The organism is Streptomyces sp. PA03-5A, assembly GCF_033792725.1.
Taxonomy (GTDB): domain Bacteria; phylum Actinomycetota; class Actinomycetes; order Streptomycetales; family Streptomycetaceae; genus Actinacidiphila.
On record NZ_JARAVL010000011.1, the window covers coordinates 131,295 to 233,233 of the forward strand.

Consider the following 101,939-nt stretch of genomic DNA (forward strand, 5'->3'; position numbering starts at 1 on the left):
TCCGGTTCCGCCATCAGCAGCCGCAGTGCCAGCGGGCCCTTGCCGGGGCGGGGCGGGGTCGTGGGCAGGTCGTCCTTCCAGCGCAGCCAGCCGCCCCGGGCCAGGTGGACGGCGAGGTACGGGGCCGCGCCCTCGTCGGTGGTGAAGACCAGGAACTTGCCGCGGCGCCCGACGGAGGTCACGGTGCGCCCGTGCAGCGCGTCCAGCGGGGGGTCGTAGGTCTTCAGGACGCTCACCGCCACCGGCAGCACCCGGGCGATGGCGTGGCCGGCCATGCGGCCGGTGAGGAAACCGGCCAGGGCTTCGACTTCGGGCAGCTCCGGCATGCGACCAGTGTGCGCCCCGGGGCGGCGGGGTGCGAGCGGCGACGGAGCGGTTCCGCCCGGTTTCGGCGCCAATACCGCACGATGAACAGACAGTTGGATCTTCGGGAGAACTGGACATCGGGCCGCCGGATGTGAATGATCGCAGCCATGGCCGATTCTCTCCCCCTGCCCGCCGAGGCACCGAGCCACCCCGACCCGGGTGCGCTGGACCCCACCGAGGTGATACCCCGGCCGCAGCCGGTGGAGGCGGGTGAGGCCGCGGAGGTCAAGGTCATCAGCGGAGAGGTCGTCGGGGGCCGCCACCGTGGGCAGCGCGGCGGTCCCGGCCGCGGCTCGCTGGGCACCGCCGTGCTGACGGCGACCGGCGCCATCGCGGGACTGTCCATGCTCATGCCGCACGGCGGCTCCGGCGACGTCGCGGAAGCCGCCCAGGGGCCGGCCAGGGCCGTACCGGACGGGTCCGTCGAGGACGCCATGGTGCCGACCGCCGCGGGCGCGGCCGTCTCCGCCGAGACCACGAAGGCCGACACGGCGGTCACGAAGGCCGCGTCGACGGGCACGGGTACGGGTGCGGGTACGGGCACCGCGGCGAGCACCGGTACGCACGACACCGCGCGGCCGGACGCTCCGGGCGACGCCCCGGCCCCGGGCCGCCACGCCCGCGTCAGCGGCACCTGGGACAGCGAGGACTGGCAGGAGGCCGTGGCCCGCACCATCGCCGCGCACCGCTCGGGCGAGCAGGGTCACCTCGGCGGCCGGCACCGCACCGGCGGCGGCACCGACTGGCACGGCGGCCAGTGGAACGGCGGCCGGCAGGGCGACTGGTCCCGCGGCGGCTGACGTCGCTTCAGGGGCGGTTCGGCCGACGGGGATGACGCTGCGTCAGGGAGTCAGACCAATTCCTGCTCGGCCCAGATCGTCTTGCCGGTGGGCGTCTGCCGGGATCCCCAGCGCTGGGTGAACTGGGCGACGAGCAGCAGCCCGCGGCCGCCCTCGTCGAAGATCCGGGCACGGCGCAGGTGCGGGGCGGTGCTGCTGGTGTCGGAGACCTCGCAGATCAAGGTGGCGTCGCGGATCAGCCGGACCTGGATCGGGCCGCCGCCGGCGTAGCGGATCGCGTTGGTGACCAGTTCACTGACGACCAGTTCGGTGATGAACACGGCCTCCCCCAGCCCCCACTCGCGGAGTTGCTCCGCGGCCGTCCTGCGCGCCTGCCCGACGACGGCCGGGTCGTCGGGCAGCTCCCAGGTGGCGACCTGGTGGGCGTCGAGGGCGCGGGTCCGGGCGACCAGCAGGGCGATGTCGTCGCAGGGCCGGTCCGGCAGCAGCCCGTACAGCACGTTGTCGCAGAGTTCGTCCAGGCTCCCGGCCGGCCGGGTGAGCGTCCGGGCGAGCAGCGCGAGCCCCGCGTCGACGTCGTGCCCGGCCGATTCGATCAGGCCGTCCGTGTACAGGGCCAGCAGGCTGCCCTCGGGCAGGTCCAGCTCCGCCGACTCGAAGGGCAGCCCGCCCAGCCCCAGCGGCGGCCCCGCCGGCAGGTCGGGGAAGTCGGCCCGGCCGCCGGGCAGGACCACGGCGGGCAGCGGGTGGCCGGCGCGTGCCATGGTGCAGCGCCGGGTGACGGGGTCGTAGACCGCGTACAGGCAGGTGGCGCCGACCTCCCCGTAGAACTGGTCCGAGCCGCCCTCGATGCCCTGCCCCTGCTCCATGTCGAGGCGTACCACCAGGTCGTCGAGCTGGGTGAGGAGTTCGTCGGGCGCCAGGTCGACGTCGGCGAGGGTCCGCACGGCGGTGCGCAGCCGTCCCATCGTCGCCGAGGCGTGCACCCCGTGGCCGACGACGTCGCCCACCACGAGCGCCACCCGGGCGCCGCTGAGCGGGATCACGTCGAACCAGTCGCCGCCCACGCCCGCCCGGGAGCCGGCCGGCAGGTAGCGGGAGGCGACCTCGACGGCGGCCTGCCGCGGGGAGTGCTGGGGGAGCATGCTGCGCTGCAGGGTGAGGGCGGTGGCCCGTTCCCTGGAGTAGCGGCGGGCGTTGTCCACGCAGACGGCGGCCCGGGCGGCGATCTCCTCGGCGAGCAGCAGGTCGTCGGCGTGGAAGGGGTCGAGGGTGCGGTGCCGGATGAAGATCGCCAGTCCGAGGGTCGCGCCCCGGGCGCGCAGCGGCACGACCATCAGCGAGTGCACGCCGTAGTCGACGACGCTCCTGCCGCGGGCGCGGTCGTACTCCGTCCAGCGCCGGATCTCCGGCTCATGGGTGCGGTGCAGCGACCCCCGCCCGGTGACCAGGGCGCAGGCGGCCGGCGAGTGCTCGGGCACCATGTCCAGCTCCCCGACCTGGGCGGCGGCCTCGGGGCAGCCGGGCAGCACGGACTGCTGGGCGACGCGGCGGAAGGCGAGGGCGCCCGCGGCCGGCAGCGGGCCGGGTTCCTCACCGCGGACGACGGAGTCCAGCAGGTCGACGCTGACCATGTCGGCGAACCGCCGTACGGAGACGTCGGCGAGTTCCTGCGCGGTGCGGGTGATGTCCAGGGTGGTGCCGATGCAGGTGCTCGCCTCGTTGACGATGTCCAGCCGGCGCCGGGCGTGGAACTGCTCGGTCGTCTCGTAGACCGCGGCGGACACCCCGGTGACCTGTCCCGACCCGTCCTTGAGCGGGAAGACCAGCATCGCGTACGCGTGGTCGCGGTCGTCGCCGGGCGGGCGGCCGAGGCTCTCCAGGCGCGCGGTCGCGCCGGTCTGCATCACCTCCTCCTGGACGCGGTCGAACTCCTCGAAGGCCGCGCCGGGCATGAACTCGCGCAGCCGCTGCCCGCGGACCTCCTCCACGCTCCTGCCGACCAGGCGCTCCATCGCCGCGTTGGCGGTGCTGAGCCGTACCTCGCGGTCGTAGACGGCGACGGCGACCGGGAGCTGGGCGAGGACCCCGGCGTCCGGTTCCGGTCGCCCGGGGGCGGTCGCGGCCGCGGTGACGGCCCAGTGCGCGGTGCCCGACGCGTCGCTGAGGAGGCGCAGCCCCAGCCGGACCGGCACGTCCCCGCCGTCGCGGTGGCGCAGGACGACGGGGCCCGCCCAGGCGCGTCCGGCGGCGATGCGGCGCAGTGCGGCGAAGGGCAGCGGCGTGGCGAGCAGGGTGCCGGCGGGCCGGCCGAGCACCTCGGCGGACGACCAGCCGAGCAGCCGGCAGGCGTCCTCGCCCCAGGCGGTCAGCACCCCCGTGTCACCGGCAGCGACGGCAGCGGCCGCGGGCGGCGTCAGCCCGTGGCGCTCCTTCCCTCCCCCGTGCTCCCCGTGGCCGGTGCGCCTTCCCATGGGTACGTCCTCGTCCTCACGGCCGTTCCCCCTCAGCATGGTCCCCCGCCGGGGCACTCTCAACCGGCGTGCGCGGCGGGGGCGCGGCGCGCACGGCACGGGGCCGCCGGTTCACGCGCCGTGGCCCTCTGGGCAAGGCCGTCCGGACGAACGAGACTGAGGCCAGGCGAGTGTGAGGAGTGGCGCAGGTGACGGTGAAGGTCGACGGGCCGCGGACGGTCTCCCCCCGTCTCGCCTCACCCTGGACGCGCGGTGCGGCGGCCGCGGCGGCGGGGGCGCTGCCGGCGCTGGCGTTCCCCGCGCCGTCGCTGTGGTGGCTGGCGTACGTCGCCCTCGTGCCGTGGATGCTGCTGGCGCGCGCCGCACCGACGGGGCGGCGGGCCGCCGTGGACGGCTGGCTGGGCGGGGCCGGCTTCATGGTGGCCGTGCACCACTGGCTGATCCCGAGCCTGCACGTCTTCATCGTGCTCATCGCCCTGCTGCTGGGGGCCCTGTGGGCGCCGTGGGGGTGGCTGGTGCGGCGGCTGCTCGGGGGCACGCCGGGCCGCCGTACGGTCCTGGCGGCGACGGTGCTGGTGCCGTCCGCCTGGCTGCTGGTCGAGCTGGTGCGGTCGTGGGAGTACCTGGGCGGGCCGTGGGGGCTGCTGGGGGCGAGCCAGTGGCAGGTGACGCCGGCGCTGCGGCTGGCCTCGATCGGGGGCGTGTGGCTGGTCAGCTTCCTGGTGGTGGCGGTCAACACGGCCCTGGCCGCGCTGCTCGTGGTGCCCTCCTGCCGGGCGGCCGCGGGGTCCGTGCTGGCCGCCGCGGCGGTGGGCACGACGGCGGTGTGGGCCTGGGCGCCGGTCCCGGGCCGCAGCGGGGAGTCCGTGCGGGTGGCGGTCGTGCAGCCGGGGGTCATCAGCGGGCCGCAACCGCGCTTCGACCAGGGGGAGCGGCTGACCCGTACGCTCGCGGGCAAGGGCGTGGACCTGGTGGTGTGGGGGGAGAGCAGCGTCGGCTTCGACCTGTCCGCCCGCCCCGGCCTGGCGAACCGGCTGGCCGCGCTGTCCCGGGACGTCGGCGCCGACATCCTGGTCAACGTCGACGCCCGGCGGGCGGACGGCCTCGGGATATCCAAGACCTCGGTCCTGATGGGCCCCGACGGGCCGGTCGGCCCGAGCTACGACAAGATGCGGCTGGTGCCGTTCGGCGAGTACGTCCCGGCCCGTACGGTGCTGGGCTGGGCCACGTCGGTGGGCAGGGCGGCGGGTGAGGACCGGATCCGGGGGGACCACCAGGTGGTCATGGACGCGGGCACGGTGCGGCTGGGTCCCCTGGTGTGCTTCGAGTCGGCGTTCCCCGACATGAGCCGGCACCTCACGGACGACGGGGCGCAGCTGCTGGTGGCGCAGTCCTCCACGTCCTCGTTCCAGGGGAGCTGGGCGCCCGCGCAGCACGCCTCGCTGGCGGCACTGCGCTCGGCCGAGTCCTGGCGGCCGATGGTGCACGCGACGCTGACCGGGATCAGTGCGGTCCACGACGCCCGCGGCGAGCGGATCGGCCCGTCGCTGGGCACGTCGCGCAGCGCGGCGCAGGTCTACGACGTGCCGCTGGGTTCCGGGCGCAGCCCGTACGACCGGCTCGGCGACTGGGTGCCCCGGCTGGCGGTGCTGCTGCTGGCCGGGGCGGGCGCGTACGAGGCGGCGCTCAGGAGGTCTGCCCGGTCACGGCGGTGACGACGCGCTCGCACAGTTCATGGGTCTGCAGCGCGTCGCGGGCGTCGAGGGGCTTGCCGTGCCGTACGGCGTCGAGGAACGCGAGGGCGATGCCCTCTATGCCGCGCTGGCGGGCGACGGGGACCCAGTCGCCGCGGCGGCGGACGGTGGGCTGACCCTTGTGGTCCACGACCTCGGCCAGGTTGAACACCTGGCGCTTGCTGTCCTGGCCCATGACCTCCAGGACCTCCTCGTTGGAGCCGCTCATGCGGTTCATCACGCCGATCGCGGTGAAGCCGTCGCCGGACAGCTGGAGCGTGACGTGGTGGAGCAGCCCGCCGCGGACCCGTGCCCGGACGTCGGTGTGCTCGACGGGGCCGGGGAGGAGGAAGCGCAGGGTGTCGACGACGTGGATGAAGTCGTCGAAGACGACGGTGCGCGCGGTCTCCGGGTGTCCGATGCGGTTCTTCTGCAGGAGGATCAGGTCGCGCGGGTGGTCGGCGCACTGCACGTAGCCCGGCGCGTGGCGGCGGTTGAAGCCGACCGTCAGCCCGACCCCGCGCTCCTCGGCGAGGCGCACCAGGTGCTCGGCCCCGGCCAGGTCGTAGGCGAGCGGTTTGTCGACGTAGACGGGGACGCCCGCGGCGATGAGGCGTTCGGTGATCTCCACGTGCGTCTCGGTGGGGGCGTGCACGAACGCCCCGTCGAGCCCCTGGTCGAGCAGGGCGTCGAGGGTCTCGTGGCGGTGCGGGACCGGGACCCGGTGGGTGTCGCCGACGGCGTCGAGGGTGGCGCGGGTGCGGGTGTGCAGGTGGAGTTCCACCCCCGGCTGCGCGGTCAGCACCGGCAGGTACGCCTTGCGCGCGATGTCGCCGAGTCCGATGACCCCGATCCTGAGGGGTTCCATGTGCCGCTCCCGCCTACGCCTGCTGTGCCTGACCTGTGCCGTCGGCAGCATACGGGCCGGCCGGCGGCCGCCAGTCGGCGATCCCGTCGAGGCTGCGCAGGGCCAGGCGCGGGCCGACCCGGTTGACGGTGGCGAACAGGGCGTCGCGCAGCGCGACGGCGGGCGGCGAGGACCAGGTGGTGAGCCTCCCGATGCTCCAGGAGCGGCGTACGACGCCCGTCGTGCGGGGCAGCCGCTGCGCGGTGTAGGCGGCCAGGGCGCGCGCCACGGCCTCGTCCGCGGCGTCGGGGGCGGCGAGGTGGGCGAGGACGACGGCGTCCTCCAGGGCCTGGCAGCCGCCCTGGCCGAGGTTGGGCGTCATGGCGTGCGCCGCGTCGCCGAGCAGGGCGATGCGCCCCTGGTGGAAGGCGGGCAGCCCTCGCGCGAGGTGGTGGACGTCGTTGCGGAGCACTGCGCCGGGGGCGGCGCAGTCGATCAGCTCGGGCACCGGCTGGTGCCAGTCGCCGAACAGCCGCCGCAGCTCGGTGCGTTCGTCCCCGCCGGGGGCGCGGCCGCCCGGCGGGGTCACGGCGGTCGCGTAGCAGTAGACGCGGCCGCCGGTGAGCGGGACGGTGCCCCACAGCCGGCCGCGCCCCCAGGTCTCGTGCGGGAGGTACGCGGAGGGTGCCGGCACGACCGTGCGCCAGCTGGTGAACCCGCTGTAGACCGGCCCCGGGTGCGCCGGGAACAGCGCGGCGCGCACGGCTGAGTTGATCCCGTCGGCGGCGACCACCAGATCGGCGTCGATCGTCCCGTCCCCGGTGGTGACCTTCCCGCCGGGGGAGGCGGACAGGACCCGGGTCCCGGTGCGCAGCGCGCCGTCCGGCAGGAGGCCCGACAGCACGGCCACCAACTCCGCCCGGTGGGCGATCACCACGGGTCCGCCGAACCGCTCGGCGGCGGCCTCGCCGCTGGTCCGGGAGAGCCAGCGCCCGTCGGGGCGGCGCAGCCCGCCCTCGCCCTGGAAGGCGGCCATGGCGCGCACGGCCCCGCCGACCCCGAGCGCGTCCAGCGCACGCAGGCCGTTGGGCGCGATGCCGATCCCGGCTCCGACGGGTTCGAGCGCCGCGGCCCGCTCCAGGACGGTCACCCGCCATCCGCGCCGGCGCAAGGCCACGGCGGCGGCCAGCCCTCCGATGCCGGCTCCGACGACGACGGCGTACGGCTGACGCGATGTGCGGCCCATGGCTTCGGCTCCCCTCCGCAGACTACAGGTGTAGTGGAGCGTACTACATCTGTAGTATCCCGGGGAGGGCGCCGGAGCCGCACGCGAACCTGGGGACGGCGACGTCCGGCGGCACCGGACCCGGAGACGGTGCCGCCCAGGGCCTCGGCGCGGTTCCGGAACCCCTACGGCGGTCCACGGACCGGCGAGGGAACAAGCGGGGACGACGGTCGCCCAGGCCCTCGTCAAGGCGCGCGGTGACACCGAGCCGGGTGACGGCCCACCCGGGCCAACCCCGTCCTGCAAAGGCGCCCTTCGCCCCGGCCGACGGGGGTGGGGTCCGGCCACGCCGGATCCCGGTGACGGTGCCGCCCGAGACCCCCACCCTGGCTCGTCAGGCCCGGCAGGCGACGGGCTGCCCGGGCACCGGGTGAGGGAAGGACGGCGGGGCGGGGGCCCGGGCGGCGTCCCGCCGCCTCGGCCCGGGTGAACCGGCCGGCGTCGGGGCCTTCCGTCACGCCGAACCCAGGTGACGACGATGCCGCTCGCCGGTACACGAGCAGGGCGGGGCCGGAGCCGGGGCCGGTAGGTTGCCGTCATGAGCACCGCGCAGACGTCCCGCCCCGAGCTGATCGCAGACACCGCACTCGCCCTGCTCGCCGAGCGGGGCATGCGCGGGCTGACCCACCGTGCGGTCGACGAGGCGGCCGGTCTGCCGCAGGGCTCGACGTCCAACCACGCCCGGACCCGCGCGGCCCTCCTGGAGGCGGCGGTCCGCAGGCTGGCCTTCCGCGAGTCGCAGACGGCCCACGCCCCCGCGTCCGCGCCCGGGCCCGAGGGGCTGGCCGCGCTGCTCGCGCACTTCCTGCACCGCTCCGTCACCGAGGCCCGTGACCTCACGCGCGCCCGCCTGGAACTCGCCCTGGAGGCCACCCGGCGCCCCGAGTTGCGCACGGTCTACGACACCGCGGGTCGCGCCTTCCGCGAGCAACTGGAGGCGATGCTGCGCGCCGTGGGCTCCGCCGAGCCGGAGCGTCACGCACGGTCGCTCATCGCGTGGTGCGACGGCGTCCTCTTCCATTCCGTCGCGGGCGCCGGGTCCACCTCGCCCCCGCCCGAGGCCGAGTTGCGGGCGGGCGCGGCCGACCTGTTGCGCGGGATGCTCGGTGGCGGCTCCGGCGGCTCGGCCGGTTAATGCGTCGACGCCGTCAGAGGCCCCCGCCATCATGGCGGCCATGACGACGACGCCGGAGCGCACCGACCCGCCCTACATCGCCGACGAGCGCACCATGCTGGAGAGCTGGCTGGACTTCCACCGCGACACCCTCGCGATGAAGTGCGCCGGCCTGGACGACGAACAGCTGCGCACCCCCAGCGCGCCCCCCTCCGACCTCACCCTGCTCGGCCTGGTCCGGCACATGGCCGGGGTCGAACGGGGCTGGTTCCGCACCGTGCTCGCCGGAGAGGACGTGCCCCCGCTCTACCTCACCGAGGATGACCCCGACGGCGAGTTCCACGACCTCGCCCAGGCCGACACCGCCGAGGCGTTCGCCACCTGGCGCGCCGAGATCGCGCACGCCCGCGAGCTGACCCGCCACCGGTCGCTCGACGACATCGGGCTGCGCCGCGGCAAGCACGAAATCTCCCTGCGCTGGATCTACGTCCACATGATCGAGGAGTACGCCCGCCACAACGGCCACGCCGACCTGATCCGCGAACGCATCGACGGGGTGACGGGCGACTGACGCCTCAGTCCGGCACCCGGTGCAGCAACTCGTCGCAGAGCACGCCCGGGTCGCCGGACTCCACGCACAGGCGGGTGTCGTCGCGCCAGTCCTCGACGATGCCCAGCCCCGAGAACCCGTCGAGCTCCACGTAGCGGTGGTGGAACGTCCAGGTACCGCCCGTGGTCTTCACCCCGTCGACCCACCGGCCGGGGATGAAGACCTGGGCGGGCATCCGGGAGGCGGAGAAGTGGCCGTCCGGGTCGAACCTGATGGAACCGTCCCCGTCGTCCGTCGCCCAGGTGCCGAGCACCGCGCCGCGCGACGCGACGGAGGCCGGCGCCACGTCCGCCGTCAGAAGGTGCTGGATCACCCGGACGTCGACGAACGCGCCGAGCACGAGTCCGGCCGTCCATGCCGCCGCTTCGGCCCGGCGGCGCGCCCTGCCCGTGCGCGGCCCCGTCCATCCCGTCCATTCCATCGGCATCTCCCCCCTCGGCCCGGGCCCGGCGACGACCCCCGTGCGTCGCCCGGCCCGGGCACGGACTCAGCGGCCCAGGTCCGGGATGCGCCAGTCCACCGGGTCGTGGCCCTGTGCCTTGAGCGCCTCGTCGATCTGGGTGAAGGGACGGCTGCCGAGGAAGAGCTTGGCCGACAGCGGCGACGGGTGGGCGCCCTGGACGACCGCGTGCCGCTCGGTGTCGATCAGCGGCAGCTTCTTCTTGGCGTAGTTGCCCCACAGGACGAAGACCGCCGGGTCGGGCCGGGACGCAACGGCCCTGATGACCGCGTCGGTGAACTTCTCCCAGCCCTTGCCCTTGTGCGAGTTGGCCTCGGCCTCGCGCACCGTCAGCACCGCGTTGAGCAGCAGCACGCCCTGCTCCGCCCACGGCATCAGGTAGCCGTTGTCCGGGATCGGGTAGCCGTACTCCTCCTTCATCTCCTTGAAGATGTTCCGCAGGGAGGGCGGGGTCTTGACACCCGGCTGCACCGAGAAGCACAGCCCGTGCCCCTGGCCCTCGCCGTGGTACGGGTCCTGGCCGAGGACCAGCACCTTCACCTTGTCGTAGGGCGTGGCCTCCAGGGCCGCGAAGACCTGCTCGCGCGGCGGGAAGACCTTGTGCTTCCCGCGCTCCTCCTCCACGAACTCGGTGAGCTGGGTGAAGTAGGGCTTCTCCAGCTCCTCACCGAGGACGGCCTGCCAGGACTCGGGCAGCGTGATGGGCACGTCGGGAACCTCCGGTACGCGATCCGTTACTGGGGACGAACGTACCGTTCCGCACCGACAATCCGCCCGGCCGGGGGTCAGGCCGCGTCCAGCCGGGCCCGCAACTCCGGTTCGAGGTCCAGGTCGGCCGCCGCCAGGAGTTCGTCGAGCTGCGCGACGCTGCTCACCCCGAGCACCGGCAGGACGGGCACGTCCCCGCCCAGCAGCCAGGCCAGCACGACCTGGTTGGGGGTCGCCCCGGCCTGCCGCGCCACCTCCCGCAGGACGCGCAGCCGCCGCTCCGTCCCCCCGTGCCGGTACTGCCCGGGCACCGCCTTGTCGTCCCGGGTGTAGGCGCCGTGGACGAGCGTGGAGTACCCCAGCAGCGTCAGGTCGGGCTGGGTGCGGACGTGGTCGAGGAGTTCGGCGTCGGCGTGCCGCTGGATGCCGAAGCGCGCCTGCGGCCGCGGCCGGAGGTAGGTGTGCCGCTGCTGGACGACCTGGTACCCCGGCAGGCCCCGTTCCGCGGCGATCCGGCGGGCCTCGGCGATGCGCCGCGTCGCGTGGTTGCTGACGCCGGGCGTACCGACCGTGCCGTCCGCGACGAGGCCGGCGAAGGCCTCCACGGTCTCCTCCAGCGGGACGCGCGGGTCCTCGACGTGGGCGTAGTGGAGGTCGACGCGGTCGGTGCCCAGCCTGCGCAGGCTCTCCCTCAGGCCCGCCCGGACGACGTGCCCGGCCAGGCCCTCGGCGTTGCCGAGCCCGCCCTCGTCGTCGATCCACCGCGTACCGCGCGTGAGGTCGGGACGGGCGCCGACCTTGGTGGCGAGCACGACGTGCTCCCTCGCCCGGCGGCTGCGCAGCCAGCGGCCGAGCAGCAGTTCGCTCTCGTCGCCGGTGGCGCCGTCCACCCAGCAGGCGTAGTTGTTCGCGGTGTCGACGAAGGTGCCGCCGGCCTCGGTGAAGCGGTCGAGGATCGCGAAGGAGGTCTCCTCGTCGACCGTGGTGCCGAAGGGCAGGGCTCCCAGGCACAGGGTGCTGACCTTCGGTCCGGCGCCGCCGGACAGTGTGCGGTATCGCATGGTGCGCACTCCTCGGATACGGGCGGGTCCCTGGTGCCGGCCGCCGCTACGGCGGCCGGCACCAGGGACTGTGCACGTTGGAGTGCGGACGAACGCAAGCCTCAGGCGCCGACGCTGGCGTTGAGGAAGATGCCGCCGTCCACGACCAGGGTCTGGCCGGTGATCCAGGCAGCCGCGTCCGAGAGCAGGAAGGCGGCGGCGCCGCCGATGTCCTCGGGCACGCCGAGCCGCCCCAGCGGGTAGGCGGACGCGGCCTGCTCCTCGCGGCCCTCGTAGAGGGCGGAGGCGAACCTGGTCTTGACCACCGCGGGGGCGATGGCGTTGGCGCGGACACCGGGCGCCATCTCGGAGGCGAGCTGCAGCGTGAGGTTGACCATCGCGGCCTTGCTCATGCCGTACGCGCCGATGAAGGGGGAGGCGCTGATGCCCGCCACGGAGGCGATGTTGACGATCGCGCCGCCGTTCTCCTTCATCCACGCCTTGTACGTCTGCTGGGCGAAGCCGAGCGCGGAGATGACGTTGGTCTCGAAGACCTTGCGGGCGACGCCGAGGTCGAGCTCGGCGAGCGGGCCGAAGACCGGGTTCGTACCGGCGTTGTTGGCGAGGTAGTCGACGCGGCCGAAGGCCTCCATCGTCCGCTCGACGACCTCGGCCTGGTGCGCCTCGTCGTGGGCCTTGCCGGCCACGCCGAGGGCCCGGTCGGCGCCGAGCCGTTCGACGGCCTCCTTCAGCGCCTCCTCGTTGCGGCCGGTGATGACGACGCGGTCGCCGCGGGCGACGAGCGCCTCGGCGATGCCGTAGCCGATGCCGCGGCTGGCGCCGGTGACGATCGCGACGCGTCCGCTGTCGGGCTGGTTGCTCATGATGCGGGTCTCCTGTCGCGGTTCAGTCGAGCGGTCCGCCGGCCACGTACAGCACCTGGCCGGAGACGAAGCCCGCGTTGTCGCCGGTGAAGAAGGCGATGGCGTTGGCGACGTCGTCCGGGTTGCCGACGCGCTGGACGGGGATCTGGGTGGCGGCCGCGGCCTGGAACTCCTCGAAGCCCATGCCGATGCGGGCGGCGGTGGCGGCCGTCATGTCGGTGGCGATGAAGCCGGGGGCGACCGCGTTGGCCGTGACGCCGAACTTGCCGAGCTCGTGCGCGAGGGTCTTGGTGAAGCCCTGCAGGCCCGCCTTGGCGGCGGAGTAGTTGGCCTGGCCGCGGTTGCCGAGGGCGGAGGACGAGGACAGGTTGACCACGCGGCCGAAGTTGGCGTCCACCATGTGCTTCTGGACGGCGCGGGTCATCAGGAAGGCGCCGCGCAGGTGCACGTTCATGACCGTGTCCCAGTCGGACGCGCTCATCTTGAACAGCAGGTTGTCGCGGAGCACTCCCGCGTTGTTGACGAGGATCGTCGGCGCCCCGAGCTCCGCGGCGACGCGCGCGACCGCGGCCGCGACCTGCTCCTCGTCGGAGACGTCGGCGCCGATGGCGACGGCCCGGCCGCCCGCCTTGGTGATCTGCTCGACGGTGTCCTTGCACGCGGTCTCGTCGAGGTCCAGCACGGCCACGGCGCGGCCCTCCGCGGCCAGGCGCACGGCGGTGGCGGCGCCGATGCCGCGCGCCGCCCCTGTCACGATCGCTACGCGCTGCTCGGTGGTCGACATCTGCTCTCCTCAGCCCTGTGGGGAGCGGTCGCGCAGGTGAGCGACCGCTTAGTACGTCCCGTAGCCGAAACCGTAGGAGCGCAGTGACCCTGTGTCAACGCCCACCGCGCCGATGTGGCTCAGCGCACCAGAAGATCCAGCAGACGGTCCACCTCGGCCTGCGGGTCCTCGGTCAGCCCGGTGTGGATCGGGCCCGGCTGCACGATGGTGCTGCGCGGCGCCGTCAGCCACCGGAAGCGCCGCCCAGGATCGTCCTCCGCCGCCTGCCCGGCCCGCTCACCGCCCGCGCAGATGCCCTCGTAGCCGCGCAGCGCCGCCCGTACGCCGGCGACGTCCACGTCGGGGTCGAGGCAGCGCAGCCGCGTCTCGTCCAGGTGGACCCGGGCGCCCACGAAGGACTTGGCACGGCAGTAGACCAGCACACCCGCGTTGATCAGCTCGCCGCGCTCGATCCGCGGCATCACGCGCACCAGGGCGTACTCGAACACATCGCGCCCGCTCGCCGTGCTCACTTGGCGGCCTTCCCCTCGACCCAGGTGCGCAGCCACTCCGGCGGCGCCTGCTTCTCCTGCTGCTTCGGGGCGAGGGTGATCCGCTCCCCCACGGAGCCGGCGCGCGCCAGCAGCACCCGCTCGTACGCGCGCCGCACCTCGTCCGGGCCCGCGAAACCGGGCTCGTCCACCAGCCACTCGTCGGGGACCTGTGCGGTGACCTCGCGCAGCAGCGCCTCGTCCACCCGCGGGGCGAGGTCGCGGGCGGCGGCCTCGACGTCCGGGGCGAAGCGGGCGAGGGCGTGGTCCGCGGCGTCGTACGGCTTGTCCGCGGCCTGGTCGGCGCCCTTCCAGTTGTGGTGGAAGATCAGCGAGGCGCCGTGGTCGATCAGCCAGAGGTCCTGGTGCCAGACCAGCATGTTCGGGTTGCGCCACGAGCGGTCGACGTTGCCCACGAGGGCGTCGAACCACACGATCCGGCCCGCCTCACCGGGCTCCACCTCGAAGACCAGCGGGTCGAAGCCGAGCGCACCGGGGAGGAAGTCCATGCCGAGGTTGAGGCCGCCGCTGGCCTTCAGCAGGTCCTGGATCTCCTGGTCCGGCTCGCCGAGCCCGATCACCGGGTCGAACTGGAACCGCACCAGCACCGGCACCCGCATGCCCAGCCGCCGGGCCAGCTCCCCCGCGATCACCTCCGCGACCAGTGCTTTGCGCCCCTGTGCGGCGCCCACGAACTTCACCACGTAGGTCCCCAGGTCGTCGGCCTCGACGACCCCGGGAACCGATCCGCCCTCACGCAACGGCGTGACGTAGCGGATCCCGGTCACTTCCTCCATGGGCGCATCCTAGGCGGAGCACACGACGCCGGCGTTCGGCCACGGGAGGCAACTTCGCCATGTTCATGGCAGGACGGTGAAGTCCGGTGCTAGCCTGCGCACTCCGATGACGCCCGATAAGGGCGGATACACACCGGGGGGCAACCTTGGAACTCGGACGCGGGCGCGTACGCGCCTGGGTGGCAGCATGGCTGCTGATCGCCCCGCTGTCCGTGCTGGGCACGACATCACCGGCGCAAGCCGCCGAGCGGTGCGTGGCCCCACCGACCGAGTACGTGGCGTACTCCGAAGTCGGGGCCCCCAACTATCCGGTGACGCTGCGCGGCATCATCACACGTCTCTACACCGGCATCCAGTCGGCGGGCGCCTACGGCGGCGCCTACGTGCCCGACGGCTCGTACGTCTCGATCGACCGTTCCATCAACGCCTTCTCACCGACGGCCGCCGAAGAGAAGGCCGGCCACGGCTACCGCACCAACGCACAGGTCACGGCCAATGGAGGCTACGACTACTGTCAGCGGTATCACTCAGGCACCACGGGGTGGACGCCTTCCCCGACGGTCCAGGGGCGGTACCACGCGGTGCGGCCTTGCCTGCGGGTCTACGGCGTCCTGGAGTGCGCACCGAAGTGGTACGTCGACTTCGACGGCTGAACCGGCCGGACGGTGGCAGTGGCCGCCGGCACGGGCAGTCGCCGGCGCGAGCGGCCGTGCCCTGTGATTTTCCGGGGGATGGTTGAACGGCTCACCCATCTCGTCCGTACGACAGGGCAGGGCGTGAACGACGCTCCCGGGCCCCGGCTGGCGGTCCGGAACGGACGAGGCAACAGGATGTGTGACGCATGGCCGAGACGACTGGCACCGCAGGAGCTCCGACCCGCCGCGCCGTGGTCGCCGGGGTGGGTGCGGCGGGGCTCGCGGCCGCGCTGGCCGCGTGCGGTGACTCCAACGACTCCGCGGGCGCCTACAGCCCTGCCGCGCCCCCGCAGGGCGGCGACCAGGGGACCGGGGGGTCGGCGCCCGCCGGCGGCGGGGCCGAGGCGGCGCTGGCCAAGACCTCGGACATCCCGGTCGGCGGCGGCAAGATCTTCGCGGACAAGAAGGTCGTCGTCTGCCAGCCCGAGGCGGGCTCGTTCAAGGCGTTCTCGGCGATCTGCACTCATCAGGGCTGCGCCGTCAACGAGATCGCAGGCGGCACGATCAACTGCCCCTGTCACGGCAGCAAGTTCAGCATCAAGGACGGCAGCGTGGCCAACGGCCCTGCGACCCAGCCGCTGCCGGCGGCGAACATCAAGGTGGAGGGGGACTCAGTGGCCCTGGCCTGAGCCCCCCGGGCCCGGCCCGGACCGTTTCCAGCTGCCGATGACCTCGTCGGCGGTGGTGACCGTGGCGACGAGCGCGAGGGTGTGCCGGACCATGTCCGCGGTGTACGACTGCGGCACCCCGGCGATGGCGTCCGCGGGCACGACCGCCTGGTAGCCGAGGTTGACCGCGTCGAAGACGGCGTTGGGAACGGCCACGTTGGCCGACACCCCGGTGACGACGACCGTGCGCACGCCCAGGTTGCGCAGCACGGCGTCGAGGCCGGTGCCGGCGACCGGCGACAGCCCGTGCAGCCGTCGCACGACGAAGTCGCCGGCACCGACCGCTATCTCCTCGGCGACCTCGACCGCCGGTGTGCCGGCGACCTGCAGGACGGGCAGCCGCTCGGCGGCGCGGAAGATCCGCGCGTTGCGGCTGGACCCGCGGCCGTCGGCGCGGCGTTCGGCGACGGCGTGCACCACGGTGGCGCCCGCCGCGTGGGCCGCGGTGACCAGCCGCGCGGTGGCGTCCAGCGCCCCCGAGGCCTGTACGGCGGCCGCGAGTTCCGGCAGCGCGCCGTCCGGGCCGACCACCCCGCGCTGGCACTCGACGGTGAGCACGGCGGTGGACCGGGGGGTCAGGAGCGCGTCGAGCCTGCGGTCCCGGTTGCCGTCCGTCATGCTTGCCCCCTCGCGCGCGGCTGCCCTACCGTCGTCCCAGGTGACCGTATCTGACGAACCGTCAGGCAGGGAAGTGGGGGCGCACATGGCCGTCGCACAGCGGCGCGGACGCCGGATCATGATGACCCCGCAGGAGATCGACACCTTCCTCGGCGCGCAGCGCACCTGCCGCGTCGCGACCGTCTCGCCCGACGGCCGCCCGCACGTGGGCGCGCTGTGGTTCGTCTGGGACGCTACGTCCCTGTGGCTGTACTCGATCGTCCGCAGCCGCCGCTGGGCCGACCTGCGGCATGACCCGCGGGTCGCGGTCGTCGTCGACGACGGCACGGAGTACGGCGAACTGCGCGGCGTCGAGCTTTCCGGCACCGTCGAGTTCGTCGGCGAGGCGCCCCGCACCGGCGGGCCCCACCCGGACCTGGAGGTCGTCGAGCGGCTGTTCGCCGCCAAGAACTTCGGCCTGGAGTCCATGCCCCACGACGGCCGCCACGCGTGGCTGCGCCTGACCCCGGACTCCGTCGTCTCCTGGGACTTCCGCAAGATGCCCGGCCTCGGCTAGCCCATGTCGTCCTGGACCACGCGCGCACCGGCATCCCCGAGGGCGATCAGCCCTCGGCTGCCGCCACGTCCTCCCCTGCCCGGCGCAGGGCCTCGACGGCGGCGCGGATGGCGGGGCGGCGGTCGGCGTCGGAGCGCCAGACGGCGTAGATGTGGCGCTTCATGGTGTGGCGCACGCGGATCGCGCGGACCCCGGCCGGGAGGGGGCCGCGGCCGAGGCGCGGGACGACGGCGACGCCCAGGCCGGCGGCGACCAGGGCGAGCACGGTGGGGTGCTCCTCGGCGTGGTGGGCGATGCGCGGTTCCACGCCCTTGCCGCGCAGGGTGAACAGCAGCCACTCGTGGCAGAAGCCGCCGTCCGGCCAGGCGATCCAGTCATCGTCGGCGAGGTCGCCCAGGTCGACCTCGTCGCAGCCCGCCAGGGGGTGGCCCTCGGGGACGACCACGTCGGCGAGGTCGTCGAGCAGCGGCTCCTTGGCCAGGCCGCCGGGCAGCGACAGCGGCTTGTTGTACCAGTCGAGGACGACCGCGAGGTCGATGTCGCCGCGCACGAGCCGGGCCAGCGCGTCCTGGGGCTCCATCTCGTGGACCATCGCGCGCAGCTTGGGGTGGTCGTGCCGCGTCGCCGCGAGCGCCTGCGGGAACAGGCCGCGCACCGCGGTGGGGAAGGCCCCCATGCGCAGCTCGCCGACCGCGGCGCCGCGGTGCGCCTCCAGGTCGGAGTGGGCGAGCTCGACGAGGGAGAGGATGCGGTCGGCGTGCCCGGACAGCAGCCGGCCGGCGTCGGTGAGGCGGACCCCGCGGCCGTTCCTGGCCAGCAGCGTCTGCCCGGTCTCGCGTTCGAGCTTGCCCATCTGCTGGGAGACGGCCGAGGTCGTCACGTGCAGGACGTCCGCCGCGGCGCTCACCGAGCCGTAGGTGGAGATCGCATGCAGGATGCGCAGGCGCTCGAGGTTCAACATGTAAGCAACACTACGTGATCACCGGCAGGTTTTCTCGCTTGTCCTAAGAGGTTCAATCCGTCATGGTGATGGCCATGAGCGCACCCAGCACCCGCCACCCTGCCGCCGTGGCCGCCCCCTCCCCCGCCGGCACCTCACCCGCCCCCGCCGCCCCATCGGTCACCGCGCGCCGCCGCCCCGTCGTGGACTGGCGCGTCAGCTGGGCCGTGCTCGCGCTCATCTGGGGCTTCAGCTTCCTGTTCATCAAGGTGGGCACCGAGGCGTACGCCCCGCTGCAGGTCGCGCTCGGCCGCATGGTCTTCGGCACCGCCGTGCTGGCCGCCGCCTTCGCCGTGAAGCGGGAACGGATGCCGCGCGGCGCCCGCACCTGGGGGCACATGGCGGTCGCCGCGCTGCTGCTGAACACGCTGCCGTTCACACTCTTCGCGTACGCGGAGCTCACCATCCCCTCCACGCTCGCGGGGATCTGCAACGCCACGACCCCGCTGTGGAGCATGGTGCTGTCGGTGGTGGCGCTCTCGGACGACAAGCCGACCCGGCAGCGGGTCGCGGGGGTCGGCATCGGCTTCGTCGGCGTGCTGACCGTCCTCGGCGCCTGGCAGGGCTTCTCCGGGACGGATCCGGCGGGCACCGCGATGGCGCTGGGCGCCTCCGCGAGCTACGCGGTGGGGTGGATCTACGTGCGCCGCACCCTGAGCGGCAGCGGCAACTCGGCGCTGTCGATGTCCTCCGCACAGCTGCTGCTCGGCACCGTCCAACTGGCCGTGCTGACCCCGCTGTTCACCTCCACGCCGGGCTCGTTCCCGCTCTGGCCGACACTGTCGGTCGTGGCGCTGGGCGCGCTGGGCACCGGGATCGCCTTCCTCCTGCAGTACGGGATCGTCGCGGAGAAGGGCCCGACCATCGCCACGATGGTCACCTACCTGATCCCGGTCATCGCGACCGCGGCCGGTGTCGCCCTGCTGGACGAGCACCTGACGTGGAACGAGCCGGTCGGCGCCCTCGTCGTGCTCGTCGGCGCGGCGCTGACCCAGCGCCGTCCGGCGGCCTGACCCCCTCCGGCCCGCGCCCCCGTCAGCCGAAGCGCCCGGCGCGGTGCGGCCGGACGGCGGCGGCGACGGCGTCGGCCAGGGCCGGGACCTCGTCCGCCGCGACCGGGGAGACGGTGATGCGGATGCCCGGCGGGGAGTCCAGGCGGAAGCGCGCGCCGGGCGCGACCGCCCAGCCCGCCTGCAGGAGCCGGGCGACCGCCCCGGTCTCGTCGGGCACCGGGACCCAGACGTTCATGCCGCTGCGGCCGTGCGCGGGGACGCCGCGGTCGGCCAGCGCCCGCACCAGCGCGTCGCGGCGCGCGGCGTACGCGGCGGAGACGGCCGGGACGTCGACCGCTCCGGTGCGCCAGAGGTGGGCGACGGTGTGCTGCAGCAGATGGCTGACCCAGCCGGGCCCGAGCCGGTAGCGGCCGCGGACCCGGTCGAGCGTGACCGGGTCGCCGGTGAGGACGGCCAGGCGCAGGTCGGGGCCGTAGGCCTTGGCGGTCGAGCGGACCAGCATCCAGTGCGGGGTGCTCCCGGCGAGCGGGTGCAGCGGCAGCTCGGTCAGGCCGTTCACATGGTCGTCGTCGATGACGAGCACCTGCGGGTGGCCGCTCAGGACGGCGCGCAGTTCGCCGGCGCGCGCCGCGGAGAGCGTGGCCCCGGTCGGGTTCTGGCCGCGGTCGGTGACGATCAGCGCCCGCGCGCCCTGCCGCAGGGCGGCGTCCACGTCGTGCGGCAGCGGGCCGTCGTCGTCCACGCCGACCGGGACCGCGCGCAGCCCCAGGGCGGGGACGAGGTCGAAGACGCTGCCCCAGCCGGGGTCCTCCACCGCCACCGCGTCCCCCGGCCGCAGGTGGGCGGTGAGCGCGCGCTCCATGGCGTCGAGCGAACCGGAGGTGAGGCCGACCGGGCCGGCCGGCACCCCGTCGGCGTCGAAGGCGGCACGCGCGAGCGCGGCGAGCTCCTCCTCGACCGGGGACCGCCCGTACAGCGTGGGCTGCCGCGCGTTGCGGGCGGCCGCCTCGGCCAGCGCCTCCCCGAGCGGGGGCAGCAGGGCGGAGTCCGGGTTGCCCGTGGACAGGTCCCGCACCCCGGGCGGCACCTCCAGGCGGATCTCGTCCCGCGCGGTGGTCGCCGGACGCCGGCGCACCCGGCTGCCGCGCCGGCCCGCCGTCTCGATGACGCCGCGGTCGCGCAGCAGGCGGTAGGCGGCCGCGACGGTGTTGGGGTTGACGCCGAGTCCGGCGGCGAGCTCCCGCAGCGGCGGCAGCGCGGCGCCGGGCGCGAGCGCGCCCTCCCCGATGGCCCGTTCGACGCTCGCCGCGATGTCCGCTGCGCCCCGACCGGTGAACGTGTACTCTCCTAGCACAAAAAGCATTATGCACTAGTGCAAAGGATCGCGCCATGTCCGCCACGCCCTCCGCTGCCGATGCGTACGCTCCCACCGACCTCACGGTCCCGACCCGCAGCCGCGAGCGCGCCTCGTACGACCGCGACCTGGTGCACGCGATCCTCGACGCGGACTACCTCTGCCACCTCGGCTTCGTCCGCGACGGGGCACCGGTCGTGCTGCCGACCCTCTACGCGCGCGTCGGCGAGCGACTCTACGTGCACGGCTCCACCGGCTCCCGTCCGCTGCGCGGCGCCGGCGAGGACACCGGGCTCCCGGTCTGCCTGACCGTGACGCACCTGGACGGGCTCGTGCTGGCCCGGTCCGCCTTCCACCACTCGATCAACTACCGCTCCGTGGTGGTGCACGGCGTGGCCCGCCAGGTCACCGACCCCGCCGAGCGCTCCGCGGCCCTGGACGCCCTCGTCGACCACATCGTGCCCGGCCGCGCCGCCGACTCCCGCCCCGCCAACGCCAGGGAACTGGCCGCCACCGCCGTCATCGCCCTCGACCTGCACGAGGTCTCGGCCAAGGTGCGCACCGGCGGCCCCGGCGACGACCCCGAGGACCTGGCGCTCCCCCACTGGACGGGCGTGCTGCCGGTGACCCGCTCCTACGGGACGCCCGAACCCGCCGACGACCTCGACCCGTCGATCACCGTCCCCGGCTACCTCACCGCGCGCTGAAAGGAGCCCCGCGCATGCTCGTCCACCCCTGGGACGCCGCCCTCGACGAGGCCGAGTGGCAGGACTGGCTGGCCGCGCGCGACTTCGGCCAGCTCGCGGTCAACGGACTCGACGGCGCGCCCCCGTTCGTCCAGCCGCTGCACTTCGCCTACGACGCCGTACGGCGCGAGGCGGTCACCCACCTCGCCCGGCCGAACCCGCTGTGGGCCGCGATCGAGGCCCACCCCCAGGTGACGCTCAGCGTCGTCGACGACTACACCTTCATCCCCGGCCCCTGGCACGCCCCCGAGGGCACCCCGCCCGAGCACGGGACGCCCACCAGCTACTACGCTGCCGTGCAACTGCTGTGCGTGGCCCACCTCGTGGACGACCCGCAGGAGAAGGCGGACCTGCTCCACCGGCAGCTCGCCCACTTCCAGCCGCGCGGCGACCACGCCCCCGTCGTCCCCGGCCAGGCGCCGTTCGGCCGGATGCTGCCCGGGATCCGCGGGCTGCGGCTGGAGGTCACCGACGTGCGCGCCAAGTTCAAGTTCGGCGGGAACCGCCCGCGCGAGACCCAGTGGCGGGTCAGCGGGCTGCTGGCCGAGCGCAACGGTCCGGGCGACGACGCCGCCCGGACCCAGCAGTTGCGCCGCCTCGGGCAGCGCGGCTAGTCGTCGATCGCCGCGCCGAACCGGGCGTTCTGGGACGGGGCGCCGAGCGAGCCGCCGCCGTACGTCCAGCTCCCCGGCAGCTTCAGGCCGCCGGCGCCCGCCGAGAACACCCACACCACACCGTCGTTGGTGTTCTCGCCCGGGGCCGCGACGAGCAGACCGAAGTAGCCGTCGCGGTTGGGGTCGGTGAGGGAGACCTGGGCACCGAACTTGTCGGCCTTCTCGGCGGCGCCCGGGACGCCCGCCGTGTTCTGGCTGACGTCCAGGACACCGGCGGTGGTCAGGCCCCCGGCCGAACCGCGCAGCACCCACACGGCTCCGGCGTCGGCGACGCTGCCGATGTCCTCGCCTGAGGCGCCGATCGCGACGTCCGCGTACCCGTCGCGGTTGACGTCCCCGACGGAGAGGTCCGAGCCGAAGCCGTCACCGCGCTCCGAGACACCCGGCACGCCGGCGTCGTCCTGGGTCCACCACACGGGCGGGCTCCCCGGACCCTCCTGCCCGACCGGCCCGTCCGGGCTGCCGTAGTAGACGCCGACCATGCCGCCGGTCATCGACGCGCCGCCGTCGTCGGGGCTGTGCGGCTCCCCGGTCACCAGGTCGTCGAAGCCGTCGCCGTTGACGTCGCCGGAGGCGACGACGGGGCCGCCGCGCAGGGCGGTGACGGGCAGCGGATCGATGTCGTCGCTGAGGAGGACGTACGACCAGCCGTAGCCCGGCTCGTCGCCCAGGCTGAGGCCGGAGACCACGAGGTCGGCCAGGCCGTTGTCGTCGTAGTCGCCGGTCGTCAGCGAGGTGGGTGCGATGCCGGGCCCTTCCGCCTGCCGGGCAAGCGGCGTGCGCCGCCGGTCCTTGAAGGGCGTGAAGGTCCCCGCGTCCCCGCCCTTGCGGGCGGCGGCCTGCGGCACGGACTCGTACTGGAAGATCGACAGCCCCACCTTGTCGATCACGGCGAGCAGGTCACCCGGGACGTAGGTGGTGAAGTGCCCGGCGGCCAGGGCGCTGCCGAACCGGTCACCCTTCATGGCGCTGACGGACTGCAGCCAGTCGCTCGCGGCGCCGGACAGCCCCTTCGCCGAGCCCCACAGGACCACGACGCCGCCCGCGTCGGCGCCGACGCCGCCCAGGTCCTCGCCGGGGATGCCGACGACGGCGTCGTCGTACCCGTCCCCGTCGAGGTCCCCGCTGGCCACGGCCTGGCCGAAGGCGTCGCCGGTCTCGGCGGCGCCGGGCACGCCGGAGGTGTTCTGGCTGAAGACCTTGGCGCTGGTGGTGACCCCCTTGGGCCCGCCGTACTGCACGGTGACGGCACCGGCGCCGGAACGCCCGCCCACGGTGGCGCCGGGCGCGCCGGTCAGCACGTCCTCGTACCCGTCGCCGTTGAAGTCCCGGTTGCGGTCACTTGCATGGGTGCCGCCGGGGGTCCCGGCGACGGAGGCGGGCGCGGTGGCGATGGCCGCGCCCGTGATGAGGAGAAACGACGCCGCGGTGACCGCAGCCGAGCGGTTCTTGCGCATGAACGGCTCCTTCGCTCAAGAACGACCGGGCGGTGCGGGGGTGTCCGGAAAGAGCCCGTTTCCTTCTCCGGCACGGTCTTTGACACGCCGTGGGGAGGAATGGTTGTAGGGGTGATTGCGGAAGCATGGACGGAGGAGCGCCGTCGGCGCACGGCACCGCGGGCACCACGACCGCCGCGGCCTCCCGGCCTGGCGGGTCGGACGCTCTCCACGGCCCGCGGGCCACAGCCTGGGACGAACCGACGAGCGCGACCGCCGCTACCGGACCGGGCGGACCGACCTGGCGTGCCGGCCCGGTGGGGCAGCGCGCCTGACGATCCGGTCGGGGACGATCACGCTGTGCCGGGGGCGGACCCGGCCGCCGCGCCAGCGGGGCCGCGCCCCCGACACCAGCGTGCGGCACGCGGACCAACGCGACCGCCGGTGCCGGACCCCCGCGGGCAGAACGCCCCGGCCGCCCGCGGCGCGTGGCCGCGACGACGAGCGACAACCACCTACCGGTGACTCCGGCGGACCACGCCGCGCCAACGCTGTCCGCGGCACGCGGACCAGCGCCACACTGGTGACGGCCCCGGCGGCCCGGCGGCTGGAACACCCCCGGACCCCACGGGACGTGGCCGGGCCAAGGGGCCGGCGCGCCTAGCGACCCGGACGGGGGCGACACAGGCCGCGCAGGTGTCCCGGACGGTCGTGCTGGTCCTCAGCAGCGGCGCGTCGCCGCGACGACCACCTACCCGAGACCCCCGCAGGGCGGCGCCGCAGCCGGCGGGAGCGTTACGCGGGTTGCGTCGCGGACGCGGCGGCCTCCGTGTCGGCCGGGGTGCCGGAGGCGACGACCGTGGTCGTGCCCTGCTTCTTGGCGGTCTGGGCGACGAAGGCGCCCGCCAGTACGAGCGTTCCGCCGATGACCTGCGGCAGGGCGAGGTGCTCGCCCAGCAGCACCCACGCGAAGACGGTGCCGACCACCGCCTCCAGGCAGGCCACGACTCCGGCCACCTGCGGCGACAGCCGTCGTACGGCGACCACGCCGGTCAGGTAGGCCAGCACGGTGGCCACCAGCACGACCCAGCCGACGAGCAGGACCGCGGGCACGTCGGTCTCGCCGAGCGCCGCCTGCCGGGTGAGCACCGACCAGTCCATCGACCAGGGGCGGGAGACCGCTGTGAGCACGACGGCGCCGATGGCCAGGCCGTAGGCGATGACGGCGACCGGGTCCGGCGCGTCGTCGCCTTCGCTGCCGTGGTCGGCCAGGACGAAGTAGCTGACCTGGCAGCAGGCGGCGCCGAAGGCGAGCGCCAGGCCCAGCGGGTCGAAGGCGAGCCCGGACCACACCTCGACCACCGCGGCCATGCCGCCGACGGCGAGCACGACACCGATCGCCGCGGCCTTGCTGACCGCCTTGCGCTGGACGAAGCGCACCCAGCCGAGCAGCAGCGCGGGACCGAGGAACTCCACGAGGATCGCGACGCCGACCGGGATGCGGGAGATCGCCGCGAAGTAGAGCGTCTGGACGCCGGCGACGCCGAGCAGGCCGAAGCCGAGCAGCAGACCGGGGCGGCGCAGCAGGAGCGCCCGGTGCCGCAGCACCACGGGGAGCATGACGAGTGTGGCGCCGGTGACGCGCAACCACACCACGTGCAGCGGGTCGAGCCCCGCCTCGATCAGCGGCTTGGCCGCCACCCCCGAACCGCCGAACGCGAACGCGGACACCAGCGCGAGCCAGAGCCCGGCGTTCCTCCCCTGAGACACATGCATCGGGCCATGATGTCAGCTCGCGACAGGACCGTCATCCCTGTGGCGACTGTCGCCCTCGGTACGTGGCGGGTGCGGGCGCCCGGCCAGGACCTCCGGTTCGACCCCCGCCGACCTCAGCACCTGCGCCGCCCGGCTCCCCCGGTCGGCGACGAGCGCGGCGAGCAGGTCGGTGCCGTCGGCCCGCGGCGCGTCCCGCTCCCCGGCGCGGACGGCGGCCGCGCGCAGGGCCGCGGCGGCGGCCGGGCTCCAGCCGGGTGCGTCCACGGCGGTGAGCACGCTTCCGGCGCCCGGGTCCTCGACCGCGTCCCGCCAGGCGATGCCGTAGCCGATGCTGCGCTGCGCGAGGTAGCCGAGGACGCGCGCCACCCGCCCGCCACCGGCGGCGGCACCCGTCGTACCGGCCGCGCCCGCCGCACCGTCCACGGCTTCCCGCGCCCGCGGGTCGGCCTCGAGGAGGGAGTGCAGGAGGTGCGCGGTGTCGACCTGCCGGTCCCCGTCCCTCGTGGCGCGCCGCCGGGCGGCGGCGGTCACGGTGCGCAGCTCGGCGCCGAGCCGCGAATCGTTCCAGTGCACGCGGTCCACCCCATCAGACGGCACGCCCGGGCGGCATCGCCGCACGGTCCCATTCCGCCGTCCTGCGCTGGACGGGCACCCCCGTGCGCCGCGTCCTCCTCAGGGATGACGCCGTCCCCAGGACCGGCCCCGGGCCGGGCGCCGCGGGCGGTTCAGTAGCGGACGTCGCTCTGCAGCAGCGGCGGGTACACCGAGGACGCCCGGCCGTCGACCGTGGTGCCCGCGAACTGCAGCATCGCCTGCAACTCGCCGTGCAGGGGCGCCGGATAGCCCAGCACCGGGGCCGACACCTCGTCCAGCCGCCGCAGGTGCTCCGGGGCGAGGACCGTCTCGAGGCCCGCGAGGTTGTCCTCGAGGTGCTCCAGTCGCCGCGCGCCGACGATCGGCACGACGGTGCCCTCGCGGGCGCGCAGCCACGCCAGGGACACCGCCGCCGAGGTGGTCCCCAGCTCGTCGGCGACGGCGGCGACCTCCTCGATCACGGGGTACTCGTCCTCCCCGGGACCGCCCACGAACGAGGTGCGGGCGGAGTCGGCGACCGCGCCGCCGCGCCGGTACTTGCCGGACAGGAAGCCGTTCTTCAGCGGGCTCCACGGCACGAGCGCCATGCCCTGGTCGAGGGCGAGCGGGGCGAGTTCGCCCTCCACGGTGCGGGCCAGCAGCGAGTACTCGACCTGCAGCGCGATCAGCGGGGTCCAGCCCTTCAGCAGCGCGGTGGTCTGGGCCTGCGCGGTCAGCCAGGCGGGGGTGTTGGAGAAGCCGATGTAGCGGATCTTGCCCGCGCGCACCAGGTCGTCGAGGGTGCGCATCGTCTCCTCGATCGGGGTGTGCCGGTCCCAGTTGTGCAGCCAGTACAGGTCCAGGTGGTCGGTACGCAGGCGGCGCAGGGTCTCGTCGAGCTGGGCGACGATCGAACCGCGGCCCGCGCCGCCGCCGTTGGGGTCGCCGGGGAAGAGGTTGGTGAAGAACTTCGACGCCAGCACCACGTGCTCGCGCCGCCCGGGGTGGGCGGCGAACCAGTCGCCGAGGATCCGCTCCGAGTGGCCGTTGGTGTAGAAGTTCGCGGTGTCGATGAAGTTCCCGCCGCGGTCCAGGTAGGTCGCCAGGATCTTCTCCGACTCCTCGACGCTGCACCCGGCGCCGCCGGGGTCCTCGCCGAAGGTCATCGCGCCGAGCGCGAACGGGCTGACCCGCAGCCCCGATCGGCCGAGGGTGACATAGTGGTCGAGCGGCATGGACGTGCTCCCTTGTGCGTCGGAATCTGTCCACTCCATGCAACGGGAGACGGCTCCGGCGGGGTAGACCGATCCTCGCGGGCTCTTGCCCGATCCTGCCGACTTCGCCCCGATCGGGCTTGCCGGGCCTCTGGAGGGGATGGTTCGGTGAGGTGTGCGCACCCCTTCCGACCTCCTGGACGAGGTCCGCGGCCTCATCTCGACCCACGCCCGGCCCGACCTGCGGACGCCCATCGACGGGCTGCTGCTCTCGCGGGTGGCGACCGCCCCGCCCGACTACTCGCTGACCGAACCGCTGCTGGTCGTCATGGCCCGGGGCGGCAAGCGCCTGCTGCTCGGCGACGAGGTGCACGACTACCGGGCGGGGCAGTACCTCGTGGTCACCGCGGTCCTGCCGGTCACCGGCCACTACGTGGACATGAGCCCGCGGCACCCCGCGCTGGGCATGGGGCTGGTCCTGCGCGCGGCCGCCATCGCCCCGCTGCTGCTGGAGGCACCGCCCGGGCGCCGGGCCCGAGCCGCGTCCGCCCCGCCCGCGATCGCGACCGGTGAGGCCGGACCCGACCTCCTCGACGCCGTCGTGCGGCTGCTGCGGCTGCTCGACCACCCCGCGGACGCCCCCGTGCTCGCCCCGATGATCGAACGGGAGATCCTCTGGCGGCTGCTCACCGGCCCCCACGGCGCCATGGTCCGTCAGATCGGCCTGGCCGACAGCGGCCTGTCCCAGGTCAGCCGGTCCATCCACTGGATCCGTGACCACTACGCCGAGCCCCTGCGGATCGAGGACCTCGCCCGTCTCGCCGGCATGAGCCCCTCCGCCTTCCACCGGCACTTCCGCGCCGTGACGACCATGAGCCCCCTGCAGTTCCAGAAACGCATCCGCCTCCAGGAGGCCCGCTCGCTCCTCGTGGCCCGGCCCGAGGACGTCGCGGGCGTCGGCCATGTCGTCGGCTACGCCAGCCCCACCCAGTTCAACCGCGAGTACCGCCGACTGTTCGGCGCCCCGCCGGGCCGGGACGCCGCCCGCGTCCGCACCGCTTCCGGCCCGCCGGGGGTGCGGCACCTGCCGTGAGGCCTCAGGGCCAGAGCAGTCCTCGTGTCCAGCCGCCGGGGGCGGCGGGGTCGCGGGTGTAGCGGAGGCGGACGTGGCCCTGGGCGGGGGCGGCCTGCCAGAACTCGGCCTCGTCGGCGACGAGCCGGTAGACGGTGTGGCCCTCGGGCACGTCGTCGGGGTGGGCGGCCACGTGCCCGGTGGCCCGGCGCCGGGCCTCCTCGTAGGCGGCGCGCCCCTGCATCGGGGCGCTCATCACGCCCGTGAAGCCGGCGATCCGGGAGGCCTCGCGGCGGCCGAGGAAGTCGCGGCGGGCGGTGGCGCGGTCCAGGGTCTCGACCGGCCCGGTCACCCGGATCTGCCGGCCGTGCCGCGGCCAGTACCAGGTGAGCGCGGCGTGGGGGCGGTCCGCCAGGTCGCGGCCCTTGCGGCTGGCCGCGTCCGAGGCGAAGTCGAAAGCGGGACGGTCGAGGTCGACGCCGCGCAGCATGAGCACCCGTGCCGAGGGCCGGCCGGCGGCGTCCGCCGTGCTGAGGGTCATGACGTGCGGTTCCGGGACGCCGTCGTCGAGGGCGTACGCCAGCCAGCGGGCGAACAGCGGCCCGGGTTCGGGTCCGGCGGTCGCGGGGTCGAAGGACGGGAGGGGTCCGCCGAGGACGGGCGCGGAGCGCATGCGCTCGCGGAGGGCGTCGGCGGTCACGGGTGCCTGGTCGTCGGTCACGCACCGATCCTGGCATGCGGCCGCCCGGCGCACCGCGGTCGCGCGGTGCGCCGGGCGGCGGCGGTGGGGCCGTCAGGCCGGGAGGTGGAACTGCTGGTTGGTGCCGCCCGCGCAGGTCCAGATCTGCAGCCGGGCGCCGTTGGCGGTGGACTTGTCGGTGACGTCCAGGCACTTGCCGGAGGCGGGGTTGACCAGGGTGTCCCCGCTGCCGCGCTGCCAGACCTGGGCGCCGGTGCCGTTGCAGTCGTACAGCTGGACCTTGGTGCCGTTGGCGGTGCCGGCGGCGGTGAGGTCCATGCACTTGCCGAGGGCGCGCAGCGTGCCGTCACTGCCCACCGTCCACTGCTGCGCGGTGGTGCCGTTGCAGTCGTACATCTGGACGGCGGTGCCGTTGGCGCTGCTCGCGGCGGCGATGTCGACGCACTTGCCGCCGAGGCCGGTGATCTGGCCGGTGGATCCGGTGGGCGGCGGGGTCGTGCCGCCGCCGGTCACGGTGTTGAAGACGGAGGAGAACTGCCAGGCGCTCTGCGGGGTCCCGCTGCAGCTGTCGGAGAGCTGCCCGTTGGTGGCGCAGGCCTTGTCGCGGCCGAGCGCCCAGAAGGCGAGCTCCTGGATGCCCTTGGACTGGGCGAAGTTGGCGAGCGTGGCGGCGTTGCCGGTGGTGAAGATCTCGCTGGTGTCGTCGTTGACCCCGATCATCGGGGTGTTGCCCTCCATCGCCCACAGCTGGGCGTCGGACTTCTCCGGCCAGATGGCGCCGAGCTGGCCGCGCAGGGCGGTGGCGGCGTCGGTGGCCGCCTTGCCCATGTCGCGGGTCCCGTCGTAGTAGTCCATCGTCATGATGTTGACGAGGTTGACGTTCAGCCCGTTGCTCTTGGCGTTGGAGAGCAGCTTCGTCCCGTTGTCGTCCAGGCCGTTCGGCATGGACGGCAGGGTGTACTGGACGTCGAGCTTGCGCCCGGCGGCCGCGTACTCCTGCTGGAGCTGGGCGAGCGCCTTGTTGCGGCGGTCGTTCGCCGCGGTGTTGGCGATCGCGCTGCCCTCGACGTCCAGGTCGACGCGGGTGAGGTTGAGGGCGTCGACGACCTTCTTGTACTGGGCCTTGAGCGCGGACACGGTCGTACAGGAGAGGCCGACCTCGGTGCCGGAGGCACCGCCGAAGGAGACGATGACGTCGCCGCCGGCGGCCCGCAGGGAGTTGACCGCGGAGGTCCAGCCGGCGTCGGTGACGGGCGTGTCGCCGTTGAACATGGCGTTGCAGCCGCCGCCGTCGATGACGAAGGCGAGGGTGAAGTACTTCAGGCCCGTCGCGTTACGGGCGTTCGTCATCGCCGAGGGCGAGTTCCAGGTCTCGACGTAGGGCGCGGCATAGTGGGCGGGGAAGCCGGGGCCGGGGTTGGCGGCGGCGCTCGCGGAGCCGCCGGTGGCGACGACGGCGGTGGCAGCCATCGCGAGGACGGCGGGGGCCGCGGCGAGGGCTCTGACGGCGGATTTCAGCACGTGACGGCTCCTTCGTGTGCGCACCCGGGGTGCACGTCGTGGGGGGCAAGCCGTTGAGGGGGGTGGGACAGCGGGGTGGGGGGATCTGAACAGCTGTTCATGTAGGTGAACATCGCTTCACTACATGAACAGCTGATGGCCGATGACGGTATGGACTAGACCAGCCCTGCGTCAAGCCCCCCGCACCAACGGTTCGTTGGGCGCCGCGATGACAGCGGGAGGGCTCGCGGGCGTGCCGGGGGGCGGGGTCGCCGCCGCCCGCCGTGCGGACGGCGGCGGCCCCGCCGGTCGTCGTCCGGCCGGGGTCAGGGGCCGGAGACGAGGTTGGCCACGTTGTTCGCGGAGTTGGACGGGCCTCCGCTGTTGTTGATGACGTGGCTGATCGTGCCCGTCCCGCCGAGGGAGACCGTCACCATGTCGTGGAAGCGGACCCCGGACACCGCGGGGACCTCGAAGGCCCGGTCGGCGACGACGGACGGGTTGACGTTGAAGTAGCAGTAACTGCCCAGGCCCCAGGCCTCGTGGCTGGTCACCGAGGGGCTGACCTTGTAGGCGTCGTAGCCGCGGGTGGAGCCGTTCATCCAGGCGGCCTGGTTGGGCGGGTCGTACGGCATCTCGTTCTGGAAGAAGTACGTGCGGCCGCCGTTGCCGTTCCAGATCACCTGGTGCTGCTGGTAGTGCTCGACGAACAGGCCGTACATCGTCACGTTCGTGCCGTTGACGATCAGGCCGTTGGCGGCGGTGTTGCTCGTCCAGCCCACCCCGCTGCCGTGGTCGGCGCGCCACAGCCACATGTGGTCGCCGATGACGTCCGAGCTGTTGACCACCAGGCTCTGGGTGGCCTTGCCGACGCCCGCGCCGCCGATGCGGAAGAAGACGTCGTGCAGCGAGGTCGGGTCGGCGGTGTGCCGCGCGGACGAGCCGGCCGGGCCGACCTGCATCAGCGTCTGCGAGTTGGTCGTGCCCGCGTCGATGAGCAGTCCGGCGATCTTGACCCCGTCGACGTCGGCGACGTTCACCGCGGTGATGCCGTTGTCCGGGATGACGGTGGCCAGGCCCAGGCCCAGGACGACGGTGTCGGCACGGTTGATGTTGAGCGTCTGGTTGAGGTGGTAGACGCCGGGCGTGAACAGCAGGTTCTTGCCCTGGGCGAGCGCGCCGTTGATGTCGGTGGCGGTGGCGCCGGGCTTGACGACGAAGAACTGGTCGATCGGCAGCGAACTGCCGGCCGGGCTGCCGCCCGCCCAGGTCGTGCCCTGGGTGTTGGTGCGCAGCGCCGGGACGAAGACCTTGTACGCGCCGGCGGAGTCCACGTACAGGAACGGCTTCTCACGCGTCACCGGCGACTGCGCGACCGTGGTGTACGGCGGGCTCGGGAAGGTGTTCGCGGGGGCGTTGACGTCACCGACGAAGACCATGTTCCAGTTGGAGCCCGTCCAGCTGCCCCACTGGCTGTTCCGCGACAGCCACTGCTGCTGGGAACCGGAACGCACCTGGCCGTCGATCTTGGAGTCGGCGATCAGGCCGCCGCTGGACCAGCCGCCGTCGTCCAGCTGCAGGTTGCCGCGGACGTGCATGCGCCGGTACGGGGCCGCCTGCGAGACCGCCCAGCGGTCGGTGCCGCCGGTCGGGTTGACGGAGAGGTTCTCCGCGGAGCGCCAGAAGTTCTGGGTGGCGTTGCCCTGGAACCAGTCGGCCTCGGCGTGGACCGCGCCGTTGATCGTCACGTCGTCCGGCGACAGGCCCAGGCCCGCGACCTGGGTGTAGAAGCCGACGTTGGCGTCGACGCTGTAGCTGCCGGGCTTGAAGAGCAGGGCGTAGCGCTGGGAGCCGAACTGGTTGGACTCCTGCTGGCCGAAGACCTGGCTGAGCCGGCTCTGGATGGCGGCCGAGGACATCGACGGGTCGAAGACCGAGACGTTGGGCCCGAGGTCGGGGGTGCCCGGCGGGTTCTGCGGGGTGTCGGTGGAGCCGAGGCTGAAGGACTGCGCGGCGGTGCCGTTGCAGGTGTACTGCTGGATGCGCGCGCTGTCGGCGGTGGAGGCGGCGGGCACGTCCAGGCACTTGCCGCTGTTGCGGTTCACGAAGTGGTACGTCCCGCCGGTCTCCTCGACCGGCAGCCACTGCTGGTTGGCCCCGCCCGAGTACGACCAGAGCTGGACCGGTGCGCCGTCCGCCGTGGAGACGTCGGTGACGTCCCAGGACTTGGCCGCGTCGTTGCGGTTGTTGACCCGGACGTAGCCGTCGCTCGTCGCCTGGAACTGCCACTGCTGCGCGGTGGTGCCGTTGCACGCGTACTGCTGGACCGCGGTGCCGTCGGCGGTGCCCGCGGCGGCGGCGTCGACGCACTTGCCGCTGTGCTTGGCGGCGACGGTCACCCAGCCGGTGGGGAGGGAGGCGGCCTGGGCCTGCGGGGCGGTCAGCACGACGGCCGACAGGCCCGAGGCGAACAGCGCGCCGAGCGCGAGCGGTGCGACGCGGCGCCGGACCCGGCCGCGTCCGGGGACGCCGCGGGACGGCGCTCCGAGGGTTCTCATGGAGGACTCCTGTGCCGCGCGGGGCGCGGCGCCGTGGGGGGGGTGAGCGGGCATGCCGAAGCGGGCGACGGCATGACGTGGCATGACGGAGGTGGGGGGTGGCCGGGCGCACGCGCCCGGCCATGCGACAGCAGCTCAAAGGTCGGATCGACCTTTCTTCACGGCGTGAAGTTAGGCTTCCGCAGCGGACACGTCAAGAGGTCGCGCTACGGATTTCGAATGCCGCCGGATGCGCGGTGGTGCCTCAACTCGATGTCCGGACACGGCATTTGCGCAGTTGGCAGCCGATGCGACACGGTGCGGCGCGGTGCGGCCGGCAGGCGCCGCCACATCCCGGCCGGACAACACTTGAAGGCGCCCCTCCGGCCGGGCCACCCTTCGGGAACCGCCCCGCCGGACCCCCCGCCCGGACCTGCTGATCAACGACCGCCACCTGGGCGGACCGTACTGGTCTGTACCAAAGTCTTGACTGCACCCTTCCTTCACTCCTTAAATCACGAGTTGAACAAGGCCTCCCCACCGCCTCCCCCCACCCCGCTCCCCCACCGGCGCCCCCCACACGCGCCCGCCGACCGGGAAGGACCTCCCCCCATGACCCGTGCCACGAGCGCCGCGAGGCGCGCCGCCGCCCGCCTGTTACTGCTGCTCGCCGTCCTCCTGGGCGCCGTCGCCGCACCGGCCACGTCCGCCCCCGCCGCCGCCCCCTTCAAGGTGCTGGCGTTCTACAACGGCACCTGGGACGCCGCCCACATCAACTTCGTCAAGGAAGCCAACCAGTGGTTCCCGCAGGCGGGCGCCGCCAACGGCTTCACGTACACCTCGACGACCAACTGGAACCTGCTGACCGACGCGAACGCGCTGAACCAGTACCAGGTCGTCCTCTTCCTCGACGACGCCCCGCAGAGCGCCGCTCAGCGCTCCGGCTTCGAGACCTACATGCGCGGCGGCGGCGCCTGGATGGGCTTCCACGTCTCGGCCTGGACCGACAACGCACAGAGCTGGCCCTGGTACTACAACCAGTTCCTCGGCAGCGGGAACTTCCGCTCCAATACCTGGGGCCCCACCACCGCCGTGCTGCGCGTCGAGGACCGCACCCACCCCTCCACCACGCACCTGCCCGCGACGTTCACCTCGTCGGTGAGCGAGTGGTACAGCTGGAGCAACGACCTGCGCAACAACCCGGACATCGACGTCCTGGCGTCCGTCGACCCGGTCAGCTTCCCCTTGGGCACCGACCCGAACCAGTCGTGGTACAGCGGCTACTACCCGATCCTGTGGACCAACACCAAGTACCGCATGCTGTACGCCAACTTCGGGCACAACGCGATGAACTACGACACCAACACCCCCCTGTCGTCGACCTTCGCCAGCGCCACCCAGAACACCTTCCTCCTCGACGGCCTCAAGTGGCTGGGCACCGGCTCCACGGGCGACCCCGCCCCCACCGACCCGATCTCCGAGACCTCCTGGTACTCCCTGGTCAACGCCGGCAGCGGCCGCTGCGTGGACGCACGCGCCGCCGCCACGGCCAACGGCACCGCGATCCAGCAGTACACCTGCAACTCCACCACCGCGCAGGACTTCCGCGTGCTGTCCACCGACAGCGGCTACACGCGCCTGGCCGCCCGCAACGACACCACGAAGGCCGTGGACGTCACGGACGTCTCCACCGCCGACAACGCCGCGCTCCAGCTGTGGACGTACGGCGGCGGCGCCAACCAGCAGTGGAAGCCCGTCGCCGAGTCCGGCGGCCGCTACCACTTCACCGCCCGGCACAGCGGCAAGTGCCTCACTGCCCCCACCGGCGACCCGAGCGGCACCCAGCTGGTCCAGCGCCCCTGCGACGGCTCCGCCGCGCAGTCCTTCCAGCTCGTCGTCCGTCCCTGACCCGGGCGACGGGATCACGGTGCCGCCCCGCCCCCACGAGGGCCGGGGCGGCACCTCCGCGTCAGCGGAAGGCCGCCGCGTGGCGGGCGGCCCAGGCGGCGAAGGGCCGCGCCGGACGCCCGAGCAACGCCTCGGCGTCGGGGCCGACCCTCTGTTCGGCGGGCAGCGGCTCACCCAGGATGTCCAGCGTGCCGTCCGCCACGGGCTCCGGCATGAAGCGCAGCATCCCCTCACGGGCCTGCTCGCGGCTGAGTTCGACGAAGCGCAGCGGGACTGCGAGTTCCCCGCCGAGCACCTCCGCCTGCCGGCGCGGGGAGACCGCTTCGGGCCCGGTCAGCACGTAGGTCCGGCCCGCGTGGGACCCCTCACGGAGGACGACCGCGGCGGCGTCGGCGACGTCGGCGGGATCGACGACCGGCAGCGCCACGTCCGCGAAGGGCGCGGCCACCGTGCGCGCGGTGCGCACCGAGTCCGCCCACGCCAGGGCGTTGGAGGCGAGGCCGCCCGAGCGCAGGACCGTCCAGTCCACGCCGGAGCCGCGGACCGCGGCCTCGAAGGCCCGCAGCGGCTCGTGGGAGACCGCGTCCGGCCGGGTCCCCGCCGCCTGAGAGGAGAGCAGGACGATGCGTCGCACCCCGCTGTCCCGGGCGGCCGCCACCAGGTCGTGCGGCCGCGCCCGCGGCCCCAGCAGCTCCCCCGCCACCAGCAGGAACAGCGCCTTCGCGCCGGCGAGGGCGGGCCGCAGCCCCTCCGGCGACGCGAGGTCGACGGTTACGTGAGGTACGCCGGCGGGCAGCCGGTCGCCCGCGGGGGCCCGGCGCGAGAGGGCCGTCACGGGCTCGCCCGCCGCCGCCAGTGCCCGTACGAGAGGGCGTCCGACGTTCCCGGTGGCCCCTGTCACTGCGATCATCTCCGGCTCCGTTCCGGTCCGTTGGTCAACGACCCGGCGAAGCTAACACCGTGGATATAGTAGGTACCTACAGGATAGTGACTATCCCCCAAGCCCCCAGGAAGCCCCAGGGAGCCGCCATGAACGCCGAGACCGCGCACCGCGACGCCGCCCCCGTTCCGACCCCTCGCGAAGGCCCCTCCCGCACCGCCGACCCGGCACTCGCCTGCCCCATCGGCCCGGTCGTGGACCTCGTCTTCAGCCGCTGGACGACACCGGTGCTGTGGAGCCTGCACGCCCACGGCCGGCAGCGGTTCGTCGAACTGCAGCGCCGGATCGGCGGGATCACCCCGAAGGTGCTGACGCAGCGCCTGCGCCAACTGGAGCGCGACGGACTGGTGGTCCGCACCTATCACCCGGAGGTCCCACCACGGGTCGAGTACGAGATCAGCGAGCTGGGGCGCAGCCTGGCGCCCCTGTTCGCGACGCTCGCACGCTGGTCGGACGCCCACCTGGACGAGGTGGAACAGGCGCGCGCGGCGTACGACGGCCCGATGCCCTGAGGAACGGCCGGCACCCCACAGCAGTCCTGACGGTTCATCAGTATTGAAACTTCCGGTCGAGGCGGTTACGTTCCGCTCACTCGCCGACACAAGGGAGTGTGGTCGTATGGCCGAGGTCTCCGCACAGGCCCGCATCGCAGCTCCGGCCGAGAAGGTCTGGCGCACCCTCACCGACTTCAGCTCGCACACGCAGTGGAGCACCACGCACACCGGCTTCCCCGACGGCGGTCCGGAGCCGTTGGAGACGGGCGCGACCTACCGGGAGAACATGAAGCTGATGGGCTTCCCGGCCGAGGTGAACTGGGAGGTCACGTCCGTGGACCCCGGGCGGGGGTTCGAGATCGCCGGCAAGGGCCCGATGGCCGTGGACCTGCTGACCCGCTACAGCCTCACGCCGGACGGCGACCAGACCGACGTCCGCATCGACGGCGCCTTCAACGGCGCGGCCGTCGCCCTCATGGCGGGCAAGCTCAAGGACACCGCCACCGCCGCGCTCAACGAGTCGCTGCGCAAGCTCGCCGGTCTCGTCGAGTAGCCCGGGACGCCCCGGAGGCCGGGGACCGCGGGCGGCGTGGTCGCCGCGGTCCCCGGCGCCCGCCGCCTAACGCAGCACCGCGTCGGCGCTCTTGTCCCCCACCGTGAAGGTGTACGTCCCGCGCTCGACCCGCCGTGTCCCCGCGCCGTCGATGTCGCCCGGCGTCACGGCGAGCGCGCCGCGGGCGAAGTCAAGCCGCACGGTCCGCTTCTCGCCCGCCTTCAGGTGCACCTTGGTGAAGGCGACCAGCTTGCGCGCCGGCCACAGCACCTCGCTGACCGCCCGTGACGCGTAGACCGGGACCACCAGGTCGCCGTCCCGGGCGCCGGTGTTGGAGACGGTCACCTTGACGCCCTTGGCGTCGGCGGTGAGGGCGTCGTAGGCGTACGTCGTGTACGACAGGCCCGACCCGAAGGGGTAGAGCGCGTCGTACGACGACTCAAGGCCGCCGTTCGTGCCCGGCAGCTGCTGGTAGTACATGGGCTCGTTGCCGATGTCCTTCGGCCACGAGACCGGCAGCCGCCCGCCCGGGTTGACCTTGCCGAACAGCACGTCGGCGACGGCGCCGCCGCCCTCGGTGCCGGGCAGCCAGGACATCACCAGGCCGTCGGTGCCGGCCGCGTCGCCCAGGACCAGCGGACGGCCCGCGACGACCACGGTGACGACCGGCTTGCCGCTCGCCTTCAGCGCCTTGACCAGCGCCTGCTGGTCGGCTGACAGTTCGGGCCGCGGGCTGTCCGCGGCGCCCTCGGCGGCGGCCTTCTCGCCGACCACGACGACGGTCAGGTCCGCGCCCTTCGCCTGTGCCACCGCGTCGTCCGCGGTCACGGCCCGTACGACCTCGGTGCCGGCGGGAGCCGCCGCGCGGATACCCTCCAAGATGGTCGTCCCGGGCAGTTCGACGCCCTCGGGCACGCCCTGCCAGCCGATCGTCCATCCGCCGGCCTGGTCGTTGATGTCGTCCGCGTACGAGCCCGCCACCACGATGCGCCCCGCGTCCGCGCGCACCGGCAGCACGCCGCCCTCGTTGCGGAGCAGCACCTGCGACTCGGCCGCGGCCCGCCGCGCGAGGGCGGCGTCCGCGCCGAGCACCGCCTTGTCGGCCTTGGCGGGGTCGACGTAGGGGTGCTCGAAGAGACCGAGCTCGAACTTCAGCCGCAGGATGCGCCCGACGGCCTCGTCGATGCGCCGCGTCGGGACCAGTCCGCGGTCGACGGCCGTCTTCAGGCCTGTGCTCCACTCCTTGGCGAAGTACGGCTCCATCGCCATGTCGAGGCCCGCGTTGACGGCGAGGGCGATCGCCTCCGGGTAGTCCGCGGCGATCTTGTACCGGGTCTGGAGGGCGCGCACGTCCTCCCAGTCGCTGACGGTGACGCCCCTGAAGCCCCACTGCTGGCGGAGCACCTTCGTGAGCAGGTACTTCGACGCGGTGGCCGGTACGCCGTTGACGGCACCGGAGTTGACCATCACGGTCTTGGCTCCGGCCTGGACCGCCTGCCGGTAGGAGGGCAGCAGGGTGTCCTGGAGGTAGCGGACGGAGACGTCGGCGGGGACGCGGTCGTGGCCGTTGGAGGGCTCGGAGTAGCCGCCGTAGTGCTTGACGCTGGCGGCGACGCGCTTGGACCCGCCGGCGTGCTCGATGCCCGTCACGGCGGAGGCGGCCAGGGTGCCGGCGAGCAGCGGGTCCTCGCCGTAGGTCTCGTAGTAGCGGCCCCACCGCTGGTCGCGGGCGAGGTCGGCGACGGGGGCGAAGTTCCAGTCGATGCCGGTGGCGGCGACGGCGCGGGCGGTGGCCGCGGCGGAGTCCTCCACCGTGCCCGGGTCCCAGGTGGCGCCGAGGCCGATCTGGTGCGGGAAGACGGTGGCGCCGAGCACGTTGTTGTGCCCGTGGACCGCGTCCACGCCGTACAGGACGGGGATGTGCAGGCGCGTGTTGGTGACCGCGTACTTCTGGACGGCGTTGACCATCTTCGCCCAGTCCTGGGGCGTGTTCCTGGCCGGGGTCATGCCGCCGCCGGAGATCACCGAGCCGACGGGGTAGTCGGCGAGCACGGTCTTCATGCAGCTCTCGTTGAGCTCACCGCCGCTCCACTCGCAGTCGCCCTGGATGCGGGCGACCGCGACCTGGTCCATCTGACCGATCTTCTCCTGCAGGGTCATGCGCCCCAGCAGGTCCTTGACGCGCAGTTCGACGGGCGCGCCGGCCCGGGCGTAGACGGGCCCGTCGGCGCGGGCGGGGACGGAGGCGACCGCGGCGGCGCAGGCGGCCGCGGTCGAGAGGACGAGGAGGTTCCGCCACCGGTTCCGGTTTCTCCGCCGGTCGCGGACGAGGCGTGCACGCGGTTCGTTCGCTGGCATAGCAGGCATCCCGTTCCTGTCCGGGCCCTTCAGGGCACTGGCCGTAAACGTTTCCGGCTGCTGTCGCACCCGACAGACTGACGCTGACATGACATATCGTCAAGACTGTGACCGTGCTGCGAACCCATGAGGACCCCTCGTCCGCGCCCCCGCCCGGAACCGGCCCCGCGATCACCCTCCGCGAGCTCGCCCGGCGCAGCGGGGTGTCCACCGCGACCGTCTCGCGCGCGCTCAACGGCCGGGCCGAGGTCAGCCAGGCCACCCGCGAGCGCATCCGGCGGCTGGCCGGCGAACTGGGCTACGCGCCCAACGAGCCCGCCCGCACCCTGGTGCGGCGCCGTTCCGACACCATCGGCCTGCTGTGGGACACCGGGCACGAGTCGCGCGGCCTCCACCACCCCTTCCTGCAGGGCCTGCTGAGCTCGGTGCGCACCGCCCTGTCCGACGCGGGCTACCACCTCATGCTGCTCACCACGGCAGGGCCCGAGGACCCGCAGACGACGTACGTCCAGGCCGTGCGGCGGCACAGCCTGGAGGGCGTGATCGCGATGGGCCGGCCCGCCGACGACCGCGCCCTGCGCGCCCTCGCGGCCTCGGGCATCCCTTGCGCCGGTCTCGACGTCGCCCTGGACGGCCCGCGCACGGTCGGCGTCGCCTCCGACAACCCCGGCGGGGCGGAGGCGGCCGTCGCCCACCTGCACTCCCTCGGGCACCGCCGGATCGCCACCGTCACCGGCCCGCCGGAACTCACCCCCGCCGCCGAGCGGCTGGCCGGTTTCCGCACCGCCTGCGCACGCCTCGGGCTGGCGGTGCCGGAGGAGTACGTCGTCCCGGGGGACTTCTTCCTGGACAGCGGGCGCCAGGCGGTCCGGCGGCTGCTCGCCCTGCCCCAGCCGCCGACGGCCCTGTTCGCCGCGGGCGACATGATGGCGATCGGCGCCCTGCACGCCGTCGCCGACGCGGGGCTGTCCGTCCCCGGGGACCTGGCGGTCGTCGGCTTCGACGACATCGAGGCGGCCACCCTCGTGCGCCCAGCGCTCACCACGGTCGCCCAGGACCACCGCGCCCTCGGCACCGCGGCCGTCGCGGCCCTGTGCGAGCTGCTCGACCCGCAGGCCGTCCGCCCGCTCCCGCCGCGCGTACTGCCGACGCGGCTGGTCGTCCGCGGCACCTGCGGCGCCCGGCCCGGCCCGGCCGCGGGCCCGGGCTCCTGACCGGGCGTCACTCGTAAGTGAACGGTGCGGCATTGATCCGTTGTGCCCGGGTACGGTACCGCTTGCCCCGGCCGGGCCGGGCCGGGCCGACGGACCGACAGGGGAGTCCCGCCCATGCAGATCGCCCGCACCGCCGCCGCCCGCACCGCCGCCGCCCTCGCGCTCGCCTTCCTCGCCGCCGCCACCGCGACGGCCTGCGGTCCCGCCGACGGCGGCACCACAGGCGACGGCCGGCCCCCAGCGAGCGCTCCGGCCACGTCCGGACCGGCCAACCTGCCCTCGTTCGCCGGCATGGGCCTGCAGGCAGCCCAGGACAAGGCCCAGACGCTGGGCTTCTACCGCCTGGACTCGCACGACGCGCTGGGCCGCGGCCGCGAGCAGATCTGGGACCGCGACTGGAAGGTGTGCTTCCAGCGCCCGGCCCCGGGAAGCCGGACCACCACCGTCACCGTCGAGTTCGGCGCCGTGAAGCTCGAGGAGTCCTGCCCCGCCCGGGACGCTCCCCCGCCCGCCTCGGCGGGCCCCACGATGCCCGACCTCACCGGCACGTCCCTGAAGGTGGCCCGCACGACGCTCACCCCCTCGACCGGCATCACGGCGGAGGACGCCTCCGGGCAGGACCGCTTCATCCTCATGGAGACCAACTGGAAGGTGTGCTCGCAGGCGCCCGCCGCCGGCACCGGGCTCACGGGGCAGCCGGTGGTCTTCAAGGCCGTCAAGTTCGGCGAGGCCTGCCCGTGACCCGCAGGCGCGGCACGGGACGCGCCGCCGGCCCGGGACGCGTACGTCCCGGGCCGGCGGCGCCGAGAGGGTCAGTCCTCGTCGGCGAGGATCAGATAGAGCTTCTTGCGGGCCTCGTTGACCACGGTCAGCGCCTTGTCCCGCTGCTCGGGCGTACCGGTCGCCCAGACCTGCCGGAAGGCGTCGACCAGGCCGGCGCCCGCCTTGCGGATCTCGTTCATGGCCTCCCAGTCGATGCCGCGCCCGGCCTCCTCCCAGGGGGCGTCGGGCCCCGCTTCGGCCTCGGTGCGGCCGGCCTCGGTGAGCGTGAAGAGCTTCTTGCCGCCCTCCGACGCACTGCTGATCAGACCCTCGTCCTCCAGCAGTTGCAACGTCGGGTAGACCGAGCCGGGGCTCGGCTTCCACGCGCCGCCGCTGCGCTCGGCGATCTCCTGGATCATCTCGTAGCCGTGCATGGGCCGGTCGGCCAGCAGCGCCAGGATCGAGGCGCGCACGTCGCCGCGCCGCGCCCGGCCTCGCGGGCCTCCCCTGCCGCCCCGCCCGCCGTGCCACGGGCCGGGCCCCCAGGGCCCACCGCCGAACGGCGGCCCGAACGGGCCGAACGCCGCGCGCCGCCCCTCCTCCTCGTGGTCGCCGCGGCCGTGATGGCCGGGCCCAAAGTGTCCATGTCCATGGGAACGCATGGTGACGCTCCTTCCATCATCGTACGGTCGCGATACCTCAACGATATATCGGTAACAGTCGCAAGGCAAGGACCTCCCACCTGCGGCTGTTGTCCCGCCCCATGAGGTCCGGCCCCGGATCGGCAGCGGGTGGGAGGCGTTGGCAGGAGATCCCGCGCGCCGGACGGCGGATCCGGAAGTCCGCGCGAATCCCCTTGCGCAACGGTCAAGAATCGTTGACCATTGCTCGCATGCCTACCGACGATCTGCCCGAGACGTTCCACGTCACCACTGACGAGCAACTGCGCGCCGTCTCCAGCCTCACGCGTCACCGGATCATGGCCGTGCTCCGCTTCGAGCCAGCGACGATCACGCAGATCGCCGAGCGCGTGGGTCTTGCGAAGGGGAGTTCCAGCTACCACGTACGGCTGCTGGAGCGGGCCGGCCTGGTGAAGGTGGTGCGGACGCGGAAGGTCCGGGGGGTCACCGAGCGGTACTACGCGATGGCCGCACGGTCGATCGAACTGCCGGACCCGGGCGAGGGAGGGCCGGACGTGCTGATGCGGCACGCGGTGGCGGACCTGGAGGCAGCGCCGGCGGATGCCGAGCGGCATGTGCGGATGGCGCATCTGCGGCTCACCGAGGAGCAGTTCGCGGAGCTGGGGGCGCGGCTGCAGGCACTGGCGGACGAGTACCGGGAGCTGTCCGATCCGTCGCTGCCCGATGCGTCACTCGTCTTCGCACTGTTCCACCCGGCGTCGCGCGAGCAGGCCGAAGGGGGCGCCAAGTGACCTCGGACATCCGGAAGTTGCCGACCGGGTTCGGACGGCTGTGGACCGCACAGACGGTGTCCTCGCTCGGTGACGGGGTCACGCATGCCGCACTGCCGCTGCTCGCGTTGACGTTGACGCGGGATCCGATGGCGCTCGCCGTCGTCACGGCCGCCGGAACGTTACCGTGGCTGCTCTTCGGGGTGCTCGGCGGCGCGCTGGTGGACCGCTGGGACCGTCGGCGCACGATGTGGATCACGGACGCGGCACGTGCGGTGCTGCTCGCGATACCGGCGGCAGCGGCCGCGCTCGACCGCTTGAGCATTCCGCTGCTCTCGGCCGTCGCCTTCCTCCTCGGCCTCGGCGGGCTCTTCTTCGACACGGCCGCCACGGCCTATCTGCCGGATCTGCTCGGCCGCGACCCCGCGTCCCTGGAGCGCGCCAACTCCCGCCTGCGCGGCACCCAGACCGCCGCGTCCGGCTTCGCCGGGCCACCCGCGGGCAGTGCCCTGCTCGCGCTCGGGCGGGCGGTCCCGCTGCTCGCCGACGCGGTCTCGTTCGCGCTCTCCGCACTGCTCGTACGGTCACTGCCCGCCGCACCCCGGCCCGCACCGCAGGCCCGTGAGTCGCTGCTGCGGCAGGCGCGGGCCGGCGCCTCGTACGTATTCCGGGATCAGCTGCTGCTCGGGCTCGCGCTGCGTCCGGCGGTCGGGAACATCGCCTTCCTCGCCGTGGAGACCGTGCTCGCCCTCTTCGCGCACGATCGCCTCGGCATCGACACCTACGGCTTCGGCCTGCTCCTCACGGCGGAGGCCACCGGCGGTCTGCTCGGCGCAGGCATCGCCTCCTTCCTCGGCCGGCGACTCGGCACCGGCGCCGCCCTGACCTGCACGGCCGCAGTGGAGGGACTCGCCATTGCGGGCCTCGCCGCGGCCCCGAACCCGTACGTCGCCGGCCTCGCGCTGGCCGTCTGCGGAGCGGGCATGGGCGCCACGATGGTGCTCGCGCCCTCCCTCCGACAGGCGATCGTCCCCGCCCACCTGATGGGCCGGGTCGCCTCCACCTCCCGCATGCTCGCCATGTGCGCCGCCCCGTTCGGCGCCTTCCTCGGCGGCTGGCTGGCCACCACCTACGACGTACGCACCCCGCTCTACACGGCCGCCGGCCTCCTCCTCACCATGACCGCCATCACCGCGACCATGACCAGCAACCGCCGGGTCGAGGCGGCGCTGCGTGCCGCCGCCCCGGCCGAGGATCCAGATCACCCGGAAGCCCGGCACCCCGCTCAGGTGCTTGCCGTCGAAGGCTCCGCGAGGTCGTGAAGCCAGTGCTGAGCCCGGCCCGGCGTTCCCCGCCTCGGGCCCGGAGCGTGGGGCGCCCGGCCTCCACGGGATGCAACGAGTGGGCCGGCGGGCCGGGTACGCCGCCGTCGATCCTCGTCGTCCTCGACAGCCGCCGGGTCCCGGAAGGGGCGCAGGCCCTGACCGGGTCCGAGGCCACAAGCCAAGGTCGCAGTGAGCGGACTCCGGTAGGACGACCTCGACGGCGCAGGTCACTTCCTCGGGTGAGCACCGCGCTCGGTACAGCGGCCGGACCCGAAGGCCGGGGCGGATGTCACGTGCACAGGCGGATCAGCCATACTGCCCGCCGTGGAGCAGAGCAGAGGTTCGAACATCCCGCTCGTACAGGCCGCCGGCATCGATCCGGCACACGTCCCCGGCATCCTGGGGCCGGAACCGGATGGAGACGACAGAACCGAGGCCGCGGCCTCCGAGACCGACCGCGCGTCCGACGCCGCGGCTGACGTGACGACCGATACCGGGCCGTCCCCCGCCGTGGCCGCGGAAGAGTCCACCGCCGGCACCGACGACGACGTTGACGACGCCGAAGTCACCGAAGGCTCCGGTGGGGGCCCGGTGTTCGAGGCCGCGGACCGCAGGGGGGCGATCCGGGTGGACCGGGACGGCCTCACCTTCCGGTTGGACGACACCGAGGCCGAGTTCGGTTGGAAAGAGATCGGCGCGCTCGAGGTCGACGTCCCCAAGTGGGGGCATCGGTTCGGCGTCACGGTCTACCTGTCCCCGCGCCGCTGGTTCGAGACGTGGGTCGACGCGCCCAGCCGACGCCGGCTGCGGGCCTGGAGCGATGAGCTCGACGCCGTCCTCGACGTCTACTTCGAAGCCGACACCGAGAAGCACGACTCCGTGGAGGACTAGGGGTTGATTCCAGGCGCCGGCTGGGGCTGGTGTTGAGCGTCGTAGTGGGTCTCGTCCTCGTGGGGTGGAACGCTGCCGACGCGGGAGCACCGGCGGCTGTGGCGCGAGCGCGCCTGATCGACGGCACGCTGACCAAGGGCCGCAACGACGAAAGCGAGGAGCACCGCTCCTCGCCACTGTCAACCTATAGCGCACGGGGGGCCTTGCGGCAAGGCCCCCGTCGTGCCGCAGAATCACCGCCCTGATTCGGAACCTGCGGGGATGGGTGTGTTGATGATCGACGTCATCGTCGTCGGCGGCGGGCCGACCGGCCTGATGCTCGCCGCCGAGCTGCGGCTGCAAGGTGTGCACGCGCTCGTGCTGGAGAAGGAGGCCGAGCCGGGCGTGCAGACCCGCTCGCGCGGGCTGCACGTACGCAGCGTGGAGGTGTTGGACCAGCGCGGTCTGCTGGAGCGGTTCCTGGCGCAGGGCGAGAAGTTCACGGTCGGCGGGTTCTTCGGCGGCCTCGGGAAGCGGTGGCCCGACGGGCTGGACACCGCCCACTCTTACGTCCTCGCCATCCCGCAGCCGGTCACCGAGCGCCTGCTCGCCGAGCACGCGGGCGAGCTCGGCGTGGAGATCCGGCGCGGCTGCGAACTGACCGGGCTGAACCAGGACGACGGCGGGGTGACCGCCGAGCTGGCCGACGGGACGAGGTTGCGCTCGCGCTACCTCGTCGGCTGCGACGGAGGGCGCAGCACCGTGCGCAAGCTGCTGGGCGTCGGCTTCCCCGGCGAGCCCTCCCGGGTCGAGACGCTGCTGGGCGAGATGGAGGTGGCCGCGCCCCCGGAGACGGTGGCCGCCGTGGTGGCCGAGGTCCGCAGGACGCAGGGGCGGTTCGGCGTCATCCCCGAGCGCAGCGGGCGGCACTGTCTCATCGTGCCCGCCGACGGGGTGGCCGAGGACCGTGCGGCGCCGACCTTCGAGGAGTTCAAGGAGCGGCTGCGGGCGGTCGCCGGCACCGACTTCGGTGTGCACTCGCCGCGCTGGCTCTCCCGCTTCGGCGACGCCACCCGGCAGGCGGAGCGCTACCGGGTGGGCCGGGCGCTGCTCGCCGGCGACGCGGCGCACGTCCACCCGCCGACCGGCGGGCAGGGGCTGAACCTGGGCATCCAGGACGCGTTCAACCTCGGCTGGAAGCTCGCCGCCGCGGTCAACGGCTGGGCGCCGGAGGCCCTGCTGGACAGCTACCACGCCGAACGGCACCCGGTGGCCGCCGCCGTGCTGGACAACACCCGCGCGCAGATGCACCTGCTGTCCACCGAGCCGGGTCCGCAGGCCGTGCGCCGGCTGCTGGCCGAGCTGATGGACTTCGAGGAGGTGAACCGGCACCTGATCGAGAAGATCACCGCGATCGGGATCCGGTACGACTTCGGCGAGGGCCACGCCCTGCTCGGCCGGCGGCTGCGGGACGTGGAGCTGAAGCGGGGGCGGCTGTACGGCCTGACGCACGGCGGCCGCGGCCTGCTGCTGGACCGGACGGGCGGACTGTCGGTGGCCGGTTGGGAGGACCGGGTCGACCACGTCGTCGACGTCGCCGAGGAACTGGACGTCCCCGCGGTGCTGCTGCGCCCGGACGGCCACGTCGCCTGGGCCGGCGAGGACCAGCGGGAACTGCTCCGCGTCCTCCCGCGGTGGTTCGGCGCCGCCGCCCGCTGACCGCCCGCCCTCGGCGCAGCCGCGGGCCGGCCACCGCACCGCCCACCGCCGCCGCCGCACCGCCAACCACCAGGGGGTATCACGTTCCGCCGACGTGGAGTTGCCGAAGGTGACGGCCCGGCCGAGTGGCGTCCGCGGCCCCCGGGGCCGAGACTGCGAGTACGACACACACATCCGATGCCGGACACAGGGCACACCTACCGCTTCCGGATCGCGCGCCCGGACGTATGCCGAGGCGGTGTCGCCTCGGTGCTCAGCTCGACCGGACGTGGTCCGCACCTCTCATGGAGCCGCCATGGCGGACATCCCGGTCGACGTCCTGACCCCCGATCCCGACGAGTCCTCTGCCACCGACCGCGAACGGATCCTCGCCGAGGTGCTGGCGCCGGTGGTACAGGCCGAGCACGTCCCGCTCGACGGCAACTTCTTCACCGACCTCGGCGCGGACTCCATGGTGATGGCCCGCTTCTGCGCGCGGCTCAGGAAGCGCCAGGACGTGCCGTCCGTCTCGATCAAGGACGTCTACCGCCATCCGACCGTCAGGAGCCTGGCGGCGGCCCTCGCGCAGGCCCCGCCCCCGGCTGCCGTGCCGGCCGCCGCCTCCCCGGTGGCGGCGCCGTACGGCCCGGGCACGCCGGGGAGCCCGTCCGGTACGTCGCGTTACGTGCTGTGCGCGACGCTGCAACTGCTGTTCTTCCTCGCCTACTCCTATGCCGCGGCCCTCGTCTTCGCGGGCGGCGTGAAGTGGATCGCGGACGGTTCCGGGCTGCTCGGCACCTACCTGCGGGCGGTCGTGTTCGGGGCCGTCGTCTTCCTCGGGGTGTGCGTGCTGCCCATCGTGGCCAAGTGGGTGCTCGTCGGCCGGTGGCGCCCGCGGGAGATCCGCCTGTGGAGCCTGGCGTACGTCCGCTTCTGGTGCGCCAAGACGCTCATCCGGTCGAACCCGCTGGCGCTGTTCGCCGGGTCCCCGGTCTACTCCCTGTACCTGCGGGCGCTCGGCGCGAGGATCGGACGCCGCGTCACGATCCTCACCCGTCACGTACCGGTCTGCACCGACCTGCTCACCGTCGGCGACGGCACGGTGATCCGCAAGGACGTCTTCCTCAACTGCTACCGGGCGCAGTCCGGGGTGATCCGCACCGGGACGGTCACCCTCGGCAGGGACGTGCTGATCGGCGAGGCGACGGTGCTCGACATCGGGACCGCCATGGGCGACGGCACCCAGCTCGGGCACGCCTCCTCGCTGCACACCGGCCAGTCCGTGCCCGATGGCGAACGCTGGCACGGGTCCCCGGCCCAGCCGGCCGGGGTGGACCACCGCCGCGCCGCCGGCGCCGGCCGCTGCGGTGCCGTCCGCAGGGCCGCCTACGGGGCGACCCAGGTGCTGACGGCCCTGATCGTGTACGTCCCCCTGGCCGTCGGCGGCGCCGTCCTGGTGGTCGCCGCGGTCCCGCAGTTCGAGGCGCTGCTGCGACCCGGGCCGACCGCGCTGACGAGCTGGACGTTCTACGTCGACGCCCTGGCCGCGTCCGCGATCTTCTTCTTCGGCGCCGTCGTCGTCGGGGCCCTGCTGTCCGTGAGCGTCCCGCGCGTGCTGGGCCTCCTCGTCCGGCCGGACACGGACTACCCCCTGTTCGGCTTCCGCTACGGGGTGCACCGGGCCGTCGGCTTCCTCACCAACCGGCGCTTCCACAAGGTGCTGTTCGGCGACAGCTCGGCGATCGTCCCCTACCTGAGCCGCCTCGGCTACGACCTGGGCGACGCCGAGCAGACCGGCTCCAACTTCGGCCTCACGGTGCGGCAGGACACCCCCGGTCTGACCAGCGTCGGCAGGGGGACGATGGTCGCCGACGGGCTGTCGGTCATCAACACCGACTACACCGGCACGTCCTTCCGGACGTCACGGGTGACGATCGGCCCGCACAACTTCCTGGGCAACCACATCGCCTTCCCCGCCCGCGGCAGGACCGGTGACAACTGCCTCCTGGCCACGAAGGTGATGGTCCCGCTCGACGGGGAGGTCCGCGAAGGCGTGGGGCTGCTCGGCTCGCCGAGCTTCGAGATCCCCCGGTCCGTCCTGCGGGACAGCAGGTTCGACCACCTCAAGGACGGCGCGACCTTCCGGCGCCGCCTGGCGGCGAAGAACAAGCACAACGCCGCCACCATGGCCCTGCACCTGATGTCGCGGTGGCTGTTCTTCTTCTCGGTCGCGCTGGTGGTGTCGGTCGCCGCGGACCTCTACGGCACGCTCGGCCCGGCGGTGATCGCGCTCGCCAACGTCCTCACGGTGCTGTTCGCCGTCGCCGACATGATGCTGACCGAGCGCGCCACCGCGGGCCCGGGCGGTCTGCGGCCGCTGTACTGCTCGATCTACGAACGTCCCTTCTGGCGGCACGAACGCTACTGGAAGATCACCAACCCGACCGAGGCGATCGCGGTCCTCAACGGCACGCCCTTCAAGACCGTCGTCTGGCGGCTGCTCGGCGTCCGGATCGGCAGCCGGGTCTTCGACGACGGCTGCTACGTGCCGGAACGGTCCCTCGTGGCCATCGGCGACGAGTGCGTCCTCAACGAGGGCACCCGGATCCAGTGCCACTCGCAGGAGGACGGCACCTTCAAGTCGGACCGCACCACGCTGGGCAGCCGTTGCACCGTCGGCGTGGGCGCCCTCGTCCACTACGGCGTCACGATGGGCGACGGGGCCGTCCTCGCGCCCGACTCCTTCCTGATGAAGGGCGAGGAGGTCCCGGAGCGGGCCCACTGGGGCGGCAACCCGGCCCGGGAGCTGCGCGGCGCCGTGGCCGGCGCTCCCGGCTGAAGGCGCCCCGCGGGAAGGCTCGCGCCCCCGCTCGTCCCCACAGTCCTGTAGTTTCCACAGGGTCGTCACCACGGGCGTCCCGCGCCCCGTCCCATCGGAGGGAACCGGCACGATGTTCGGCCTCAGCGAGCTCGCCCTGCTGCTCATCGTGGTCATCGTCCTGATCGGCATCAGGAAGCTCCCCGGCCTCGTGCGCTCCGCCGGGAAGGCCACCCGCATCCTCAAGAGCGAGGCCGCGGCCATGAAAGCGGACGACGACCCGTCCGCCGACGGACCCGCCCCGCGCGTCATCCGGGCGGCCCCCGGGGACGTGACCCGCAGGACCGACGAGGTGGACGGCACGGGGCGCTGAGCCTCCGCCGGCCGTCGAGCGCGCGGCCGCGGACGCGTGCTTGACGGGCGTGCGAACATCGCCCTGTACGGACCGCCGGGTGAGGGGCAGGGGGAGCCGTGACGGGGTTCGAGATCGCGCTGGTCATCCTCGCGGGCGGTTATGTCACCGGAGGTGCCTACGACCGGCTGAGGAAAGCCGCGACCGAGCGGCGCGAGGCCCGGCAGCAGGAGCTGAACGGACCGCAGCCGGTGTGCGGTTGCGGGCACCACCTCGCCTACCACGACGCGCGCGAGGGCCTGTGCTACGCCTCCGTCCCGGCACCGTCCGGCCGCAAGGACGAGGCCGGCGACAAGGACGAGGCCGAGGACCGGCGGTGTCCGTGCCGGCGGTACGCCGGCCCGGAACCGCTGGCGACCCTGTACGCGCCGGAGATCGCCGCGCCGCCCGCGGAACGTTCCCGGCCCGACGCCGCCGGGTAGCGGCTCAGGCCGCCTCCTCGACCGCCGTGGCCGGTCCGACGAGCTCCTCGAGGACGTCCTCCATCGTGACGTAGCCGAGCAGCGTGCCGTCGTCCCCGGTGACCGCGGCGAGGTGGGTGCCCGCGGCCCGCAGGGCGGTGAGCGTGTCGTCCAGCGGGGTGGTGGGGCGGAGCCGGATGACGGGGTGGAAGGCGCCCGGGGGGAAGGGACGGTCGCGCCCGGCGGCGCCGAGGGTGTCCTTGATGTGGAGGTAACCGAGGACGCCGCCGTCGGCGCCGGTGACCGGCAGACGGGAGTAGCCGGACGCGGCGGCGGTCCGCTCCAGCTCGTCCGGGGTGACCCGCTCGCCGACGGTGACCATGCGGCCGGCCGGTACGAGGATCTCCCCCACCGGACGGCTGCCGAGCTCCAGGGCGTCGCGCAGGCGCTCGCCGCCCGTGACGTCGAGCAGGCCGGCGGCGCTGGAGTCCTGGACCAGGCGGGCCAGTTCGTCGTCGGTGAAGACGGCCGCGACCTCGTTCTTCGGCTCGACGCGCAGCAGCCGCAGCAGGGCGTTGGCGAAGGCGTTGATGCCGAAGACCACCGGGCGCAGCGCGCGGGTGACGTTCACCAGCGGCGGGCCGAGCAGCAGCGCGGCGCGCTCGGGCGCGGCGAGCGCGATGTTCTTGGGCACCATCTCGCCGACCAGCATGTGCAGGTAGGTGGCCGCGGTCAGGGCGATCACGAACGAGATCGGGTGCACCAGCGCGTGCGGGACGTGCGCGGCCTCGAAGCCCGGCTCCAGCAGGTGCGCGATGGCGGGCTCCGCGACCGCGCCCAGCACCAGCGAGGAGACGGTGATGCCCAGCTGCGCGGTGGCCAGCAGGGCGGACAGGTGTTCCAGACCCCACAGCACGGTGCGGGCGCGCTTGTCGCCCCCTTGCGCGCGCGGCTCGATCTGGCTGCGCCGTACGGAGATCAGGGCGAATTCGCCGCCCACGAAGAAGGCGTTCGTCAGCAGCGTGAGGGCGCCGACGGCGAGCTGCAGCGCGGTCATCGGGCGTCCTCCGCGATGCGTGCGACACGGACCCGCTCGGCGACGTGGTGGTCGACGCTGAGCACGGTGAAGCGCCAGCCGTCGACCTCGGCGGCGTCGCCCCGCGCGGGGATCCTGCCGAGGGTGGCGGCCAGCAGCCCGGCGACGGTCTCGTACGGGCCCTCGGACGCGGTCAGGCCGATGCCGGCGAGCTGGTCCATGCGGACGTTGCCGTCGGCCTCCCAGGACCCGTCGCCGGCGGGGGCGAGGTCGGGCCGCTGCTGGGGGTCGTGCTCGTCGCGCACGTCGCCGACGACCTCCTCCACGACGTCCTCGACGGTGACGACACCGGCCGTGCCGCCGTACTCGTCGATGACGACGGCCATGGTGCGGCGGCTGCGCATCCGGTCCAGCAGCCGGTTCACGGGCAGGCTGTCGGGCACGAGCAGCGGCGCGGTGGCCAGGGCGCTCACGGGTGTGGTGGCGCGTTCCGCGGCCGGAAGGGCCAGGACGTCACGGATGTGGACGGTGCCGATGACCTCGTCGAGGCCGTCCCTGTACACGGGGAAGCGGGACAGCCCGGTGGACAGCGAAAGGGCGGCGGCGTCGGCGGCGCTCGCGTGGGCCTCCAGCGCCCGTACGTCCACGCGCGGGGTCATGACGTTCTCCGCGGTCAGCTCGCTCAGGTGGAGCGTGCGGACGAAGAGCTCGGCGGAGTCGGGCTCCAGGACGCCCACGGCGGCGGAGTGGCGGGCCAGGGCCCGCAGCTCGTCCGGTGTGCGGGCGGAGGCCAGTTCCTCCGCCGGTTCCAGGCCGAACCGGCGCACCAGGCGGTTCGCAGCGTCGTTGAGGTGGTTGATCAACGGCGAGAAGGCCGCGGTGAAGCCGCGCTGCGGCCCGGCCACCGCCTTCGCGACGGCCAGCGGGCTGGAGATCGCCCAGTTCTTGGGCACCAGCTCGCCGATCACCATCAGCACCACGGTCGAGACGACGACACCCAGGACGGTCGCCGTCATGGACGCGGCGCCCTCGGGCAGGCCGGCGGCCTCGATCGGGCCGCTCAGCAGCGCCGCCAGGGACGGTTCGGCGAGCATGCCGATGACCAGTGAGGTCACCGTGATGCCCAGCTGCGCGCCGGACAGCTGCAGCGTCAACCGCCGCACGGCCTTGAGGGCGCCGTCCGCGCCGCGCTCACCGGCAGCGGCGGAACGTTCCAGCTCACCGCGCTCCACCGTGGTCAGGGAGAACTCCGCCGCGACGAACACCGCACAGGCCAGGGTCAGCAGCAGGGCCAGCAGCAGGAGCAGCACTTCGGTCACCGTGTCACCCCCATTTCCACGCCTCGGCGGGCCTCTCGGGGTATGACACGGTCGGTACTCGGGGGATGGTCCATCGCGGGAACCGCGGCTCCTTCTTCGTGCTCGGTACGACGGGTTTCCCCCATGGTAAAGGAAGCGCAAAGGCCACGGTCGGCGGACGGACCCCTGGTCACCGCCCGCCCTCTCCCCTCACGGCCGGCCGGAGACCGCTCGGCCATCAGGACTCTTGGGAACTTCTTTACCTGACGTGGTAGTTCTGCGGGTGGCCCGCAGGGGCCGGCGGCCGGCGGCACGGCCCGATCCACCGCGGGCCGCAGCCCGCCCGTCTGCGGCCACTGCCACCGTACGACCTCATGTCGCGCACCTCCCCGAGCGGCGCCGCCGCCGGGCCGCCGCCCCGACCATCCGCGGAGTCACCCCCCGATGTCCTGGTTCGAAGCCGCCGTCCTCGGCCTGCTGCAGGGGCTCACCGAGTTCCTGCCCGTGTCCTCCAGCGCGCACCTGCGCGTGTTCTCCGCCCTGGCCGGCTGGGAGGACCCGGGGTCCGCCTTCACGGCCGTGACGCAACTGGGCACCGAGACGGCCGTGCTGATCTACTTCCGCCGCGACATCGTCTCGATCGTCAAGGCCTGGACGACGTCCCTCTTCGTGCCCGACCGGCGCAAGGACCCGAACGCCCGCATGGGCTGGTTCGTCATCATCGGGACGATCCCCATCGCGGTCCTCGGCGCGGTGTTCCAGCACAGCATCGAGACGTCACTGCGCGATCTGCGGATCACCGGCACCGTGCTGATCCTCTTCGGGCTGGTCCTCGCCGTGGCCGACCGCAGCCGGGCGATCCGCAACGCCAAGCCCATCACCGAGCTGACGCTCCCCCACGCCCTCGGCTACGGCTTCGCCCAGTCCCTCGCCCTCATCCCCGGCGTCTCCCGCTCCGGCGGCACCATCAGCGCGGGCCTCTTCCTCGGTTACAGCCGTGAGGCAGCGGCCCGTTACTCGTTCCTGCTGGCCATCCCCGCGGTGCTCGCGTCCGGCACCCTGGAGCTGTTCAAGATCGGCGACGGCGCCGCCCCCGCCTGGGGGCCGACGCTGCTCGCCACCGGGATCGCCTTCGTCGTGGGCTACGCGGCCATCGCCTGGTTCCTCAAGTACGTCTCCACGCACAGCTTCACGCCGTTCGTGGTCTACCGCGTGCTCCTCGGCGTACTGATCATCGGACTGGTCGCCGCCGGTGCGGTCGCACCGGGCGCGGGAGGCGTGGGCTGACCGGCCCGCCCGGTCCGCCGCCCCGTCCCCCGGCTCAGTCCTCGTCGTCCGAGTCGTCGTCGCCCTGGTCGTCGCCCTGGTCGTCCTGGCCGGCGGACGGTGCGCCGGCGCCGGGCGCGGGCCCGGTCCCCTGGGTCGGCGTCGCGCTGGGACCGGTGGTGGGGGTCTTCGCGGAGCTGCTCTCCGGTGAGAACAGGAGCATGCCGAGGAGCACCGCCACCGCGAAGGCCACCACCCCGGCGATGGCGCTCGCTACGCGGGGCCGGTAGCGGATGAACTCGCCGGGGCTGCGTCGCTGCGCCGGAGCCGCCCGCCGCCTCGACGCCGGCCCCGGCCGCGCGGAGCGTGTCGCCGTCGGCCGCACCTGCGGCGCGGTACCGGCCTCGTGGCCCGCGACGTTCGGGGCGCCGTGCGACGGCACGGTGGCGGGCAGGGACGCCGGGTGCGCGCGCCACGCGTCGGTGCGGAACCAGTCGGCCACGTCCTGGGCCGAGGGCCGGTCCTCCGGCTGCTTGGCGAGGAGCCCGAGCAGGTACCCCTCGAAGGCGGCGGGCAGATCGGCGCCGAGCTGGGAGGGCGGCACGGGGGCGCTGTCGATGTGCTGGTAGAGCAGGGCCGTGGCGCTGTCGCCCTGGAACGGCGTACGGCCCGTCAGCAGCTGGTACAGGACGCACCCGAGCGCGTAGACGTCGGAGGCCGGCCCCGCGGTCCGGCCCAGTGCCCGCTCGGGGGCGAGGTAGAGGCTGGTGCCGACGATCTGTCCGGTCATGGTGAGCGCGGCGGCCGGATCGTCGACGAACCGGGCGATCCCGAAGTCACCGATCTTGAGCGATCCGGCGGCGTCGAGCATCAGGTTGCCGGGCTTGATGTCGCGGTGGACGATGCCCTGCTGGTGGGCGGCCGCCAGGCCCGCGGCCGCCTGCGCGGCGACGACCGCGACGTGATCGGCGCCGAGCACGTGCCCTGCCTCCAGCAGCTGGCCCAGGCTGTCGCCCTCGACCAGTTCCATGACGAGGAAGAACCGCCCGTCCCAGGAACCGAAGTCGAAGACCGCCACGACGTGCGGGTGACCCAGGCGCGCCGCCGTCTGCGCCTCCAGCCGGAACCGCGCGGCCGCCGAGGCGTCGGAACCGTCGCCCAGCAGGAGCTTCACGGCGACGGGACGTCCCAGCACCTCGTCGGTCGCCCGCCACACCTCGCCCATGCCACCGCGGCCGATGGGCGCGTCCAAGCGATACCGATCCGCCACCAGCACGTCGTACGACCTCGATCCCGCGAGCCAAACCAGACCTTGCTTAAGGTACTTCACCCGCGCACCCGCGGTGACCTGCGGCCGCAACCGCCGGGGGACTCACACCTCGCCGAGGAACCCCGGGTCCGCCGGGCCCGTCCGCCGGGCGAAGTCGGCGGCGAACGCGAGGACTTGGCTCATCGGAACCGCCTGCCGGGTGGTCGCCGCGAGATCGGCGTGGGCCTCCTCGGACCACAGGAACGGGTACACCGCGATCCCCTGCGAGGGCGTGAGGGCAGTTGCCTCCTCGCGCCAGCCCGGCCAGCGCAGCCCGTCGTAGAACGTCTCCAGCCGTCCCGACAGCAGCCAGGCGACCCAACCGGAGTAGTCCATCTCCATCGCCTCCCAGGCGAGGGTGTCGGGCGCGAAGTAGGTCATCTGGCCCGGCATTCCCGGCCGGCCCACGGCCGCGGGAGCGTGGCCGTTGAGCGCGAAGACCCCGCCCACCGCGTCGTGGCCGACGACGAGACCGGTGCCGGGATGCCAGGCCGGGTCGAGGACCGCCGGGAAGCGGTTGACCTGCCCCAGGCTCGGCAGGCCTCCGCCGGCGGCCGGGCCGCCGCCGAACACCCGTACCCACCCGTCGTCCAGCAGCACCCCGCCGGTGTTCAGCACCAGGGCACCCAGCGCCGAACGCGCGGTGACCTGCAACTGCAGCAGGCACCGCATCCCTTCGGCACGATCGCCGGGCAGCACCCGGGCGGCCACGGGGCCACCGGTGAGCCCGGCCTCCAGCTCCGGCCACGCCGGGGTGTCCACGTCGGTCAATTCGTCGATCTGCCGCACCCGAGGATGATCGCAGCCCGATGCCCGCCCGCCGGGGGCGGGGTGGGTGCGGTGCCGCGGAACCTCAGGTCACCTCAGACCGGTTGCGCGTCGAGACCGCCGCACGGCAGTGTGCGAGTCGGTCGAGGGGTCGCTTCCGGCCCATCGGGAGGAGGAAAGGTGAACACGGTCCTCGCATGGCGGCACCTGCTCGGAGGCGTCCTCCTCCTCGCCGGCGTCGTCACGGCGGCGCACGGCTTCGGCACCTCGCAGGCCGGTGGCGCGGGCGGAACGGTCGTGGTCACCGTGGTCCTGGCGGGCTGCGGTGCCCGCCTCGTCCGTACCGCGGCCCCCGGCCGGCGCCGAGCCGGACCGGCGCCCCGGCTCAGCGCCGGTCGTCCCAGGCCGCGTTGCGCAGGAAGTAGGTGTCGTACCGTTCCTGCACCTCCAGCAGGCTCTCCGGGGTGACCTCGCCCAGGGCGATGCGCTGCAAGTGGCGGAAGTACTCGAAGCGTTCGACGCCCGGGGTGATGACGATGAGCATGTCGGCGTCGCACCCGGGCGCCGCGGCGAAGGCGTGCGGGCGGCCGGGCGGGACGACGACCAGGTCGCCGGCGCCTGCGGTGACGACCTCGTCCCCGGACAGGAACCGGGCCTCGCCGTCGAGCATGTAGAACATCTCGGCCGACCGGTCGTGCCGGTGCGGGCGGGCGCCGTCGGCGCCCCCGGTCAGGGTCACGCGCTGGGTGGAGAGCGCGCCTCCCGTCGCACTGCTGTCGGCCAGCAGCCGGACGGTGGTGGGGGCGCGGCCGATGACCTCGGCCTCGGTGGAGCGGACGATCACGGAGGCGTCGAAGTCGGGCACGATCAATGACATGGCGAACTCCTTGTCCGGGTGGTGACGGGTCTTCGGGAACTGCCGGGTCACACGGCGAAGAGCAGGGCGGCGCTGACGAGGACGACGACCGCGGTGGCGAAGTGGATGCCGAAGGCCACCGCCTTGGTGCCTCCGTGCCGCAGGACCACCAAGGTGTCGCCGAGCGGGACGAGCGCCACGACCAGCATGAACCAGGCCTCCGCGCGGGCACCGGCGAAGGCGAGCAGGGCCAGGCCCATCACCCCGAAGGTGGTGTCCCGCAGGCCCTTGACGGTGAGGTAGGCGGCGGTCCCGTCCCCGTCGGCGGGCACGCCGTAGCCGGCGGCCGCGGGGCGGGGCTGGAGCAGGAACCGGACTCCGATGAAGAGCACCAGGAGGTCGAGCACGACGGCCAGGGTGTACGCGGTGGTGGTCACGTCCACATCTCCTTGCTAGCAGCGCTAGGGACAAGAGCGAAGCTAGCAGAGCGTCGACAGAAGGTCTAGCAGTGCTAGAATTTCTCCATGACGATCCGGACGCGCCGGGAGCGCGAGCGAGCCGAGCGCGAGCAGCTGATCATCACGGCCGCGCGGGAACTGGCCGAGGCCGAGGGCTGGGACGCCGTCACCACGCGGCGGCTGGCCGCCGAGATCGAGTACAGCCAGCCCGTCCTGTACAGCCACTTCAAGGGCAAGGACGCGATCATGGCCGCCGTAGCGGTGCAGGGGTTCGCGGAGCTGGCCGCCGAACTGCGGGAGGCGCGCACCGCGGTGGCGGGTCCGCGGGAGACCCTCGCCGCGGTGGGCGAGGCGTACACCGCGTTCGCGCGGCGGCGGCCGGCCCTCTACGACGCGATGTTCACCCACCACGTCGGCCTGCCGTTCGCCACGCCCGAGGCCCCGGCGGCCCTGCGCGAGGCGTTCGGCGAACTGCTGCGGGCCGTGGAGCCGGTCGCGGGCGCCGGCGACGCGCCGGACCTCCTCACCGAGACGTACTGGGCGTCCCTGCACGGCCTGGTCACCCTCATGCGCAGCGGCCGGCTGCCGGAAGGGGCGCACGAGCGCCGCCTCACCCTGCTGAACGGGCGCTTCACTAACGGCGGTTGAAGCACGGCGGCGGCACACGCCGCACCCCCACCGCCCGGCACCGCTCAGGGGACGAGGACGGTGAGCGAGGTGGCGGTGACGGCGAACCCGAGCTGCTCGTACCGCCGGCGAGCGGGATTGCCGTCGCTCACCGCCAGGGCGATCCTCGGGAGACCGCCGGCCGCCGCGTCCGCCAGCGCCCGGCGCAGCAGCCGGGAACCGAGGCCGGCGTGGCGGGGGTCCGGCTGCCGGAAGACCGTCGCGACCCACGGGAGGCCGTCCCGGTCCGTCACCACGACCCCCGCGACGACGTGGCCGTCGCCGTCGACGGCCAGGGTGCTGCACGGCAGGACCGGCCCGAGCACGGCGCCCGACAGCACCGGAGCCAGCTGGGCTTCGAGGGCCTCCTCGTCACTTCCTTGATGGTGGTCGGGATGGCCCGGCCCGAAGGCGGCACGCCACGCGGGGAACAGCTCGTGTGCCTCCCGGTCGCAGGGTACGGCGCGCAGTCCGTCCGGCAGGGGCGCCGGGGCCCACTCGCGCGGCGGGGGGTCGGCGACGAGGTCGCGCTCCATCGTGTGCGCGTGCCGGAGGACCCGGGCACCGTGCCGGACGAGCTGCTCCCCGAGTTCGACGGAACCCGACACGGCCCACCCCGGCATGCCCGCGAGCACGGCCGGTACGGGGTCCGGTCCCACCGCCTCCGCGAGGTCGGCCCACGGCCGGCCGTCCCGGACCCCCTCGACGTACGTCAGTTCCGGCAGTCCCCCCGGGCCGCGCAGGACCAGGCGCTCTTCTTCGTGCACGGCCACTCAGTACCCGCCCACCGGCATCGGCATCGCTCTCATGCGGCCCATGCTGCGGGCCGCCCGCCGGTGCGGGCAACCGGTTTCCGGCCGGGGGACGCCCTGCCGCACCGGCGCACCCACGCACCGGTGCGTCGGTGCGTCGGTGCGCCGGACCCTCAGGCCTGCGGGGCCGGGTAGGTCGGGTACTCGACCTCGGACACGTGCTGCACGACACGGATGACCTGGCACGAGTAGCCGAACTCGTTGTCGTACCAGAGGTAGAGGATGGCGTTGTCGCCGTCGACCTTGGTGGCGCCGGCGTCGACGATCGAGGCGTGCCGCGAGCCGATGAAGTCGCTGGAGACGGCGTCGGGGGCGCTGATGTAGTCGATCTGGCGCTTGAGCGGCGAGGTCAGCGACACCTCGCGGAGGTGGTCGAGGACCTCCTCACGGGTGGTCTCCCTGGCGAGCTGCAGGCTGAGGATCGCGATCGAGACGTCCGGCACCGGCACGCGGATGGAGCTGCCGGTGATCCTGGCCTTGAGGTCGGGCAGCGCCTTGGCGACGGCCGAGGCGGCACCGGTCTCGGTGATGACCATGTTGAGCGGCGCCGAACGGCCGCGGCGGTCGGAGCTGTGGTAGTTGTCCAGCAGGTTCTGGTCGTTGGTGAACGAGTGGACCGTCTCGACGTGGCCGCGCAGGACGCCGTACTCGTCCGCCATCGCTTTCAGCGGGGGCACGATCGCGTTGGTGGTGCAGGAGGCGCAGGACAGGATCCGCTCGTCCGGCTTGATCATGTCGTGGTTGACGCCGTGGACGACGTTGGGGACGTCGCCCTTGCCCGGCGCGGTCAGGACGACCTTGTCGACGCCGGGGCGCAGGTGCTGCGAAAGGCCTTCGCGGTCACGCCACTTGCCGGTGTTGTCGATGAGGATGGCGTCCTTGATGCCGTACGCGGTGTAGTCCAGCGACGTCGGGTCGTCGGCGTGGATCACCTTGATGGCGTTGCCGTTGGCGACGATCGTGCTGTTCGCCTCGTCGACGGTGATCGTGCCCTGGAACTGGCCGTGGATGGAGTCGCGGCGCAGCAGCGAGGCGCGCTTGACGAGGTCTTCGCCGGCCCGTCCGGCCCCCTTGCGGACGACGATGGCGCGCAGCCGCAGGCCGTTGCCGGAACCGGCCTTCTCGATCAGCAGCCGGGCGAGGAGGCGGCCGATGCGGCCGAAGCCGTAGAGGACGACGTCGCGCGGCTCACGCCGCTCGATCTTGTTGGCACCCGTGGCGCCCGCGACGGCCGCCGCGGTGAACTCGGCCACCGACAGCCCGCGGTCGTCGGCCCGGTACGTCGCGGCGAGCATGCCGAGGTCGATCTGGGACGGGCCGAGGTCGAGCGTGGTGAGTGCGTGCAGGAACGGCAGCGTCTCGGTGACCGAGAGCTCCTCGCCGGCGATCTGCCGGACGAAGCGGTGGGCCTTGAGGATGCTGATCACCGACTTGTTCACCAAGGAGCGGCTGTGCAGCAGGACGGTCACGTCCCGCTCCCTGTGCAGCTTCCCGATGATCGGAATCATCGATTCCGCGATCTCCTCGCGGTGCTTCCAGTCGGTGAACGAGTCCTCGTTGACAGTCACAGGCTTATCTTTCGAGCTAGGCGGTGCTCATATGTTAACCACACCGCCATCTCGCTCTTGCCGCGGGTCCCACCGGGTGACGTCAGGAGACGGCGATGACCCCCACCGCCGCCGAGCCGGTCTTCGCGCGCAGGAGGACGTCGTAGAGGTACCGGTCGCCGTCGCGCGGCGCCACGACCGCCCGCCCTCCGGTCGGCAGCGCCCGGGACACGGCCTCGTGCCGCTCCCCTGGCGCCGACCCGCTGACCGCCACGAGCCGCACCGGGGTGCTGCCGATGTTCTCGAACGTCACGGAACGGGTCCGGGGACAGGGGCCGTCGTGCTCACCGGTGCAGTGGAAGCGGACGTCGCCGAGGTTCACCAGCCCGCACGAGACGTCGGTGGCGAAGGCGAAGTGCGAGGAGCAGACGGCCCCCACCCGCAGGTCCTCCGCGGGGGCCTGCGCGGCGGCCGTGTGGCCGGGGCGGGGCGCATCCGCGCAGGAGACGGCGGACAGACCGAGTGCGGCCGTGACGAGTGCCGCGGGCAGGAGTGCTGTGCGCACCTGTGGCTCCAGAAGTGGTGCAGTCGGTGAGTCCCGCTCACCGGGGTGCCGGTCCGCGCCGGACCGGCGCGGGCGAAGGACGGGAAAGGGCAGGACAGGGGGCCCCGAACAGGGGGCCCGGACGCGGGTGGGGCCCGGAAGCCGTGGCTCGCGGGCCCCACCTTCAGCGCGCCGGCACGGGCGCCGGCGACCGGTTCAGCGGTCGTTGTGCGCGGGACGTTCCGTGGCGATGACGTCGTTCGCGTACACGAGGGCGACCCGGTGGTTGTACTGGATCGTGTACATCTTCTTGGCGCCGAAGACGACCTTGCCGTCGGCCTTGAAGTAGTCGTCGGTCAGGGCGGGCGGCGTGGTGGCGACGTACGCCTGGCCGGACGGGATGCTGTACATGCTCAGCGGGACCTGGGTGGAGGCGCCGTACCCGGCCGGGTACTCCGAGGCGTCCGGGTAGCTGGTCCCGTACACCTTGCCGGGCGGCGTGGCGGGCGTCACACCGGCCTTGACGATGGTGTAACCGCCGTGCGCCGGGACGGTGTTGGCGCCGTACGGGTTGTAGAACCACACCTTCGCGCCGCTGAACCAGATCGCGGTCCAGGCACCGTCCTTGCCGGCGACGACGAACTGCTGGCCGGCTTGCACGGTGTTGCCCCAGTCGTTGATCCGGTCGGTGCCGGCGGCACCGGAGTGGATCGCCGGGTCCCCGAACAGAGGCGCGGTGCTGTCGGGGGCGGTGCGCACGAACAGCGTGTTCGACGCCTGCGTCACCTCGGTGCACTCCGGGGTGGCACCGGTCGGGTCCTCGGACGGGCAGATCTGGGCGGTCTGCTGGTTCCGCTCGAAGCCGGGCGCGATGGTCACCACCGAGCCGATGTCACCGACCCCGTGCCTGCCCGTGACGGGCGCGCCGAGCAGGGCCATGAAGTGCTCCCAGTCCCAGGCGGTGCCCGGGTCCCAGTGCATGCCCGCGACGTAGGACGACGCAGGGCCGACAACGTTGTCGTGGCCCAGGATGTGCTGCCGGTCGAGCGGGATGTCGAAGCGCTCGGCCAGGTACTTCACCAGCTCCGCCGTGGCCTCGTACTGCGCCTCGGTGTACCAGTCGGCCCCGTGCGCCGCGTAGCCCTCGTGCTCGATGCCGATGGAGTGCATGTTGGACGAGTAGTTGCCCGCGTGGAAGGCGATGTCCTTCGTGGGCATCATCTGCGTCACCGCACCGTCCGAGGACCGCATCACGTAATGCGAGGCGGCCGAACTGCCCGGGGCCTGGAAGGCCGCGATGGCCGACTCGTACGAGCCCTCGATGTCGTGGATGACGATGGTGTCGATCCGGATCCCGTTGGCGGGCCGGTTGGAGACCTGGCCGTTGCTCGACGCCGCCGGCACGAAGGTGCAGTCCACTGTGGTGGGACACTCGACGTCGGCGGTCGCCGCGGCCTTCAGGTGCAGCTTCGCCAACTGGCTCGTGGCGGGCTTGACCTGCGGCGCGGCGGCGAGGCTGACCCGCTGCCCGTCCGTCGTGGTACGGCCGGCGCCCTTGGCCAGGGTGGCGAAGACACGGTTCGCGAACGCCTTGGCACCCTGCGCTTGCGAGGCCTGGCTGTAACGGGCCACGGCTCCGTACCAGTCGCCGGGTTCGGCGGAGGCGGTTCCGGCCGTGGCCTGCTGGTACGACGCGAGGAGCGCCGCGCCGCCGCGGATGTTGGCCGCCGGATCGTTCCTCAGCTCCCGCGCCGACAGGCCGGTGAGCTTCGCCGCGGCCTGGAGGGTGTGCAGGGCCGGGTCGGCGACGAAGGACGCGAGGTCGCTGCGGCCGGCCGCTCCGGCGTCACCACCGGCCACCATCTCCGCCGTCACGTCGGTGAGGTGCATCGGACCGTAGCCGCCGCTCGCGCTGTGCGCGCCCGCGTGCCCGTCCCACGCCGACTCCTGGTACGCCACGGCCAGCAGCACCTGCTCCGGCACGTGGTACTCCTCGGCCGCCGCGGCGAAGTCGCGCTGCCGGGCGGTCTCCGCCGGCGCCGCACCGGTGGCCTGCGCCGTCAACGGCACGGCCACCGAACCCGCGATCACCAGCGCGCCGACCGCGGCCAGCAGACCGGGCCTGCGCCGCCTGGCGTGCCGGCGTATGGATGTTTCTGATGTCATGAACGATCCCAAATCTTGAACGTGTGAGGCCAATTCCCCTGGCCGGACGTCGATGTGACGCTCCATCGGCCCGTGGAAGGCTCGCGGATTCTACCCACGCCGAATCCCCGGAATTGAGGCACCGTCACTATCGAGCCACCGTCGCGCGGTTCGCCGGCGGCGGGCCGGATCCTCCGGACGGCGAGCGGGAAGAGCGCGGGGGTCCATCAGCCGAATTCCCGGCATCCGCCGCAACTCCCGCACCCGCGAGGGGGAACCGGGAGGCGTGAGGGGCGGGGACCGCATCGGCGGCCGAACTCGGCCGGTGCATCGCAGTCGCACGACCTCCCGGTGCGTCACCGCCCCGACGGTGGAAGCTCACGAAGATCCCTCTTCTTGTCCGGACGGGCGTGCACGCGAGAGCCGCAGACCCCGGGCCAATAGCTTGCTGCGTCAAGGAGTAGATCAGGAAAGTGCTGCACCATGCAAGTAACTGCGACGCATAATGGCGTCAATCGGTTCATTCACGACGCCGCGTCTCACCATGCGACCCTGGACGCCCTCACTCGTCACCGCCTTGACAGGTGACTTTTTTCTGTGCGAAAGTCATCACCACTTCAATAGGTGATCAGATCGGTCATCGCGTCCCCGGAACCGAGGAGAGGCCGCGTGAGCCAGGCTGTGGATTACGACTACGTCGTGGTGGGCGCGGGAACGGCCGGCAGTGTGCTGGCTTCGCGCCTGTCCGAGGACGGCGGCGCCCGCGTCCTCCTGCTGGAGGCGGGCGGCCCCGACGTGCCGGAGGCGATGCCGGTTCCCCCCGCGTGGCCGCGGTTGCTGGGCACGTCGTCCGACTGGGGCGACCGCACGACCGAGCAGGCCGCCACCGGCACGTCCGTGGCGCTCGCCCGGGGCAGGGGCCTCGGCGGGTCGTCGGCGATCAACGCCATGGTCTTCACCCGCGGGCACCGCAGCGCCTATGACGCGTGGGCCGCCGGCGGCGCGAAGGGCTGGGGCTTCGACGCCCTCCTGCCGTACCTCATGCGCAGCGAGCGCGCGGAGGGCCGCGACCCCCGCACGCGCGGGCAGCACGGACCGCTGGCCGTGGCCCCCGCCCGCGAGCCGAACCCGGTGCTGGAGGCCTGTCTGGAAGCGGCCGCGGAAGCGGGCCACCGCAGGGCGGCCGACATCAGCTCCGGGCTGGAGGAGGGATTCGGCTGGCCTGACCTGAACATCGTCGACGGCCGGCGTCAGAGCGCCGCCGACGCCTACCTCACCCCCGCGTCGGGACGGGCCGGCCTGCGCGTGGTGACCGGTGCGCTCGTCCACCGCGTCCTGCTGGACGGCGACCGCTGCACCGGGGTGGCGTACACCGCCGGAGGAGAAGAGGTCACCGCCCGCGCCACCCGTGAGGTGATCCTCACGGCCGGCGCCATCGGCACCCCGCACCTGCTCATGCTCTCGGGCATCGGCCCCGGCCGGCACCTGCGGGAGACCGGCGTCGAGGTCGTCCACGACCTGCCCGGCGTCGGGAGCGGCCTGCAGGACCATGTGATGGCCGGTCTGGTCTACTCCGCCGCCCGCCCGGTCCCCGCCGCGCGGAACAACCACGGGGAGGCACTGGGCCTGCTGCGCAGCACGCCCTCCGCCGACGCCCCCGACCTGCAGATCATCTTCGTCGACGTCCCGAGCCATGCGCCCGCCCTCGCGGGGCCGCGCGAGGGCTACACGATCCGCGTCTCGCTGATGCGCCCGCACAGCCGCGGCACGGTGCGGCTCGCCTCATCCGCGCCCGGGACCGCCCCCCTGATCGACCCGGACTACTACGCCGACCCCCGTGACCTGCGGACCATGGTCGCCGGCATCCGCGCGGCCCGTGAGATCGGCCGGGCCAGGGCGCTCGACGGCTGGCGCGGCGAGGAGGTGCTGCCCGGCGTGGACGTCGACGACGACGCGGCGGTCGCCGCCTACCTCCGCAGGGGCCTGGCGTCCTACTTCCACCCGGTCGGCACGTGCAGGCTCGGCACCGACGAGGGCGCCGTGGTGGACGAGGAGCTCAGGGTCCGCGGCATCGACGGGCTGCGCGTCGCCGACGCCTCGGTGATGCCGTCGATCGTCTCGGGGAACACCAACGCGACGGTCTACGCCATCGCCGAGCGGGCCGCCGAGTTCGTCTCCCGGAAGGGGGCGTGATGACCGCGGCCGACCACGAGAAGCAGCCGGAGCGCGGGGCCCCCGTGGCGCGCCGCACCATGCTCGGCATGCTCGGCGCCGGCGTGGCCGGCGTCGCCGCCGCACCCTGGCTGCAGCGCGGCTGGGAGAACTTCCTCGGCGCGGCCTCCCAGGCCGACCCCACCGGGCTCACCGGGGTGCTCCCCAACCCGGGCGGCTTCCGCTACTACAGCGTCGTCGGCTCGGTGCCCCGCAAGGACGAGCGGACCTACCGGCTGAAGGTCAACGGTCTCGTCGACCGTCCGCGGACGTACACCCTCGACGACCTCCGCGCGCTCCCGCAGCAGCGGATCGTGCGCGACGTGCAGTGCACCGACGGCTGGCGGGTGGCGGACACCCCCTTCGAGGGCGTGCCGCTGTCGGACCTCCTGGACGCGGCAGGGGTGCGCCCGGAGGGCAAGGCGATCCACTTCACGTGCTTCGACGGCGTCTACACCGAGAGCCTGACCCTCACCCAGGCGCGCCGCCCCGACATGCTGGTCGCCCTGAAGATGCAGGACAAGCCCGTCAGCCACGAGCACGGCGGCCCCGTCCGGCTCTACGCCGCGCCGATGTACTTCTACAAGTCGGCCAAGTGGCTGTCCGGAATCACCGTGACCGACGAGGTCATCCCCGGCTACTGGGAGGAGTACGGCTATGACGTCGACGGCTGGCTCGACGGCGCCGACCAGCGCGGCGACGCGCAGGCCGCCTGAACGCTCCGGGCGCGTACTGCGGTTCACCAGGGCCGAGCGCTGGGTGCATCGCGGCACCGGTCTGCTGATGCTGGTGTGCCTGGTGACCGCGGCCTGCCTCTACCTGGGGCCGCTGGCCCAGCTCGTCGGCCGCCGCCACCTGCTCGCGACGGTCCACGAATGGTCGGGGATCCTGCTGCCGCTGCCCTTCCTGCTCGGACTCGCCTCCCCCGCCTTCCGCGCGGACCTGCGCAGGCTGAACCGCTTCGCCCCGTACGACAAGCGCTGGCTGCGGGCCGCGCGCCGGCGGCTGACCTCGCCGGACATGCGTCCCGCCGGCAAGTTCAACGCCGGTCAGAAGCTCTACGCTGGCTGGCTCGCCGGGGTCGTGCTGGTCATGACGGCCACGGGGCTGCTGATGTGGTTCACGGGCCTGCTGCCGGCGGTCTCCCGCACCAGCGCGATCTTCGTGCACGACCTCCTGGCCTGGGCCATCGCCCTGGTGCTGATCGGGCACATCCGCAAGGCGTTCCAGGACCCCGAGGCGCGGCTCGGGATGCGCACCGGGTACGTCTCCCTGGGCTGGGCGCGGCGATGGCACGCCCACTGGCTGGACGAGGACCGCCCGGCGGCCGAGGACACGCCGGAGCGCTGAACGTCGCCGCGCCGCACCCACGCAACGCCCGGGTGGCCGGGCCCCGTTCTGCGGGGCCCGGCCACCCGGGCGTATCGACGGGCACTCGCTCCCCCGCGCGGCGGTGTGCTACGCGGACACGGCCGTCCGCGGCGTGGCCGCCTTCTTTCGCGCGCGGTACGCCGCCGCCTTCACACGGTTGCCACAGGGGTCCATGGCGCACCACTCGCGACGGCTGCCGTGCGAGCGGTCGAGGTAGATCTGCGTGCACTCCGGCCTGCTGCACTCCTTGACCAGCTCCGCGTCCGGGCCGCTGAGGAGCCGCACGGCCTCCCGGGCCAGCGACGACAGGGCCTGCTGCGGCGTCGCCTCGACCCTGCGCCCGTCCCTGGTGAGCTGCGGGACGGCGGACGGCCTGCGTGCCGCCGCGTTGAGGAGCGCGAGCGCGTCGGTGTCGTAGTCCTCCTTGTTCAGCGCGGACCTGACGAGCGAGAAGACCGCCTCCCGCAGGGAGACCGCCTCCGCCACGTCGGACGGCTGCGAGAGGACGTCCCCGTCGACGAGCCCCGACTCGCGGAACCAGGCGTCGAGGCTCTCGGGCGTGGTGAGCATCTCCTGGGGCTCCGGGTTGCGACGGCGCCTCAGGGTTCCCACGAAGTCCAGCACGGGCATGCCGCACTTGAACACATGCATCATGTCACCATTTTGACAGGTGACGAACAAGAGGGCAAGGCACCGGCCCGACGGCGGCACACCCATTCTGCCCACTGCAGCCCGCCGGCGTGCCGGCGTGCCGGCCTCGACGGCGAACAGGCGGAGGTCTCAGGCCGGGGTCAGGCGGAGGCGCCCTGGTCGGTCGCCACCCGGCCCAGCGCGATGGTCAGCGCGGCGAGGTCCTGGTCGGCGAAGGGTTCGACGAGGTGGCGTCGCACGCTGGCGAGGTGCGTCGGCCAGGCCTGCTCCAGGCGCTCGAGCCCGGCGTCCGTCAGCACGGCGTTCCAACCACGGCCGTCCTCGGCGCACTTGACGCGTTCCACCCAGCCGTGCTTCTCGAGCCGGATGACGACGCGGGTCATCCCGCTCAGGGAGAGGCTGCAGGCGGCGGCGAGTTCGCTCATCCGCATCGCGCGCCCCGGGGTCTCGGACAGGTGCCTCAGCGGCGTGTACTCGGAGAGCGGCAGCCCCGCCCCCTCGACCATGTCGGCGTCGACGGCACGCGGGAGCTCCAGGAGCACCCGGCCCAGCGCGCGCACGAAAGCCTCCTCCCTCGCGCTGAGGGGCTGCAACTGCTGCTTCGTGGACGCCATCCCCCCACTTTAGCTTCTTGACGGGTCAATGAGGCCTCAATGATCGGCACTCCGGCGAGAACCGGTGCGAGCACATGCCTTTGACAGTTGTCGACCGGTCGTCTAGCTTCAAATAGGCGACCGGTCAGTTAGTTCCTCCGGTCCGCCCATCCCCCCATCGCACAGCAACGAAGAGAAGCGGAGAGCCTCCTGTGGCCACCCCCGTCAAGCTCGCCATCGTCTACTACTCGTCGACCGGCACCATCACCGAGATCGCCAGGGAACTGCACGACGCCGCCGTCAAGGCCGGCGCCGAGGTGCGCCTGGTGAAGACGGCCGAACTCGCCCCCCAGGCCGCCATCGAGAGCAACCCGGCCTGGGCCGCCCACCACGCGGCGAACACGCACGTCCCGCACGCCACGCCCGAGGACGTCGAGTGGGCCGACGCCGTGATCTTCGGCACCCCCACCCGCTTCGGCAACGTCTCGGCGCAGCTCAAGCAGTTCATCGACACGCTCGGCGGGCTGTGGGCCGAGGGCAAGCTGATCGACAAGGTCTACAGCGCCTTCGTCTCCAGCGCCACCGCGCACGCGGGCCAGGAGGCCACGCTGCTGGCCCTCTACACCTCGATCCACCACTTCGGCGGCATCACCGTCACCCCGGGCTTCACCCAGCCCTCCAAGTTCGTCGACGGCAACCCCTACGGCACCTCCCACGTGGACGGCCAGGGCAACAACCCCGTGGACGAGGTCACCCGCACCGCCGCCCGGGTCCAGGCCGAGCGCGTCGTGCGCGTCGCCGCGCAGCTCAAGGCGGCCTGACCCCTCCCGGCACCCCGCCGGCAGCGGCGCCGCGCGGCAGGCCCCCTCACCGGGGGAACCGCGCGGCGCCGCTCCCCACATCCTCACCGAACCCACGAACAGGGAGATGCGGAAACATGCGCGTCGAGATCTGGACCGACATCGCCTGCCCTTGGTGCTACGCCGGCAAGGCCCGTTTCGAGCGGGCCCTCGCCGGCTTCGAGCACCGTGACGGCGTCGAGGTGGTACACCGGTCGTTCGAGCTCAACCCGGACGCCAAGAACGGCACGACACCGATCATCGACGCCGTGGCCGCGCAGTACGGGCGCACCCGCGAGCAGCAGGTCGCACGGGAGGAGCACGCCGCGTCCGAGGCGCGCACCGAAGGACTGGACTTCCGGATCGGCGGCCGCGTCCACGGCAACACCTTCGACGTCCACCGCCTCCTGCACTTCGCCAAGGAGCACGGCGTCCAGCAGGAGCTCCTGGACCTCGCCTTCCGGGTGAACTTCGCGGACGAGCGTTCCGTCTACGACACGGAGACCCTGCTGGACCTGGCGGCCGAGGCGGGACTGGACCGGGCGCAGGCAGGCGCCGTCCTGGCCGACCCCGACGCCTACGCCCAGCAGGTACGGGCCGACGAGCGGCTGGCCGCTGAACTCGGCGCCGGCGGCGTGCCGTTCTTCGTGCTGAACCGGAAGTACGGCGTGAGCGGACTGCAGCCCGTCGAGCTGTTCACCCGTGCCCTGGAGCAGGCGTGGGAGGACCACGCGGGGGCCCGGGCCTGACGCCCGGCCCCGGGGGGCTCCCGCAGTACCCCTGCGCGGCGCGTTCCCCCGTGGCGGGCGCCGTGGCGTGAGGGAGACATACGCGCACATGACCAGGGACAACGCCCGGAACGCCGCGCTCGGGGAGTTCCTCCGCTCACGCCGCGCGAAGATCTCCCCCGCGCAGGCCGGCCCGGTCCCCGAACCGCCCGCGCCCTGCGCCTGACCGACGACGAACGGGTCCATCTGTTCACCGTGGCCAGGTCCTCCGCCCCACCGCCCCGGCGCCCCGTCCGCTGCCGCCGCAACAGGTCCGTCCGGCCCTGCACCGCCTCCTGGAGCCGATGACCGAGGGCCCCGCGCTGGTGGTGGGGCGCCGCACCTGCGTCCCGGCCGCCGACCGGCTCGCCCATGCGCTCCACACCGGCTTCGACGCGCTCCCCCAGCGGCAGCGGAGCATGGCCCGCTTCATCTTCCTCGACGCCCGCCTCTACTCCGGCAAGCACCCCCACGACCCCCGGCTCGCCGAGCTGGTCGGCGAACTGTCCGGGCGCGACGAGGACCTCCCGACGTGGTGGGACGGCCACGGCATCAAGCGCCACCGGCGATCCGGACCAGATCCTCGGCGTCCGCACCGCGGAGCCCGCGACCGCCTCCGACCGGGCCCTGCGCCGGCTCGCCCAGTGGGCCGAACAGGGCGGCCAGCGGCCCGACCGGCCCAGTCATCTGACTTTCACACTTAAAGTCAGCTGTTAGCCTGGCCCCGCAGGCCGATCCACGCCTGCGCCGAGGGCTGCCGCACACCGCCCGGGGCCGCCGACGACCGCGCGGCCGTCCGGGCAGGGCGCGCCCGCAGGAAGGAGGCACGATGCACATCAAGGGGTCGGTCGCCCTGGTGACGGGCGCGAGCCGCGGCATCGGCCGCGCCTTCGCCCGCGCGCTCATCACGCACGGCGCGTCCAAGGTCTACGCGGGCGTCCGCGATCCGGAGAGCCTCGTCGACCAGAGCCTGGTGGACGACACCCTCGTACCCCTGCGCCTGGACGTCACCAAGCCCGACGAGGTCGCCGCGGCGGCCGCCGCGGCCGGCGACGTCAGCATCGTCGTCAACAACGCGGGCACGGGCGGCGCCGGCACCCGTCTGCTGGAGGGTTCCTTCGACGGCGCGCGCCAGGCGATGGAGGTCAACTACTTCGGCACCTGGGCCGTTTCCCGGGCCTTCGCCCCGATCCTGGCCGCGAACGGGGGCGGGGCGCTGGTCAACATGCTCTCGCTGGCGTCCTGGGTCGGCCAGCCGCTGATCCCCGGGTACGCGGCCTCCAAGGCGGCCGCATGGTCGCTGACCGACACCCTCCGGCAGGCCCTGCACCCCCAGGGCACGCTGGTGGTGGGCGTCCACGCGAGCTTCGTGGACACCGAACTCAGCGCGTGGACCGACGCCCCGAAGATCAGCGCCGGGACGGTGGCCGAACTGACCATGGACGCGCTGCTCCACGACCGGCCGGAAGTCCTCGCCGACGAGGAGACCCGGCGCGCCAAGTCCGCGCTCTCCGGGCCCCCGAGCCCCACCCCGGGCGCATGACGCGGCGGCGGCCCCGGACGTCTCCGTCCGGGGCCGCCGCCGTGAACTCACGGCCTGTGCAGCCAGCCGGTCAGCGGCCGGCGGTCTGGCCGCCGTCGACGGGCAGGGTCACGCCCGTCACGAACGGCGCGTTCTCCAGGTAGAGCACCGCCTCGACGATGTCGGCGATCTCGCCCATGCGCCCGACCGGGTGCAGCTCGGCCAGCCACTCGTGGGTCTCCACCGGGTGCATCGGGGTCTTGATCGTGCCGAGCGCCACCGCGTTCGCCCGGATCCCCTGCTTCGCGTACTCGGTCGCCAGCGCCCGGGTCGCCGACTGCAGGCCGCCCTTCGTGAGCGAGGCCAGCACCGACGTGATCTTCGCGTCCGCCTGGTCCCCGAGGCTGCTGGAGATCTGGACCACGTGCCCGCCGCCCTGCTGCAGCATCCGCTCCACCGCCAGCTGCGTGATGCGGAAGAAGCCGTCCACGTTGATGCCGAGCACGGCGCGGTACTCCGCCTCGGTGTACTCCGTGAACGGCTTCGCCACGAAGATCCCCGCATTGTTGACCAGCGTGTCCACCCGGCCGAAGCGCTCCACCGCCGTCGCGATCACCCGCTCCGCGGTCGCCCACTCGGCGATGTCGCCGCGGACCGTCACGACGCCCGGGTCCGCCGAGTCGCCGATGTTCCGCGACGTGGCCACCACCGCGTACCCCAGCTTCCGGTACGCCTCGACCAGACCGGCACCGATGCCCTGCGACGCACCGGTGATGACCGCGACCTTCTGACCCTCAATGCTCATGGTGTTACTTCTTCCAGGGGGGTGTCATGGGGAATCCGGTACTAGACGACCGGTCACATATAACGTAGACGACCGGTCGAGAACTGTCAAAGACCCGGAACCCGGACGGGGGCGGCGCCGCCGGAGGCGGCTTCCCGAGGGGCGGGCAGGTCCAAGCGGTGCGGGAACCCGATGCGCAGCACGAACGCCGCCGCGGCGGCGGCCAGGACGACCAGTGCCGCCAGGACCAGTGCCTGCTGGTAGCCGTGGCGCAGCAGCGGCGCGACGGCCACAGGGCCGAGGATCTGACCCACCGAGTAGCCGGCGGTCAGCAGGGCGACCGCACGTGGGAACCGCAGATGCGTCCCGGCCGCGAGGGCGACCGTGCTCACGCCGATGAAGGTGGCGCCGAAGAGGAACGCCGAGACGAGCGCGGCGGCGGACCCCCCGACCAGGGCCGGCAGGGCGATGCCGGCGGCCTGCACGACCAGCGCGGCGAGCAGCACGTCCGGGCGGGACCAGCGCCGTCCCAGCCACGCCCACAGCGCGGCGGAGGGGACGGCCGCCACCCCTGCCAGCACCCACGCGGCGGTGCCGAGCGGTCCGGGTGAGCCCTGGTCGATCGCGGCGACCAGGAAGGTGCCGGCGATGATGTAGCCGACGCCTTCCAGCGTGTACGACGCGAACAGGGCACCGAACCAGCGGTGCGTGCGCGGCGCCGCCGTCCGCCCCGGCGCTCCGGGGGCCGCATCGACCGACGCGGCCGCCGCGTCCGCCGCGTCCGGCGCGTCCGGCGCGTCCGGCGCGGGTTCCGTCCGCATGGTCCACGCCGGCACGGCGAGCAGCGCGGCGAGTGCGGCGGACGCCCACCACGCGGCCCGCCAGTCGGCGAAGCCGCGCAGGACGAGGACGAGCAGGCCGGACAGCGCGATCCCTGCGCCGACCCCGCCGAAGCCCCAGCCCGGCAGGTGTGCGGGGTGCGCGCGCAGCCGCCCGAGGAGCGCGCTGACGGCGATGACGAAGACCGTCGCGCTCACCGTGCCCGCGACCAGCCGGAGCACCAGCCATACGGCGGTCGCGTGCGTGAGCGGCATGGCGGCGAGGCTCACGACGAGCAGCACCAGCGAACCGCGCAGGACGGCGGCGGAGCGCGTCAGCCGGGGGAGGACGGTCCCGGCGAGCGCTCCGGCGAGGTAGCCGACGTAGTTGGCCGTCGCCAGGTGCGCACCGGCCCCGGCCGTCAGGCCCGCTTGAGCGTGCATCAGGGGGAGGATCGGGGTGTAGACGAAACGGCCGACCCCCATGGCCGCCGCCAGCGCCGCCCCGGCCCGGGCCACATGGGCCCAGGGCGACCCGGGGGCGCCGCCGCGTGCGGCGGCCGGGCGCCGGGTTGATTGGATCATGACACATTCCTCGACGGGTGGGTTCCGGGACGGGACCGGACGGACCACGGCTCCCCGTCGCGACCGTGTCCGGGCGGCGGGGAGCCGTGTGTGGTGCCGCGTGTGCGGCGGGCGTGCGCCGTCAGGCGTCGCCGTTCGCCTTCCCCGGGTCATTGGGGTGGGACTGCACGGCGGTGACGGCCGCGGCCATCCACGGCCACAGCGGCAGCGTGCCGAGGACCTTCTCGTACAGCTCGGCCTCGTCGGCGGCGCGCCAGAGGCCGATGCTGCGCAGTTCGCCCACGGGGCGCCACAGCCTGACGAGGTGGCCGGCGGCGGCCAGTTCCCCGGCGCGGACGGCCTCGGCCGCGCGACGCCGGTCCACCTCGGCGGGGTCGGTGCCCTCGGGGACGGTGGTGGTGAGTTCGACCAGGAACTCCTTCACGGTGTTGCCTCTCTTCGAAACTGCCGGAACCTTCGACGGGCGGGCACGCGGCCGGACCGGTGTACGAACCGCCGGTCCTGCGCCCTTCCACCCTGCGCCCACGGGCGGGGGCGGCGCCACGACCGCCGCCCTCCCTGCTGGGAGGCGGAACCTCGCAACGCGCTCCACCCGGCGGACGGGGGGCCTTCGGCCTCAGTGGTCGGTGACGATCCGCGAGACGTGGTAGGCGCGGATCAGCCAGTCGTCACCCTCGCGCTGCAGGACCAGCGAGAGGTGCACGGCGGCCTCCCAACCCTCCGCGCCCCGGAAGACGACGTCGGCGAAGCCGCCGGCCACCCGGTCGCCGATGCGGTAGCCCTGCACCTTCCCCACGTCCGCCCAGCGGTCCTCCGTCACGGCCTCGTAGTAGGCGCGCACCGCGTCACGGCCGGCCGTGGTTTCGGGCCCGAACCCCTGGAACAGGGCGTCCACGGTGAACAACTCGGCCATCTCGTCCGGCCGGTGGCCGTCGAAGGCGGCCTTCCAGCGGGACAGCGTCTCGCGCATCGGGTCGTTCGCGGCGTCCTTCGGGTCAGCGCTCATGTCGGTTCTCCTCTGTGCTCAACGGTAGGAAGAACGGCACCCGTCCGCGTGCGGAGGGCGGCCGGATCAGTGGATGGCCGATGATAGTCGACCAGTCTAATAAAAATAGTTGGGCGGTCGTATACTGGCAAACACGGGCCGCACCGTGACGCCGGCGAGAAGCCCGCCGCCGGCACCGCCCGCCCCGCGCCCACCGCGCGAACGACCGTCGCCGCCCCGCAGGAGGAACACTCACATCATGGTCTCGCCACTGGCCGCACTCGGGGTCGACGCCCCGGTCCTCGCCGCGCCGATGGCCGGCGGTCCCACCACCCCCGCGCTGGTCACCGCGGCCGCCCGAGCCGGCGGCCTGGGCTTCCTGCCCGGCGGATACCGCACCGCGGCGGCGCTCGCCGAGCAGATCGCCGCGGTCCGGCCCGGACAGGTGCCCTTCGGCGTCAACCTCTTCGCACCCAATCCCGTCCCGGTGGACCCCGACGCCTTCCGGCGCTACGCACGCGCCATCGCGCCCGACGCCGGGACGCACGGCATCGACGCGCAGGCGGCGGAGATCGTCGAGGACGACGACCACTGGGCGGACAAGGTCGACCTGCTGCTCTCCGACCCGGTGCCGGTGGTCAGCTTCACCTTCGGCGTCCCGCACGCCTCGGTCGTCTCCGCGCTGCGCGCCGCCGGAAGCCTGGTCGTCCTGACCGTCACCTCGGCCGCGGAGGCCCGGGCCGCCGCGGAGGCGGGCGCGGACGCACTGGCCGTGCAGGCGTCCGCCGCGGGCGGGCACTCCGGCACGCTCACCCCGCAGCACGTACCGGCGGCCGTCCCCCTCGAGGACCTGCTCGGCGAGGTGCGCGCGGCGGTGCCCCTGCCGCTCGTCGCCGCCGGAGGCCTGGCGACCCCGGCCGCCGTGGCCGGTGCGCTGCGGGCCGGAGCCGACGCGGTCATGGTCGGCACCGTCCTGCTGCGCGCCGAGGAGGCCGGCACCTCCGCGCCGCACCGGGCGGCGCTGGCCGACCCGGCACGCACCGGGACGGTGGTGACCCGGGCGTTCACGGGTCGTCCGGCGAGGGCACTGCGCAACGGCTTCACCGACCGCCACACCGGGCACGCTCCGGCCGGCTACCCGGCCCTGCACCATCTGACCAGCCCGATGCGCAAGGCGGCCGCCGCCGCGGGCGACCCCGAGCGGATCAACCTGTGGGCGGGCACGGGCTACCGCCACGCCACCGAGGAGCCCGCGGAGCGGATCCTGCGGCGGCTGGCGTCCGCAATCTGATCCCGGGGCACACGGGCGGGCCGCACACGGCGGCCCACCCGGCCCCGGGCCCGGTCCCGGTCCCGCCGCTCAGGTCAGTGCGACGCCGAGCAGGACCTCCAGCTGCGCGATCGTCTCCTTGGGGTCCTTGGCGTGGACGCCCGCGAGCCCCAGCTGCGCCGCGGGCGCCAGGTACTGCTCGGTGTCGTCGACGAACACGCAGGCCTCGGCGGGCAGACCGAGCTTCTCCAGCGCCAGTTCGAAGATGGCGGGCTCGGGCTTGCGCATCCCGTGGTGCTCGGAGATGACCACCGCGTCGTACGAACCCTCCAGGTCGTGGCCGTCGTAGAGGTCCCACGGCGCGGAGCCCACGGAGTTGGACAGGATCCCCACGCGCACCCCGGCGCGCCGGGCGGCGGCCGCGGCGTCGATCAGGGCCGTCTCGGGGCGGAGGTCGGCGAAGATCCGGCCCATGAGGTTGTCGGGCGCCACGCCGAGGCTGCGGGCCGCCGCGATGTTCCATTCCACCTGGGTGATCGCGCCGCGTTCGAGGTCGTGGGTGCGCCGGGTCCCCTCCTCGTCGAGGTAGAGCGCGGTGATGCACGCCCCCTCGGCCAGTCCCTCGCGCCGTTCGAAGGCGAGCACGGCGGGCAGCAAAGGCGTGGTGAGGACACCGCCGAAGTCGAGGATCAGGCCGGTGCGGTGGGACATGACGGAACTCCTGCGGTAGCGACGAGGACGCCTGCCGCCGCGATGCGGACGCGGCAGCCGCGCGATGGGCCGTCCGCCGGCGACGCTGCCGCACGGTGCCCGAGGGGGCCGGCCGGCAGCGGCGGCCACACGGGCGGCACGCGCGGGGCGACGACCGGACGTCATCCTGCCATCCCCTTCCGCGGCCCGCCCGGCCACCCCTCCCCCGGACCTCAGTGGGCCCCCGGACGACGTCGGCAGTGCGCCACCTGCGTCACCACCTTGACCGGTGACGCATGCGCGTGCGAGGGTTGCCGCCGGGAGAACCCCGGGAACAGGAAAGAAGGTTGGGAATGATCGACAGGCGGAGCTTCGGCAAGGTTTTCGGTGCGGGCGCGGCCGCGGCGTCACTCGCGGGGCTGTCGGGCCTCACGTCGCAGCCCGCCTCGGCGGCGACACCGCACGGGCCGCGGCCGGGCACCGGGGGACCCGCATCCGTCCGGGGGACGTACACCTCCCTCGGCGCCCTCAAGCAGGTCGACGCCGGCGTCCTGAACATCGGTTACGCCGAGTCCGGCCCCGCCGAGGGCCCCGTGGTGATACTCCTGCACGGCTGGCCGTACGACATCCACAGCTACGTCGACGTCGCACCCCTGCTGGCGGCGGAGGGCTACCGCGTCATCGTCCCGCACCTGCGCGGCCACGGCACGACGCGCTTCCGCTCCCCCAGGGCCTTCCGCAACGCCCAGCAGTCGGTGGTCGCGCTCGACGTCATCGCCCTGATGAACGCCCTGCGGATCGAGAAGGCGGTCCTCGCCGGCTACGACTGGGGCTCGCGGACCGCCGACATCATCGCCGCGGTCTGGCCGGAGCGCTGCAAGGCCCTGGTCTCCGTCACCGGTTACCTGATCACCAACCGCGAGGCGAACAAGCAGCCGCTGCCGCCCAAGGCGGAGTGGGCGTGGTGGTACCAGTACTACTTCTCGACCGAGCGCGGACGGCTCGGCCTGGAGGAGAACCGGCACGACCTCGCCCGGCTGGTCTGGCAGTTCAACTCCCCCACGTGGGAGTTCGACGACGCCACGTTCCGCCGCACCGCGGCGTCCTTCGAGAACCCGGATTACGTGGCCATCGTGCTCCACAACTACCGCTGGCGGCTGGGCCTCGAGAAGGGCGATCCGCGCTACGACCGCCTGGAGCGGCGCCTCGCCGCAGGCCCGATGATCGGGGTGCCCACCATCACCCTCGACGGCGAGGCCGACCCGTTCACCCCGGCCGGGGAGGGGGCCGCCTACCGCGCCAAGTTCTCGGGGAAGTACGCCCACCGCACGCTGAAGGGCATCGGGCACAACGTCCCCCAGGAAGCACCGGAGGCCTTCGCCGCGGCCGTCGTCGACGTCGACGCCTTCTGAAGAGCCGCGCCCACCGGCAGGGGGCGGGCGGCGGCGTGACCGCCCGTCACGGAGATCGGTTCGGGGCGGATCGGGAGCACGGCACCCTCGGAGCCGGGCGACCCGGTCCGCCCCTTTCCGCTCCCTCATCGGCCAGGACACCGCCGGCTGCATCCGGCTCGCGGGCGAGGCCGTACCCGGCGTAACCCTCCTCCGCGCGGCCGTTGGCGAGTCCCCCTCGGGTCCCGACAGCGGCACGGACACGGCCGTCGTCGGCACCCACCGCCCGCACCTCGCCGTCCCCCGCCAGGGTCCGCTGTCATCGGCGCCCACCCGTCGCGGTGGCGCGGTGCGCAGGCACGGCGTTCGCGGTGGCCTGGCAGGAACCCCCGGGAAGCAGGCCACCGCCCCCGGCCGCGGGGCGGACGAGGGCGGTAGGGCCGGCCGGCAGCCGTGCGATCAGCCGAAGGTGAAGGAGTAGGCGCTGAGTCCGGGCGAGAGCTTCAGCGTCAGGACGCCCTGCCGGGACGAACTCCCGGTCACCACACGGTGGATGCCGGGGGCGCCGGAGACGGTGAAGGTGCTGGTCCTCCCGTCCAGGGTCGCGGTGACGGTTCCCGTGCCGCCGACGTCGAGGTAGACGTCGCGGGCGAAGAAGTCCAGGGTGATCCCGGCGTTCCGCCCGCTGGTGATCGCCTCCTCGCCGGCGTCCCAGGCCCCGGTCAGGGCGGCCTGTCCCGGCAGGAGCGTCTCCGGGCGGCGGAACTCACCGGTCCCCGTGGCCACGGGTCCGTTCACCACCGCCGCGCTGCGGCCCGCCCCCAGCGGGATCTCCGGGGTCTGCCTCCCGTCGGTCGGGGTGTCGTCGGGTACGTCGGTGGGGGGCGGCAGCGCGGTGCCGGGGCGCGCGTCGGTGAGCAGCCGCCGGATCAGCGACTCGGTGCCGCCGTAACCGCCCTCGCCCACGGCGACGTGCCGGACCCTGCCCCGGGCGTCGATCAGGTACTGGGTGGGCCAGGCCTGGTTGCCGAAGTTGTCCCAGGTCGCATAGGAGTTGTCCAGGGCCACCGGGTAGTCGACGCCGAGCCGCCGGGCGCCCGCCGCGACGTTGCCGGGGACGCGCTCGAAGGCGTACTCGGGGGTGTGCACGCCGATCACCACGAGGCCGTCGGACCGGTAGTTCCCGTACCAGGCGTCGACGTGCTCGATGGCGCGCTGGCAGTTGATGCAGGAGTAGGCCCAGAAGTCGACGAGGACGACCTTGCCGGCCAGTGACTCCTTCGTCAGCGGTGCGTTCCCCGGGGTGTTGAGCCACTGCTGGATCCCCGAGATCTCCGGCGCCGCGCCGCAGTCCAGGAGGACGGAGGCCGGTTCCTCCGCGCAGGAGCGCAGCTCCCGTGAGCCGGACGGGCCGTGCCCACCGGGGAGCCCGGGGCCGGCGATCGCGTCGTTGATGCGCGAGGTGTAGTCGGGGACGGCACGCTGCACGACGTCGGTGAGGTTGAAGGTGAGGCCGAAGGCCAGGACGACGAAGGTCAGTCCGGCGGCGAACCGCACCCCCCGCTGCCGTTCGCGGAACGCGCGCACCCGCTCGCCGACCCTGCGGCCTGCGAGCGCGAAGAAGAGCAGCGGCACCGCCGTGCCGACGGCGAAGGCGACGGCGAGCACGACCGTCCCCGCGCCGATCCGGTGCGTGGCGCCGGCGACGGCGATCGCCGCCAGGACGGGCCCGGCGCAGGGCACGTAGACCGTGCCGAGAACGAGTCCCAGGAGGAAGCCGCCGCGTCCGCCACCGACCCGCCGCTGCCCGATACGTGCGAACGGGCGCTCCAGCAGGTCCTGCACCGCGGGGAACATCATGGCCACGCCGAGCAGGAGAAGCACCCCGAGTCCCACCCACCGCAGGATGTCCGGGGGCACCGGCAGGGCACCGAGCACGAGGGTGCCGAACAGCGTGATGAGGCTGAAGCTGACGACCAGCCCGGCCATCACCGCGTACGGCCGGCTCCTGCGCGCCGGTTCGGCCGCCTGCCCGGACGCCGGGACCCCTCCCGAGAGGAAGACCAGGGGCAGGACGGGGAGCACGCACGGGGAGACGGCGGTGACGAATCCGCCGACCAGTCCGATGAGCAGCAGCGTGAGCAAGACGACCTCCGGACGGAGCCCTCACGGACGGCCCCGGGGGGACGGCGTCGTGCCGGGGCCCGTGGCCCCGGCACGACGCGGACGGACGGTGCCGCCGCGGGTGGGCGGCGGCGGGTACGGCGTCAGACGACGGTGGCCTCGACGGTCACCGGGATGGCGAGCGCCTTGGAGTAGGGGCAGATCTGGTGGGCGCCCGCACCGAGTTCGTCGGCGGTCTTCTGGTCCACGCCGCCGACCTCCAGGTGCAGCACGGCGCTCAGGCCGTAGTCGCCCTGTTCGTGCCGGTGGTGGAGGGTGACCTCGGCGACGACGGCCACGTCGGGCACGCGCACCTTGCGCTGCGCCGCGGTGATCTTCACCGCGCCCAGGAAGCACGAGGCCCATCCCGCGGCGAGCAACTGCTCGGGGTTGGTCGCCCCGCCGTTGCCGCCGAACTCCTCCGGGACGGCGAGGGTCAGGTCCAGGTGCCCGTCGCTGGACGCCGCCCGGCCTCCGTTGCGGCCCTCGCCGGTGGCGGTGACGACGGCGGTGTAGTGCGTCTCGGTCACGATCATGCCTCTCTCGCGCGTCCCGGGCCGGTCGGCCCAGCGGATCACCTGTCCGGGTGGTGCGACTGTCGCAGAACCTTTCATCACCTGTCAAACAGGTGACGCACTACGTCCCCTTGCCGCCCACCCCGCGACCCGTGAGGTGAATCACTTCCTTGACAGGTGACGAAATGGGGGACATCGTCAACGGGAACGACACCCTTCGGCGGAGGAGACGACGCGATGCCGCCCACGCAACACAAGACCCCCGATGCCGCCGCGGCGGCGCGCAGGGCCCGGTTCGGCAAGCTGCCGGAGCGCGTCCGGCCCGAACAGATGGTCCAGGAGAGCCCGGCCACGGCACCCGACCCGGCCCGGGACGTGTACACCGCCGACGACTGGCTCGTCCGCTACTGCCTGTGAACCCCACCGGCTCCGCCGGCCGAGCAACGGAGGTCTCCCCCGTGCGCATCCCCAAGCCGCTCCTGGCGGCATCCCTGACGGTGCTCGCGGCAGCCGTGAGCGTCGCCTGCTTCGCCCAGGTCGTCTGACCGCCCCGCCCCCATCGCCACCACGCCGGCCCGCCCCGACCACCGTCGGGAGCGGGCCGGCGCCGTCGCACCCGGGGTGCGGCCGGAGCCGGCCACGCTTGACGCATGTGAGACGACCGGTCATATTGGTTCTTCGGTGCAGGCCCGCCCGTCGCTCCGGCGTGACGGGCGCGGCCTGCGCCGCGGCCCGGCGGCGCCGCCCTCGCGGCGGCGCCCGCCCCCGGCCACCCCCACCCCACCGGTCGACCCGTCGAGGAGAACCATGTCCACGTACCGCGCATTCGAGGTCACAGGCGCCCGCAACTTCGAACTCGTCACCCGCGAGGTCGTCGCCCCGCCCGCCGGGCACGTGCGGCTGAGGGTGGAGACCTGCGGCGTCTGCCACTCCGACGCGCTCGCCGTGGAGGGCCTGCGGGCCGACCCGTCGCAGCCGGTCGTCCCCGGCCACGAGGTCGTCGGCGTCATCGACGCCGTCGGCGAGGGCGTGAGCGCCTGGCGCGTCGGCGACCGGGTGGGCGTCGGCTTCCTGGGCGGTCACTGCGGCGAGTGCACGTCCTGCCGACGCGGGGACTTCGTCAACTGCACCGACCAGCCGCAGACCGGCACCACCACCGACGGCGGTTACGCCGAGGTCCTCGTCACCCGCAGCAGCGGCCTGGTCCGGGTGCCGGACGAGCTCTCCCCCACCCTCGCCGCCCCGCTGCTGTGCGCCGGACTCACGACCTTCAGCGCCCTGCGCCGGCTGGACGCCCGCCCCGGCGCGCTCGTCGCGGTCCAGGGCATCGGCGGCCTCGGCCACCTGGGCCTCCAGTACGCCGCCCGGCTCGGCTACCGCGTCGCGGCCATCGCCCGCGGCCAGGAGAAGGAGAAGCTCGCCCTCGAACTCGGCGCGAGCCACTACATCGACAGCGCGGCACAGGACCCCGGAGCCGAGCTGCGCAAGCTGGGCGGCGCGGACGCCATCGTCGCCACCGCGGCGAACGGCACGTCGATGACGCCGCTGGTTCCCGGACTCGCCCCGCGCGGGCACATGGTCGTGGTCGGCGTCTCCATGGACCCGGTCTCCGTCGCCACGACCGACCTCGTCCTCGGTTCGCGCACCATCAGCGGGAGCCTGACCGGCTCCGCGATCGAGAACGAGGACAACCTCGAGTTCAGCTCGCGCTCCGGCATCCGCCCGATGGTCGAGACGATGCCGCTGTCGCGGGCGCCCGAGGCCTACGAGCGCATGATGTCCGGCAAGGCCCGCTTCCGGGTGGTCCTGGACGCGGCGGCCTGACCCGGCGGGCCGTGCCCTGCCGGGTGTATTTTTGACAGATCAGAGACGACTGGCCATATTGCGGTGCGGAGGTGGCACCATGGCCCGGCAGAGCATGCGCGAGGCGATCGTCGACGCGGCGGTCGCACAGTTCCACGCGAAGGGGTACAACGCCGCAGGGGTGAAGGACATCACGGACGCGGCCGGCGTTCCGAAGGGGTCGTTCTACAACCACTTCGACAGCAAGGAGTCGCTGGCCCTCGTCGCGCTCGACCGCTACGGCGCGGGCCGGCGGACGCACGAACTGTCGGAACCCGGCACCGCGCCGCTGGCGCGGCTGCGCGCGCACTTCGAGTTCCTGCGCGACGAGACCGTGGACGCGGACTTCACCCGGGGCTGCATGATCGGCAACTTCGGCGCCGAGATCGCCGACCACAGCGAGACGATCCGCGCGGGGGTCCGTGCGTCCCTCGGCCAGTGGGCCTCGTCGATCTCCGGCGCGCTCGCCGAGGCACAGCAGGCCGGCGAGCTGCGGGCGGACCTCGACACGGAGCGGACGGCCCGGTTCATCCTCAACACCTGGGAGGGCACGCTGATCGCCGCGCGTTCCGGCCGCTCGGGCGAGGCCTTCGACGACTTCTTCGAAACGGTCTTCGGAACGCTGCTCGCACCGCCGCCGCCCCCGGCGGCATGACCGACCGGTGCCCGGACGCCCCACGGCGACCGGGCACCGCGCGGACGACCGATGTGCCGTCCAGCCCCTCGAGAGCACGGTCGCGCACCCGCAGCCCGTCGCCCTGCACCCGGTGCGGCCAGGTCACAATGGTGACCCCGCGCGACGTGGCCGGAGGGCGGACGACCATGGGCGTGATCGACACCGCGGCCAAGGAGGCCATGGTGGCCCGGTTCCTCCGCGACCATCCGGACGCGGGCGGGGACGGTGCGGCGCATCCCGCGCTGCGCGGCTGCGCCGAAGTGCCGTGGGCCGGCTTCCCCGGCTGCCCCGGCGGACTCCCGGCCGTCCTCCACGCGCTGCTCGACGAAAGTGCCGCCCCCGAGGCCGCGCGGGTGCTCACCAACGTCCTGATGGACGGTGTCGTGCGGATGGGCGCCGCGATGGCGGCCGCCCTGCCGTTCGTGATCCGTCTTGCCGCGGACCCGGAGGTCCCGGTGAGGTCCGCGCTGGTCGACCTCGTCGCCGTCGCGGCCGGGCTCGCCCGGCCGGTCGACCCGGGGAACGAGCGCGCGGTGCTCCTCCGGGGGCCGGACGGCGATCACCCGGAACGCGCGCAGTGCCGGGCCGTGCTCGACGCGCACGGCGCCCTGGTCCGCACGCTGCCCGGCGACGACGCTCCGCCCGCCTGACGGCGAACCCGGCCCGCACGGGCTTGGCGCCCCTCAAGTGGGCCGGGTCCGGTGCCGGTTGGGGCGCGGGAGCGACTGCGGCACCCATGGCTCGGGCCACAACCCCTCGATTGGCCCTGGCCGGTGGCGCCCGGGCCTCCGTACGCTCGCGGGCATGCGGATTCGTATCGTCGACGCCTTCACCGACCGCCCCTTCGCCGGCAATCCCGCGGGCGTCCTGCTGCTGGACGCCGACGCCTTCCCCGACGACGGCTGGCTCCAGCGGGTGGCCGCCGAGGTCAACCTCTCCGAGACCGCCTTCGCCCACCCCACGCCGGGCGCCCAGGACGCGGACTGGGCCCTGCGCTGGTTCACCCCCAAAGCCGAGGTGAACATGTGCGGGCACGCCACCCTCGCCACCGCGCACATCCTCCACAGCACGGGCGCCGCCCGCGGTCCGGTGCGGTTCGGCGCCCGCTGCGGCATCCTCACGACGACGGCCGACGACGACGGCACCATCACCATGGACTTCCCCGTAGCCCCGCTGACCTCGGTCGTCGTCACCGACGACATCGGCGCCGCGATCGGCGCCGACGTGCTGTCGGTGCACGAGACCGGCGACGACGTGGGCGACCTGCTGGTGGAGGTCGTCGACGAGAAGACCGTGCGGGCGCTCACCCCCGATGTCGCCGCCGTCGCCGCGCTGCCGTCCAAGCGCGGGCTCATCGTCACGGCCGCCGCCGAGTCCCCGGCGACGACCGGCTACGACTTCGTCTCGCGCGGCTTCTTCCCCGCCGTCGGCATCGACGAGGACCCGGTGACCGGCAGCGCCCACACCGCCCTGGCGCCGTTCTGGTCGCGGCGTCTGGGCCGCGACGAGCTCACCGGGTTGCAGGCCTCGGCGCGTTCGGGCCTGGTGCGGACGGTGCTGCGCGGTGACCGCGTGCGGCTCAGCGGCCGTGCCGTCACCGTGATCGACGGCGAGCTGCACGCCCACCCGTAGAGGGGCCTCACGCGGTCGGCAGCCAGCCGACCTTCCCGGCGAGCAGCGCGTAGCCCACGAAGGCCACGATGTCGATCAGCGCGTGGGCCGCCACCAGCGGCCCCACCCGGCCCCAGCGCCGGTAGAGCAGGACGAAGACGACGCCCATCGCCATGTTCCCGATGAGCCCGCCGATGCCCTGGTAGAGGTGGTAGGAGCCGCGCAGCACGCTGCTGGCCACCAGCGCGCCGACCGGTGTCCAGCCCAACTGGCCCAGTCTGCGCAGCAGGTAGCCGACGACGACGACCTCCTCGAGCACCGCGTTCTGGACCGCGGAGGCGATCAGCACGGGGATCTTCCACCAGACGTCGGGCAGCGACTCCGGCACGACCGTCAGGTTGAACCCGGAGGCGCGCGCGCCCAGGTAGAACAGCAGCCCGGTGCCGCCGATGGCCGCGGCCACCGCGGCGCCGCGCAGCAGGTCGGTCCGCGGGCGGCGCAGGTCGAAGCCGATGGCCGGCATACCCGTGCCCTCGCGGGCCAGCAGGTGGGCGACGAGCGCGACCGGGACGAGCGCGGTGGCGACACCGAACAGCTGCCAGGCCAGGTCCAGCCACGGACGGCCCGGCGCCTGCGAGCCGACGAGGGTGGCCGCCTGGTCCTTGAGCCCGCCGGGCTTGGTCAGCGAACCGATGAAGCTGATCAGCGCCGCGAGCGCGCTCGCCCCGAGCGACAGCGCGAGCACCAGCAGGGTCTCGCTGCGCAGCGCGCGCGGGCCGAGCCGCTCCACCGACCCGGCCCCGGACCCGCCCGGCTCCGCCGCGTTCCTGTCCACAGATGCCTCCACCAGCGCCATCCTGCCTCATCGGCGGGGCGGCACGGGCGGCGGCTCAGCGTTCCAGGGGCCACTCGTGCACGGGGGCGCCGGTGTGCATCAGCTCGCAGTAGCGCAGGGTCATCGCGGCCAGCGCCCGCTGCCGGTCCAGTCCGCGGTCCAGCTCCTGGTGGAAGGCGACGGCCTGCCACTCGGCGCCGTTCGTGCGCTTGCGGCAGCGGCCCTCGATGATGCCGAGGTAGTGGTCCCGGTCCACCGGGTCGATGCCCCACGCGTCCAGTCCGGCGGCCGCCATCGGGAGCAGTTCGTCCAGGACGAGTTCGACGGCCCCGATCTCCACGAGGCCGTTGCCGCGTCCCGGCCGGGGCCAGGTGAACACCGCGTCGATGCCGTACCGGCACGCGGCGTCGAAGTTCGCCGCGGCGGCGGCGAACGGCAGCCTGCTCCACACCGGGCGCGACGCCTCGGCGAGGGAGCGGACGAGCCCGTAGTAGAAGGCGGTGTTGGCGAGCACGTCGGCGACGGTGGGCCCGGCGGGCATCACGCGGTTCTCCACCCGCAGGTGCGGCACGCCGTCGACGACCGCGTACACCGGGCGGTTCCACCGGTAGATCGTGCCGTTGTGCAGGGTGAGTTCCTTCAGCTGCGGCACCCCGCCCTCGTCGAGCACGTGCAGCGGGTCCTCGTCCTCACATATGGGCAGCAGGGAGGGGAAGTAGCGCACGTTCTCGGCGAAGAGGTCGTACGCGGAGTCGATCCAGCGCTCGCCGAACCAGGTCAGCGGGCGCACGCCCTGGGCCCGGTGCTCCTCGGGGCGGGTGTCGGTGGCCTGCTGGAACAGCGTGGGGCGGGTCTCCCGCCACAGCTCACGGCCGAACAAGAAAGGCGAGTTGGCGCCGAGCGCGACCTGTGGGCCGGCCACCACCTGCGCTGCGTTCCACACCGCGGCGAACCGCGCGGGGGTGACCTGCAGGTGCATCTGCATCGAGGTGCACGCGGCCTCCGGGGCGATCGAGCCGGAGACGCAGGTCAGCCGCTCCACCCCCGAGATGTCCAGGGTGATGTCCTCGCCGCGGGCGGCGAGGATGCGGTCGTTGAGCAGCATGTAGCGGTCGACGCGGGAGAGGTTGGCACCGACCAGGTCCTGCGCGCCGAGGGTGGGCAGGATTCCCACCATCACGATGCGGGCGCCGACCTCGCGGGCCTTTCCCTCGGCATATCCCAGGCCCATGCGCAACTCTTCTGCGAGCCGGTCCAGGACCCGGCCGGAAAGCCGGTGCGGGGCGATGTTCACTTCAATGTTGAACTGTGCGAGCTCGGTCTGGAAATCACGGCTCGCGATGCGCTCGAGGACCTCCTCGTTCATCATGCGCGGCAGCCCGTCGCGGTCGGTGAGATTGAGTTCGATCTCCAGCCCCATCAGATTGCGGGGGCGGTCGAATCGCTTCTCCTCCAGCAGTCGCTCCAACCCCAGCAGGCACTGCTTCAGCTTCCTGCGGTAGCGCTGGCGGTCGGCCAGGTCGAACCCCGTGGCCGCGACCTTTTCCCCCATCGGAGGTCCTTCCTCGAGTGGGCCGTGATCACATCATGCCCAGCCCTGAGATCGATAAGGCCCCCGGCGCCTGCGCTGAGCCGCTAAGCTGGCCACGAGCACCGTCTCGCGGCACATTCCGCGGGCATGGACGGAATTCACATGCCGTCGGCGGCAGTGTCGTGAAAAACACCGATGAGATTCAGCCATCCGCAGTAACGCGGAAAGCGCAGTTCACGGCGTGGGCGACGGCGCAATTGGGGAGCTATTACCTGCCCAGGGTGACCTGGAAGCGCCTTGCCCGTAATATCACTGACGGCTAGATGAAACACTGCGCGAACACTCCTCGTATATCCTTCGTTCACAGGCAGAGCCTCCGCGACCCGCCGCGCGCCCGCGACGCATCCGGCCACGGGAAGGGATCCGCATGCCCACGCTGATTCCGTACGTCGCCGCCCCCGCGCGCCCCGCGGATCCGGGCTGTCCCGGCCTGCCGCCGCTTCGTCTGCTCCATCGCTGACAGTGCTGTCCGCGCCCCGTCGAACACCCCCCGTGTCTCCTCATGAGAGGCCGCCCACCATGCCGCTGCAGGTAGCCCCAGCCCCCGCTCCCGCCCTGCGGAGCGTTCTCGCCGCCCTGAGCTCCCCCACCGCCGTCCGTGAGGCCCGCACCCCCTCACTGCGCAACGCCACGGGGCCCCTGGTCGCCGAGCATCCGCTCCCCCTGCACGTCCTCGACCCCGTGATCACCGAACCGGGAGGACTGCCTCGGGCGCGACTGACCGGCTGGCGCTTCCACATCCGTACCGGCGACAAGGTGGCCGCCGCGGGCGAGACCGTGGACACCCCGGACGGCTGGGCGTTCTCGCACTTCTGCGAGGGCCCCTACCTGGCCTCCACCGAGCGCGCGCTGCGCCAGGCCGACGCGCTCACCACCCCCTACCAGCCGCACCTGCTCTCGGTACCGGGGCTCTACATGCTGACGCTGTGGCTGCACGGGGACGTCACAGCGGACGCGGGCACGGCCCAGCCGGCCCCTTCCGACCTGCTGATCCCGCTGGCGCCGGCCCCGCCGGGGATCGCCGCGCACCGCATGCACCGGCTCTCCGACCTGGTGCCGGTGCTCACCCTGCGGCTGGCTCCGCCACCCCTGCTCGGCACCACCGCCTGAGGCTCCCGGCTGGGGCGACCCGCACACGCCTCCGTGACCGTCCGGTCACGGAGGCGTTGCATTGTCCGGGCAACCGCCCGCGAGAGTGAATGCGTCCCCAACTAACGAGGACAGCTCACGCGAAATCCCTGCGGAAATCCCTCAGTAGAGCAACACTGGGACCGACCGACTGAACGGGGGAGCGGCATGACTGAGGTTCCTACCCAAGGCAGCCGTACTTCACACCACTCGCAGCGAAAGACGTCGTCCATGTGCCCGCACCAGCCGCATTGTCCGTCCGCCGGCAGCCCCGACCGCGAGGCCGCCCACATCATGGCCAGCCACCCCGAGCAGGGCTGGAGCCTGCTGTGCAACGGCGTCCTGCTCTTCGAGGACACCGGTGAGCTCCTCCCCGACGGGCAGATCATCGCCCCGCACCGCCCGCTCGGCAGCGAGCACATCGTCACGGCGGCCTGACCCGGGCCGGGAACGACACAGGGCCGACCCCGCTGGAGCAGCGGGGCCGACCCTTGAGCGCGTCAGGCGCCCTTACGCGTCGTACTCGTCCAGCGGGGGGCAGGAGCAGACCAGGTTGCGGTCGCCGAAGGCGCCGTCGATGCGGCGGACCGGCGGCCAGTACTTGTCCGCGGCCGACACGCCGGACGGGAAGACCGCCTCCTCACGGGAGTACGGGTGCTCCCAGTCGCCGCCCAGCGCCGCCGCCGTGTGCGGGGCGTTGCGCAGCGGGTTGTCCTGCGCGGGCCACTCCCCCGAGCCGACCCGCTCGATCTCGGCGCGGATCGCGATCATCGTGTCGCAGAAGCGGTCCAGCTCCGCGAGGTCCTCGCTCTCCGTCGGCTCGATCATCAGCGTCCCGGCCACCGGGAACGACATCGTCGGCGCGTGGAAGCCGTAGTCGATCAGGCGCTTGGCGACGTCGTCGACCGTCACGCCCGTCTCCTTGGTCAGCGGGCGCAGGTCGATGATGCACTCGTGCGCGACGAGACCGCCGGGACCCGTGTAGAGCACCGGGAAGTGCGGCTCCAGGCGCTTGGCCACGTAGTTCGCGCTGAGCACCGCCACCTGGGTGGCGCGCTTGAGGCCCTCGCCGCCCATGAGCCGTACGTACGCCCAGGAGATCGGCAGGATGCCGGCCGAGCCCCAGGGGGCGGCCGAGATCGGGCCGACGCCCGTCTCCGGGCCGGCGGACGGCTGGAGCGGGTGGTTCGGCAGGTACGGGGCGAGGTGGGCGCGGACCGCGACCGGACCGACGCCGGGGCCGCCGCCGCCGTGCGGGATGCAGAAGGTCTTGTGCAGGTTCAGGTGCGACACGTCGCCGCCGAAGTGGCCGGGCTTCGCCAGGCCCACCAGGGCGTTGAGGTTCGCGCCGTCCACGTAGACCTGGCCGCCCGCGTCGTGCACCGCGGCGCAGATGTCGCCGATGTGCTCCTCGAAGACGCCGTGCGTGGAGGGGTAGGTGACCATGAGCACGGCGAGCTCGTCGCGGTACTGCTCGATCTTGGCGCGCAGGTCCTCGACGTCGACCTCGCCGTCGCCCGCGGTCTTCACGACGACGACCCTCATGCCGGCCATCACGGCGCTGGCGGCGTTGGTGCCGTGCGCGGAGGACGGGATGAGGCACACGGTGCGCTGGGCGTCACCGTTGGCGCGGTGGTACGCGCGGACGGCCAGCAGGCCGGCGAGCTCACCCTGGGAGCCGGCGTTCGGCTGGAGGCTGACCTTGTCGTAGCCGGTGACCTCGGCGAGGCGCTCCTCCAGCTCACGGATGAGCGTCAGGTAGCCCTCGGCCTGGTCGGCGGGCGCGAAGGGGTGGAGCGCGCCGAACTCGGGCCAGGTGACCGGCTCCATCTCGGTGGTCGCGTTGAGCTTCATGGTGCAGGAGCCCAGCGGGATCATGCCGCGGTCCAGCGCGTAGTCGCGGTCGGCGAGGCGGCGCAGGTAGCGCAGCATCGCGGTCTCGGAGCGGTGCTGGTGGAAGACCGGGTGGGTCAGGTAGTCCACGCCGCGGGTCAGACCGGCGGGCAGCGCGTCCCCGGTGGTCGCGTCCAGGGCCTCGACGTCGGCGCCGGTGACGCGGAAGGCGTCCCAGACCGCGGCGAGGTCGGCGCGGCCGGTGGTCTCGTCGCAGGCGATGCCGACCAGGTCGGCGTCGACCTGGCGCAGGTTCACGCCGGCCTCGCGGGCGGCGGCCACGACCTCGGCGGCACGGCCGGGCACGCGGGCGGTGACGGTGTCGAAGAAGGCTTCGGTGGTCACCTCGACACCGCCGGCGCGCAGGCCCGCGGCGAGGACCGAGGCGTAGCGGTGGGTGCGGCGGGCGATCTGCGCCAGGCCCTCCGGGCCGTGGTAGACCGCGTACATGCCGGCCATGACGGCGAGCAGCACCTGCGCGGTGCAGATGTTGCTGGTGGCCTTCTCGCGGCGGATGTGCTGCTCACGGGTCTGCAGGGCCAGACGGTAGGCCCTGTCGCCGTCGGCGTCGACGGAGACGCCGACAAGGCGGCCCGGGAGGCTGCGGGCGTACGCGTCACGGACGGCCATGTAACCGGCGTGCGGGCCGCCGAAGCCCATGGGCACACCGAAGCGCTGGGTGGTGCCGACCGCGATGTCCGCGCCGAGCTCGCCAGGGGAGGTGAGAACGGTCAGGGCCAGCAGGTCGGCGGCGACGGTGACGATCGCGCCGAGCCCGTGGGCCTGCTCCACGAGCGGCTTGAGGTCGCGCACGGCACCGGAGGCCCCCGGGTACTGCAGCAGCACGCCGAAGACGCCGCGCTCGGCGATCTCCGCCGGGATGCCCTCGCTGAGGTCGGCGACGACGACCTCGACGCCGGTCGGCTCGGCGCGGGTCTCGATCACGGCGACGGTCTGCGCGAAGGTGTCGGCGTCGATCAGGAAGACGCCGTCCTTGACCTTGCCGACCCGGCGGGCCAGGGCCATGGCCTCGGCGGCCGCGGTGCTCTCGTCGAGCAGCGAGGCGCCGGAGGTGGACAGCCCGGTGAGGTCCGCGACGACCGTCTGGAAGTTCAGCAGGGCCTCCAGGCGGCCCTGGGAGATCTCCGGCTGGTAGGGCGTGTACGCCGTGTACCAGGCGGGGTTCTCCATGACGTTGCGCAGGATGACCGGCGGGGTGAAGGTGCCGTAGTAGCCGAGGCCGATCATGGGGCGCAGCACCTGGTTGCGGTCGGCGAGCGAGCGCAGCTCGGCGAGGACCTCGGGCTCGGTGCGGGCGTCGGACAGACCGAGCGCCTCGGCGCTCTTGATGGTGTCCGGCACGGCGGCGGCGGTCAGCTCGTCCAGCGAGCCGTAGCCGACCTGCGCGAGCATCTTGGCCTGCGCACCGGCGTCGGGCCCGATGTGGCGCTGCTCGAAGGGGATGCCGCGCTCCAGCTCGGAGAGTGGGATGCGGTTGGCGGTCATCTGCGGAGGCCTCCTGGTCTGACGCGACACGGCCTCCCCCTCTGTCATCTGAACCTGAGAGCTTCACCGTCCCGCAGGTGCCGGGACGGCTTTCACCGTCGGTGAGGAAGCGGCCGCGCACGCGGTGTGCCGCCCTTCCTGCTTTCCAGAGTGACCTCACCCATGCGGTACGGATGCCTGAGAGATTCCGGGGAGGGTTTGCTCCTTCGGCGCCCGGCGGACGGTTCCCCGCGTCGCCAGGACTCTCCCGCAAGGGGTCAGCAGCCGCTGTCAGCGTACCAGCGCGGTCCGGGGACGGGTCATGTGACAGCCGCCACCTTTCGTGTCTAAATAGGATTAATCGCGACCAGTTGGAGGGACCGTGCAGACCGGTATCGATCCGCGCAGCCTCATCGGGCGCAGGGCCTTCGACCGCAACGGGATGAAGATCGGCACGGTCGACGAGGTGTACCTCGACGACGCCACCGGAGAGCCCGAATGGGCCGCGGTGCGCACCGGCCTGTTCAGCCGCGACGCCTTCGTGCCGCTGGAACCGAGCGAGTTCACCGGGGAGGAGCTGCGCGTGCCGTTCGACAAGGCACTGATCAAGGACGCCCCGGACTTCGGCGTGGGCCGGCACCTCTCCCCCGAGCAGGAGCTGCAGCTCTACCACCACTACGGCATGAGCGGGCCTTCGCTGTCCGGCCCGGTGCCGGAGCCCCCGCCGGACCACGACTTCGGCAAGCTGGCCGGCGACGCCTGACGCGGGAGCCCCCGCAGGCCCGGTAACACCAGCGGGAGCGGTTCGGATGGCTCGAGTTCCGGGTCGGTCACCGCGAAGGTGCGCACCCGCCCCGGCACCGGCGAGCCCGGCTCCTCGAAGCGGACGGTGACCCTCCCGACCCCGCTGCCCTGTACCCACCCCGCGCCGTGCTCGGTGTGCCGCACGTCCTGGCCCGGCACCCAGCGCCGCTCCGCCGGCTCCGGCTCCCGGGCTTCCTCCACGGGCCGCCCGTCAGCCCCCTCGGACGGGGCGGACTCCTCGCCCGCCGCCTCCTCCTCCCGTTCGGCCGCCTGGGCGAACAGGTCCTCCTGCGTGAAGTCCGCGAGCCCCGCGACACCGACCCCGAGCAGGCGTACGCCGCCGGTGATCTCGACGGCCTCCAGCAACCGCGCCGCGGTCTCCCGCACCACCGCGAGGTCGTCGGTCGGGGCGCGCAGGGTCTCCGATCGGGTCAGCGTCGTGAAGTCGTACCGCCGCACCTTCAGCACCACCGTGCGGCCCGAGCGGCCCGCCGTGCGCAGCCTGCGCACGCAGCGGTCGGCCAGCCGGTCCACCTCGAGCCGGACCCGGACGCGGTCGGTGAGGTCGACGTCGAAGGTGTCCTCGACCGAGACCGACTTGCTCTCGCGGTCGGCGACCACGGGCCGCTCGTCGATCCCCAGGGCCATCCCGTGCACATGGGCGCCGTGCGCCTTGCCGAGCAGCCGCACCAGCTCGGCCTCCCCCGCCTCCACGACCTCGCCGACCGTGAGGATGCCGGCCCGCCTCAGGTGCTCCGCCGTCGCGGGCCCGACGCCCGGCAGCGTACGCACCTGCATGGGGGCCAGCAGCTCGCGCTCGGTGCCGGGCTCGATGACGACCAGCCCGTCGGGCTTGGCCTGCTCCGAGGCGATCTTGGCGAGCAGCTTGGAGCCCGCGAGCCCCACCGAGCCGGTGACCCCGGTGGCCGCCCGGATGTCCGCCCGCAGCCGCTCCCCCACCGCGCGCGGGTCGTCCGCGATCCCGCCCGCCTCCAGGTCCACGAAGGCCTCGTCGAGGCTGAGCGGCTCGACCAGCGGCGACAGCCGTGACAGCAGTTCCATGACGATGTCGCTGATCTGCCGGTAGACGGCGAAGCGCGGCACGAGGTACGCCGCGTTCGGGCACAGCCGGCGCGCGTGGGCCATCGCCATGGCCGAGTGCACCCCGTGCACCCGGGCCTCGTACGAGGCGGTCGCGACCACCCCGCGCGGCCCGAGACCCCCCACGACGACCGGCTTCCCCCGCAGACTCGGCTTCGCGGCCTGCTCGACGGCGGCGAAGAACGCGTCCATGTCCAGGTGGAGGATGGTCGGCGCGCTTCTCACAGTCACCGATGGTGCCCCACGGGTCCGACATCCGCCGTACGCCTGTACGGCGGACGGGTGGGCCGCGGTCCGATCCGCGCGGTTCGGCCCGGTTCAGCCCGCGCGGTTGCGGCGCCGCGCCAGCTCGTCGCCCGGATTGTGGCCGACCACGGTCTCCCCGGTGTCGACGCGCTCGGAGTGCAGCTGCGACAGGGCGCCCTCGACGTCCCGCCACACCACGCCCACGGCGATCCCGAAGATCCCCTGACCGCCCTGGAGGAGGTCGACGACCTCGTCCGGGGAGGTGCACTCGTACACCGTCGCGCCGTCGCTCATCAGCGTCATGCGGGTGAGTTCGGCTGGCGCGCTCGACCGCAGGTGCTGCACGGCGGTGCGGATGTTCTGCAGGGACACCCCCGTGTCGAGGAGCCGCTTGACGATCTTGAGGACCACGACGTCCCGGAAGCTGTACAGCCGCTGCGTCCCCGAGCCGTACGCGGGGCGGATGCTGGGCTCCACGAGCCCGGTACGCGCCCAGTAGTCCAGCTGGCGATACGTGATGCCGGTCGCCGCGCAGGCGGTGGGCCCGCGGTAGCCGACCCGTTCACCGGCCCCCTCCGGCTGCTGTCCCGAGGTGTCGCCCGAACCCCCTCCGGGGGGCGTCGCGGCGTTGCGGGCCAAGGCCCCGCGCATCGGATACGGGCCGCCAAAGGCCGTACCGTCGCCGGTGCTTCTCACGCCGACCTCCCGTCCCTTCGCACCCCTCAGGGCACGCGCACGTGCCATCGGGACTTTCCTCCTCGACGGTAGGCAGTCACTCCGGGTGCGTCAACGATCGCCACGCTCGGCACGCCGAGTGATATCAACCCCAGAGGTGGTTTCCCGTGTCCATGGTGGGGGTAGGGCTGGACGAATGGCCTTCGCGGGCCCTATTGACTGCTGGTTCCGAAGTCCTCCGGCGAGATCTGGTCGAGGAACTCGCGGAACTTCTCGACCTCGTCCTCCTGCTCGTCGGGAATGGCGATGCCGGCGTCGTCCAGCACCCCGTCGCTACCGTAGATGGGGGTTCCGGTGCGCAGCGCGAGCGCTATGGCATCCGAGGGACGGGCGCTCACCTCGACGCCACTGGCGAACACCAGCTCGGCGTAGAAGACGCCGTCGCGCAGGTCGGTGATCCGGACCTCGGTCAGCGTCTGACCGACGGCCTCGAGCACGTCCTTGAACAGATCATGGGTCAGCGGCCGCGCGGGCGTCATGCCCTGCTGCGCGAAAGCGATGGCGGTGGCCTCCCCCGGCCCGATCCAGATGGGCAGGTAGCGGTCGCCTCCCACTTCCCGCAGGAGCACAATCGGCTGGTTGGAGGGCATTTCGACCCGGACACCCACGACGTCGAGCTCGTTCACACAGCAACCCTAGGCCGTGCCCGGCAGGTTTGGGTAGTCGGGACGAGCCCGGCCGGTCACCGACCGGGCGTGTCCTGGCCAATGTCGCTCAGAAGAGCCGCACCCTCAGCGCGGACTGCACCAGCGCCGCGTGCAGCCGCACGGACAGCGCCGCCAGCTCCCGCGCGGTGGCCTCCGCGTGCGTCCTGGTCTGCGGATTGCGGTGCCTGCGCAGGGGCGCGACCACCTGCTCCACCAGACCGGCCTCACGATCGGCGGCCGCCTTGACCGCCCGCAGATGGCGCGGTTCGAGCCCGAAGCGGCCCAGATCGGCCACGATCTTGGCGATGTTCACCGTTTCGGCGTCGTAGTCACCGTCAGGACCGGCCTCCACCAGTCCGTACGCCTCCCACTGGGCGAGCTCGCCCGCTTCGGCCCCCGTGGCGGCCAGCAGTTCGTCCCTGCCGATGCGCAGCGCCGCGGGTGCCTCCCGCTCCACCGCGCCGACCTCGATCAGCTCCCGGGACTCCCCGGAGGACGGGACGGGCAGCGGCAGCGGCTCGCCGCGGTCGAGGGCGTCGAGGTGCTCGCGGATCACTTTCAGCGGAAGATAGTGGTCCCGCTGCATGCGCAGCACGTGCCCGAGCCGTTCCACGTCCCGGACGGTGAACTTCCGGTACCCGGAGGGCGTGCGTTGCGGCTCCACCAGCCCCTCCGCCTCCAGGAAGCGGATCTTGGAGATGGTGACCTCGGGGAACTCCTCCCGCAACTCGTTGAGCACCGCGCCGATGCTCAGCAGCCGGTCGTCCGCGGTGGCGGTGCCGTTGCCGGCACCGCCCGACGGTGTACGAAGCATGAACCTTCCCTCGCGGGGGTCAGGCGCCCCACTGGCTCGCGTAGAAGACCAGTCGGTACTTGCCGATCTGCACCTCGTCGCCACTGGACAGGGTCACCGAGTCGATCCGCTCGCGGTTGACGTAGGTGCCGTTGAGGCTGCCGACGTCGGAGACCGTGAAGGAACCGTCCTGAGCGCGCCGGAACTCCACGTGACGCCGCGAGACGGTGACGTCGTCCAGGAAGATGTCGCTCTCCGGGTGACGGCCGGCCGTCGTCAGTTCGCCGTCCAGGAGGAAGCGGCTCCCCGAGTTGGGACCACGGCGTACCACCAGCAGCGCGGAGCCCGGCGGCAGCGCGTCGACCGCGGCCTGGGCCTCCGGGGACAGCGCCGGCAGCACGGTCTGTCCCGTCGCCTCGGCCTCGTACGCCTCGATCCCGGAGATGGAGATCGTGGACGTGGTCTCGGAGGCACGCTCGGACGGCACCGCGGCACGCAGCGGCGCGCCACAGTTGGAGCAGAAGCGGCTCGCTTCCGCGTTCTGGAACCCGCACCGCGTACAGACCGGCAAGGACCCTCCACCCGTGCTAGAGGCTGATGGTTGCTGGAAACCTATGCGCCCCGCAGCCGCAGGGTCAACAGACACCGCACCATGAGCGCCCGAAATGTCACCGCCCGGAGCAGCGGTCCCGTCACGGAACAGCGGGCGCTCCTCGCCCGGTCCCTCATCCTGCGCGTGCCGCGGGGCGCGGTGACGCGCCGTGGGGCTGTCACCAGCCTGACGCGAACTCTTGCCGAACCACTTACCGAACAACTTCACGGGCGATTCCCCTTGAACGACACAGACCCGCCCGTGGGGCAGGACGAACCCTCAGTCACGACCGACACATAGTTTCCCTCACGCACCACCCCAGCGGTGCGGCGACCCCCCGCATTCTCCTGCCCTCCCCCGCAAACCCCACTCGCCCCCGCCTCACCGGGTCGACGACTGAGCGTAGTCAGGCTGCTCCGACGGCCGCAAGGCGTCGACAACGATCTTCTCCGATCGCGTCACATCCGCTGTGGCCTGCTCCTTCTCCAAAGTCTGTACCACGCCGCCCGGGATGTTCAGGGCGGGTTCAAGATCCTGTGGATTACCGATGACCTTGAAGCGGTAGGGCGCGCTGACCTTGTGCCCGTCGATCTGCACACCGCCCGACCCCTGGATGAAGTACGTGTCGGCGACGACCCGCACGTCGTTGATCTGGATCGCCTCCGCTCCCGCGGCGCGCAGCTCCTGCAGCGCGTCGAGCAGCATGTCGGCCTCGACGGCGTCCTGGGGGTCGTTGATCGTCAACGTGATGCCGGGACCCTCGACGGCGACCGTGCCGGCCAGCACCCCGAGCTGCTCCGCCTTCTGCTCGGTCTGCTTGCGGGCCTCCTCGGCCTGGTCCGAGCTGTTCTCCAGCTCGGTGCGCTGCTCCTCGAGGCGCCGCCGCTCATCGCCGAGCCGCTGCGAGCGGTTGTCCAGCTCGTCCAGGATGCGCACCAGGTCCTCCTGGCGGGCACCACGCAGCGCGCTGGTGTCGCTGGTCGAGCGGACCTGGATGGCCAGGCCCAGACCGAGGACGAACAGCAGCAGCGCGACGATCAACTGCGCCCGGGACACCCGCGGCGGCCACAGCCCCGCCTTGAGGCGTTGCCGGCCGCTCACGCCGGACGCCGTTCCCCGCCGATCCCCCGATTCCTGCTGCGGCTGCTGCCGACCGGGCGCGGATTGCCCCGCGTCCGACGGCCCTGCGGCCGGCACCGGTCCGGCCGCGGGCAGCTCCGGGCGCGCAGCGGGCCGCTCCCGCGCCGGCGGCTCGGCCCCGGCGGGCAGCTCGGGACGCGGCCGTTCCGGCCGGGAGGGCTCCGCGGGCCGCGGCGCCTCCGGCCGTTCCGGCGTCTGGTCGTTCTCGTCACTCATCGTGCTGTCACGCCCGGAAGACATGGCGGCGGATCGCCGCGGCGTTGGAGAAGATGCGGATGCCGAGGACGACGACCACACCCGTGGAGAGCTGCGCACCCACCCCCAGCTTGTCGCCCAGGAAGACGATCAGCGCGGCCACGACGACGTTGGACAGGAAGGAGACCACGAAGACCTTGTCGTCGAAGATCCCGTCGAGCATGGCCCGCAGACCGCCGAAGACGGCGTCGAGCGCGGCGACCACGGCGATCGGGAGGTAGGGCTCGACCACCGTCGGCACGACGGGGCGGACCACCAGGCCCACCACCACTCCAACGATCAGGCCCAGTACGGCGATCAATTCGTACCCTTCCCATTTCCGGATGCGCTCGACGACGGCCCGGCCGACGGGACCGGGGTCGCGGAGCGGATGATCAGGCTCGGAGCCGCGGGCAGTTCCAGCTTCTCCTTCTCGGAGATGCGTGCGCGGATCCCGTAGTTCTCCTGCAGGACGTGCAGGTACTGCCCGTCCGCACCGTCCTGGAAGGACGTGCTCAGCTTCTGCGGGTCCCCGATCGCCAGGATCGTGTAGGGCGGAACCAGCGGCCGGTTGTCGACCAGTATGGCGTCACCCGCGGCACGGATGGCCGACAACGACGTCAACCGCTGCCCGTTGATGGAGATGGCCTCCGCCCCCGCTGCCCACAGGCCGTTGACGACGCGCTGCATGTCCCGGTCGCGTACCCGGCCGGTGTCGGAGAAGTCACTGGTCGTACGCGGATCGCCACCGCCGCCCGACGAGGCCTCCTTGGCGTCGTTGACCTCCAGCTCGATGCCCGGCCCCGTGACCGGCGTCGCCCCGGCCAGGAGCGCCACGCGCTCCGCGTCACCGTCGCGGTCGTTGAGTGCCTGACGCTGCTTGGCCGCCACCTCGTCGCGCAGCCCGTCCACGCTCTTCTGCAGCTCGTCGGCGGTACGGGTCTCGGACTCGATGCGGTCGATGAGCTTCTGCCGCTCCTTGGCCAGCGTCGGGGCGGCCACCTGCGTCTGCGCCGCGCCTATGGTGACCACGACGCCGGCCAGCACCAGGCCCAGTGCGAGCACCAGCCGGCCCCGCAGCGTTGCGGGCAGACGGGACGTGCCCGTGGCGCCCCGGCGGGCGGCGGCCTCGGCGTACCCGTCGTCGAGACTGTGCTCCATGACGTTCGTCAGCAGCGACATGGAGGCGTCCGGGCGCCGGGTCACGGCCCTCCCAGGGGCGCTGCTCCGATCGGGGTGCTGCTGCGACATGCCGCACATCGTCGCATGTCCGTGCCACCGACCTCGAACGGGCCCCTCCCGACGCGCCGTTCGTCGCGTCGGGAGGGGCCCGTGAGCCGGTGCCGGAGCGGGATCAGCGGCCGGCGCTGTCCACGATCGACGACCACTCGTCGAGCAGTGCCTGCGCGGAGGCGTCGTCCGGCCCCTCCGCCCACAGGTGCGTGACCGCCTCGGCCGGGTCGGGCAGCACCATCACCCAGCGGCCGTCCGCCTCGACCACGCGCACGCCGTCGGTGGTGTCGACGTTGCGGTCCCCCGCCTCCTCGACCACCCGGCGCATGACCAGGCCCTTGACCGCCCACGGCGTCGCCAGGTCCCGCTTGAGGACGTGGGCACGGGGGATGCGGGCGTCGATCTGGCTCAGGGTGAGCTGGGTACGCGCCACCAGGCCGATCAGCCGCACGAAGGCCGCGGCGCCGTCGAAGACGCTGCTGAACTCCGGGATGATGATGCCGCCCTTGCCGTCACCGCCGAAGATGGTCGTGTCCTGCCGGCCGACCCGGGTGAGGTCGTCGGGCGAGGTCGTCGTCCAGTCCACCTGCGTCCCGTGGTACGCCGCGACCTGTTCGGCGATGCGGGTCGTCGTCACGGGGAGCGCCACCCGGCCGCTGCGCCGCTCGGCGGCGACCAGGTCGAGCATGACCAGCAGCGCCCGGTCGTCCTCGATGATCTTGCCGCGCTCGTCCACCAGCGACAGCCGCTCCCCGACCGGGTCGAAGCGCACGCCGAAGGCCGCCCGCGAGGACGCCACGATCTCCCCGAGCCGGACCAGGCCCGCGCGCCGGCCATCGGCCGTCTCGGTGGGCCTGGCCTCGTTGAGGCCGGGGTTGATCGTCAGCGAGTCCACCCCGAGCCGGCCGAGCAGGCTGGGCAGGACGAGTCCCGCGCTGCCGTTCGCGGCGTCGACCACGACCTTCAGCCCTGCCTCGGCGATGCCCGAGGTGTCCACGGCCCGCAGCAGCGCGCCCGTGTAGGAGTCGAAGACGCTCGCCGGGAAGTTCAGGTCGCCGATCTCGCCGGGGAACGCACGGCGGTACTCCTGGCGCGCGAACACACGGTCCAGCTTGCGCTGCCCCGCCGCCGACAGGTCGGCGCCGCGTTCGTCGAAGAACATGATGTCCACCGAGTCGGGGATGCCCGGACTCGTACGGATCATGATGCCGCCGGCGCTGCCGCGCGCGGTCTGCTGCCGCGCCACGGGCATCGGCACGTTCTCCAGGTCCCGTACGTCGATCGCGCTGGCCTGGAGCGCCGAGATCACCGCACGCTTCAGCGCACGGGCACCACGGGAGTGGTCACGGGCGGTCGTGACGGTGGCGCCCTTCTTGAGCGTCGTCGCGTACGCGCCCGCGAGGCGCACGGCGAGCTCCGGGGTGATCTCCACGTTCAGGATGCCGGAGACGCCCCGCGCGCCGAACAGGTTCGCCTGGCCCCTGGACTCCCAGATCACCGACGTGTTCACGAAGGCGCCGGCCTCGATGGTCTTGAACGGGTACACCCGGACGTCGCCCGCGATGATCGACTCCTCGCCGATCAGGCACTCGTCGCCGATGACCGCCCCGTCGTCGATCCGCGCCGCGCGCATGACGTCGGTGTTCTTGCCGATGACGCAGCCGCGCAGGTTGGTCTGCGGCCCGATGTAGACGTTGTCGTGGACGACGGCCTTGTGCAGGAAGGCACCGGACTTCACGACGACGTTGGAGCCGATCACCGTGTGCTCGCGCAGCTCGGCCCCGGCCTCGACCTTGGCGTAGTCACCGACGTACAGGGGACCGCGCAGCGTCGCGTCCGGGTGCACCTCCGCGCCCTCGGCGACCCAGACGCCGGGCGAGATCTCGAAGCCCTCGAGGTCGACGTCGACCTTGCCCTCCAGGACGTCGGCCTGCGCCTTGATGTAGCTCTCGTGGGTGCCGACGTCCTCCCAGTAGCCCTCGGCGATGTAGCCGTAGACGGGCTTGCCTTCCTTCATCAACTGCGGGAACACGTCACCGGACCAGTCCACCGAGACGTCGGGCTCGACGTAGTCGAAGACCTCCGGCTCCATGACGTAGATGCCGGTGTTCACCGTGTCCGAGAAGACCTGGCCCCAGGTCGGCTTCTCGAGGAAGCGCTCGACCTTGCCCTCCTCGTCGACGATGGTGATCCCGAACTCCAGGGGGTTGGGCACCCGGGTCAGGCAGACCGTGACCAGCGCGCCCTTCTCCTTGTGGAAGTTGATCAGCTCGGTCAGGTCGAAATCGGTCAGTGCGTCACCGGAGATCACCAGGAACGAATCGTCCTTGAGGGCGTCCTCGGCGTTCTTGACGCTGCCGGCGGTGCCGAGTGGCTTCTCCTCGTTCGCGTAGGTGAGGTCCATGCCGAGCTCTTCGCCGTCACCGAAGTAGTTCTTGACGAGCGAGGCGAGGAACTGCACGGTCACCACGGTCTCGGTCAGACCGTGCCGCTTGAGCAGCTTGAGCACGTGCTGCATGATCGGCTGATTCACGACCGGCAGCAGCGGCTTGGGCATGCTCGAGGTCATCGGGCGAAGGCGTGTTCCTTCGCCGCCGGCCATCACGACGGCCTTCATGTCGGAAGCGTCCTCCTCAAAGAGACGACTGTCTTGCCGACGTCACCCGTGCTCTCTCTCACGCGGACCGTCGCGGTCCCCCGGACCGCCGGTCACGCGCGGGGTACCCGGCCGGAGGGCTCTCCTGCCGGGTACGCGGGCTCAATCGGCCGTGGCGTCCGCCCTGACGAGTCGGCGGACCTGGACCACGTAGAGGATCCCTGCCCACCAATACAGCGTTGTACCCCATCCTGCGAACGCCCATCCGAAAATAGCAGCGAGCGTGTTCAGCCACCCGTCGCCGTCGCTCAGCAGCAGCAGCGGGAAGGCGTACATGAGGTTGAAGGTGGCGGCCTTGCCCATGAAGTTGACCTGCGGCGGACCCCAGCCGTGCCGGCGCATGACCAGGATCATCACGCCCATGACGGCGTCCCGGGCCACCAGGATGGCCGTCAGCCACCACGGTAGGATCCCGCGCCACGTGAGGCCGATGATCGTGGAGACGATGTACAGCCGGTCGGCGGCCGGGTCCAGCACCCTGCCGAGGCTGCTGATCTGGTTCCAGCGGCGCGCGAGCTTCCCGTCCAGGTAGTCGCTCACGCCGCTGAGGGCGAGCACGAGCAGTGCCCAGCCGTCGACCTTCGGACCGCCGAACTCGGGCCACAGGATGAGCCACAGGAATACGGGCACGCCCAACAGCCGTGCCATGCTCAGGATGTTGGGGATCGTGAAGACGCGATCCGTCTGCACCCTTGTCTCCTGGACCTCCACCGGGGGCCCCTTCTCTTGAACGTACGCTCGGATGATTCCACCCGACCTTACCTCAGGGCATGAAAAAGCCCGCCGCCGGGCCTCTGAAGAGGCTCCGGCGACGGGCTCAATAATTGTTCGGCGGCGTCCTACTCTCCCACAGGGTCCCCCCTGCAGTACCATCGGCGCTGAAAGGCTTAGCTTCCGGGTTCGGAATGTAACCGGGCGTTTCCCTAACGCTATAACCACCGAAACACTATGAAACTGTCGAACCAACGGTTCGTTGTTTCAGAACTACACAGTGGACGCGAGCAACCTATGGACAAGCCCTCGGCTTATTAGTACCGGTCAGCTCCACCCATTACTGGGCTTCCACATCCGGCCTATCAACCCAGTCGTCTACTGGGAGCCTTAACCCC

General features: G+C 73.0%; 99 protein-coding genes, 2 rRNA genes, 1 pseudogene and 1 riboswitch (1 of these 103 only partly in view). Of the genes and pseudogenes, 43 read left to right on the forward strand and 59 right to left on the reverse strand.

Annotated features, from left to right (window positions below; genetic code table 11):
* A protein-coding gene (locus PV410_RS16095; RefSeq protein WP_500325098.1) for an Fpg/Nei family DNA glycosylase crosses the window boundary here: on the reverse strand, positions 1–326 show its 5' end (the start). It extends 550 nt beyond the left edge of the window; only the first 326 of its 876 coding nucleotides appear in the window; it begins with the start codon at positions 324–326; its stop codon lies beyond the left edge, outside the window.
* Positions 327–473: 147 nt separating this feature from the next.
* Here PV410_RS16095 and PV410_RS16100 point away from each other — a divergent pair, with 147 nt between their 5' ends.
* On the forward strand, positions 474–1,166 hold the full coding sequence (locus PV410_RS16100) for a hypothetical protein (RefSeq protein WP_500325100.1): 693 nt from the start codon (positions 474–476) through the stop codon (positions 1,164–1,166).
* A gap of 50 nt (positions 1,167–1,216) precedes the next feature.
* Here the strand turns inward: PV410_RS16100 and PV410_RS16105 are convergent, their stop codons facing one another.
* Positions 1,217–3,640, reverse strand: coding sequence for a SpoIIE family protein phosphatase (locus PV410_RS16105; RefSeq protein WP_500325102.1), 2,424 nt, complete (start codon positions 3,638–3,640; stop codon positions 1,217–1,219).
* Positions 3,641–3,828: 188 nt separating this feature from the next.
* Here PV410_RS16105 and lnt point away from each other — a divergent pair, with 188 nt between their 5' ends.
* Positions 3,829–5,355, forward strand: coding sequence for an apolipoprotein N-acyltransferase (lnt, locus tag PV410_RS16110; protein ID WP_500325104.1), 1,527 nt, complete (start codon positions 3,829–3,831; stop codon positions 5,353–5,355).
* Here lnt and PV410_RS16115 read toward each other — a convergent pair.
* A complete protein-coding gene (locus PV410_RS16115) occupies positions 5,327–6,241 on the reverse strand; it encodes a Gfo/Idh/MocA family protein (protein ID WP_500325106.1) in 915 nt (304 codons plus the stop codon). The two genes, lnt and PV410_RS16115, sit on opposite strands and share 29 nt — an antisense overlap.
* A gap of 13 nt (positions 6,242–6,254) precedes the next feature.
* Positions 6,255–7,466 (reverse strand): FAD-dependent monooxygenase, encoded by a 1,212-nt coding sequence (locus PV410_RS16120; RefSeq protein WP_500325108.1) that lies wholly within the window; start codon positions 7,464–7,466, stop codon positions 6,255–6,257.
* Between the two features lie 577 nt (positions 7,467–8,043).
* Here PV410_RS16120 and PV410_RS16125 point away from each other — a divergent pair.
* Both PV410_RS16125 and PV410_RS16130 read left to right on the forward strand, forming a co-directional pair.
* Complete coding sequence (locus PV410_RS16125; RefSeq protein WP_500325110.1) at positions 8,044–8,640, forward strand: TetR/AcrR family transcriptional regulator; 597 nt, start codon at positions 8,044–8,046, stop codon at positions 8,638–8,640.
* Between the two features lie 31 nt (positions 8,641–8,671).
* Positions 8,672–9,190 carry a DinB family protein gene (locus tag PV410_RS16130; RefSeq protein ID WP_500325111.1) on the forward strand — a complete coding sequence of 173 codons (519 nt, stop codon included), beginning with the start codon at positions 8,672–8,674 and terminating at the stop codon, positions 9,188–9,190.
* Between the two features lie 4 nt (positions 9,191–9,194).
* Here the strand turns inward: PV410_RS16130 and PV410_RS16135 are convergent, their stop codons facing one another.
* The 7 genes from PV410_RS16135 to PV410_RS16165 form a co-directional block, all read right to left on the reverse strand.
* Positions 9,195–9,650: a hypothetical protein gene (locus PV410_RS16135; RefSeq protein WP_500325113.1), complete on the reverse strand. Its 456-nt coding sequence runs from the start codon at positions 9,648–9,650 to the stop codon at positions 9,195–9,197.
* 66 nt (positions 9,651–9,716) lie between these two features.
* Positions 9,717–10,397 (reverse strand): uracil-DNA glycosylase, encoded by a 681-nt coding sequence (locus PV410_RS16140; RefSeq protein ID WP_500325115.1) that lies wholly within the window; start codon positions 10,395–10,397, stop codon positions 9,717–9,719.
* Positions 10,398–10,474: 77 nt separating this feature from the next.
* On the reverse strand, positions 10,475–11,458 hold the full coding sequence (locus PV410_RS16145) for an aldo/keto reductase (RefSeq protein ID WP_500325116.1): 984 nt from the start codon (positions 11,456–11,458) through the stop codon (positions 10,475–10,477).
* Positions 11,459–11,559: 101 nt separating this feature from the next.
* Positions 11,560–12,321 (reverse strand): SDR family oxidoreductase, encoded by a 762-nt coding sequence (locus tag PV410_RS16150; protein ID WP_500325118.1) that lies wholly within the window; start codon positions 12,319–12,321, stop codon positions 11,560–11,562.
* A 22-nt stretch (positions 12,322–12,343) separates the two neighbouring features.
* The gene (fabG, locus tag PV410_RS16155; RefSeq protein ID WP_500325120.1) at positions 12,344–13,105 is read right to left on the reverse strand and encodes a 3-oxoacyl-ACP reductase FabG; all 762 of its coding nucleotides are present in this window, start codon (positions 13,103–13,105) and stop codon (positions 12,344–12,346) included.
* A gap of 119 nt (positions 13,106–13,224) precedes the next feature.
* Entirely contained in the window at positions 13,225–13,617 is a 393-nt protein-coding gene (locus tag PV410_RS16160) for a DUF3037 domain-containing protein (RefSeq protein WP_500325122.1), read from the reverse strand.
* Positions 13,614–14,432, reverse strand: coding sequence for a HipA family kinase (locus tag PV410_RS16165; RefSeq protein WP_500325123.1), 819 nt, complete (start codon positions 14,430–14,432; stop codon positions 13,614–13,616). The genes PV410_RS16160 and PV410_RS16165 overlap by 4 nt, the downstream gene beginning before the upstream one ends.
* 146 nt (positions 14,433–14,578) lie before the next feature.
* On the opposite strand from PV410_RS16165, the gene PV410_RS16170 reads away from it, so the two are divergent.
* Both PV410_RS16170 and PV410_RS16175 read left to right on the forward strand, forming a co-directional pair.
* Entirely contained in the window at positions 14,579–15,085 is a 507-nt protein-coding gene (locus PV410_RS16170; RefSeq protein ID WP_500325125.1) for a hypothetical protein, read from the forward strand.
* Positions 15,086–15,273: 188 nt separating this feature from the next.
* Positions 15,274–15,756, forward strand: a complete 483-nt coding sequence (locus PV410_RS16175) for a Rieske (2Fe-2S) protein (protein ID WP_499510498.1) — start codon at positions 15,274–15,276, stop codon at positions 15,754–15,756.
* Here the strand turns inward: PV410_RS16175 and PV410_RS16180 are convergent.
* Positions 15,739–16,413 (reverse strand): isochorismatase family protein, encoded by a 675-nt coding sequence (locus tag PV410_RS16180; RefSeq protein WP_500325126.1) that lies wholly within the window; start codon positions 16,411–16,413, stop codon positions 15,739–15,741. The two genes, PV410_RS16175 and PV410_RS16180, sit on opposite strands and share 18 nt — an antisense overlap.
* A gap of 85 nt (positions 16,414–16,498) precedes the next feature.
* On the opposite strand from PV410_RS16180, the gene PV410_RS16185 reads away from it, so the two are divergent.
* Positions 16,499–16,969 (forward strand): pyridoxamine 5'-phosphate oxidase family protein, encoded by a 471-nt coding sequence (locus PV410_RS16185; RefSeq protein ID WP_500325127.1) that lies wholly within the window; start codon positions 16,499–16,501, stop codon positions 16,967–16,969.
* Between the two features lie 46 nt (positions 16,970–17,015).
* Here PV410_RS16185 and PV410_RS16190 read toward each other — a convergent pair whose 3' ends face one another.
* On the reverse strand, positions 17,016–17,930 hold the full coding sequence (locus PV410_RS16190) for a LysR family transcriptional regulator (RefSeq protein WP_500325128.1): 915 nt from the start codon (positions 17,928–17,930) through the stop codon (positions 17,016–17,018).
* Between the two features lie 68 nt (positions 17,931–17,998).
* Here PV410_RS16190 and PV410_RS16195 point away from each other — a divergent pair, with 68 nt between their 5' ends.
* Positions 17,999–18,982 (forward strand): DMT family transporter, encoded by a 984-nt coding sequence (locus PV410_RS16195; protein WP_500325254.1) that lies wholly within the window; start codon positions 17,999–18,001, stop codon positions 18,980–18,982.
* 22 nt (positions 18,983–19,004) lie between these two features.
* On the opposite strand, the gene PV410_RS16200 is transcribed toward PV410_RS16195, so the two are convergent.
* The gene (locus tag PV410_RS16200) at positions 19,005–20,336 is read right to left on the reverse strand and encodes an aminotransferase class I/II-fold pyridoxal phosphate-dependent enzyme (RefSeq protein ID WP_500325130.1); all 1,332 of its coding nucleotides are present in this window, start codon (positions 20,334–20,336) and stop codon (positions 19,005–19,007) included.
* A gap of 35 nt (positions 20,337–20,371) precedes the next feature.
* Between PV410_RS16200 and PV410_RS16205 the strand changes: the two genes are divergently transcribed.
* Both PV410_RS16205 and PV410_RS16210 read left to right on the forward strand, forming a co-directional pair.
* Positions 20,372–21,043: a pyridoxamine 5'-phosphate oxidase family protein gene (locus PV410_RS16205; protein ID WP_500325131.1), complete on the forward strand. Its 672-nt coding sequence runs from the start codon at positions 20,372–20,374 to the stop codon at positions 21,041–21,043.
* A 14-nt stretch (positions 21,044–21,057) separates the two neighbouring features.
* A complete protein-coding gene (locus PV410_RS16210) occupies positions 21,058–21,696 on the forward strand; it encodes an FMN-binding negative transcriptional regulator (protein WP_500325133.1) in 639 nt (212 codons plus the stop codon).
* On the opposite strand, the gene PV410_RS16215 is transcribed toward PV410_RS16210, so the two are convergent.
* From PV410_RS16215 to PV410_RS16230, 4 genes are all read right to left on the reverse strand, one after another.
* Positions 21,693–23,213, reverse strand: coding sequence for an FG-GAP repeat protein (locus PV410_RS16215; RefSeq protein WP_500325135.1), 1,521 nt, complete (start codon positions 23,211–23,213; stop codon positions 21,693–21,695). The two genes, PV410_RS16210 and PV410_RS16215, sit on opposite strands and share 4 nt — an antisense overlap.
* A 774-nt stretch (positions 23,214–23,987) precedes the next feature.
* Positions 23,988–24,968 (reverse strand): EamA family transporter, encoded by a 981-nt coding sequence (locus tag PV410_RS16220; protein WP_500325137.1) that lies wholly within the window; start codon positions 24,966–24,968, stop codon positions 23,988–23,990.
* A gap of 12 nt (positions 24,969–24,980) precedes the next feature.
* Positions 24,981–25,541, reverse strand: a complete 561-nt coding sequence (locus tag PV410_RS16225) for a peptidase (RefSeq protein ID WP_500325139.1) — start codon at positions 25,539–25,541, stop codon at positions 24,981–24,983.
* 152 nt (positions 25,542–25,693) lie between these two features.
* Positions 25,694–26,776, reverse strand: a complete 1,083-nt coding sequence (locus PV410_RS16230; protein WP_500325141.1) for an aldo/keto reductase — start codon at positions 26,774–26,776, stop codon at positions 25,694–25,696.
* A 154-nt stretch (positions 26,777–26,930) separates the two neighbouring features.
* Here PV410_RS16230 and PV410_RS16235 point away from each other — a divergent pair, with 154 nt between their 5' ends.
* Complete coding sequence (locus PV410_RS16235) at positions 26,931–27,848, forward strand: AraC family transcriptional regulator (RefSeq protein WP_500325143.1); 918 nt, start codon at positions 26,931–26,933, stop codon at positions 27,846–27,848.
* A gap of 4 nt (positions 27,849–27,852) precedes the next feature.
* On the opposite strand, the gene PV410_RS16240 is transcribed toward PV410_RS16235, so the two are convergent.
* From PV410_RS16240 to PV410_RS16250, 3 genes are all read right to left on the reverse strand, one after another.
* On the reverse strand, positions 27,853–28,548 hold the full coding sequence (locus PV410_RS16240) for a pyridoxine/pyridoxamine 5'-phosphate oxidase (RefSeq protein ID WP_500325145.1): 696 nt from the start codon (positions 28,546–28,548) through the stop codon (positions 27,853–27,855).
* 72 nt (positions 28,549–28,620) lie between these two features.
* Complete coding sequence (locus PV410_RS16245) at positions 28,621–30,048, reverse strand: RICIN domain-containing protein (RefSeq protein WP_500325147.1); 1,428 nt, start codon at positions 30,046–30,048, stop codon at positions 28,621–28,623.
* Between the two features lie 305 nt (positions 30,049–30,353).
* Positions 30,354–32,585: a pectate lyase-like domain-containing protein gene (locus tag PV410_RS16250; protein ID WP_500325149.1), complete on the reverse strand. Its 2,232-nt coding sequence runs from the start codon at positions 32,583–32,585 to the stop codon at positions 30,354–30,356.
* A 591-nt stretch (positions 32,586–33,176) separates the two neighbouring features.
* Here PV410_RS16250 and PV410_RS16255 point away from each other — a divergent pair.
* A complete protein-coding gene (locus tag PV410_RS16255) occupies positions 33,177–34,472 on the forward strand; it encodes a ThuA domain-containing protein (RefSeq protein ID WP_500325151.1) in 1,296 nt (431 codons plus the stop codon).
* 61 nt (positions 34,473–34,533) lie between these two features.
* On the opposite strand, the gene PV410_RS16260 is transcribed toward PV410_RS16255, so the two are convergent.
* Positions 34,534–35,382 carry an SDR family oxidoreductase gene (locus PV410_RS16260; protein WP_500325153.1) on the reverse strand — a complete coding sequence of 283 codons (849 nt, stop codon included), beginning with the start codon at positions 35,380–35,382 and terminating at the stop codon, positions 34,534–34,536.
* Between the two features lie 119 nt (positions 35,383–35,501).
* On the opposite strand from PV410_RS16260, the gene PV410_RS16265 reads away from it, so the two are divergent.
* Both PV410_RS16265 and PV410_RS16270 read left to right on the forward strand, forming a co-directional pair.
* Positions 35,502–35,924 (forward strand): winged helix-turn-helix transcriptional regulator, encoded by a 423-nt coding sequence (locus PV410_RS16265; RefSeq protein WP_500325155.1) that lies wholly within the window; start codon positions 35,502–35,504, stop codon positions 35,922–35,924.
* 106 nt (positions 35,925–36,030) lie between these two features.
* Positions 36,031–36,459 (forward strand): type II toxin-antitoxin system Rv0910 family toxin, encoded by a 429-nt coding sequence (locus PV410_RS16270; RefSeq protein WP_499510516.1) that lies wholly within the window; start codon positions 36,031–36,033, stop codon positions 36,457–36,459.
* 66 nt (positions 36,460–36,525) lie between these two features.
* Here the strand turns inward: PV410_RS16270 and PV410_RS16275 are convergent, their stop codons facing one another.
* Positions 36,526–38,817 (reverse strand): glycoside hydrolase family 3 N-terminal domain-containing protein, encoded by a 2,292-nt coding sequence (locus PV410_RS16275; RefSeq protein WP_500325157.1) that lies wholly within the window; start codon positions 38,815–38,817, stop codon positions 36,526–36,528.
* Between the two features lie 107 nt (positions 38,818–38,924).
* Here PV410_RS16275 and PV410_RS16280 point away from each other — a divergent pair, with 107 nt between their 5' ends.
* A complete protein-coding gene (locus tag PV410_RS16280; protein ID WP_500325159.1) occupies positions 38,925–40,031 on the forward strand; it encodes a LacI family DNA-binding transcriptional regulator in 1,107 nt (368 codons plus the stop codon).
* 114 nt (positions 40,032–40,145) lie between these two features.
* Positions 40,146–40,772, forward strand: a complete 627-nt coding sequence (locus PV410_RS16285; protein ID WP_500325161.1) for a hypothetical protein — start codon at positions 40,146–40,148, stop codon at positions 40,770–40,772.
* A 71-nt stretch (positions 40,773–40,843) separates the two neighbouring features.
* Here PV410_RS16285 and PV410_RS16290 read toward each other — a convergent pair whose 3' ends face one another.
* Positions 40,844–41,455 carry a PadR family transcriptional regulator gene (locus PV410_RS16290; RefSeq protein WP_499510520.1) on the reverse strand — a complete coding sequence of 204 codons (612 nt, stop codon included), beginning with the start codon at positions 41,453–41,455 and terminating at the stop codon, positions 40,844–40,846.
* A gap of 230 nt (positions 41,456–41,685) precedes the next feature.
* Between PV410_RS16290 and PV410_RS16295 the strand changes: the two genes are divergently transcribed.
* From PV410_RS16295 to PV410_RS16325, 7 genes are all read left to right on the forward strand, one after another.
* Positions 41,686–42,225, forward strand: coding sequence for an ArsR/SmtB family transcription factor (locus PV410_RS16295; protein WP_500325163.1), 540 nt, complete (start codon positions 41,686–41,688; stop codon positions 42,223–42,225).
* Positions 42,222–43,526: an MFS transporter gene (locus PV410_RS16300; protein WP_500325165.1), complete on the forward strand. Its 1,305-nt coding sequence runs from the start codon at positions 42,222–42,224 to the stop codon at positions 43,524–43,526. The genes PV410_RS16295 and PV410_RS16300 overlap by 4 nt, the downstream gene beginning before the upstream one ends.
* A 327-nt stretch (positions 43,527–43,853) precedes the next feature.
* Positions 43,854–44,420, forward strand: a complete 567-nt coding sequence (locus PV410_RS16305; protein ID WP_500325166.1) for a hypothetical protein — start codon at positions 43,854–43,856, stop codon at positions 44,418–44,420.
* A gap of 273 nt (positions 44,421–44,693) precedes the next feature.
* Positions 44,694–46,118 (forward strand): rifampin monooxygenase, encoded by a 1,425-nt coding sequence (gene rox, locus PV410_RS16310; RefSeq protein ID WP_500325255.1) that lies wholly within the window; start codon positions 44,694–44,696, stop codon positions 46,116–46,118.
* Between the two features lie 295 nt (positions 46,119–46,413).
* Positions 46,414–48,936: a Pls/PosA family non-ribosomal peptide synthetase gene (locus PV410_RS16315; RefSeq protein ID WP_500325168.1), complete on the forward strand. Its 2,523-nt coding sequence runs from the start codon at positions 46,414–46,416 to the stop codon at positions 48,934–48,936.
* A 112-nt stretch (positions 48,937–49,048) separates the two neighbouring features.
* Positions 49,049–49,288, forward strand: a complete 240-nt coding sequence (locus PV410_RS16320; protein WP_499510525.1) for a Sec-independent protein translocase family protein — start codon at positions 49,049–49,051, stop codon at positions 49,286–49,288.
* A 98-nt stretch (positions 49,289–49,386) separates the two neighbouring features.
* Positions 49,387–49,749: a hypothetical protein gene (locus PV410_RS16325; protein ID WP_500325170.1), complete on the forward strand. Its 363-nt coding sequence runs from the start codon at positions 49,387–49,389 to the stop codon at positions 49,747–49,749.
* A gap of 4 nt (positions 49,750–49,753) precedes the next feature.
* On the opposite strand, the gene PV410_RS16330 is transcribed toward PV410_RS16325, so the two are convergent.
* Together PV410_RS16330 and PV410_RS16335 are read right to left on the reverse strand one after the other, a co-directional pair.
* The gene (locus tag PV410_RS16330; RefSeq protein ID WP_500325172.1) at positions 49,754–50,785 is read right to left on the reverse strand and encodes a hemolysin family protein; all 1,032 of its coding nucleotides are present in this window, start codon (positions 50,783–50,785) and stop codon (positions 49,754–49,756) included.
* Positions 50,782–52,083: a hemolysin family protein gene (locus PV410_RS16335; RefSeq protein WP_500325174.1), complete on the reverse strand. Its 1,302-nt coding sequence runs from the start codon at positions 52,081–52,083 to the stop codon at positions 50,782–50,784. The genes PV410_RS16330 and PV410_RS16335 overlap by 4 nt, the downstream gene beginning before the upstream one ends.
* A gap of 423 nt (positions 52,084–52,506) precedes the next feature.
* Here PV410_RS16335 and PV410_RS16340 point away from each other — a divergent pair, with 423 nt between their 5' ends.
* The gene (locus tag PV410_RS16340) at positions 52,507–53,349 is read left to right on the forward strand and encodes an undecaprenyl-diphosphate phosphatase (protein WP_500325176.1); all 843 of its coding nucleotides are present in this window, start codon (positions 52,507–52,509) and stop codon (positions 53,347–53,349) included.
* A 34-nt stretch (positions 53,350–53,383) separates the two neighbouring features.
* Here the strand turns inward: PV410_RS16340 and PV410_RS16345 are convergent, their stop codons facing one another.
* The 4 genes from PV410_RS16345 to PV410_RS16360 all read right to left on the reverse strand — a co-directional run bounded on the left by PV410_RS16345 (position 53,384) and on the right by PV410_RS16360 (position 56,698).
* Positions 53,384–54,604: a serine/threonine-protein kinase gene (locus PV410_RS16345; RefSeq protein ID WP_500325177.1), complete on the reverse strand. Its 1,221-nt coding sequence runs from the start codon at positions 54,602–54,604 to the stop codon at positions 53,384–53,386.
* A 96-nt stretch (positions 54,605–54,700) separates the two neighbouring features.
* A complete protein-coding gene (locus PV410_RS16350; protein ID WP_500325179.1) occupies positions 54,701–55,426 on the reverse strand; it encodes a DUF2625 family protein in 726 nt (241 codons plus the stop codon).
* A 364-nt stretch (positions 55,427–55,790) separates the two neighbouring features.
* A complete protein-coding gene (locus PV410_RS16355) occupies positions 55,791–56,282 on the reverse strand; it encodes a cupin domain-containing protein (protein WP_500325181.1) in 492 nt (163 codons plus the stop codon).
* Positions 56,283–56,329: 47 nt separating this feature from the next.
* Complete coding sequence (locus PV410_RS16360; protein WP_500325183.1) at positions 56,330–56,698, reverse strand: DUF4267 domain-containing protein; 369 nt, start codon at positions 56,696–56,698, stop codon at positions 56,330–56,332.
* Positions 56,699–56,785: 87 nt separating this feature from the next.
* On the opposite strand from PV410_RS16360, the gene PV410_RS16365 reads away from it, so the two are divergent.
* Positions 56,786–57,367: a TetR/AcrR family transcriptional regulator gene (locus tag PV410_RS16365; protein WP_500325185.1), complete on the forward strand. Its 582-nt coding sequence runs from the start codon at positions 56,786–56,788 to the stop codon at positions 57,365–57,367.
* A 44-nt stretch (positions 57,368–57,411) separates the two neighbouring features.
* Here the strand turns inward: PV410_RS16365 and PV410_RS16370 are convergent, their stop codons facing one another.
* The 4 genes from PV410_RS16370 to PV410_RS16385 form a co-directional block, all read right to left on the reverse strand.
* Complete coding sequence (locus PV410_RS16370) at positions 57,412–58,152, reverse strand: GNAT family N-acetyltransferase (RefSeq protein WP_500325187.1); 741 nt, start codon at positions 58,150–58,152, stop codon at positions 57,412–57,414.
* A gap of 158 nt (positions 58,153–58,310) precedes the next feature.
* Positions 58,311–59,765: a glyceraldehyde-3-phosphate dehydrogenase gene (locus tag PV410_RS16375; protein WP_500325188.1), complete on the reverse strand. Its 1,455-nt coding sequence runs from the start codon at positions 59,763–59,765 to the stop codon at positions 58,311–58,313.
* Between the two features lie 82 nt (positions 59,766–59,847).
* On the reverse strand, positions 59,848–60,309 hold the full coding sequence (locus tag PV410_RS16380) for a hypothetical protein (RefSeq protein WP_500325190.1): 462 nt from the start codon (positions 60,307–60,309) through the stop codon (positions 59,848–59,850).
* A gap of 195 nt (positions 60,310–60,504) precedes the next feature.
* Positions 60,505–62,454, reverse strand: coding sequence for an N-acetylmuramoyl-L-alanine amidase (locus PV410_RS16385; protein ID WP_500325192.1), 1,950 nt, complete (start codon positions 62,452–62,454; stop codon positions 60,505–60,507).
* 660 nt (positions 62,455–63,114) lie between these two features.
* Here PV410_RS16385 and PV410_RS16390 point away from each other — a divergent pair.
* Genes PV410_RS16390 through PV410_RS16400 form a run of 3 tightly spaced genes read left to right on the forward strand, consistent with a single transcriptional unit; the run spans position 63,115 to position 65,994 of the window.
* Positions 63,115–64,626: a GMC family oxidoreductase gene (locus PV410_RS16390; protein ID WP_500325256.1), complete on the forward strand. Its 1,512-nt coding sequence runs from the start codon at positions 63,115–63,117 to the stop codon at positions 64,624–64,626.
* Between the two features lie 59 nt (positions 64,627–64,685).
* Positions 64,686–65,360: a molybdopterin-dependent oxidoreductase gene (locus PV410_RS16395; RefSeq protein ID WP_500325257.1), complete on the forward strand. Its 675-nt coding sequence runs from the start codon at positions 64,686–64,688 to the stop codon at positions 65,358–65,360.
* Complete coding sequence (locus PV410_RS16400) at positions 65,302–65,994, forward strand: cytochrome b/b6 domain-containing protein (RefSeq protein WP_500325194.1); 693 nt, start codon at positions 65,302–65,304, stop codon at positions 65,992–65,994. Before PV410_RS16395 ends, PV410_RS16400 begins: the two co-directional genes overlap by 59 nt.
* A 108-nt stretch (positions 65,995–66,102) precedes the next feature.
* On the opposite strand, the gene PV410_RS16405 is transcribed toward PV410_RS16400, so the two are convergent.
* Positions 66,103–66,666, reverse strand: a complete 564-nt coding sequence (locus PV410_RS16405; RefSeq protein ID WP_500325259.1) for a CGNR zinc finger domain-containing protein — start codon at positions 66,664–66,666, stop codon at positions 66,103–66,105.
* Between the two features lie 140 nt (positions 66,667–66,806).
* Positions 66,807–67,280, reverse strand: a complete 474-nt coding sequence (locus PV410_RS16410; RefSeq protein ID WP_500325196.1) for a MarR family winged helix-turn-helix transcriptional regulator — start codon at positions 67,278–67,280, stop codon at positions 66,807–66,809.
* 191 nt (positions 67,281–67,471) lie between these two features.
* Between PV410_RS16410 and wrbA the strand changes: the two genes are divergently transcribed.
* From wrbA to PV410_RS16430, 4 genes are all read left to right on the forward strand, one after another.
* Positions 67,472–68,080 carry an NAD(P)H:quinone oxidoreductase gene (gene wrbA / locus PV410_RS16415; RefSeq protein ID WP_500325197.1) on the forward strand — a complete coding sequence of 203 codons (609 nt, stop codon included), beginning with the start codon at positions 67,472–67,474 and terminating at the stop codon, positions 68,078–68,080.
* A 116-nt stretch (positions 68,081–68,196) separates the two neighbouring features.
* Positions 68,197–68,847, forward strand: coding sequence for a DsbA family oxidoreductase (locus PV410_RS16420; RefSeq protein ID WP_500325198.1), 651 nt, complete (start codon positions 68,197–68,199; stop codon positions 68,845–68,847).
* A 323-nt stretch (positions 68,848–69,170) separates the two neighbouring features.
* A complete protein-coding gene (locus PV410_RS16425; RefSeq protein ID WP_500325199.1) occupies positions 69,171–69,569 on the forward strand; it encodes an MmyB family transcriptional regulator in 399 nt (132 codons plus the stop codon).
* A 125-nt stretch (positions 69,570–69,694) separates the two neighbouring features.
* Positions 69,695–70,408 carry an SDR family oxidoreductase gene (locus tag PV410_RS16430; RefSeq protein ID WP_500325201.1) on the forward strand — a complete coding sequence of 238 codons (714 nt, stop codon included), beginning with the start codon at positions 69,695–69,697 and terminating at the stop codon, positions 70,406–70,408.
* Between the two features lie 70 nt (positions 70,409–70,478).
* Here PV410_RS16430 and PV410_RS16435 read toward each other — a convergent pair whose 3' ends face one another.
* The 4 genes from PV410_RS16435 to PV410_RS16450 all read right to left on the reverse strand — a co-directional run bounded on the left by PV410_RS16435 (position 70,479) and on the right by PV410_RS16450 (position 73,580).
* Positions 70,479–71,192 (reverse strand): SDR family NAD(P)-dependent oxidoreductase, encoded by a 714-nt coding sequence (locus PV410_RS16435; protein ID WP_500325203.1) that lies wholly within the window; start codon positions 71,190–71,192, stop codon positions 70,479–70,481.
* Positions 71,193–71,278: 86 nt separating this feature from the next.
* Positions 71,279–72,574, reverse strand: a complete 1,296-nt coding sequence (locus PV410_RS16440; RefSeq protein ID WP_500325205.1) for a YbfB/YjiJ family MFS transporter — start codon at positions 72,572–72,574, stop codon at positions 71,279–71,281.
* A gap of 121 nt (positions 72,575–72,695) precedes the next feature.
* Entirely contained in the window at positions 72,696–72,998 is a 303-nt protein-coding gene (locus PV410_RS16445; RefSeq protein ID WP_500325207.1) for a muconolactone Delta-isomerase family protein, read from the reverse strand.
* A 192-nt stretch (positions 72,999–73,190) separates the two neighbouring features.
* On the reverse strand, positions 73,191–73,580 hold the full coding sequence (locus tag PV410_RS16450; RefSeq protein WP_500325209.1) for a YybH family protein: 390 nt from the start codon (positions 73,578–73,580) through the stop codon (positions 73,191–73,193).
* A 238-nt stretch (positions 73,581–73,818) separates the two neighbouring features.
* Here PV410_RS16450 and PV410_RS16455 point away from each other — a divergent pair, with 238 nt between their 5' ends.
* Positions 73,819–74,850, forward strand: coding sequence for a nitronate monooxygenase (locus PV410_RS16455; protein ID WP_500325211.1), 1,032 nt, complete (start codon positions 73,819–73,821; stop codon positions 74,848–74,850).
* A gap of 69 nt (positions 74,851–74,919) precedes the next feature.
* Here PV410_RS16455 and PV410_RS16460 read toward each other — a convergent pair whose 3' ends face one another.
* A complete protein-coding gene (locus tag PV410_RS16460; RefSeq protein ID WP_500325213.1) occupies positions 74,920–75,540 on the reverse strand; it encodes an HAD-IA family hydrolase in 621 nt (206 codons plus the stop codon).
* Positions 75,541–75,872: 332 nt separating this feature from the next.
* Between PV410_RS16460 and PV410_RS16465 the strand changes: the two genes are divergently transcribed.
* Positions 75,873–76,931, forward strand: coding sequence for an alpha/beta fold hydrolase (locus PV410_RS16465; RefSeq protein WP_500325215.1), 1,059 nt, complete (start codon positions 75,873–75,875; stop codon positions 76,929–76,931).
* Between the two features lie 438 nt (positions 76,932–77,369).
* Here PV410_RS16465 and PV410_RS16470 read toward each other — a convergent pair whose 3' ends face one another.
* Both PV410_RS16470 and PV410_RS16475 read right to left on the reverse strand, forming a co-directional pair.
* Positions 77,370–79,055 (reverse strand): cytochrome c biogenesis protein DipZ, encoded by a 1,686-nt coding sequence (locus PV410_RS16470; protein WP_500325217.1) that lies wholly within the window; start codon positions 79,053–79,055, stop codon positions 77,370–77,372.
* Positions 79,056–79,177: 122 nt separating this feature from the next.
* Complete coding sequence (locus PV410_RS16475) at positions 79,178–79,609, reverse strand: Ohr family peroxiredoxin (RefSeq protein WP_500325219.1); 432 nt, start codon at positions 79,607–79,609, stop codon at positions 79,178–79,180.
* 216 nt (positions 79,610–79,825) lie between these two features.
* On the opposite strand from PV410_RS16475, the gene PV410_RS16480 reads away from it, so the two are divergent.
* From PV410_RS16480 to PV410_RS16505, 6 genes are all read left to right on the forward strand, one after another.
* Positions 79,826–80,005 carry a hypothetical protein gene (locus tag PV410_RS16480; protein WP_500325221.1) on the forward strand — a complete coding sequence of 60 codons (180 nt, stop codon included), beginning with the start codon at positions 79,826–79,828 and terminating at the stop codon, positions 80,003–80,005.
* Positions 80,002–80,133, forward strand: coding sequence for a hypothetical protein (locus PV410_RS16485; protein WP_500325223.1), 132 nt, complete (start codon positions 80,002–80,004; stop codon positions 80,131–80,133). The genes PV410_RS16480 and PV410_RS16485 overlap by 4 nt, the downstream gene beginning before the upstream one ends.
* A gap of 262 nt (positions 80,134–80,395) precedes the next feature.
* Positions 80,396–81,412: an alcohol dehydrogenase catalytic domain-containing protein gene (locus PV410_RS16490; RefSeq protein WP_500325225.1), complete on the forward strand. Its 1,017-nt coding sequence runs from the start codon at positions 80,396–80,398 to the stop codon at positions 81,410–81,412.
* 79 nt (positions 81,413–81,491) lie between these two features.
* Entirely contained in the window at positions 81,492–82,085 is a 594-nt protein-coding gene (locus PV410_RS16495; RefSeq protein ID WP_500325226.1) for a TetR/AcrR family transcriptional regulator, read from the forward strand.
* A gap of 167 nt (positions 82,086–82,252) precedes the next feature.
* Positions 82,253–82,756 carry a hypothetical protein gene (locus PV410_RS16500; RefSeq protein ID WP_500325228.1) on the forward strand — a complete coding sequence of 168 codons (504 nt, stop codon included), beginning with the start codon at positions 82,253–82,255 and terminating at the stop codon, positions 82,754–82,756.
* A 154-nt stretch (positions 82,757–82,910) separates the two neighbouring features.
* Positions 82,911–83,738, forward strand: a complete 828-nt coding sequence (locus PV410_RS16505) for a PhzF family phenazine biosynthesis protein (RefSeq protein ID WP_500325230.1) — start codon at positions 82,911–82,913, stop codon at positions 83,736–83,738.
* A 7-nt stretch (positions 83,739–83,745) separates the two neighbouring features.
* Here PV410_RS16505 and PV410_RS16510 read toward each other — a convergent pair whose 3' ends face one another.
* Positions 83,746–84,573 (reverse strand): CPBP family intramembrane glutamic endopeptidase, encoded by an 828-nt coding sequence (locus tag PV410_RS16510; RefSeq protein ID WP_500325232.1) that lies wholly within the window; start codon positions 84,571–84,573, stop codon positions 83,746–83,748.
* 34 nt (positions 84,574–84,607) lie between these two features.
* Positions 84,608–86,104, reverse strand: coding sequence for a glutamate-cysteine ligase family protein (locus PV410_RS16515; protein WP_500325234.1), 1,497 nt, complete (start codon positions 86,102–86,104; stop codon positions 84,608–84,610).
* 558 nt (positions 86,105–86,662) lie between these two features.
* Here PV410_RS16515 and PV410_RS16520 point away from each other — a divergent pair.
* Complete coding sequence (locus PV410_RS16520) at positions 86,663–87,253, forward strand: hypothetical protein (protein WP_499510561.1); 591 nt, start codon at positions 86,663–86,665, stop codon at positions 87,251–87,253.
* A 249-nt stretch (positions 87,254–87,502) separates the two neighbouring features.
* A complete protein-coding gene (locus PV410_RS16525) occupies positions 87,503–87,709 on the forward strand; it encodes a DUF5999 family protein (protein WP_319139728.1) in 207 nt (68 codons plus the stop codon).
* Positions 87,710–87,781: 72 nt separating this feature from the next.
* Here PV410_RS16525 and gcvP read toward each other — a convergent pair whose 3' ends face one another.
* Positions 87,782–90,670: an aminomethyl-transferring glycine dehydrogenase gene (gene gcvP, locus PV410_RS16530; RefSeq protein ID WP_500325237.1), complete on the reverse strand. Its 2,889-nt coding sequence runs from the start codon at positions 90,668–90,670 to the stop codon at positions 87,782–87,784.
* A gap of 155 nt (positions 90,671–90,825) precedes the next feature.
* Positions 90,826–90,930: riboswitch (glycine riboswitch) on the reverse strand.
* A 101-nt stretch (positions 90,931–91,031) separates the two neighbouring features.
* Between gcvP and PV410_RS16535 the strand changes: the two genes are divergently transcribed.
* On the forward strand, positions 91,032–91,412 hold the full coding sequence (locus PV410_RS16535; protein WP_499510563.1) for a PRC-barrel domain-containing protein: 381 nt from the start codon (positions 91,032–91,034) through the stop codon (positions 91,410–91,412).
* On the opposite strand, the gene PV410_RS16540 is transcribed toward PV410_RS16535, so the two are convergent.
* From PV410_RS16540 to PV410_RS16600, 13 genes and pseudogenes are all read right to left on the reverse strand, one after another.
* A complete protein-coding gene (locus PV410_RS16540; RefSeq protein WP_500325238.1) occupies positions 91,325–92,779 on the reverse strand; it encodes a DNA polymerase IV in 1,455 nt (484 codons plus the stop codon). The genes PV410_RS16535 and PV410_RS16540 overlap by 88 nt on opposite strands.
* Before the next feature lie 93 nt (positions 92,780–92,872).
* Positions 92,873–93,496 carry a MerR family transcriptional regulator gene (locus PV410_RS16545; RefSeq protein WP_499510565.1) on the reverse strand — a complete coding sequence of 208 codons (624 nt, stop codon included), beginning with the start codon at positions 93,494–93,496 and terminating at the stop codon, positions 92,873–92,875.
* 191 nt (positions 93,497–93,687) lie between these two features.
* On the reverse strand, positions 93,688–94,161 hold the full coding sequence (locus PV410_RS16550) for a bifunctional nuclease family protein (protein ID WP_018558705.1): 474 nt from the start codon (positions 94,159–94,161) through the stop codon (positions 93,688–93,690).
* Positions 94,162–94,249: 88 nt separating this feature from the next.
* A complete protein-coding gene (gene ftsR / locus PV410_RS16555; protein ID WP_499510566.1) occupies positions 94,250–94,996 on the reverse strand; it encodes a transcriptional regulator FtsR in 747 nt (248 codons plus the stop codon).
* A gap of 19 nt (positions 94,997–95,015) precedes the next feature.
* On the reverse strand, positions 95,016–95,462 hold the full coding sequence (locus PV410_RS16560) for an FHA domain-containing protein (RefSeq protein ID WP_500325261.1): 447 nt from the start codon (positions 95,460–95,462) through the stop codon (positions 95,016–95,018).
* A 15-nt stretch (positions 95,463–95,477) separates the two neighbouring features.
* Positions 95,478–95,795, reverse strand: a pseudogene (locus PV410_RS16565) (zinc ribbon domain-containing protein); the annotation flags it as partial.
* Positions 95,796–95,948: 153 nt separating this feature from the next.
* Entirely contained in the window at positions 95,949–96,923 is a 975-nt protein-coding gene (locus tag PV410_RS16570) for a DUF881 domain-containing protein (protein ID WP_500325240.1), read from the reverse strand.
* A gap of 7 nt (positions 96,924–96,930) precedes the next feature.
* On the reverse strand, positions 96,931–97,263 hold the full coding sequence (locus PV410_RS16575) for a small basic family protein (RefSeq protein WP_003984969.1): 333 nt from the start codon (positions 97,261–97,263) through the stop codon (positions 96,931–96,933).
* Positions 97,260–98,201 carry a DUF881 domain-containing protein gene (locus PV410_RS16580; protein WP_500325242.1) on the reverse strand — a complete coding sequence of 314 codons (942 nt, stop codon included), beginning with the start codon at positions 98,199–98,201 and terminating at the stop codon, positions 97,260–97,262. Before PV410_RS16580 ends, PV410_RS16575 begins: the two co-directional genes overlap by 4 nt.
* A gap of 94 nt (positions 98,202–98,295) precedes the next feature.
* Entirely contained in the window at positions 98,296–100,791 is a 2,496-nt protein-coding gene (locus PV410_RS16585) for a sugar phosphate nucleotidyltransferase (protein WP_499510570.1), read from the reverse strand.
* A 141-nt stretch (positions 100,792–100,932) separates the two neighbouring features.
* Entirely contained in the window at positions 100,933–101,541 is a 609-nt protein-coding gene (gene clsA / locus PV410_RS16590; protein WP_026250929.1) for a cardiolipin synthase ClsA, read from the reverse strand.
* A gap of 115 nt (positions 101,542–101,656) precedes the next feature.
* A 5S ribosomal RNA gene (gene rrf / locus PV410_RS16595) occupies positions 101,657–101,773 on the reverse strand.
* A 65-nt stretch (positions 101,774–101,838) separates the two neighbouring features.
* Positions 101,839–101,939: ribosomal RNA gene (locus tag PV410_RS16600) — 23S ribosomal RNA — on the reverse strand; the annotation flags it as partial.

What these genes read in the sequence shown, in the direction of transcription:
- PV410_RS16100 (WP_500325100.1), top strand. Translation starts at nt 474, where the DNA reads ATGGCCGATTCTCTCCCCCTGCCCGCCGAGGCACCGAGCCACCCCGAC.
- PV410_RS16105 (WP_500325102.1), bottom strand. Translation starts at nt 3,640, where the DNA reads ATGGGAAGGCGCACCGGCCACGGGGAGCACGGGGGAGGGAAGGAGCGC.
- PV410_RS16115 (WP_500325106.1), bottom strand. Translation starts at nt 6,241, where the DNA reads ATGGAACCCCTCAGGATCGGGGTCATCGGACTCGGCGACATCGCGCGC.
- PV410_RS16120 (WP_500325108.1), bottom strand. Translation starts at nt 7,466, where the DNA reads ATGGGCCGCACATCGCGTCAGCCGTACGCCGTCGTCGTCGGAGCCGGC.
- PV410_RS16125 (WP_500325110.1), top strand. Translation starts at nt 8,044, where the DNA reads ATGAGCACCGCGCAGACGTCCCGCCCCGAGCTGATCGCAGACACCGCA.
- PV410_RS16130 (WP_500325111.1), top strand. Translation starts at nt 8,672, where the DNA reads ATGGCGGCCATGACGACGACGCCGGAGCGCACCGACCCGCCCTACATC.
- PV410_RS16135 (WP_500325113.1), bottom strand. Translation starts at nt 9,650, where the DNA reads ATGGAATGGACGGGATGGACGGGGCCGCGCACGGGCAGGGCGCGCCGC.
- PV410_RS16145 (WP_500325116.1), bottom strand. Translation starts at nt 11,458, where the DNA reads ATGCGATACCGCACACTGTCCGGCGGCGCCGGACCGAAGGTCAGCACC.
- PV410_RS16150 (WP_500325118.1), bottom strand. Translation starts at nt 12,321, where the DNA reads ATGAGCAACCAGCCCGACAGCGGACGCGTCGCGATCGTCACCGGCGCC.
- fabG (WP_500325120.1), bottom strand. Translation starts at nt 13,105, where the DNA reads ATGTCGACCACCGAGCAGCGCGTAGCGATCGTGACAGGGGCGGCGCGC.
- PV410_RS16165 (WP_500325123.1), bottom strand. Translation starts at nt 14,432, where the DNA reads ATGGAGGAAGTGACCGGGATCCGCTACGTCACGCCGTTGCGTGAGGGC.
- PV410_RS16175 (WP_499510498.1), top strand. Translation starts at nt 15,274, where the DNA reads ATGGCCGAGACGACTGGCACCGCAGGAGCTCCGACCCGCCGCGCCGTG.
- PV410_RS16180 (WP_500325126.1), bottom strand. Translation starts at nt 16,413, where the DNA reads ATGACGGACGGCAACCGGGACCGCAGGCTCGACGCGCTCCTGACCCCC.
- PV410_RS16185 (WP_500325127.1), top strand. Translation starts at nt 16,499, where the DNA reads ATGGCCGTCGCACAGCGGCGCGGACGCCGGATCATGATGACCCCGCAG.
- PV410_RS16190 (WP_500325128.1), bottom strand. Translation starts at nt 17,930, where the DNA reads ATGTTGAACCTCGAGCGCCTGCGCATCCTGCATGCGATCTCCACCTAC.
- PV410_RS16195 (WP_500325254.1), top strand. Translation starts at nt 17,999, where the DNA reads ATGGCCATGAGCGCACCCAGCACCCGCCACCCTGCCGCCGTGGCCGCC.
- PV410_RS16205 (WP_500325131.1), top strand. Translation starts at nt 20,372, where the DNA reads ATGTCCGCCACGCCCTCCGCTGCCGATGCGTACGCTCCCACCGACCTC.
- PV410_RS16210 (WP_500325133.1), top strand. Translation starts at nt 21,058, where the DNA reads ATGCTCGTCCACCCCTGGGACGCCGCCCTCGACGAGGCCGAGTGGCAG.
- PV410_RS16215 (WP_500325135.1), bottom strand. Translation starts at nt 23,213, where the DNA reads ATGCGCAAGAACCGCTCGGCTGCGGTCACCGCGGCGTCGTTTCTCCTC.
- PV410_RS16220 (WP_500325137.1), bottom strand. Translation starts at nt 24,968, where the DNA reads ATGCATGTGTCTCAGGGGAGGAACGCCGGGCTCTGGCTCGCGCTGGTG.
- PV410_RS16230 (WP_500325141.1), bottom strand. Translation starts at nt 26,776, where the DNA reads ATGCCGCTCGACCACTATGTCACCCTCGGCCGATCGGGGCTGCGGGTC.
- PV410_RS16250 (WP_500325149.1), bottom strand. Translation starts at nt 32,585, where the DNA reads ATGAGAACCCTCGGAGCGCCGTCCCGCGGCGTCCCCGGACGCGGCCGG.
- PV410_RS16255 (WP_500325151.1), top strand. Translation starts at nt 33,177, where the DNA reads ATGACCCGTGCCACGAGCGCCGCGAGGCGCGCCGCCGCCCGCCTGTTA.
- PV410_RS16260 (WP_500325153.1), bottom strand. Translation starts at nt 35,382, where the DNA reads ATGATCGCAGTGACAGGGGCCACCGGGAACGTCGGACGCCCTCTCGTA.
- PV410_RS16265 (WP_500325155.1), top strand. Translation starts at nt 35,502, where the DNA reads ATGAACGCCGAGACCGCGCACCGCGACGCCGCCCCCGTTCCGACCCCT.
- PV410_RS16270 (WP_499510516.1), top strand. Translation starts at nt 36,031, where the DNA reads ATGGCCGAGGTCTCCGCACAGGCCCGCATCGCAGCTCCGGCCGAGAAG.
- PV410_RS16275 (WP_500325157.1), bottom strand. Translation starts at nt 38,817, where the DNA reads ATGCCAGCGAACGAACCGCGTGCACGCCTCGTCCGCGACCGGCGGAGA.
- PV410_RS16285 (WP_500325161.1), top strand. Translation starts at nt 40,146, where the DNA reads ATGCAGATCGCCCGCACCGCCGCCGCCCGCACCGCCGCCGCCCTCGCG.
- PV410_RS16290 (WP_499510520.1), bottom strand. Translation starts at nt 41,455, where the DNA reads ATGCGTTCCCATGGACATGGACACTTTGGGCCCGGCCATCACGGCCGC.
- PV410_RS16295 (WP_500325163.1), top strand. Translation starts at nt 41,686, where the DNA reads ATGCCTACCGACGATCTGCCCGAGACGTTCCACGTCACCACTGACGAG.
- rox (WP_500325255.1), top strand. Translation starts at nt 44,694, where the DNA reads ATGATCGACGTCATCGTCGTCGGCGGCGGGCCGACCGGCCTGATGCTC.
- PV410_RS16315 (WP_500325168.1), top strand. Translation starts at nt 46,414, where the DNA reads ATGGCGGACATCCCGGTCGACGTCCTGACCCCCGATCCCGACGAGTCC.
- PV410_RS16320 (WP_499510525.1), top strand. Translation starts at nt 49,049, where the DNA reads ATGTTCGGCCTCAGCGAGCTCGCCCTGCTGCTCATCGTGGTCATCGTC.
- PV410_RS16330 (WP_500325172.1), bottom strand. Translation starts at nt 50,785, where the DNA reads ATGACCGCGCTGCAGCTCGCCGTCGGCGCCCTCACGCTGCTGACGAAC.
- PV410_RS16340 (WP_500325176.1), top strand. Translation starts at nt 52,507, where the DNA reads ATGTCCTGGTTCGAAGCCGCCGTCCTCGGCCTGCTGCAGGGGCTCACC.
- PV410_RS16355 (WP_500325181.1), bottom strand. Translation starts at nt 56,282, where the DNA reads ATGTCATTGATCGTGCCCGACTTCGACGCCTCCGTGATCGTCCGCTCC.
- PV410_RS16365 (WP_500325185.1), top strand. Translation starts at nt 56,786, where the DNA reads ATGACGATCCGGACGCGCCGGGAGCGCGAGCGAGCCGAGCGCGAGCAG.
- PV410_RS16385 (WP_500325192.1), bottom strand. Translation starts at nt 62,454, where the DNA reads ATGACATCAGAAACATCCATACGCCGGCACGCCAGGCGGCGCAGGCCC.
- PV410_RS16395 (WP_500325257.1), top strand. Translation starts at nt 64,686, where the DNA reads ATGCTCGGCATGCTCGGCGCCGGCGTGGCCGGCGTCGCCGCCGCACCC.
- PV410_RS16400 (WP_500325194.1), top strand. Translation starts at nt 65,302, where the DNA reads ATGACGTCGACGGCTGGCTCGACGGCGCCGACCAGCGCGGCGACGCGC.
- PV410_RS16405 (WP_500325259.1), bottom strand. Translation starts at nt 66,666, where the DNA reads ATGCATGTGTTCAAGTGCGGCATGCCCGTGCTGGACTTCGTGGGAACC.
- PV410_RS16410 (WP_500325196.1), bottom strand. Translation starts at nt 67,280, where the DNA reads ATGGCGTCCACGAAGCAGCAGTTGCAGCCCCTCAGCGCGAGGGAGGAG.
- PV410_RS16420 (WP_500325198.1), top strand. Translation starts at nt 68,197, where the DNA reads ATGCGCGTCGAGATCTGGACCGACATCGCCTGCCCTTGGTGCTACGCC.
- PV410_RS16425 (WP_500325199.1), top strand. Translation starts at nt 69,171, where the DNA reads ATGACCGAGGGCCCCGCGCTGGTGGTGGGGCGCCGCACCTGCGTCCCG.
- PV410_RS16430 (WP_500325201.1), top strand. Translation starts at nt 69,695, where the DNA reads ATGCACATCAAGGGGTCGGTCGCCCTGGTGACGGGCGCGAGCCGCGGC.
- PV410_RS16435 (WP_500325203.1), bottom strand. Translation starts at nt 71,192, where the DNA reads ATGAGCATTGAGGGTCAGAAGGTCGCGGTCATCACCGGTGCGTCGCAG.
- PV410_RS16440 (WP_500325205.1), bottom strand. Translation starts at nt 72,574, where the DNA reads ATGATCCAATCAACCCGGCGCCCGGCCGCCGCACGCGGCGGCGCCCCC.
- PV410_RS16450 (WP_500325209.1), bottom strand. Translation starts at nt 73,580, where the DNA reads ATGAGCGCTGACCCGAAGGACGCCGCGAACGACCCGATGCGCGAGACG.
- PV410_RS16455 (WP_500325211.1), top strand. Translation starts at nt 73,819, where the DNA reads ATGGTCTCGCCACTGGCCGCACTCGGGGTCGACGCCCCGGTCCTCGCC.
- PV410_RS16460 (WP_500325213.1), bottom strand. Translation starts at nt 75,540, where the DNA reads ATGTCCCACCGCACCGGCCTGATCCTCGACTTCGGCGGTGTCCTCACC.
- PV410_RS16465 (WP_500325215.1), top strand. Translation starts at nt 75,873, where the DNA reads ATGATCGACAGGCGGAGCTTCGGCAAGGTTTTCGGTGCGGGCGCGGCC.
- PV410_RS16475 (WP_500325219.1), bottom strand. Translation starts at nt 79,609, where the DNA reads ATGATCGTGACCGAGACGCACTACACCGCCGTCGTCACCGCCACCGGC.
- PV410_RS16480 (WP_500325221.1), top strand. Translation starts at nt 79,826, where the DNA reads ATGCCGCCCACGCAACACAAGACCCCCGATGCCGCCGCGGCGGCGCGC.
- PV410_RS16490 (WP_500325225.1), top strand. Translation starts at nt 80,396, where the DNA reads ATGTCCACGTACCGCGCATTCGAGGTCACAGGCGCCCGCAACTTCGAA.
- PV410_RS16495 (WP_500325226.1), top strand. Translation starts at nt 81,492, where the DNA reads ATGGCCCGGCAGAGCATGCGCGAGGCGATCGTCGACGCGGCGGTCGCA.
- PV410_RS16500 (WP_500325228.1), top strand. Translation starts at nt 82,253, where the DNA reads ATGGGCGTGATCGACACCGCGGCCAAGGAGGCCATGGTGGCCCGGTTC.
- PV410_RS16505 (WP_500325230.1), top strand. Translation starts at nt 82,911, where the DNA reads ATGCGGATTCGTATCGTCGACGCCTTCACCGACCGCCCCTTCGCCGGC.
- PV410_RS16510 (WP_500325232.1), bottom strand. Translation starts at nt 84,573, where the DNA reads ATGGCGCTGGTGGAGGCATCTGTGGACAGGAACGCGGCGGAGCCGGGC.
- PV410_RS16515 (WP_500325234.1), bottom strand. Translation starts at nt 86,104, where the DNA reads ATGGGGGAAAAGGTCGCGGCCACGGGGTTCGACCTGGCCGACCGCCAG.
- PV410_RS16520 (WP_499510561.1), top strand. Translation starts at nt 86,663, where the DNA reads ATGCCGCTGCAGGTAGCCCCAGCCCCCGCTCCCGCCCTGCGGAGCGTT.
- PV410_RS16525 (WP_319139728.1), top strand. Translation starts at nt 87,503, where the DNA reads ATGTGCCCGCACCAGCCGCATTGTCCGTCCGCCGGCAGCCCCGACCGC.
- gcvP (WP_500325237.1), bottom strand. Translation starts at nt 90,670, where the DNA reads ATGACCGCCAACCGCATCCCACTCTCCGAGCTGGAGCGCGGCATCCCC.
- ftsR (WP_499510566.1), bottom strand. Translation starts at nt 94,996, where the DNA reads ATGCTTCGTACACCGTCGGGCGGTGCCGGCAACGGCACCGCCACCGCG.
- PV410_RS16570 (WP_500325240.1), bottom strand. Translation starts at nt 96,923, where the DNA reads ATGAGTGACGAGAACGACCAGACGCCGGAACGGCCGGAGGCGCCGCGG.
- PV410_RS16580 (WP_500325242.1), bottom strand. Translation starts at nt 98,201, where the DNA reads ATGTGCGGCATGTCGCAGCAGCACCCCGATCGGAGCAGCGCCCCTGGG.
- PV410_RS16585 (WP_499510570.1), bottom strand. Translation starts at nt 100,791, where the DNA reads ATGAAGGCCGTCGTGATGGCCGGCGGCGAAGGAACACGCCTTCGCCCG.